At 60.8% G+C, this 89,014-nt stretch carries 79 protein-coding genes, 3 tRNA genes and 1 pseudogene; 54 read left to right on the top strand and 29 right to left on the bottom strand.

Annotated features, from left to right (window positions below):
- Both Q6E04_RS03720 and Q6E04_RS03715 read left to right on the top strand, forming a co-directional pair.
- Positions 1 to 92: transfer RNA gene (locus Q6E04_RS03720), tRNA-Ser, on the top strand.
- Between the two features lie 169 nt (positions 93 to 261).
- Positions 262 to 354: transfer RNA gene (locus Q6E04_RS03715), tRNA-Ser, on the top strand.
- 290 nt (positions 355 to 644) lie between these two features.
- On the opposite strand, the gene Q6E04_RS03710 is transcribed toward Q6E04_RS03715, so the two are convergent.
- The 3 genes from Q6E04_RS03710 to Q6E04_RS03700 all read right to left on the bottom strand — a co-directional run bounded on the left by Q6E04_RS03710 (position 645) and on the right by Q6E04_RS03700 (position 2,781).
- Entirely contained in the window at positions 645 to 1,643 is a 999-nt protein-coding gene (locus Q6E04_RS03710; RefSeq protein WP_303249460.1) for a hypothetical protein, read from the bottom strand.
- The gene (locus Q6E04_RS03705) at positions 1,640 to 2,155 is read right to left on the bottom strand and encodes an RNA polymerase sigma factor (RefSeq protein ID WP_303249459.1); all 516 of its coding nucleotides are present in this window, start codon (positions 2,153 to 2,155) and stop codon (positions 1,640 to 1,642) included. Before Q6E04_RS03705 ends, Q6E04_RS03710 begins: the two co-directional genes overlap by 4 nt.
- A gap of 152 nt (positions 2,156 to 2,307) precedes the next feature.
- Positions 2,308 to 2,781 (bottom strand): hypothetical protein, encoded by a 474-nt coding sequence (locus Q6E04_RS03700; RefSeq protein WP_303249458.1) that lies wholly within the window; start codon positions 2,779 to 2,781, stop codon positions 2,308 to 2,310.
- A gap of 338 nt (positions 2,782 to 3,119) precedes the next feature.
- Between Q6E04_RS03700 and rpsF the strand changes: the two genes are divergently transcribed.
- The 4 genes from rpsF to rplI all read left to right on the top strand — a co-directional run bounded on the left by rpsF (position 3,120) and on the right by rplI (position 4,772).
- Positions 3,120 to 3,413, top strand: coding sequence for a 30S ribosomal protein S6 (rpsF, locus tag Q6E04_RS03695; RefSeq protein ID WP_303249457.1), 294 nt, complete (start codon positions 3,120 to 3,122; stop codon positions 3,411 to 3,413).
- 63 nt (positions 3,414 to 3,476) lie between these two features.
- Positions 3,477 to 3,920: a single-stranded DNA-binding protein gene (locus Q6E04_RS03690; RefSeq protein ID WP_303249456.1), complete on the top strand. Its 444-nt coding sequence runs from the start codon at positions 3,477 to 3,479 to the stop codon at positions 3,918 to 3,920.
- A 51-nt stretch (positions 3,921 to 3,971) separates the two neighbouring features.
- Positions 3,972 to 4,232 (top strand): 30S ribosomal protein S18, encoded by a 261-nt coding sequence (rpsR, locus tag Q6E04_RS03685; RefSeq protein ID WP_123198683.1) that lies wholly within the window; start codon positions 3,972 to 3,974, stop codon positions 4,230 to 4,232.
- 9 nt (positions 4,233 to 4,241) lie between these two features.
- Positions 4,242 to 4,772 carry a 50S ribosomal protein L9 gene (rplI, locus tag Q6E04_RS03680; protein ID WP_303249455.1) on the top strand — a complete coding sequence of 177 codons (531 nt, stop codon included), beginning with the start codon at positions 4,242 to 4,244 and terminating at the stop codon, positions 4,770 to 4,772.
- Between the two features lie 104 nt (positions 4,773 to 4,876).
- On the opposite strand, the gene Q6E04_RS03675 is transcribed toward rplI, so the two are convergent.
- On the bottom strand, positions 4,877 to 5,752 hold the full coding sequence (locus Q6E04_RS03675; RefSeq protein WP_303249454.1) for a coproporphyrinogen III oxidase: 876 nt from the start codon (positions 5,750 to 5,752) through the stop codon (positions 4,877 to 4,879).
- A gap of 98 nt (positions 5,753 to 5,850) precedes the next feature.
- Positions 5,851 to 7,788, bottom strand: a complete 1,938-nt coding sequence (locus Q6E04_RS03670; protein ID WP_303249453.1) for an FAD-binding protein — start codon at positions 7,786 to 7,788, stop codon at positions 5,851 to 5,853.
- Positions 7,789 to 8,062: 274 nt separating this feature from the next.
- Here Q6E04_RS03670 and Q6E04_RS03665 point away from each other — a divergent pair, with 274 nt between their 5' ends.
- The 8 genes from Q6E04_RS03665 (at position 8,063) to Q6E04_RS03630 (ending at position 18,896) form a co-directional block, all read left to right on the top strand.
- Positions 8,063 to 9,493 carry a LuxR C-terminal-related transcriptional regulator gene (locus Q6E04_RS03665; protein ID WP_303249452.1) on the top strand — a complete coding sequence of 477 codons (1,431 nt, stop codon included), beginning with the start codon at positions 8,063 to 8,065 and terminating at the stop codon, positions 9,491 to 9,493.
- Positions 9,494 to 9,604: 111 nt separating this feature from the next.
- Positions 9,605 to 10,990 carry a replicative DNA helicase gene (gene dnaB, locus Q6E04_RS03660; RefSeq protein WP_303249451.1) on the top strand — a complete coding sequence of 462 codons (1,386 nt, stop codon included), beginning with the start codon at positions 9,605 to 9,607 and terminating at the stop codon, positions 10,988 to 10,990.
- A gap of 113 nt (positions 10,991 to 11,103) precedes the next feature.
- Positions 11,104 to 12,348, top strand: a complete 1,245-nt coding sequence (locus Q6E04_RS03655; protein WP_303249450.1) for a DNA repair exonuclease — start codon at positions 11,104 to 11,106, stop codon at positions 12,346 to 12,348.
- Positions 12,345 to 14,465, top strand: coding sequence for an ATP-binding protein (locus Q6E04_RS03650; protein ID WP_303249449.1), 2,121 nt, complete (start codon positions 12,345 to 12,347; stop codon positions 14,463 to 14,465). Before Q6E04_RS03655 ends, Q6E04_RS03650 begins: the two co-directional genes overlap by 4 nt.
- A gap of 57 nt (positions 14,466 to 14,522) precedes the next feature.
- Positions 14,523 to 15,833, top strand: a complete 1,311-nt coding sequence (locus Q6E04_RS03645) for an adenylosuccinate synthase (RefSeq protein WP_303249448.1) — start codon at positions 14,523 to 14,525, stop codon at positions 15,831 to 15,833.
- Between the two features lie 177 nt (positions 15,834 to 16,010).
- Complete coding sequence (gene purD / locus Q6E04_RS03640; RefSeq protein ID WP_303249447.1) at positions 16,011 to 17,282, top strand: phosphoribosylamine--glycine ligase; 1,272 nt, start codon at positions 16,011 to 16,013, stop codon at positions 17,280 to 17,282.
- 6 nt (positions 17,283 to 17,288) lie between these two features.
- Entirely contained in the window at positions 17,289 to 18,620 is a 1,332-nt protein-coding gene (locus Q6E04_RS03635) for a coproporphyrinogen III oxidase family protein (protein WP_303249446.1), read from the top strand.
- A 200-nt stretch (positions 18,621 to 18,820) separates the two neighbouring features.
- Positions 18,821 to 18,896, top strand: a tRNA-Phe gene (locus Q6E04_RS03630).
- 153 nt (positions 18,897 to 19,049) lie between these two features.
- Here the strand turns inward: Q6E04_RS03630 and Q6E04_RS03625 are convergent.
- The 4 genes from Q6E04_RS03625 to Q6E04_RS03610 all read right to left on the bottom strand — a co-directional run bounded on the left by Q6E04_RS03625 (position 19,050) and on the right by Q6E04_RS03610 (position 22,733).
- Entirely contained in the window at positions 19,050 to 19,271 is a 222-nt protein-coding gene (locus Q6E04_RS03625; protein ID WP_303249445.1) for a DUF3006 domain-containing protein, read from the bottom strand.
- Positions 19,272 to 19,284: 13 nt separating this feature from the next.
- On the bottom strand, positions 19,285 to 19,443 hold the full coding sequence (locus Q6E04_RS03620; RefSeq protein WP_303249444.1) for a hypothetical protein: 159 nt from the start codon (positions 19,441 to 19,443) through the stop codon (positions 19,285 to 19,287).
- 183 nt (positions 19,444 to 19,626) lie between these two features.
- Complete coding sequence (locus Q6E04_RS03615; RefSeq protein ID WP_303249443.1) at positions 19,627 to 20,907, bottom strand: S-layer homology domain-containing protein; 1,281 nt, start codon at positions 20,905 to 20,907, stop codon at positions 19,627 to 19,629.
- A gap of 221 nt (positions 20,908 to 21,128) precedes the next feature.
- Positions 21,129 to 22,733 (bottom strand): FAD-dependent oxidoreductase, encoded by a 1,605-nt coding sequence (locus Q6E04_RS03610; protein ID WP_303249442.1) that lies wholly within the window; start codon positions 22,731 to 22,733, stop codon positions 21,129 to 21,131.
- Between the two features lie 304 nt (positions 22,734 to 23,037).
- Between Q6E04_RS03610 and Q6E04_RS03605 the strand changes: the two genes are divergently transcribed.
- Positions 23,038 to 24,630, top strand: coding sequence for a response regulator transcription factor (locus Q6E04_RS03605; protein ID WP_303249441.1), 1,593 nt, complete (start codon positions 23,038 to 23,040; stop codon positions 24,628 to 24,630).
- Here the strand turns inward: Q6E04_RS03605 and Q6E04_RS03600 are convergent.
- The 4 genes from Q6E04_RS03600 to Q6E04_RS03585 form a co-directional block, all read right to left on the bottom strand.
- Complete coding sequence (locus Q6E04_RS03600; protein ID WP_303249440.1) at positions 24,540 to 25,946, bottom strand: toxic anion resistance protein; 1,407 nt, start codon at positions 25,944 to 25,946, stop codon at positions 24,540 to 24,542. The genes Q6E04_RS03605 and Q6E04_RS03600 overlap by 91 nt on opposite strands.
- A gap of 41 nt (positions 25,947 to 25,987) precedes the next feature.
- On the bottom strand, positions 25,988 to 27,178 hold the full coding sequence (locus Q6E04_RS03595) for a 5-bromo-4-chloroindolyl phosphate hydrolysis family protein (protein WP_303249439.1): 1,191 nt from the start codon (positions 27,176 to 27,178) through the stop codon (positions 25,988 to 25,990).
- A gap of 126 nt (positions 27,179 to 27,304) precedes the next feature.
- The gene (locus Q6E04_RS03590) at positions 27,305 to 28,381 is read right to left on the bottom strand and encodes a DNA/RNA non-specific endonuclease (protein WP_303249438.1); all 1,077 of its coding nucleotides are present in this window, start codon (positions 28,379 to 28,381) and stop codon (positions 27,305 to 27,307) included.
- 224 nt (positions 28,382 to 28,605) lie between these two features.
- The gene (locus Q6E04_RS03585; RefSeq protein ID WP_303249437.1) at positions 28,606 to 29,259 is read right to left on the bottom strand and encodes an HAD family hydrolase; all 654 of its coding nucleotides are present in this window, start codon (positions 29,257 to 29,259) and stop codon (positions 28,606 to 28,608) included.
- Between the two features lie 259 nt (positions 29,260 to 29,518).
- On the opposite strand from Q6E04_RS03585, the gene nagB reads away from it, so the two are divergent.
- Both nagB and nagA read left to right on the top strand, forming a co-directional pair.
- Positions 29,519 to 30,316, top strand: coding sequence for a glucosamine-6-phosphate deaminase (gene nagB, locus Q6E04_RS03580; RefSeq protein ID WP_303249436.1), 798 nt, complete (start codon positions 29,519 to 29,521; stop codon positions 30,314 to 30,316).
- 137 nt (positions 30,317 to 30,453) lie between these two features.
- Entirely contained in the window at positions 30,454 to 31,578 is a 1,125-nt protein-coding gene (gene nagA / locus Q6E04_RS03575; RefSeq protein ID WP_303249435.1) for an N-acetylglucosamine-6-phosphate deacetylase, read from the top strand.
- 110 nt (positions 31,579 to 31,688) lie between these two features.
- Here the strand turns inward: nagA and Q6E04_RS03570 are convergent, their stop codons facing one another.
- Positions 31,689 to 32,255 carry a TetR/AcrR family transcriptional regulator gene (locus Q6E04_RS03570; RefSeq protein WP_303249434.1) on the bottom strand — a complete coding sequence of 189 codons (567 nt, stop codon included), beginning with the start codon at positions 32,253 to 32,255 and terminating at the stop codon, positions 31,689 to 31,691.
- Between the two features lie 165 nt (positions 32,256 to 32,420).
- On the opposite strand from Q6E04_RS03570, the gene Q6E04_RS03565 reads away from it, so the two are divergent.
- From Q6E04_RS03565 to asnB, 6 genes are all read left to right on the top strand, one after another.
- Positions 32,421 to 32,906, top strand: coding sequence for an HsmA family protein (locus Q6E04_RS03565; protein WP_303249433.1), 486 nt, complete (start codon positions 32,421 to 32,423; stop codon positions 32,904 to 32,906).
- A gap of 368 nt (positions 32,907 to 33,274) precedes the next feature.
- On the top strand, positions 33,275 to 34,756 hold the full coding sequence (locus Q6E04_RS03560) for a cytochrome ubiquinol oxidase subunit I (RefSeq protein WP_303249432.1): 1,482 nt from the start codon (positions 33,275 to 33,277) through the stop codon (positions 34,754 to 34,756).
- Between the two features lie 3 nt (positions 34,757 to 34,759).
- Positions 34,760 to 35,815, top strand: coding sequence for a cytochrome d ubiquinol oxidase subunit II (gene cydB, locus Q6E04_RS03555; protein ID WP_303249431.1), 1,056 nt, complete (start codon positions 34,760 to 34,762; stop codon positions 35,813 to 35,815).
- A 549-nt stretch (positions 35,816 to 36,364) separates the two neighbouring features.
- Positions 36,365 to 36,808 (top strand): GatB/YqeY domain-containing protein, encoded by a 444-nt coding sequence (locus Q6E04_RS03550; protein ID WP_303249461.1) that lies wholly within the window; start codon positions 36,365 to 36,367, stop codon positions 36,806 to 36,808.
- Between the two features lie 135 nt (positions 36,809 to 36,943).
- Positions 36,944 to 38,194, top strand: a complete 1,251-nt coding sequence (locus Q6E04_RS03545) for an ATP-grasp domain-containing protein (RefSeq protein WP_303249430.1) — start codon at positions 36,944 to 36,946, stop codon at positions 38,192 to 38,194.
- A 138-nt stretch (positions 38,195 to 38,332) separates the two neighbouring features.
- Complete coding sequence (asnB, locus tag Q6E04_RS03540) at positions 38,333 to 40,195, top strand: asparagine synthase (glutamine-hydrolyzing) (protein ID WP_303249429.1); 1,863 nt, start codon at positions 38,333 to 38,335, stop codon at positions 40,193 to 40,195.
- Between the two features lie 158 nt (positions 40,196 to 40,353).
- Here the strand turns inward: asnB and Q6E04_RS03535 are convergent, their stop codons facing one another.
- Positions 40,354 to 40,635: a hypothetical protein gene (locus tag Q6E04_RS03535; protein WP_303249428.1), complete on the bottom strand. Its 282-nt coding sequence runs from the start codon at positions 40,633 to 40,635 to the stop codon at positions 40,354 to 40,356.
- A gap of 58 nt (positions 40,636 to 40,693) precedes the next feature.
- Positions 40,694 to 42,202 (bottom strand): Mur ligase family protein, encoded by a 1,509-nt coding sequence (locus tag Q6E04_RS03530; RefSeq protein ID WP_303249427.1) that lies wholly within the window; start codon positions 42,200 to 42,202, stop codon positions 40,694 to 40,696.
- Positions 42,203 to 42,537: 335 nt separating this feature from the next.
- On the opposite strand from Q6E04_RS03530, the gene Q6E04_RS03525 reads away from it, so the two are divergent.
- From Q6E04_RS03525 to purB, 10 genes are all read left to right on the top strand, one after another.
- Positions 42,538 to 43,029, top strand: coding sequence for a PH domain-containing protein (locus Q6E04_RS03525; protein ID WP_303249426.1), 492 nt, complete (start codon positions 42,538 to 42,540; stop codon positions 43,027 to 43,029).
- A 3-nt stretch (positions 43,030 to 43,032) separates the two neighbouring features.
- Complete coding sequence (locus tag Q6E04_RS03520; RefSeq protein ID WP_303249425.1) at positions 43,033 to 45,153, top strand: PH domain-containing protein; 2,121 nt, start codon at positions 43,033 to 43,035, stop codon at positions 45,151 to 45,153.
- Positions 45,154 to 45,315: 162 nt separating this feature from the next.
- On the top strand, positions 45,316 to 46,155 hold the full coding sequence (locus Q6E04_RS03515) for a hemolysin III family protein (RefSeq protein WP_303249424.1): 840 nt from the start codon (positions 45,316 to 45,318) through the stop codon (positions 46,153 to 46,155).
- 58 nt (positions 46,156 to 46,213) lie between these two features.
- Complete coding sequence (locus tag Q6E04_RS03510; RefSeq protein ID WP_303249423.1) at positions 46,214 to 47,542, top strand: hemolysin family protein; 1,329 nt, start codon at positions 46,214 to 46,216, stop codon at positions 47,540 to 47,542.
- A 39-nt stretch (positions 47,543 to 47,581) separates the two neighbouring features.
- Positions 47,582 to 48,451, top strand: a complete 870-nt coding sequence (locus tag Q6E04_RS03505; RefSeq protein WP_303249422.1) for a PspC domain-containing protein — start codon at positions 47,582 to 47,584, stop codon at positions 48,449 to 48,451.
- Between the two features lie 13 nt (positions 48,452 to 48,464).
- Positions 48,465 to 48,893, top strand: a complete 429-nt coding sequence (locus tag Q6E04_RS03500; RefSeq protein ID WP_303249421.1) for a PspC domain-containing protein — start codon at positions 48,465 to 48,467, stop codon at positions 48,891 to 48,893.
- 313 nt (positions 48,894 to 49,206) lie between these two features.
- A complete protein-coding gene (locus tag Q6E04_RS03495; protein ID WP_303249420.1) occupies positions 49,207 to 49,884 on the top strand; it encodes a hypothetical protein in 678 nt (225 codons plus the stop codon).
- Positions 49,885 to 49,938: 54 nt separating this feature from the next.
- A complete protein-coding gene (locus Q6E04_RS03490) occupies positions 49,939 to 50,598 on the top strand; it encodes a TrkA family potassium uptake protein (protein ID WP_303249419.1) in 660 nt (219 codons plus the stop codon).
- 21 nt (positions 50,599 to 50,619) lie between these two features.
- The gene (locus Q6E04_RS03485) at positions 50,620 to 51,300 is read left to right on the top strand and encodes a TrkA family potassium uptake protein (protein WP_303249418.1); all 681 of its coding nucleotides are present in this window, start codon (positions 50,620 to 50,622) and stop codon (positions 51,298 to 51,300) included.
- Positions 51,301 to 51,588: 288 nt separating this feature from the next.
- Positions 51,589 to 52,932, top strand: a complete 1,344-nt coding sequence (purB, locus tag Q6E04_RS03480; RefSeq protein WP_303249417.1) for an adenylosuccinate lyase — start codon at positions 51,589 to 51,591, stop codon at positions 52,930 to 52,932.
- Between the two features lie 284 nt (positions 52,933 to 53,216).
- On the opposite strand, the gene Q6E04_RS03475 is transcribed toward purB, so the two are convergent.
- On the bottom strand, positions 53,217 to 54,266 hold the full coding sequence (locus Q6E04_RS03475; RefSeq protein WP_303249416.1) for a Fic family protein: 1,050 nt from the start codon (positions 54,264 to 54,266) through the stop codon (positions 53,217 to 53,219).
- A 502-nt stretch (positions 54,267 to 54,768) separates the two neighbouring features.
- Between Q6E04_RS03475 and Q6E04_RS03470 the strand changes: the two genes are divergently transcribed.
- From Q6E04_RS03470 to Q6E04_RS03435, 8 genes are all read left to right on the top strand, one after another.
- Positions 54,769 to 55,188: a hypothetical protein gene (locus Q6E04_RS03470; RefSeq protein WP_303249415.1), complete on the top strand. Its 420-nt coding sequence runs from the start codon at positions 54,769 to 54,771 to the stop codon at positions 55,186 to 55,188.
- A 551-nt stretch (positions 55,189 to 55,739) separates the two neighbouring features.
- Positions 55,740 to 57,131: a M18 family aminopeptidase gene (locus Q6E04_RS03465; protein WP_303249414.1), complete on the top strand. Its 1,392-nt coding sequence runs from the start codon at positions 55,740 to 55,742 to the stop codon at positions 57,129 to 57,131.
- 366 nt (positions 57,132 to 57,497) lie between these two features.
- On the top strand, positions 57,498 to 58,112 hold the full coding sequence (locus Q6E04_RS03460) for a LysR family transcriptional regulator (RefSeq protein ID WP_303249413.1): 615 nt from the start codon (positions 57,498 to 57,500) through the stop codon (positions 58,110 to 58,112).
- A gap of 140 nt (positions 58,113 to 58,252) precedes the next feature.
- Positions 58,253 to 58,999: a hypothetical protein gene (locus Q6E04_RS03455; RefSeq protein ID WP_303249412.1), complete on the top strand. Its 747-nt coding sequence runs from the start codon at positions 58,253 to 58,255 to the stop codon at positions 58,997 to 58,999.
- A 146-nt stretch (positions 59,000 to 59,145) separates the two neighbouring features.
- Positions 59,146 to 59,568 carry an MmcQ/YjbR family DNA-binding protein gene (locus Q6E04_RS03450; protein WP_303249411.1) on the top strand — a complete coding sequence of 141 codons (423 nt, stop codon included), beginning with the start codon at positions 59,146 to 59,148 and terminating at the stop codon, positions 59,566 to 59,568.
- A gap of 14 nt (positions 59,569 to 59,582) precedes the next feature.
- Positions 59,583 to 60,350 (top strand): GyrI-like domain-containing protein, encoded by a 768-nt coding sequence (locus Q6E04_RS03445; protein WP_303249410.1) that lies wholly within the window; start codon positions 59,583 to 59,585, stop codon positions 60,348 to 60,350.
- Between the two features lie 570 nt (positions 60,351 to 60,920).
- Positions 60,921 to 61,235 (top strand): DUF6442 family protein, encoded by a 315-nt coding sequence (locus Q6E04_RS03440; protein ID WP_303249409.1) that lies wholly within the window; start codon positions 60,921 to 60,923, stop codon positions 61,233 to 61,235.
- 7 nt (positions 61,236 to 61,242) lie between these two features.
- Positions 61,243 to 61,449: a helix-turn-helix transcriptional regulator gene (locus tag Q6E04_RS03435; RefSeq protein WP_123198334.1), complete on the top strand. Its 207-nt coding sequence runs from the start codon at positions 61,243 to 61,245 to the stop codon at positions 61,447 to 61,449.
- A 281-nt stretch (positions 61,450 to 61,730) separates the two neighbouring features.
- Here the strand turns inward: Q6E04_RS03435 and Q6E04_RS03430 are convergent, their stop codons facing one another.
- The 3 genes from Q6E04_RS03430 to Q6E04_RS03420 all read right to left on the bottom strand — a co-directional run bounded on the left by Q6E04_RS03430 (position 61,731) and on the right by Q6E04_RS03420 (position 65,430).
- Positions 61,731 to 62,849, bottom strand: coding sequence for a 5-methyltetrahydropteroyltriglutamate--homocysteine S-methyltransferase (locus Q6E04_RS03430; RefSeq protein ID WP_303249408.1), 1,119 nt, complete (start codon positions 62,847 to 62,849; stop codon positions 61,731 to 61,733).
- 224 nt (positions 62,850 to 63,073) lie between these two features.
- On the bottom strand, positions 63,074 to 64,006 hold the full coding sequence (locus tag Q6E04_RS03425; protein ID WP_303249407.1) for a LysR family transcriptional regulator: 933 nt from the start codon (positions 64,004 to 64,006) through the stop codon (positions 63,074 to 63,076).
- A 68-nt stretch (positions 64,007 to 64,074) separates the two neighbouring features.
- A complete protein-coding gene (locus tag Q6E04_RS03420; RefSeq protein WP_303249406.1) occupies positions 64,075 to 65,430 on the bottom strand; it encodes a hypothetical protein in 1,356 nt (451 codons plus the stop codon).
- Positions 65,431 to 65,766: 336 nt separating this feature from the next.
- Between Q6E04_RS03420 and Q6E04_RS03415 the strand changes: the two genes are divergently transcribed.
- The 8 genes from Q6E04_RS03415 to Q6E04_RS03380 all read left to right on the top strand — a co-directional run bounded on the left by Q6E04_RS03415 (position 65,767) and on the right by Q6E04_RS03380 (position 74,503).
- Complete coding sequence (locus tag Q6E04_RS03415) at positions 65,767 to 66,474, top strand: response regulator transcription factor (RefSeq protein WP_123198330.1); 708 nt, start codon at positions 65,767 to 65,769, stop codon at positions 66,472 to 66,474.
- 47 nt (positions 66,475 to 66,521) lie between these two features.
- Positions 66,522 to 68,129, top strand: a complete 1,608-nt coding sequence (locus tag Q6E04_RS03410) for a HAMP domain-containing sensor histidine kinase (RefSeq protein ID WP_303249405.1) — start codon at positions 66,522 to 66,524, stop codon at positions 68,127 to 68,129.
- A 181-nt stretch (positions 68,130 to 68,310) separates the two neighbouring features.
- Positions 68,311 to 69,066, top strand: coding sequence for a hypothetical protein (locus Q6E04_RS03405; RefSeq protein ID WP_303249404.1), 756 nt, complete (start codon positions 68,311 to 68,313; stop codon positions 69,064 to 69,066).
- 157 nt (positions 69,067 to 69,223) lie between these two features.
- The gene (locus tag Q6E04_RS03400; RefSeq protein ID WP_303249403.1) at positions 69,224 to 69,814 is read left to right on the top strand and encodes a QueT transporter family protein; all 591 of its coding nucleotides are present in this window, start codon (positions 69,224 to 69,226) and stop codon (positions 69,812 to 69,814) included.
- 260 nt (positions 69,815 to 70,074) lie between these two features.
- Positions 70,075 to 71,367, top strand: coding sequence for a glycosyltransferase family 2 protein (locus Q6E04_RS03395; protein ID WP_303249402.1), 1,293 nt, complete (start codon positions 70,075 to 70,077; stop codon positions 71,365 to 71,367).
- A gap of 3 nt (positions 71,368 to 71,370) precedes the next feature.
- On the top strand, positions 71,371 to 72,225 hold the full coding sequence (locus Q6E04_RS03390; RefSeq protein WP_303249401.1) for a sulfite exporter TauE/SafE family protein: 855 nt from the start codon (positions 71,371 to 71,373) through the stop codon (positions 72,223 to 72,225).
- A gap of 12 nt (positions 72,226 to 72,237) precedes the next feature.
- The gene (locus Q6E04_RS03385; protein WP_303249400.1) at positions 72,238 to 73,536 is read left to right on the top strand and encodes a histidine kinase; all 1,299 of its coding nucleotides are present in this window, start codon (positions 72,238 to 72,240) and stop codon (positions 73,534 to 73,536) included.
- Positions 73,537 to 73,789: 253 nt separating this feature from the next.
- Positions 73,790 to 74,503, top strand: a complete 714-nt coding sequence (locus Q6E04_RS03380; RefSeq protein ID WP_123198381.1) for a LytTR family DNA-binding domain-containing protein — start codon at positions 73,790 to 73,792, stop codon at positions 74,501 to 74,503.
- 68 nt (positions 74,504 to 74,571) lie between these two features.
- Here the strand turns inward: Q6E04_RS03380 and Q6E04_RS03375 are convergent, their stop codons facing one another.
- The gene (locus Q6E04_RS03375; RefSeq protein ID WP_303249399.1) at positions 74,572 to 76,203 is read right to left on the bottom strand and encodes a hypothetical protein; all 1,632 of its coding nucleotides are present in this window, start codon (positions 76,201 to 76,203) and stop codon (positions 74,572 to 74,574) included.
- A gap of 332 nt (positions 76,204 to 76,535) precedes the next feature.
- Between Q6E04_RS03375 and Q6E04_RS03370 the strand changes: the two genes are divergently transcribed.
- The 4 genes and pseudogenes from Q6E04_RS03370 to Q6E04_RS03355 all read left to right on the top strand — a co-directional run.
- A complete protein-coding gene (locus Q6E04_RS03370) occupies positions 76,536 to 76,820 on the top strand; it encodes a YhdT family protein (RefSeq protein WP_303249398.1) in 285 nt (94 codons plus the stop codon).
- A complete protein-coding gene (gene panF, locus Q6E04_RS03365; RefSeq protein ID WP_303249397.1) occupies positions 76,813 to 78,309 on the top strand; it encodes a sodium/pantothenate symporter in 1,497 nt (498 codons plus the stop codon). The genes Q6E04_RS03370 and panF overlap by 8 nt, the downstream gene beginning before the upstream one ends.
- Positions 78,310 to 78,525: 216 nt before the next feature.
- Positions 78,526 to 78,858 carry a hypothetical protein gene (locus tag Q6E04_RS03360; protein ID WP_303249396.1) on the top strand — a complete coding sequence of 111 codons (333 nt, stop codon included), beginning with the start codon at positions 78,526 to 78,528 and terminating at the stop codon, positions 78,856 to 78,858.
- Between the two features lie 58 nt (positions 78,859 to 78,916).
- A pseudogene (locus tag Q6E04_RS03355) lies at positions 78,917 to 79,285 on the top strand (PIN domain-containing protein); the annotation flags it as partial.
- 89 nt (positions 79,286 to 79,374) lie between these two features.
- Here Q6E04_RS03355 and Q6E04_RS03350 read toward each other — a convergent pair.
- From Q6E04_RS03350 to Q6E04_RS03320, 7 genes are all read right to left on the bottom strand, one after another.
- Positions 79,375 to 81,132, bottom strand: coding sequence for a glucose-6-phosphate isomerase (locus Q6E04_RS03350; RefSeq protein ID WP_303249394.1), 1,758 nt, complete (start codon positions 81,130 to 81,132; stop codon positions 79,375 to 79,377).
- Positions 81,133 to 81,452: 320 nt separating this feature from the next.
- Entirely contained in the window at positions 81,453 to 82,478 is a 1,026-nt protein-coding gene (gene hypE / locus Q6E04_RS03345) for a hydrogenase expression/formation protein HypE (RefSeq protein ID WP_303249393.1), read from the bottom strand.
- 409 nt (positions 82,479 to 82,887) lie between these two features.
- Positions 82,888 to 83,967, bottom strand: coding sequence for a hydrogenase formation protein HypD (gene hypD, locus Q6E04_RS03340; protein ID WP_303249392.1), 1,080 nt, complete (start codon positions 83,965 to 83,967; stop codon positions 82,888 to 82,890).
- Positions 83,968 to 83,971: 4 nt separating this feature from the next.
- Positions 83,972 to 84,208 (bottom strand): HypC/HybG/HupF family hydrogenase formation chaperone, encoded by a 237-nt coding sequence (locus Q6E04_RS03335; RefSeq protein WP_303249391.1) that lies wholly within the window; start codon positions 84,206 to 84,208, stop codon positions 83,972 to 83,974.
- Positions 84,209 to 84,297: 89 nt separating this feature from the next.
- Positions 84,298 to 86,748, bottom strand: a complete 2,451-nt coding sequence (gene hypF / locus Q6E04_RS03330; RefSeq protein ID WP_303249390.1) for a carbamoyltransferase HypF — start codon at positions 86,746 to 86,748, stop codon at positions 84,298 to 84,300.
- A gap of 48 nt (positions 86,749 to 86,796) precedes the next feature.
- Complete coding sequence (gene nikR, locus Q6E04_RS03325) at positions 86,797 to 87,294, bottom strand: nickel-responsive transcriptional regulator NikR (protein WP_303249389.1); 498 nt, start codon at positions 87,292 to 87,294, stop codon at positions 86,797 to 86,799.
- Between the two features lie 18 nt (positions 87,295 to 87,312).
- Entirely contained in the window at positions 87,313 to 87,567 is a 255-nt protein-coding gene (locus Q6E04_RS03320) for a dynein gamma chain protein (RefSeq protein WP_303249388.1), read from the bottom strand.
- A 117-nt stretch (positions 87,568 to 87,684) separates the two neighbouring features.
- Between Q6E04_RS03320 and Q6E04_RS03315 the strand changes: the two genes are divergently transcribed.
- Positions 87,685 to 88,194, top strand: coding sequence for a hypothetical protein (locus Q6E04_RS03315; protein ID WP_303249387.1), 510 nt, complete (start codon positions 87,685 to 87,687; stop codon positions 88,192 to 88,194).
- Positions 88,195 to 88,356: 162 nt separating this feature from the next.
- Here Q6E04_RS03315 and Q6E04_RS03310 read toward each other — a convergent pair whose 3' ends face one another.
- Positions 88,357 to 88,722: a helix-turn-helix domain-containing protein gene (locus Q6E04_RS03310; RefSeq protein WP_303249386.1), complete on the bottom strand. Its 366-nt coding sequence runs from the start codon at positions 88,720 to 88,722 to the stop codon at positions 88,357 to 88,359.
- Between the last annotated feature and the right edge of the window lie 292 nt (positions 88,723 to 89,014).

The following is an 89,014-nucleotide window of genomic DNA, read 5'->3' as shown; positions in this document are numbered from 1 at the left end:
GGAGAGATGTCCGAGCTGGCCGAAGGAGCACGATTGGAAATCGTGTATGCGCCAAAAGCGTATCTGGGGTTCGAATCCCCATCTCTCCGCCAGAATTCATTACGCCGTTCTTCTGAACGGCGTTTTTGTTTCAAACATGAGAAGCGGTTCCTGATCGTTTTCGGTTTCAGGACGCGTTGTGTTTCACGTGAAACACTTGTCCGATTCTTTCGAACCTGTTACTATGCACTACTGCGCATGGCAGATGCCGTGCCATCCTGCGGAGGGGTGGCAGAGTGGTTGAATGCGGCGGTCTCGAAAACCGTTTCACCCGTAACCCGGGTGACGAGGGTTCGAATCCCTCCTCCTCCGCCAGCATGAATGCAGCAGGTCCGGGAGAGTTCCCGGACCTGTTTTTGTTTCCGATTGAAGGGATTCGACCCGATGAGGTGGAATCCCTTCAAGAAAACCGTCCGGTGGACGGTTTTCGGGAATTCGCTCGAAGGCTTCAGTCCGAGAGGAAGGGCGTTCGCGCGGAGGACGCGGGCCTGTTCGCCCGTCGTCGCATGCAGCGTTAAGGCGCCGAGGCTTCTCGTCGAAGCCGGTTTTCGAAATAAGCCGATACAGGAAACGGCCTGGCAGAAATCCCGCCAGGCCGTTTTGTTTTAGGAGACTTCGGTGATGGTGTAGAGCTCGGGGTCGTCGGGATAGGTGTCGGACGCCTCCCCGCTCCATTCCTTTATTAAGGCCTCGTCGCGTTGTTTTTGGAAGGCGAGGTAGCGTTCTTCGAAATCTTCGACGGGCGCGATTCGATACGTCTTCGTTTCGGACGCGCCGTCATCGTAGGCGGCCGTCACGTGGATTGTGCTCTCGGAGATTTTCCGCGAGGCGTTGACTTCTACGAAGCGGTCGAACGTGCTGCCCGACTCGAGGATGTCGTATTCGCTGGCATCGGTGTGCTCAAGGCTGCGGGCAAGGTCGTATGCGGCCTGGAACTCATCATCCATAGGCAGCGCTAAAACGATAAGGGGCACATGGTGCTTGTCGATCCCCAATTCCTCTTGGTTCTCTTTCGTCACGAAAAGCGACTCCGAGCACTCGTATTTCTTCACGTAGAAAGACCCGTCAGGGAAGAACTCTTCGGAAACGCTGCCTTCGGCTCCCGTGAGGCCGAAATACGCCTGGTCTCCTTCGATGCGGTAGGAATACGATGCCACGTTTTCGCCGATGCATTCCAGATCGAACCTGAACGCATAGCCGAGCGTACCTTCGACGACGTTGCCTTCCTCGTCTTCCCATGCGCCGAAGTACCCGCCTACATTGCGCGTGAGCACGTTGTTCGTCAGGACTTCGGTGTATCCGCTCGGGCGAGCCGGGTCATCGAGGGCGTAGGCTTTAAGACCGAACGAGTTGACGGGGCTTTGCGCCGTGCCGACGATCGCATTCAGCGCCCCGAAGCCGGCAAGTCCGGCGAAGGCTGCCGCCGCTGCGCCGATTGCGAACGCACGCCGTGTGACCACGCGAGGCGCAGGGCGCGCGATGGCGCCGGCCTCTTCGCGCGCTCGCGCCTGGGAGACGGCGTTTTCGAGACGTTTCCTCTGTTCGGGCGAAAGTCTCGTTTTCTCCATTGCGTTTCGGTAGTCGTTCATGGGGCCGGTGCTCATAGGTCGTCCTTTCCTTCGAGGGCGAGTCTCATCTTTTTGCGGCCCCTGAAGAGCCACGAGCGTACGGTCGAGGGGCGATGTCGCGCCATTTCCGCGATTTCTTCCGCCGAATAGCCCTCTACGTAGCGCAAATGCAGGGCCGATCTCATATCAGGCGGAAGGGTCCCGAGCGCTTTCCAGACCGGACTTGCGCGCGAGAGGACTCTCTCGTCGGCTGCGGGGGCTGCTCGTTCGTCGGGAACCTTTTCCGAAGGGACGGTTTTTCGTCGTTCCGCCAAGCGCTGCATCTCGCGGCATCGGTTGAGCGTTACGGAGATAAGCCATGCTTTGAGATGGTCTTCGTCTTCGAAAGCCGTCGTGTTTTTCAGGAGCTTCACGAAGACGTCCTGCGTGACGTCTTCGGCGTCAGGTACCGAGCGCATGTGGGAAAGGGCGATGCGATATACGGTGTCGCCCCAGGCGTCCATGGCCTGCGTCATGAAGATTTCGCTGCGTAGGCGTGGCGGCTTCATCGCGCTCCTTTCTTTCGGGCTTTCCCTTAACATGCGTGAGGTGCGCGAAACGTTGCGTTTGCTTGCATTTTTTTCGAGACTATCCGTACGGCCGAATTCGCTCCGAAAAAAAGCCCGCCGAAGGGCGGGCTTTGAAAGGGCGGGAATGGAATTTATTCCTCGTCGTCTTCGATGATGTCGGAGACGGGTTCTTTGCCGGCGAGGAAGTTCGGAGCCTCTGCGATGTAGCAGACCTCCTCCTCGAACTCGATGCCGTTTTCGCCCTCGGTGTAGAGCAGGCCCACGGCAACGCCTGCGGTCTCGCCTGCCATGCCGCCCTCGGCGATGATGGCGTCCTTGTCGCCGTCGTCGGTCTCGACGTAGCCGTCGTAGCAGAACGCATACGCGCGAGCGCCTTCGGCGCCCTCGACGGCGTTCTGGGCAGACTCGAAGCATTCGTCGGTCGTGCCGGTGTGAGTTTCTTCGAAGACCGATTCGCCCACGAGCAGAGCGGTAAAGGGAACGACGTCCTCGCCGTCGTCCATGCGCTGCTGCGCCTCTTCGATCGTCTGCAGCAGCAGGACCTCGAGGGTCTCGTCGAGTTGGGGAACTCCGATAGCGTCGCTTTCGACATTCCTATCCGCCATGGCATCTCCTTTTTTCATGCGACGCCCGTGCGTCGCGGCTTTCGTTCGTCTCGCAGTATAAGAGACGTCCTTCGCGTTTTTTCTCCCGAAGGCGCTCGTGCATAGGGAAACCCGAAATCGGCCGTGCGTCGGATATTTCTCGCCCGGCTCGCGACTAAGAATCTGCGAAAAGCGCGCCGGGTTGCAGGGCTATGCTCATGGACAAGTTGTGATGTGCGTGCCGACGTGGGATTTTGTATTTGCATCGGGCTCGTCTTGCTGGTACTATAGCCAGGTTTCCTGTCCCGGGCAGATGCCTTCATGCGTCCCGGGGCCGTAAGTCCAGAGGAGGTGACATAATGAAGGCTTATGAATTGTTGTTCTTTGTCGCGCCTACGATCGACGACGAAACCCGTTTGGCAGTCATGAAGCGTATCGAGACCACCATCGCCGAGGGCGAGGGCAAGGTCGACAACGTCGAGGACTGGGGCAAGCGCAAGCTTGCTTTCGAGGTCGAGGGCCTGACCGAGGGTGAGTACACCCTGATCGATTTCCATGCAAATCCCGCTAACATCGCGGAGCTCGATCGAGTGCTGCGCATCACCGACGCGGTGGTCCGCCACAAGATCGTCCATCGCGAGGATCGCGACTAATTGCGATCGAGCTATCGGATTGAGGGCGAACGCCCTCGTTGCTGTAAGGAATGAGGAAGAGCAATGAGCATCAACAAAGTGGTCATATCGGGCAACCTCACGCGCGATCCCGAGCTGCGTCAGACCGCGAACGGTTTTCCGGTTCTCGGCTTCGGCGTGGCGGTCAACGACCGTCGCAAGAACCAGCAGACGGGCGAATGGGAGGACTACCCGAACTTCATCGACTGCACGATGTTCGGAGCTCGCGCCGAAAGCGTCTCTCGTTTCCTGAGCAAGGGTTCGAAGGTTGCCATCGAAGGAAAGCTTCGCTGGTCCCAGTGGGAGCGCGATGGTCAGAAGCGTAGCAAGATCGAAGTCATCGTCGACGAGATCGAGCTCATGACTTCGCGCGATGGCGGCGGCAACGCCGGCATGCCGCGCATGTCCGCTCCGGCATACGCCCCCGCGGCGATGCCTGCGGCTCCTGTGGTGGATACCTCTGTCTATGACGAGGACATCCCCTTCTAGGCCTGCGAACCACCGACATCAGTATCTTAAAAGGATTTGAAAGAGGAAATCATGGCTGAATACACCAAGCAGCCGCGCCGCAAGTACTGCCAGTTCTGCAAAGAGGACACGCAGTACGTCGATTACAAAGACACGGCTATGCTGCGCAAATACATGACCGATCGTGGCAAGATCAAGCCCCGTCGTGTGACGGGCGCTTGCGTCCAGCACCAGCGCGATATCGCCACCGCTATCAAGAATGCTCGTGAGATGGCTCTCATGCCCTACACGGTGCCTGCTGTCAGCGGCCGCGGCGATCGTCGCAACCGCTAGGAGGTTTCCATGAAGGTTATCCTGCTTACCGAGTTGAAGGGCAAGGGTGGCGAAGGCGACGTCGTTGAGGTCGCCCGCGGCTTCTTCAACAACTATCTTGGTCCCCAGAAGATGGCTGTCCTTGCTACCAAGGGCAACCTGAAGCAGCTGGAGCAGCGCAAGGACAACATCGCCAAGCGCGAAGAGCAGCGCATCGCCGATGCCAACGCTCTCAAGGCTGCCCTCGAGGGCAAGAAGGTCCTGGTCGAGGTCAAGGTCGGCGAAGAGGGCGTCCTCTTCGGCTCCGTGACCGCCGCCATGATCGCCGATGCCGTCAAGGCCGAGCTGGGCATCGAAATCGACCGCAAGCGTCTTGAGCTCAAGAAGGCCATCAAGACTGCTGGCGAGCATGTCGTGGCTCTGTCCATCTACCGCGACATCAAGGTCGACCTCAACCTCGTCGTCGGCGAGGCCATGGCCGAAGAGGCCGCTGAGGAGGTCGTCGAGGAAGTCGAGACCGCCGAAGAGGCCGTCGAGGCTACCGAGGAAGCTGCCGAATAAGCGCGCTTTTCCACGCATGCAAACGCCCCGTCGTTTTGACGGGGCGTTTTTGTTTATCGGGTAAAGGGGCATTCGAGTTGCAAAGTAAACTCGATGGAGGAATGCTATTTTAAGGGCTTTATTTCCGCAGTGATGAGGGAGTAGTCGTCGGAATGGCTGAGATACGTTCCGATATCGGACGTATTGATGCTCTGTATGCCATCTATGCGTGTTTCAGCCCCTAAGCCGAAAGAGAGGATGTCTCCGTTTTGCGCTCTGGCGGCGATACAGCGGTCCTCGTGCCCGGCGGCGGCGAAGAAAAGCGGTGCGTATTCCGTGAATCCCTCATTGAAAAGAATCTTTCGTCCTTCACTAAGCTGGGCTTCGGCTTCGTCGTCGCTCGCCGCCCCCTGCCCCGTCCAGCGCGTCAGTTCGATATGCCGGCAGTTGTTTCTCAAGGCGGCGAAAAGCGATCTCCTGAACACGATGCTGTTGCTCTCGAGGCCATATGCTAGAACGAGGCCAAGTGTGTCGTTGGCGTAGGAATGAAGGAAGCACTCGCATATAAGGGGAAAATCTCTCAGGTTGTCTCTGGTGTTCACGCGCGCGAAATCGAACGTGTCGAGCGACATCATCATGAAATCGAAGCGTGAAATCCGTGCCCTTCGGAAATACGGCATCGTAGCGCCCGATATATCGGCGATGGAGGCTGTCATGGTTATGGGCGCGTTGTCCGCCCCGTGATAGATGCGTCGGATAGTCCTCATGAGGTCGGAGATGCAGGAGGCGGGTGCAAGAGAGGCGCACCCTCCCTCGAGGCGGATGGCTTCGATGGAGCAATCTTCGAACTGGCCGGCATTGGCCGCAGCCTCTCTTTCTATCGCCTGGATATAGCGCTCCATGCGCGGAGTGTCCCAATCGTGTTCACTGTGACAGCAACCTCGAGGGCATCTTCGAGTGAAGGGGATTTCTATTTTCATAGGAATCGGGCGGCGGTTCATGGCTAGCTCCTCTTTTCATGCTCCTGGCACACGGTGCTGCTGCTTGCCTCAACGCGAAGGTCGGCGAGTGTTCCCCGCCGACCTTCTTTATGGTTGGGCTATGCAGATTCGATGTCTTCAACAACCGATTCCGCAGCGCAATAGCCGCTGGTCAGTGCCGAACCGCAACTGTTGCCTGCCGTCGGCGTCGCATACTGGATGCCGTAGCGCTGTCCGCAGTTGTTGCCCGCGGCATAAAGGCCTTTGATGACCGTTTTCTCGCCGGTGAGCACCTGATAGCGGCCGTCGGTGCAGACGGCGGCGTGCTGGCAGAGGCCGTTGGAGGGGTTGCCTCCCGTTTTGCCGAAGCTGGCGAAGAACGGGGCGTCTTTGATAGGGAAGAGATTCTGCGGGTCGCATCCCCAGTCGTCGTCGTGTCCTTTTTCGCACAACTCGTTGTAACGCTGCACCTCGGCGAGGAAGTTCTCTTTCGCTTCTCCCGTGTAGCCGATGATGTCGGCAAGCTCTTCGAGCGTATCGGCGGCGTAAACAGGCATGTATTCCTTGCCGAAGCGAGAGAATGCGCGCACGTTGAATCCGTCGGGTCCCGTCTTGTAGTCGGCCATGTTCTGGCGGACCTCCTCGACCATATAGTCGGAAGAGCGGTCCATGGTCTCATGGCCGTAGCCCTGGTAGGAAAGATAGGTTTCCCAGTTTGCATCGGTTACGTTGGCCATGAGGAAATCGGCGGGAAGCATGTCGAGATAGCCATTCGTGCCGTGCTTGACCATGGTCTCGTTGATGAAGCGTTTGCCGTCGTTGCCGAAGCAGGGCCACGCGCCGCCGAAGGCGAATCCGGGAACGCCGTTGATGCCGCAAGCCTGGCCGGCACGCGGGCCGCCCTCCATCGTGGCGCCCGCCCACAGGCACATACGAATACCGCTGCCGTCGCGGCCCATGCCGCCGAGGTTGGAAGGGTCGTTGCGGTCGAGCCCGTGCGACCAGCCGGTGTTTCGCATCTGGTCGGCAAGGTCGAGGCGCATGTCGGGGTTGCCGCCGAAATCGCCCGCCGCCATCAAGACGGCTTTGGCTGAAATCTTATGATAGGCGCCGTCCACATCCTTGAAGATGGCACCGTTCACCGACCCATCTTCCGCCTGGGTCAGCACTACACCCTGGTAGCCCCATTTGATGGTGCCACCCTGCTCTTCGAGTGCCGCGTGAAGGGTACGAATGACGAAGGGCCACATGTTGATGTTGGAATCGACATCGCGCCACTGGGTCATGGCAGGCCACGATTTTTGGCCGCAGCATTCGCCCGAGAAGTTCTCGTTGCCTTTGTAATTGGAGGTGTGGGCGTACTGGTCGATGTAATCCTGGGGGATGTACTCCATGAGGAAGTCGAGCATTTCGCCCGAACGGGTTGCGTAGTCGCGCACCAGCTTCTGGTGGGCATGGCCGCGGGAAAGGCGCATGTACTCGTTGAATACTTCCATGGTGTCGATCTCAGGCGTGCCCTTGTCGAGAAAAATCTTGGAGTTGTAGCAGGCCATATCGCAGGCATATTCGTCGTATTCGTCGTAGGTCTGCATTTCCGCGAGGCACACGTTCGCGCCGAGAACCTGCGCATGCAGCGCGGCCGCCGTGCCCGCGTTGCCGGCGCCGATGACCAGAACCTCGCACGATTCCTCGTCGGCGATATCGGAAATCTCGGGGGCGGTTCCAAGCCATGCGGGAGTGTTGAGCATGAAGTCGGCGGGAGAGATGCCAAGCTCCTCGACGCCGCCGCCGGCGGAAAGCACGCCGTCGCCCTTCGAGACGATGAATTCCTCGGGCGTGGTGGCTGCGGTCTTGTCGGGATTTTCGCCGCGGTTATAGGTGGACAGCTCAGCCATGACGTCGTAGGTGCCCGCCTGGCTGGTTTCGCTTGCGACGGTTTCCGTACCTTTCGAAGTGCTTGGCGCACAACCTCCAAGGGCGCCGAGTGCGGCGACGCCCATCGTGCCCGCGGCCGCTCCTTTAAAGAAATCGCGGCGGCTCAAACCTGTGGTCGACATAGTTTCTCCTTCCTTGTTAACGGGTCCGCCTTGGCATGCAGTCGACGGATCATGGAGGGAGGGGGGCGTCGTGTCCTGCGCCAAGGCGAACCGCATTCTCTTGCAGTCCTGTTGCCTGGACCGAGGAAAAAAGTAAGCTCGCAGGGGGCTTTTGGGTATCACTGAAATTGGTGATTCCAGGTCAGAATGGGTATTCTTTTGTTTCGGAGAAGAAATGTCATGGTCATCGGAATATGATGACGGATGCTTTTTCATTATCTTGGAGGGAAGATGCATGGGGAAAATCCGTGTCGATATCGTAGGAGCGGGACTCCTTTTCGCCGCTTTGATGCTCCTTGTGAAAGGGGTGCCAGGAGCAAAAGAGGCCGTGTCTTTGGCCATGGCCCAGGGAATCCTTTGGGGCGCCGTGTTCGTCGGTGCCTGCATGGTCGTTTTGCAGCTCTGGCGGAAGAGCTACCCTTCGTTGGCTGAAGACAGAGAATGCGCCTGCGTCGGCTTCGGCGCCGTTTTCGTGGCCGCCGCGGCGATCGTCGCATGGACGGGTCTTGTTCCCCCGTTCGCTCCGGGAGTGCTTGCGGGCGCTTCGTTCTCTTTGATGGGAGCGATATGGGTTAAGGAATGTGCGCGCTACGCCATGGACGACGTTCTGTTGTCTTCTTCCGTCGGCCTTGTGGTTGCGGGCATTGCGCAGTTCGCGGCGACGTCCTTGCTTTCCCCGCAATGGTATTTCCTGGCCGTTCTTGTTTTGGTCGGTACTGCCGCGGTGTCTTTTTGCGCTGCTCGTACGCATGCGTCTCTTTCGTCGGAGGAGATCCAGGACGATGAATCCGATGCCGCGCCGCCCCTGAAACAGCGGTTTTCTTTTGCAGCGAAAATCCTCTGGCTTCCCGTTTCGGGCGCGATTCTTTCGGTGTTCATCTTCGGATTGACGTGGGACCCTGTCGTATCGGGTGAGATAGTTCACTCGTCTCTTCCGCTGTATGAAGCATGCCTGTTCATCGGCCCCTGCATTGCTGCTGCGGTGACGGTTGCCATCGTGGTCTATCGGTCGTCTTCGGCGGTTTTTCTGATGCAAGGGGTTGTTCTGCCCTGTGCGGTTGCGGTGATTCTCGTCCTTCCTGCACTGGGTGTGGAATCCGCGGCGGTTCAGGCTTTGTTCCAAATCGTCCAAGCTGCAGGGTTTTCCGCAATCGTGTTGGTCACGTGGGCGAGCTTGGTGGCCGCCGTGCGCTCGGCGCGCATAATTGCGCCTGCGGTATGGTGTTTTTCCTTATTCGCTTTGGCGACGATATTCGGAATGGAGATTATTCATGTGATAGGGCTTGCGGGAAAAGACCTTTGCCTCCTGCTTTTGACCGTGTACATGGCGCTTATCGCCGTTTGGTACGCCCTTGAGACCGAGAGGGAAAAGAACGCGCGAGTCATGGACAATCTGAGACCGGGCGCCTATATCAGCCGCCGCTGTGACGAGCTGGAAGAATCGTTAGGAATATCCCAGCGGGAAAAGGAGGTGCTGTACTATCTTGCGCGTGGATACAACCATGGATACATTGCGCGCAAGCTCTTCATTTCCGAAAATACCGTGCGCACCCACGTGCGTCATATCTATGCGAAATTGAATGTGAATTCTCGCGAGGGGCTGCTTGGTTTCATCGACGGCGTCGACGAACGGGAAGAGGATTTTCTTGCGTCTGCTGAACGATAGCGCTTTCGCGCGGCTTACATGGTTTCGGAAGCTCTGATTAAGAGGCGCTCGACCCGTATACTATGATGTTCTCTTAGCGCATTTCCCAATCGATCGACGGAGCATTTACCCATGGCTGAAAACATTACCGCCAACCCCCCGGTTCTTCAATCGACGACGGGTCGCACCCTTCCCCACAATATCGAGGCCGAAAAATCGGTGCTTGCGGCATGCATGCTCAATCCCGAGGCCGTCGACGACATTGCCACCAAGCTCAGGCCGGAAAACTTCTTCCGCCCTGCCCATCAGCGTATTTTCGAGGGCATGCTCGAGTTGAATACGAGGCATATTCCCATTGACCAGATTTCTTTGGCCGAGCGCCTGGCCGCCGAAGGCCAGCTCGAGGCGGTGGGCGGAAAGCCTTACCTGGTGGAGCTTGCGAACAACACCTTGGCTCTGACGAATTGGAAGAGCCATACGGAAATCGTCAAGCGCACGAGCGTCTTGCGCGATTTGGTGTATGCCTCCACGAACATCAACGCTCTTGCCTACGATGCCCCCGACGATACGAACGAGGTCATCGAAGAGGCCGAGAAGATGCTCTTCAGCGTCACGCAAAAGCGCGTATCGTCTTCGTTCCAAAACATCACCGACCTTCTGACGCAGGCCTTCGACGAGATTGACGACCTGGTGAACAATCAGAACCATATGGCAGGCGTGCCGACCGGCTTTACCGATGTGGATAAGTTGTTCTGGGGCCTGCGTGGCGGCGACCTGCTTATTCTTGCCGCTCGCCCCGGCGTCGGCAAAACCTCTTTCGCGTTGAATCTGGCTACCAATGCGGCCAAGTCGGGCGCCGCTGTGGCTCTGTTCAGCCTCGAGATGGGCGCCAACCAGCTCGTTCAGCGTATTCTGTGCGCCGAGGCTCGCGTGAACCTGGGCCAGCTGCGTCAGGGCAAGCTGAGCGAAGGCGACTGGAGCGCCATCATGAACGCCGCAGCCACGCTTTCGGGCCTCGAGCTGTACATCGATGACACCCCCGGGTTGTCGCTGCTCGAGATGCGCGCCAAGGCCCGCCGCCAGCTGCGCGATAAGGAAAAGGGATTGATCATCGTCGACTATCTGCAGCTGATGCAGCCGCCTTCGAATCGCCGAGACGGCAATCGTGCGGTCGAGGTCGCCGAGATTTCTCGAGGTCTGAAGGTGCTTGCGAAAGAGCTCAACATGCCTCTGTTGGCGCTTTCGCAGCTTTCCCGCGCCGTCGAGATGCGCGGCACGAAGCGCCCAATGTTGTCCGACCTGCGCGAATCGGGTTCGATCGAGCAGGACGCCGACATCGTTATGTTCATCGACCGAAGCATGGACGAGATGGAGGGCGAGCAGGAGGGCCGTCCCGAATGGGGCACGGCCGAGCTGATCGTGGCGAAGCATCGTAACGGTGCCACGAGAGATATCACGCTGTCGTTCAACCCTGAATACACCAAGTTCGGCAATTACATCGACGCATCGCAGATCTAGGGTCCTTCGCTTTGGACGAAAGAGCCCGCATCCGACTTGAGGTTTTCGCCATCAATCGAAGCGCGCGACCTCGGCGGGCTCTTCTGCGTTAGACTCGAAGCATGCAAGAGCGTGTGACATTCATTCATTCGGGCGATATCCATTTGGGTGCGCCCTTCAGGGGCCTGCGGGCTCTTTCTCCTGTTTGGGCCGACCGCCTTGCCACGGCGATTCCCGACGCCTACGACGAAGTGATCCAAGCATGCATCGACGAGCAGGTCGATTTTCTGTTGCTTGCGGGCGACGTGTTCGACACCGATAAGCCGAGCTATGCCCATTACCGCCGATTTCTTGCGGGGTTGAAACGCCTTGAGTCGAGGAAAATCCCCGCTTACATTATCGCTGGCAACCATGACCCGTTCTCGACCTGGCACGACGTCGTCGGCGACCTTCCTTCCAACGCATGCCTGCTGCCTTCCGATGCTCCGTCTTTTTCGGTGTTCGAAAAAGACGGTCGCCCTTGCGCGCTTATCGCCGCACGCGGGTTCTCGAACATGGAGAAGGGTGCCGATATCGCCGATGGCATGACCCGCGCCGCCGCCGAGCGCGCCTGCGGCGTCGAGGCGCCGTTTTGCATCGGCATGCTGCATTCGGGCCTGTGGATGGACCCCTATAAGGCTCCGACTTCCGAAAAAGAGCTGCTTGCGGCCGATATGGATTATTGGGCCCTTGGGCATATCCACAAGAGCTACCTGACGCCAGCCCATGACCCCCGCATTGCGTTTTGCGGCTGCATCCAGGGACGCGATATCAAAGAGACCGGCCCGCGCGGCTGTTTGAAAGTGACGCTCGCCAAGGGCGAGCCGAATAAGGTCGAATTCATCGCGACATCCCAGGTGGAATGGGGGCGCGTGCGTGTCGACGTGTCGGAGTGCGCGGGCTCGGATGCGGTCGTTGCCGCCTGCGTGCGCGCGGCGTTCGCCGAAAATGCCGGCGGCTCGTGCGAGGAGATGGTCGTGCGCATTGTGTTGGAGGGAGCCACGCCCCTGCACAAGATGCTTTCCGACCCTGTCGCGCTCGAGACATTGCGCACGGAACTCAACGAGAGCTATCCGTCGTTTTACTGCGACGCGTTGGTCTGCGAAACCACGCCGCTGCGAGACAAGGAGAAGATAGCTGCATCGAGCACTTTCGAAGGAACGCTGCTGCGTTGTTTCGCTGCTGACGATGACGATGCAGCGCTTCTCTCCTACCTGCAGGGCGAGTTCGCCTCCCGCGGTCTGACGGTGCCGCGACGCGTGGCTTCTCGTTTGGGCGAAATCGCCGCCCGCGCCGAGGATACGGCGCTCTCGCTGCTTGAGGAAGGACGTTCGCGATGAATGCGCAGAAGACGTATCTCCAGCGCCTGCACATCGCGGCGTTCGGACGGTTTTTCGATACGACGGTCGGGCCGTTCTCGCCGGGCCTTAATGTGGTATACGGGCCGAACGAGGCCGGAAAAACCACGTTGAATGCATTCATCGGCGGCGTTCTGTTCGGCTGGGATGAAGCTCGCGGCCGTAAGAACGTCTACAAGCCCAGCATCGCCCGCCGCTCGGGAACGCTGTTCTTCGCCGATGCCGACGACGGCTCCATTTACGAAATATCGCGCGTGAGAAACGTTGACGGACCTGCGTTCGATCCTGCCGAAGCGACCGAACTAGTGTCGACGCTCGACAAGGATACCTTCGATACGATGTTCGCGCTGACCAGCGATGAGCTGCGTAGCCTTGAAGGCGCCGCCGACATGGCGGCGAAGCTTCTGACCGCAGGGTCGGGAACGGCCGTTTCGCCTGCGACGGCGCTGGTCGACGTGGAGAAAAGGATAGCGGCGTACACGAGCCGTGCCGCCTCGGCGACGGAATCTTTCGTGCATCTGGACATCGAAGAGGACGAATGCAAGCAGGGTCTTGCGGCGGCGCGCGAACGCTCCGACGCCTTGAAGGCGGAATATCGTGAATATACGGCTCTTATGGCCGATAAGGAACGTCGCGCCGACGAGGTGGCGGTTCTTAACGAATCGATCGAGAAGGTGGCGTCGTCGAAGGCCGAAGCTGTCCGCCTCGATCGCGCGGCAGACGAAGAGCGCCGTCGCGTGCGGGAATGCGACGACAGGCTCGCAACGCTCGAAGGGGGCGAAGAGGCTGCGCTATTCGCCGATGAGCAGGCGGAAGCCGCCGCTGCGGCCGTGGTGGAGCGCCTGGTCGATGAATCGGCTCGTCTGGCGCATCGCATCGATGCCGCCCGCGACGCATTCGCTGCGGCGCGCGCCGAAGCCCAGGAGGCTTCGGATGAGCCGGGTGTTTCCGCGTCGCGGGCCGTGCCGGCGATTTTCGGAGCCTCGGCCGTTGCGGCGGTCGCGGCGCTGCTCTATTTCGCCTGGTCGGGCGAGATGACGGGAGTCATCGCATCGGGCGTCGTGGCCGTGATGGCGGCTGTCTGTGCGGTTTGGACGCTTCGTATGTCGCTCACGGCGCCTGATTCGGCCCGCGGCGATGCTGCGCATCAGGCCATGAATCGGGCTCGTGCGATTCTCGAAGCATGCGAGGAGGAAGAGCTCATGCTTCGTCTTCGCATAGAGGAGGAGCTGGCGTCGGCGGGGCTTCAGGCGGCGCAGGGCTCGCTTTCCCAGGCGCAGAAGATTGTCGCGGCGTCATGCGAATGCCGCCGCCGTTCGCAGGTTCGCCGATCCGCACGCGACGAGGTTGCGCGCACCCGAGCCAACTCCCTCGAATCGCTGCGGCGCGCGTGCGCATCGAGGGACGAGTTGTTCGCGCGTTGCGGTCTCGAGACGTCCCAGGGCGCGGACGCCTTCGATCAGAAGGAAGACTTGCTGAAGGAACGTCGCCGCGAGGCGGTCGAAGAGATGCGCCGATCCGATGCCCGTCTCGGCGAGCTTAAGAACATGCTGCGAGAAGGGTCGCTTTCCAACGAATTCGACATCCTGAAGACCCGTCAGGCGCAGATCGTGACGCGCAAGGGCGAATCGGCCGAGGCGTTGGCCGAGCTTTTGCTGGCCCGACGCGCGCTGCAGAAGGCATTGGATGAGTGGAAAAGCGAGAGCGTTCCCGAGGTGTATCGCCGCGCATCCGAACTGTTGTCGCTTATGACGAATGGTGCTTGGACGCAGGTCCGAACGGATGAGAACGGCGCGATCATCGCGGTGGATGCCGTGCACAAGCGTTTCGAACCGCGGTTTCTGTCGACCGGCACCTGCCAGCAGCTCTATCTTGCGCTGCGCATCGCCCTGCTCGAGCGCGCGAGCGATGTGGGTGCGGGGCTGCCGGTACTCGCCGACGACATCCTGGTCAATTTCGACGACGAGCGCCGCATCGGTGCCGTGAAGGCCCTCGCTCAGCTCGCGAAGACGCGGCAGGTGGTGTTTTTTACCTGTCATAAGGAGATTCTCGAGACCGTCAGGCGATACGCCGGCGAGTGCACGACGGTAGCGCTATAATCTAAAGGTTGTCTAACGCATTTTTCCTATTCAGGGATGTCAATCGAAAGGACGAACATGCCGAACGTGGTTTTGGTCGGCGCCCAGTGGGGCGACGAAGGCAAGGGCAAGGTAACCGACCTTATCGCCCGTGATTTCGACTACGTGGTGCGCTATCAGGGCGGCAACAATGCCGGCCATACCGTTATCCACGGCGACAAGAAACTCGCCCTTCACCTGATTCCCTCGGGCATCATGTATGAAGACGCAGTGCCTGTGATCGGCAACGGCGTCGTGGTGAATCCTCAGGTGCTTGTCGAAGAAATGAAGATGCTCGAAGGCGAGGGCTTGAGCTGCGAGCGTCTGAAGATTTCCTGCGACGCTCATGTCATCATGCCGTATCACATCGAGCTCGATAAGGCGTCCGAATTCCGTTTGGGCAAAAACGAAATCGGCACCACGAATCGTGGAATCGGCCCGTGCTATCAGGATAAAGCCGCCCGCAGCGGCATTCGCATCCAGGACCTGCTCGACGAGCACGTGTTCCGTATGAAGGTCGAAGCCGCCCTCGAGGTCAAGAACGCCATTCTCGAGAAGGTCTACGGCAAGCGCACGTTCACGGTCGACGAGATCTGCGACGCGTACCTGCCGTACGCCGAGGTCATCCGTCCTCATATGGCCGAAACCGCCCAGCTGCTCAACGATGCGCTGCGCGACGGCAAGCAGATTCTGTTCGAGGGCGCGCAGGGTACCCTGCTCGACATCGACCACGGCACCTATCCGTTCGTGACCAGCTCTTCCTGCTGCGCCGGCGGCGCGGCCACCGGTTCTGGCGTCGGTCCCACGGCCATCGATCGCGTGCTCGGCATTCAGAAAGCCTATGTCACGCGCGTCGGCGCCGGTCCCTTCCCCACCGAGCTGCTGTATCCCGAAAACGGCGGCGAGGGCCAGGACGCCATCGACGGCGATATCCTGTGCGCCGAGGGCCACGAATACGGCGTGACTACCGGGCGCAAGCGTCGTTGCGGCTGGTTCGACGCCGTGATCGCGCGTTACGCAGCCGAGGTCAACGGCCTTACCGACATCGCGCTGACCAAGCTCGATGTGCTTTCCGCGTTCGACGAGCTGAAAATCTGCGTCGCCTACGAGTGTGACGGTAAGCGTTACGACTACTTCCCCATGCAGCAGAGCGTTCTGTTCCATGCCAAGCCGATTTACAAGACCATGCCCGGCTGGAAGGGTCAGGACATCACCAGCGCGAAGAGCTTCGATGAGCTCCCGCAGGCCGCGAAGGATTACGTGGCCGAAATCGAGCGTCTGAGCGGCGTGAAGGCTTCGATTATCTCGGTCGGCCCCGACCGCAACCAGACCTTCATGCGTGGCTGGTAGCATCATTACGACAATGCAATCGCGACGAGCTTGATGGCTACGTTGCGGCAGAACAGGTATGAGGAACCCGGGGGCATAGCCTCCGGGTTCTCGACGATAAAAAGAAATTCCGCATCAGGCGCGGATCGAAGGTTCGCAAGGAAGGCCTTGCGATCGTATTGAAAGGATGAGCTCGACGTGAACGTACTAGTGTTGGGCGGCGGCGGCCGCGAACATGCTTTGACGTGGGCTATTGCAAAATCTCCTCGTGTCGGCGAGCTGTATGTCGCCCCGGGCAACGGCGGCACGGCGGCCATTGCGAAAAACGTTCCTCTCGACGCGGAGGATGCCGAAGCCGTCATCGGTTTTTCGCGCGACCACGCCATCGACCTGGTGGTTGTCGGCCCCGAGGCTCCGCTGGTGAAAGGCGTTGCCGAGAAGGTCCGAGAAGCGGGAATCGCCGTGTTCGGTCCCGACGCGCAGGGCGCGCAGCTCGAAGGCAGCAAGAGCTTCTCGAAGGAATTCATGATCGCCCATGACCTTCCCACGGCTCGCTACAAGAAATGCACCTCCGAGCAGGAGGCCATGGATTATCTGCACGAAGTGGGCGCTCCCATCGTGGTCAAGGCCGACGGCCTGGCTGCGGGCAAGGGCGTTATCGTGGCCGACTGCATGGAAGACGCCGAAGAGGCCGTGCGTGATTGCTTCGCGGGCGATTTCGGCGAAGCGGGCAGCATCGTGGTCATCGAAGAAATGCTCGAAGGCCCCGAGTGCAGCATGCTGGCGTTTCTCGCCGGCGGCAAGGCCCTGTGCATGCCGTGCGCGCAGGATCACAAGCGCGCCTACGACGGCGACCGCGGCCCCAACACGGGCGGCATGGGCGTGTATTCTCCCGTTCCGTGCGTCACTCCCGAGCTCGAAGAGCGCATGCAGCAGATCATGCAGCAGGCGGCCGCTGCGACGGCCGAAGACTTCGAGACGCCGTATCAGGGCGTGCTCTACGGAGGCTTCATGCTGACCGCCGAAGGACCCAAGCTTCTCGAGTTCAACGCCCGTTTCGGCGATCCCGAGACGCAGGTCATCATGCCGCGCATGGAAAGCGACGCCCTCGAGGTGTTCTCTGCCGTGGCCGATAGCCGTCTGGGCGATATCGACCTGCAGTGGAGCAGCAAATGCGCCGTATGCGTCGTGCTGGCCAGCGAGGGATACCCTGGTTCCTACGAGAAGGGCAAGGTCATCCTGGGCATCGAAGAGGCCGAAAGTCTCGAAGACGTCACCGTGTTCCATGCGGGCACCGCGTTCAACGCCGACGAAGAGCTTGTCACAAACGGCGGCCGCGTGCTGAACGTCGTGGCCCTGGCCGACACGTTCGAAGAGGCGCGCGAGCGCGCTTACGAGGCCTGCGACAAAATTAATTTCGAAGGCAAGCAGATGCGTTTCGACATCGCTTTGCGCGCTCTCGAGGGTTAGGACGGTATGCTCAGCGAACGAATGCTTACGCGCGCGGTGCGCATCTGCGCATCGCGCTTCATGAATATCGAACCCTGCGATGATGCCCGCATTCCCGGGCCCACGCCGGGTCAGCCCTACATGCTCTATATCCACATCCCATTTTGCGAGCGCCTGTGCCCGTATTGCTCGTTCAATAGGTTTCCGTTCTCGGAAGAGCGCGCGGTTCCTTATTTCGAGAACTTGCGCCGCGAAATGATGATGGTCAAAGAGCTCGGTTATGATTTCGATTCGCTCTACATCGGCGGCGGCACGCCCACGATCATGCTCGATGAGCTGTGCGCGACGATCGATTTGGCGAAAAGCGAATTCTCCATCAAGGAGGTTTCGTGCGAGACCAACCCGAACCACCTGATTCCGTCGTATCTGGAAAAGCTCCAGGGCCGCGTCGACCGCATGAGCGTCGGCGTACAGAGCTTTGACGACGGCTTGCTCAAACAGATGGACAGGTACGACAAATACGGCAGCGGCAAGACGATCCTCGAATCCATCAAGGTAGCCGCCCCGTATTTCAAGTCGCTTAACGTGGACATGATCTTCAACTTCCCCGCGCAGACGGAAGAAATTCTCAGGCGCGACCTCGAGATGGTTTTGGAGAGCGGCACCAGCCAGACCACGTTCTACCCGCTTATGGCGTCTCCGTCGGTCGAGAAATCGTTGGCGGCCACCGTGGGCAAGGTCGATTACAACCGCGAGCAGCGTTTCTACGAGATCATCTGCGAAACGCTCGCAGGCGGCGACAACCCCGCCTTCACGCACGGTTCGGCATGGACGTTCAACAAGGCCGATTCCGACGGGTCGGGCGACGGAACCGACCAGATGATCGATGAGTACATCGTCGATTACGAGGAATATCCCGCCATCGGCTCGGGCGGCATGACGTATTTGGGCGCCACGCAGTACGTGAACACTTTCAGCGTTCGCGAGTACAACGAGGCGATCGAGAGCGGCCGCATGTCTTTGATGGGTAAAGCGACGTTCTCGAAGCGCAACCGCATGCGCTATCGCTTCATGATGCAGCTGTTCGGCCTTCGCCTCGATAAAAAGCAGTGGAAGCGCGATTTCGGCTGCAGCGTGGCGGCGGGCTTGCCCGTCGAATACGGCTTCATGAAGTCGGTCGGTGCGTTCGCCATCGACGACGCTGAGCAGATTACCTTGACCCCCAAGGGCCGCTATCTCATGGTGGTCATGATGCGCCAGTTCTTTATCGGCGTGAATAATCTGCGCGATCAGGCTCGTTCGGCGCTTCCTGCCGATGAGCGCGATCTGCTTTTCGGTGCCGGCTGTGCTATGAAATAGCCTGAAAACTCTTATAGCGTGAAAGAAGGTCCTGATGAAGGGCCTTCTTTACTCTGTATAGCAAATTATGTTCATTAAGATCTTCACGGTGCTGGCGAATGCAGGGCCGACCACTCGAAATGACGGGCGGAAAAAATAAGAAAATCTTCTTGCAAAATGAGAACGTCATCGGTAATATATGTACTCGCGCTAGCGCAACTGGTCAGGTAGCTCAGTTGGTAGAGCAGGGGATTGAAAATCCCCGTGCCGGGGGTTCAAGTCCCTCTCTGACCACCATCGAATTTTGAAGCCGCTCTTCGAGCGGCTTTTTTTATTTTCTCCTCTTGCTTGAATATCTACAGCAACACGTATACGGGCTGCCTCTGATTTGGGCGAAAATATGCCGGGCGCGCAAACGCCCGGCATATCCATAGGAATCGTCGCCTTCGATTACGAACGTCCGAATAGGCTATCGAGCCTGTCGCGCAGCTGTGACTTGCGCTCCTCCGTTCGTTTCGCATCGATCGTCCAGCACCCTTTTCTGCATTCCAGACAATCGTGCTGTTCGGAGCCTGCCGGCAAGTCGTCGATCGGCATGGTGATGAATTCGTCGTCTTCGCGTTCGAGTACGGCGAGGCCGTCTTCGATACGGTCGATGATATAGCGGGTCATGGGCCGTCGCCTCCTACCACGTCGGCGGCTTGCAAACCTTGCAGGCTGCGTAGCCGCTGTTGTAGGCGTCGCTTGCTTTCATGGGCGTGAGGTTTTTCGACCTGTTCAAGCTGGGACACCAGTCATAGTGATACTTCGATCCTGACTTGGTGACGTATACCGTCGTGTCCATGTCGGGTCCTGGCTGAGGCTGCGGTTGAGGCTGAGGAGCCGGGTCGATGGGCGCGGTCGGAGCGGTCGTGAACCAGACCCCCGTCGTGTCGGAGTAAGCAGTGATGCTGCCCTGGTAATCGGTGCGGTAGACGTTGGAGCCGCTGAGAAGCTGCAGGACGCCTTGGGTGGGATGTCCGTAGTGTTAATCGAGTCCACACGAAATCACGGCGTGAGAGGGCGTTGTCTTGGTCACGAGAGCCGCCGACGTTCCCGTGTTCGATCCATGGTGGCTAACCTTCAGCACATCGACATGGCCGGGTGCGACCCTTGCCAGGTCGGCTGCGTCGGCGTCGCCCGTGTAATAGAACGTCTTGCCGCCGTAATCCATCCAGACAACCGCGCTGTTCTCGTTCGTCTTGCCCGAAACGATATGCGTAGGCGAAACGAATCGCGCACTCAGCTTTCCGTCGGTGAACAACGACGTATTCGCAGCGGCGGGAACCACGGCGCAGCCGTTGCGCTCGAGGGCTGCGATGGTGCGCTCGAACGTCTGCGTGGTGGAAATCACGTCGGGCATGAACGTGGTGCCGACCGCGAACGCGTCGAGCACGGCCGCTGCGCCGCCGATATGGTCGGCGTCGGGGTGCGTCAGCACCAGGTAGTCGATACGGCCATAGCCTTGGTTCTGGATGTACGAGACGATTTTCTGAGCCGATTTCGCGGTGCCCGTATCGATCAGCATCGACTTGCCGTGTCCCAGCTCGACGAAGCAGCTATCGCCCTGCCCTACGTCTATGAAATGGGATTTCAGGAGCGGGTTGCCCGTTTTGGCGCCGTTGAACATGTCGAGCGAAACGAGCATCATCTTGGTGCTTTCGGCGCGCGTCGCGTTGCCTTGCGGGTTGACGTTCCAAGACGCGCCCATGATGCCCTCTTCGACGGCCCACAGCACATTGTTGTGGGCCCAGGAGCTTACGGCCGAGGCGTCGGAGTATTTCGTCCAGCGGTCTTCGTCTCCTCCGATGGGGAATCCTGCGTTTTGCGCCTTACGTGCAAGGATGGAGGCGAATTCCTGACGGGAAATAGGGTCTCCAGGGCGAAGGCGGCCTGCGTCGCCCGTCATGACGCCTTCGCTATAGGCCCAGTTGACCGCAGGCGTATACCAGGCGTTATCGGGCACGTCGCCGCACGGCGTTTCGTTAGTGCTCGGCCACTTCGACAGATCTTCTCCGTCGACGCGGGCAAGCATGGCGACGGTCTGCGCGCGCGTGACCGCTTCGTCGGGTGCGAATCGCCCGTCGGGGTAGCCTGTCACGATTCCTTCGGCGACGGCTCGGTCGATAACCCCTTCGTTTTCGGCCCAATGTCCGCTTGTATCGCTGAACTGGCCGGCGAAAGCGCTCGGCGCGGCGATGCAGAGCGCGGCGCATGCGGCCGTGGCCGTTATCAGAAGAAATCGTCGGATCTTCGAGGATGCGTGCATGATCGCTCCTTTCCGCAAGATTGGTGCATTAAAAGGATAGCACCATATCGTCGTCATTGTTGAACAGGCATTTTGCGAAAGGATGCAAGACGTGCGACCTCGGCGGAAAAGGAACGGGACCGGGCGTTTTCGGGCGTCCGGCCCCGTTCGGGCAAGACGCCGACGCGTGAGCGGAGGGAGGGGTGTTCGCTCACGCGTCGTGTCGTGGGGGAATCGAAATATTAGGAGAGTCGGGCCAGCGCGTTGCGCGCGGAGATGCGGCCGAATGCGCCGCATTCCCCTACGTTTCCGCCGCCTTGGTACAGGTGGCCCCAAATGGAACCGAATTCGCCTGCGGAGTAAAGGCCAGGAATGGCGTTGCCGTCGGGGTCGCAAACCTCACCCTTCTCGTTACGAATCGGACCGCCGTCCGTGTTCAGCAAGGCAGGAACGCAGAGCATTGCATAATAGGGGGCCTGGGCGATCGGCGTCAGTGTGTCTGCGGGTCGGTAGAATGCCAGGTCTTCACCGCGTTCGACGAATTCGTTCCACTGATTCACCGTTTTCGTCAGCTCGTCGGCGGGAACTTCGATAAGCGTTGCGAGTTCTTCGATGGAGTCGGCACGTACGGCCCAGCCGTCGGCGACGGGGTCTTCCGATTTGTCTTTCGGGCATGCGCCCGCATCGAGCCCCGCTTGGTCGAAGACGAACCAGCCCTTCTCGGGCAGGGGAAGATGGGCCATTCCGCCGCCGAATTGAGTGATGCCGTGGCGATAGCCCACGTTGCGCGTGATGTCGGTGCCGGGAAGCGCGTATTTCTTGAAGTTGCTGCAGCCGTCGAAGTCCTGATAGAACCTGCGTCCGTTCACGCCCACGGTAATGCCGTGCTGTTTTGTGGTGAAGGAATACAGCGTGGAGAGGAAGCGCGTGTTTTCGAGGTTGCGAAGCGAGAGCCAATAGGTCGCGCCGCCATGCATATGCCAGAATCCCGCGCCTGCCTTCTGGCATATGCGATGTCCGTCGCCGGTGTTTGCCTGGCCTGCATAGGGGTAACCCTTGACGCCCGTGTAGTCTTGAAGCATCTTCTGGTCGTTTTCGAAGCCGCCCGTGCACATGATGACGCCGCCCTTGGCTCGGTAACGTTTTCCGTCGGCGACGACGCCGATGACGGATCCTTCGTCGTCACGGATGAGCGCCTCGATGGGAGTGGACGTTTTGTAGTCAATGATGTCGGAGTGCGCTTCAACCAGTCCCATCAGGAATTCGTGGATGTGATGAGGCTGGTCTCCTTCGGTTTTGAACAGGAGATAGCCTACTGTGTGGCTGTCGGGGTATTCGGCATACTCATTCGTTTCCTCAGGTTCGGGGCGATAGATGTTCAGCCATTCCTCTTTGGCGCCGAGGCCTAGAACCCATTCCAGGTTGTGCATGGTCTCTTCGACGTATGCCTTGATCGTTTCCTGCGGCGTGCAATCGCCGATAAGGTGGTTGAGGTAGTTGAGAGGCCCTTCGGTCTCTTCGAAATACATCTGCCAGCCTGCGCAGAACGGACTGTTGCCGTTGGGTTTGGATTCTTTCTCCAAGAGAAGGCATGATGCGCCGTCGCCTTCTTCGGCGATGGTGACGGCGGCGGTCAGGCCTGCGATTCCGGCTCCCGCGACGATGACGTCGTACTCGCCGTCCCAAGAGCCCTCTGCTGTGGCATTGCTGGAATTCTTTCCGCTTGGCGCGCATCCCGCGACGCCCAATGCCGCAACGCCCGCGAGCGTTATGCCCGCCCCCTTGAGGAAAGTGCGACGCGAGGTCTGAAGGTCGGCGCGGCCTGCGCCGGAATTGATTTCTGCCATGGTTCCTCCTGTACTGTCTCGTCCGGTGCGGCCCGTGCTTTCTTCGTCGTTTCCCCTTCGAGCCGCCTTGTTTCCGTGATACCGAGAGCAGCCCTATCGTTCTTCTCCCAAAACGTCTTAATTCGTCAAAAAGCATGCATCTCTTATCCCCAAAGTGGATGATTTTTCTTCGAAATACCTGATTGGATGGCATTTCTTGGCAAGAGCGAGCAAGGCTTTCCATTCCGTGCTTTATAATCCGTCGAGGGAAATACGGGGGGCGGTGAACGTGGTGAATCGCATTTGCGCGCTTTGCGCCAGGCATATGAAACATGAGGATGGCGCCCTTGCGCTGCTTGCGGCGACTGCCCTTATGTCCGTCATTCTTTGGGCCGACCTTCTCGGCCACGGGCTCGGTTTCGAATCGTCGGCCACGGTCGTGCAGGGTCTGGGAAATTCGCGGCTATTCTTCCTTGTCGGTTTCACGCTTGCGGCCTTTGCTTCGATAGCTCTTGCGAAGCATGCTGAAAAGATGGGCTCTTTGCCGATAAGGTTCTCTCTAGTTGTTTCCGTCGTTGGAACGCTGCTTTATTCCGGCTCTCATATGCAAGCGTTTTTTCCATCGGACGCCGTGGCCATTGCGGGGTTGTTCCTGTGTGGCGTCGGTTACTACGCTACGACACTTCTCTCCTATTGCGAATTGGCTAAAGCCAGGCGTCTTTCTGTCGCCATAGCGGCGGTCGCCGCCGCGCTTTTCTTGAAGACGGTTTTTGGGTCGTGGTTAAGTGTTTCGGCTCCGACTGCCGTGCAAATCGCGTTATCGTGCATGCTTCCAGCGGTGTCGTTCGCGTCCCTTTCGGCTATGGCGCATCTCGGGTCCGGCAATCTCGACGATTATCGATCGCGCAGTTCGTTGAGCAACGCGGGTGTTTCGGACTTGCTTTTCCTTCTTGTGGCCGTTTCTCTTGTCCTTGCGGCATTGAGGGGAACGAGCCACTTGGGATTGTGGGGCGAGGGGTATAGCGGGTCTCCCGTCTCGACGGTTGCGGGTTATGCTACTGTCGGCGTGGCTTTACTGGCATTTGCGCATTTCACGTTAGTGCGCAATAGCAACAACCATATGCTTGTGCGTTTTCAGCCTGCGTTTCTTGTGTTGGCTGCGGGATTTGTTATCTACGTGCTTCAGGATGAGTTTTTCACGGCTTCAGGTCCGGCCCCCCTTTTCGATTGGCTGTATCTCACCGTCGAGCTGTTCGGGCACCTTCTTTCGGGGACGCTTATTATGACTGCCATTCGTACGACGAAGCTTGCCGCATGGATGTTCCAGGGCGTTAGCGATGCCGCGTTCGGGCTGGTCGCCATTCCATGGGTGTTTTTGGCGCAAGATACGTCGGTCGACATGCGCTCTATCATGGTAGTCGCTATCTTTTTCGTCATGGTTGCGGCTATCAGGCCCATGAGCACGAGGCCGTTCGAAATAGAACATTCGCTCGACATGGGACCCGCATCCCCTCTTCATGGTGCCGAGGTAAAGGAGATGGACGGGGTTCGCCTTCCGTCGGATGAGTCGTGTGGCAGTTCTATAGCTTCAAGGGGATTTTACGCGAAGGCCGAAACAACGGAGGGAGACGACGTTCGGGCATCGGTGGAAGAGTTTCGTGTCGAGCGTCGATTGGCTGAATATCATCGGGAAATAGCGCGAAATCATTGTCTGTCGGCGCGTGAAACCGACGTGTTCATGATGCTTGCCCAGGGTAGAAGCAGGCCGTATATTTGCGAAGCCTTGTATTTGTCGGACGGAACCGTGAAAACGCACGTGTCGCATATTTACAGGAAGTTCGACGTGCATTCCCGCCAGGAATTGCTTGACGCCGTCCAGGATGAGGTCGCGCTTATGGACGAACGTCGGCTTGCATAGGTGTGAAGTCGCCCCGTTTCGGGCGTCGCTTGGTTTCGTGATCTGTCTCGATGTGTCGGCGACAGGCGTGTAAGGCAAAGGGACCGGACCCCCCGAAGGCGTCCGGTCCCTTTGAGAAGGTTTTCTTTCGCCATGTACGGAATGAGCGGAATCTCAAGCATCTTCTGCTTGAGTTCAGCTTCCATGCGTCGCATTTCCGCTTCGGCTTCGGCGCGCTTCTGGCGGCCTTCCTGCTGGATTTGCATGACCTCATCGAAGGTCTTGATCAGCGTATCGTTGGTGTTCTTGAGAGTCTCGATATCCACGATGCCGCGCTCGGATTCGCGCGCCACCTCGACGGTTGAGGTGTGCAGCATCTCGGCGTTTTTCTTCAGCAGGTCGTTGGTCATGTTGGTGACGGCGTTCTGGGCGCGTACCGCTTCGGCGGAGTTCGCAATGCCGAGCGCCAGCACCATCTGGCTCTTCCACAGAGGGATGGTGTTCACGATCGTGGTTTGGATCTTTTCGACCATGGTGACTTCGTTGTTCTGCACCAGACGGATCTGCGGCGCAGTCTGCATGGCGATCGTGCGCGTGAGGTCCAGGTCGGAAATCTTCTTCTCGAAGCGCGTGCACATGGCCTCGAGGTCCTGTGCCGCCTGGGCGTCTTCGGCGCGGCCGCTGGCATGGGCCTTCGCGATGAGCTCCTTCAGCTCGACCTCGCGCACTTGGGCGAGCTTTTTCTTGCCCGCCAGGATATACATGGTCAGCTCTTTGAAATACGTCAGGTTGAGCTCGTACATCTTGTCGAGCATCGCCGCGTCCTTCATCAGCTTCATCTGATGGCCCTGCAGCGCCTTCACGATCTTGTCGACGTTGCCTTCGGCCTTGTCATAGCGGGCGCGCAGCGCCTCGACCTTGTTGGCGCCCTTCTTGAAGAAGCCGAACAGCCCCTTTTCTTCGGTGGCGTCGAAACTGCGCAGCTCGGTGACCACGCCGCTGATCAAATCGCCCACTTCTCCGAGGTCTTGCGTGCGTACGTTGGCGAGCGCTGTTTCGCTGAAGTCGGCCATCTTTTTCTGGGCGCCCGCGCCGTATTGCAACACGAGGCCGGAATCGCGTACGTCGATTTGCTGCGCGAAATTGTCGACCATCTGCTTTTCTTCGGCGGTGAGCATGCTGTCGTCGAGCTTATTGGCTGCGGCGGGCTGCTCTTCGATCGCTACCACGGGCTGTGCGGCCGCGGCTGGAGCGGGCGCGTCGTCGAGGACGGGCGTCAGCGTGAGCGTGGGAGCGGGCGCGTCGTTTGCAAGCGGATTGTTCACGGTGTCGGTCATGGAGTCCTCCTTGGACGTTCGAGCGGCGGTTCGGGCCGTCGTTAGGAAAGCGGCTGCTGCGGCTTCTGCGGGCCGTTTGTCTGGCTTTTGAGCGGGCTGTCGACCAGGCCTTCCTGGGCGAGTACGGTGCGCAATACCGAGATGTCGGACGAAACGTTCCACGCCATGTCGCGGAAGATCGAGTCGAGCAGCTTTTCGAAGGCGACGCTCAGCGTGTCGAGGGTCGCTTCGATTTCATGCTTCGAGGCGGCGATGTTGGGGCCCTGGACGGGCTGCGCATCGAGGTCGCGATAAGCGTCGAGCAACTTGACCGTAGTGGGCAGGTAGTAATCCATCAGCTTGCCCAGGTCATCGATGACCTGGGGTTGTTCGGCCGCACGGTCGAAAATAGTGCGCACGACGTGTTCGATCTGGTCGATTTTCCTCGAGATTTCCTCGCCTTTGATGGCGTCGTTGTTCGCACGGATGCGTGCGATGTAGGCCTCGCCACGCGTCAGGAGCGCCTGGGCTTCGGGCGTCAGGGGCTTCTTTTCGGCTATTTCGGGGGCCACGCTTTGCGCGAGGTCCTGCTGGTGGCGGCGGTGCTGGGCTTCCATCTGGGCCTCGCGGTACTGTTTGTAGGCATCGCGCGTCATGATCAGCATGGTTTCGGAATCGTCGAGCGCCGCTTGCTTGAACATGCCTTTGCCAAGCATTTTCTTCACGTTTTTCAAAACGGCTTTCGGAGAGCTTGCCGTTCCTGCAGCCAGTTCATCGAGCATACAATGTTCGCGAACGCCGATGGTATCGCGGTAGTTCTCGAAGCGTTTGACCAGCTCGAGCTTTTTGATGCCTGCATAAAGCAGCGCCGCACCGCCTGCCGCGAGCAGCAGTGGAGGAACGGTGAGCAGAACGCTTCCGCTGACGGACATGATTCCCGCTCCCAGAAGGCATGGCACCATGAAGAAGGCGCCCCACCCTGCCATAGCGATGCCAGCCGCGCGCGCTCCGCCCGTTTTCGCGTAAATCGTCTGCATGGTGGCTTGCTGCTGCTTGCGCTGCACTTCTTTTGCGTATTCCTCTTGGGCGCGACGAATGCTGCTGGATGCTTGGGCCAGGCCTTTGCCGATGTTTTCGGCGGCCGTGCCGATAGAGCGTTCCACGGTTGCCTGAAGTTCGCGGTAGTCCTGCGAAGAGACGGCCTGTTGGACCGCGTCGCGAATCTGATTGCCGATGTTGTTGGATGCTGCCATGGGCTGCCTTCCCGATGCGCGCTTTCATGGCGAAAGCGGCCAGAGTCGGAACTTTGTGTTTCGGCGCTATTCTACCGCAGAGACGTTACGAAACCGCAACGCGACCGCGACGGCACGGTGTCCGCTTTAAGGGTTGCAGCGCCCGCATGGCTCATAGCCTTTTTCGATCAGCTCGTTGCGTGTTCCTTCGAAGTCTTCCCTGTTGTTGTCGGCGATGTCATCCGTTGACGGGCACGAGGGGTCGTGGAACTTGCGGCTGTTGGTGTTGAGTACGTAGGAGGCCTGCGTGTCTCCGTTCTGCGCTTTGGAGGATTCGGTCTTGGCGGGCTTGTTGCTCGAGCTGCCCTTACCGCCTTCGGACCCCTGGTTGATGGCTTTATTCGATATGACCTCGGGCGTGTCGTCGGATGCCCAGCTGTCGCCGGTGGCGTAGTCGATTTGGATGCCTGGCTCGATGTTGTAGACGAATACGTTGAAGCGCACAGCGCGTCCGCTGTCTTCGACCGAGAAGCCTTCCATCTGCACGCCGCGGGCAACCAGCTCGTCGCCTTCGTAGACGGGGGTGACGCGGTAGAGCACGTGGTTGCCGGTCTTGCGCACGTAATCGCCGACCAGTTCTTCGTAGGGCAGCATGCCTTCGACGTTCATGGTGCGCGTGCCCGTGATGAGGTTGCGCTCGTTTGCGTCTTCGCCAGCGAGCTGGTGGGCGATCAAGTGGCTGCGATTATAGAGAGCTTCCTGGTCGATGGTCTCGTAGCGCGCTTGCTTCCAGCCGCTGGGGTGGACATTGGAGATGTCGCCGCGCGGCTTGTCGGGCAGCGTTTCGGGGCCTACCAGGGCAAATGCGGTTTCGCATCGTCCCAGGTCATCAAGGGGGCTGTAGTCTTCGAAAGGATCGTCGGCGGCTTCGGGCGCCGACTCTTGTTCGGTGAATCCCGGCTGTCCCCCGTTCACTTCGACGGAAAGCTCGCCATCGTATGCGGGGAGCTCTTCGATCGTCGCGGCCGCCTGGCCTGATGGGGCTTCGACGGGCGCGTTCGAGGCGTTGTCGCATGCGGCCAGCGGCAGCGCGAGCGAGCATGCAAGTGCGAGTGCGGCGAATAGGCGCGCGAAGCGGAATTTCACGCCGGCGCGGCGGCCGCGCGCGGCGGCCTCGGCGTTTTCGCCGTGCGGTCGAAGGGGAGGACGGGACGAATGGTGCACGTGATTCTCCTGGTTTGATCGGCGACCGGCGGCAAGCGGCCGCTTGGGTTGTATGAGGGTGATTTTCGTCGACGGGCGAATGGCAGGTTGGCATGGCAGGGGCGTTATGGCAAGCGGCGGGCTTCGCCGTGAACGGCCGCCGCTTCGCGGCATCGCATCGCCGCTCGTCGACAGGGTGTCGTTTGAATCGTTCGCTATCTTCTCGTCGTTGTCGGTGAGCGGCGTTATGCGAAATCGAGCAGTCTCCGCGGCTCATCGATCAGCGCGTCAGCTGTTGCGGCGAGGCGTTCGGTGGGTTGGTATCCCCAGGTCACACCGATTCCGAACGCTCCTGCGTTATGAGCGACAAGCATATCGGTGTCGGCGGAATCGCCTACGTAGGTCACACGTTCGGGCTCGATGCCGAGAGTCTTCGCCACGAGCAGCAGGCCTTCGGGGTCAGGCTTGCGGGGCACGGGGCCTTCACCCAGCTCGAAATCCATGAATCCGGGCATGAAGTGGGCCATGACGTCTTTAACGCCGCCGTCGAACTTGTTTGACAGCACGGCGAGTTTCTTGCCGCGGGCTTTCAGCTCTTCGAGCGTTTCCATCATTCCGGGATACAGGGTCGTGTGTGCATGGCCGCAGGAGTCGTAGGCCTCTTTCCAGTAGGCAAGCTCCCTTTCGAGCTCGTCATCGGAGGTGTCGGCGGGTACCGCTTGCGAGATGAGCGAGCGGAGGCCGTTTCCCACCATGGCGAGGATCTCGTCGCGCGTGTGTTCTGGCTGGCCGAAGTGTCGCAGGGTTCGGTTGGTCACGCTGACCAGGTCGGGAAGCGTGTCCAGCAACGTTCCGTCAAGGTCGAAAACGAAGGCGTCGAAGGTTCTATCGGCGGTCATGGATTTCCTCCTGCCCAGGGGTTTTCACGTTGTTTTCCAGAAGCAAGTATAGGTCGCTTTGCGAATGTACTTCCAATTTCGCATAGAGGTTTCGCATGTGGATTGGCTTCATGCTCGGTTCGCCCTGCTGATTCCGTGCTATTTCTTCAACCTGAAACAATCGCCCGCCTTCGCTTTGTCATTATGATGAGGTATGCGAAAGCGGCGTTTCGCTCGCGTCTTGGAGGATGCGGGCATGCATGATACGAGAGGGGTTTCAATGGAAATCATCGTAGCCAAAGATTACCAGGACATGAGCGAGGCTGCGGCCGACATCATCGCCGAGCTCGTTGCCGAAAAGCCTGGTTGCGTCCTCGGCCTTGCCACGGGCTCCACGCCCGAGGGCCTGTACGCCGAACTGGTGAAGCGCTACGAAGAGGAGGGTCTCGACTTCTCCCGCGTGGCCACGTTCAACCTCGACGAGTATCGCGGTCTGCCCGCCGATCATGAGCAGAGCTATCACTACTTCATGCAGAAGCACCTGTTCAGCCATGTGAACGTGCGTCCCGAGAACACGCATGTTCCCAACGGCGCCAATCCCGACGCCGAGGCGGCATGCGAAGCCTATGAGGCTTCCATCACATTGGCCGGCGGCGTCGATCTGCAGCTTCTCGGCCTGGGCCACAACGGCCACATCGGCTTTAACGAGCCTGCCGACGAGTTCACCAAGGAAACCAACTGCGTCGATCTGACCGAAAGCACCATCAACGCGAACAGCCGCCTGTTCAATTCCGCCGACGAAGTGCCGCGCCAGGCCTACACCATGGGCATCGGCACCATCATGGCCGCTAAGCAGATTCTTCTTGTGGTCAGCGGCGAAGACAAGGCGCAGATCGTGCGCGACGTGTTCTTCGGCCCCGTCACCCCGCAGGTTCCCGCTTCCATTCTGCAGTTCCACCCCAACGCCATCGCGGTTGTGGACGAGGCTGCGTTCTCCGCGTGCGAGGAAATCGCCGAAGAGGCATGCGGCTGCGGCCATGGCCACGAGCACGGCGAAGAGGGTTGCAGCTGCCACTAAGCGGCGGCTTTCCATCGTCTGCAGCGTGCCGGTTCGGCCGACCGCCGTCCGACGAATGCTCGTCGGATAGATGAAATAAAGAGAGAAACGGCCTGCCGCGTTTGCGACGGGCCGTTTTTATGAAGAAAGGAAGGGTTATGGGTGCTCTTCAGATTAAAGGAGCGAAGGTGTTCGTCGGAGGCGCCTTCGAAGAGAAAAGCCTGTTCGTGCAGGACGGTCGCATCGTCGAGGGTCCCGTCGAGGGTCCGTGCGACGTGATCGACGCCTCCGGTTGCTATGCCGTGCCGGGTTTTGTCGACGTGCATTCCCACGGCGCCATGGGCTACGACTTCTGCGACGGCACGCACGAGGCGATCGACGCTATCTGCCGCTACCAGGCGTCGCGAGGCGTGACGGCGTATTGTCCCGCCACGATGACCTATCCCGAAGAGAAGCTGGCGGGCATCGCCCGTTGCGCGGCCGAGCATGAGGATGCTCCCGACGCCGCGGCTCTCGTCGGCATCAACATGGAAGGCCCTTACATCAGCCCCAACAAGGTGGGCGCGCAGAATCCTGCTTACGTGCAGACTCCCGATGCTGCCATGTTCGAGCGCCTGCAGGAGGCCGCGGGCGGACTGTTCAAAATCGTCGATATCGCTCCCGAGGAACCGGGTGCGATCGAGTTCATCCGTGACATGTCCGATTCCGTGCGCATTTCGATCGCCCATACCTGCGCGACATACGACCAGGCGCGCGAAGCGTTCGAAGCCGGTGCGGCCCATGTGACCCACCTGTTCAACGCCATGCCGCCTTTGGCCCATCGCGAGCCCGGCGTGATCGGCGCCGCGGCCGATGCGGGCGCGACCCCCGAAATCATCACCGACGGCGTGCACATCCACCCCTCGGCGGTTCGTGCGGCATTCCGCCTGTTCGGCGAGGACAATATGATTCTGGTCAGCGACTCCATGATGGCTACCGGCCTCGACGACGGCGAATATAGTCTGGGCGGCCAGGCCGTCACCGTGCGCGGCAATCGCGCCACGCTGCACGACGGCACGCTCGCAGGCAGCGCGACCGACCTCATGGAGTGCTTCCGCGTTGCGGTGTGCGACATGGATATTCCCCTGGTCGCGGCGGTCAAGGCGGCTTCGGTCAATCCTGCTCGCGCACTGGGCATCCTTGGCGAGCGCGGCACGCTCGAGCCGGGTGCCATCGCCGACATCGCCCTTCTCGGCGAAGACCTGACGCTTCGTCAGGTCGTTTTGAGGGGTGCGGCGCTCTAGGCTCCGCTGCGTTGCGGATGCCGTGACATTGCATATATAAGGAGAATACAACGAGCCGCGGCGTGCATGCCGCGGCTCGTTGCGTTGGAGACGTTCGGGCGCGATCGCGCTTAGTCGTACAGCGCCTCGTGGATGAGGGCGAATAGCGCCCTGTGCGACTCGTCGCCGTGCTCGAGAGACGTTACGATCGTGCTCCAGACCAGGGTTGCAAGCCTGTCGATTCCCTCTTCGCCGCCGATGACATCGAGCTTGATGTCCTTGTCGTTGCAAATGACGACGGTCAATCCTCTGCGAATATGGACGAATGCCGCTTCTTCACGCCGACGAATCTCCCGGACGCATTCGGTGTCGAGGGCCATGAGCTTCGTCAGCCAATCGCGGCGGAATACTTCGAGCGTCGTGCGAAGGTCTTCGATAAGGCGCTCGCAGAATGCAACGAAATTCTCGTCCGATGCGGCGATGAACATTTCCTTATGAAGCGATTCCCGCCAGAACATCTCGACTATTTCGGCCACAAGAGCCGATTTCGTGGGGAAGTAGTTGTAAATAGATCCCACGCTCACACCGCACGCCGCAGCGACTCCACGAATGCTGAGAGAAGATGCTTCTTCGGTTCTGAACAGGTCGTATGCTGTTTCCAGAATATGCTGTCTCGATATGACGGCCTTGTTGCCCATGTCGACTTGCCTCCAGGCTCTCCGATTTTCTTGATGAAATGATGAAGCAAGACGCATGCCATTGCAATCAGCTGGGAATCTTATTATTCTGAACAACGTTCATTTATGAACATAGTTCAGAAATACGAAAGAAACGCAGCTGATAACATAAGGAAAGGGATAGTTATGAGTTTCGAATTGATCGCCGCCTCCGCCGCCATTACGCTGGCTCTCGTCTTCTACACCGTAGGCGTGTTCTCTGAGCGTCGCGCAAACACCCTCAAACTGAGCCATGTCGTCATGTTTTGGTGCGGCTTGGTATTCGACACTACGGGCACGACGATCATGACCAATATCGCGCAGACGTCCGGCGCGACCGGGTTCGGCATCCATGCGATTTCCGGCCTCTTGGCCATCATCCTTATGCTCGTGCATGCGGTTTGGGCTACGGCGACCTATGTTCGTCGCAACGAACGTGCCGAAAAGACCTTCCATAAGTTCAGCACCCTCGTGTGGCTGCTTTGGCTGGTCCCCTACATCATCGGCATGCTGGTCGGCATTCCGATGATCCATCTGCAGACCGTGTGTGCTGTGGGCACCGCTACGATCGTCGTCGCCGCATTCGCCTTCTTCCTGCTGCGCCGCGGCACCGCCAAGCATGCAAGCAAGTAGTTTCCTTCAAGTGCGTTAGATGCCTCTTTCAAGGCGCGGAGCTTCGGCTCTGCGCCTTTTTTGTATCTGCGGATCTCGCGCAGCTCGTCTATTTGACCTGCGTTTGTTCTCGTCTCGTAAAAATATATAAATTGATACCAAACTAATAACATATAAAAACGAGAACGTGGTATGATGGCACCGTGTTTTTCTGGGCCAACGGTGTTTGTATGTGGCCGTGGGCGATCCCATTCGCGGTTCGAATGCGGCGTAGGTCAAGGAAAGCACCGAAAAAAGAAAGCCTTCGGGCCGTCGGAACGCCGCGGCCGCGAAGGAGGTAAAAGGGGATGCGCCTGCGGGCGCGAGAAAAAAAGAAAAGGGGGTGTGCTATGGAGCTCTTTACCGATGTCGCGCTGCTTTCGCGTATTCAGTTTGCACTGGTGGTCATCTTCCACTTCTGCTTCGTTCCGCTGTCCATCGGTCTCGGCTTGATCATGGCCATCAACGAAACGCGGTACTACAAAACCCGCGACCCGAAAGACGAAGCCGCTACGCGCTTCTGGGTGAAGATCTTCACCACGACGTTCGCCATCGGCGTTGCCACCGGCATCACCATGGAGTTCTCCTTCGGCACCAACTGGGCTGATTACAGCCGTTTCGTAGGCGACATCTTCGGCGCTCCTCTGGCCGCCGAGGCTTTGCTTGCATTCTTCCTCGAGTCGGTCTTCCTGGGCATCGTGCTTTTCGGCCGCGCCAAGGTGAGCCCGAAGTTCTACATGATTTCTTCTTGGCTGGTTTGGTTCGGCAGCTGCCTTTCCGCACTGTGGATTCTTATCGCCAACTCCTGGATGCAGACTCCCGCCGGCGCCGAGCTCGCCGCCGACGGCAGCAAGGCCGTGATCACCGACTTCTTCGCCGCCGCCTTCAACCCCACCACGCTCCCGCGTTACAGCCACACCGTTTTGGCGTTGCTGGTCCTGGGCGCGTTCGTGGCCATTGCCCTGTCTGCTTGGTACATGCATAAGAACAAGCATCAGCACTTCGCCGAGAAGACCATGAAGACCGGCGTCGTGGTTGCCATCGTCGCCACCGGCTGCCTGTTCATCTCCGCGCATTCTTCCGCCGTCGTGGTTGCTGAAGAGCAGCCTTCCAAGATCGCCATGATGGAAGGCCACTACGAGACCGGCACGTTGCCTCTGTACGCCGTGGGCATCGTCGACGAAGAGAGCCAGGAAACCATCGCTCCCTTCGCTCTGCCCGGTTTCACCAGCTGGCTCGCTTCCGGCGACTTCGACAAGGAGTATCCGGGCCTCAAGGATCTGGCCGCCGAGAATCCCGAGCTCAAGCTCGATGAGATGCCCGTGAACCTCGTGTTCCAGAGCTATCACCTGATGGTCGCGCTGTTCGGTATGATCGCGCTCGCCATTATCCTGGCCGCTCTTGTCGCCTTCAAGAAGAACGGCAAGCTCGGCTCTAAGAAGTGGGTCCAGTGGATTTTGATTCTGTCCCCGCTGTTCCCGTTCCTGGCCATCCAGTCCGGCTGGGTAACCGCCGAGGTGGGTCGTCAGCCTTACGTCGTGTACCCGTCCGTGAGCGGCCCCGACGGCGTCTCGCTGCTGACCAACGACGCGATTTCTCAGTCCGTTTCGGCCCCCGAGCTTATCATCACTATCCTGCTGTTCCTGGTGGTGTACCTGTTCCTGGCCGTAGCATGGGTTCGTCTGATCGGCCGCTTCATCAAGGAAGGCCCGGTGCTCGTCGAGGCCCACGCCGCCAAGAAGGCCGAAAAGGCCGCCGCGAAGGCTTCCGACAAGGCCGTCGCCGAGGCTGCTGCCGACGACGCTGCCGATAGCAAGAAGAAGGAGGCATAAGTCATGACGACTCTCGGAATTATCTGGTTCTGCCTCATCTTCGTCCTGATCGCCGGCTACTTCATCCTGGACGGCTTCGACCTGGGCGCGGGCGTTCTGAGCCCCTTCGTCGCGAAAAACGACGAAGAGAAGGCCATCGTTCGCCAAAGCATCGGCCCTGTGTGGGACGGTAACGAGGTTTGGCTGCTTACCGCGGGCGGCGCGCTGTTCGCCGCATTCGCGCCGGCGTACGCCACCACGTTCTCCGGCTTCTACCTGGCTATCATCTTGGTTCTCATGGGCCTGATCGTTCGTGCCGCATCCGTCGAATTCGCCGGCCATGACAAGGAATGGTCCAAAATCTGGAATGCGCTGTTCTTCGTCGGTTCGCTTCTGCCCGCGCTTCTGCTGGGCGTTGCGGCGGGCAACGTGTTCGCCGGCATTCCGATGGATGCTAACGGCGACTACGTGGGCGTTCCTCTGCTGGGCCTGGTCACTCCGTTCACGCTGCTTACCGGTCTTCTGGGCCTGAGCCTGTTCATCTGCCAGGGTTCCAGCTGGCTGTCTCTCAAGGCTCCCTTGGACTCCGAGGTACGTGCTCGCGCCAAGAAGATCCGCAGCATCGCCCTGGTGGCCGCAGGCGTTTTGTTCCTGGTGACTGCGGGCTACGCGCTGTTCATCCTCAAGCCCGAGATGGCTCCCGAGACGTCGATCCTGCGCATGCTCTTCTTCGCGCTGGTGATTATCGCCTTGGTGGTCGCCATTCTTAAGAGCAGGGATGATTCCGCGGACCTGCCGACCTTCATCGCGTCCTCGGCTGCATGCGCCATGTTGGTTGCTTTGTGGGCGGCTCTCATGTTCCCCAACCTGGTTGTTGCCGGCGCCGGCGATCCGCTGAGCATTTTCGCTACCGCCGCGTCGGGTGAGAGCATCACCATCGCTACCGCCGCGTCGACCGACCTTGCTTTGGCTTGGATGCTGGGCATCACCTGCGTCGGCTTGCCGCTGGTGCTCGCGTATCACTTCATGATCTATCGCACCTTCCGCGGTCGCGTGGACACGAAGGACCTGCATTACTAAGGCGTTCGGACGTCTTTTGCAAGCGTGCGACAGCGTTTGAACCGAACGTCCTGGCATACGGTTTCAAAGCCGGATCCGATTTGATCGGATCCGGCTTTTTGTTTTTCGATGGTATGAGCGTCAGTCATCAACTTGATGTTCGTCGCCCTTTCTTGGAAAAAGAAGGCGTCTCAGGCCATTTTTTCGAGGGTGTGCCACGAGCGCGGATGCGTGTGCGGCTTTTCGAGGCGATTTCGGCCTTAATATGCCGCGTTTTATACAATCTTGTGGATTATCGTGACTGCTACGGCGGCCTCCCCGTCTGTTTTCGTGCCAAACCTCGCATTTTTTGGCCTGAGGCACCTCTTTTTTCCAAAGTGAGCCCCGCGCCCCCAGCGCGCCCTTCGAACTTCCGCTTCGGCGCGGCATGCGTTGCTTTTTCTGTCGTTTCGGGCGGTCGGATGCGTTTCCGGTTCGTTTCGCATTGCGCTTTTTCGCGCGCGTTATACTTTGGCGTACGACAAAATCCGCGCGCCGCCGGGCGCGCGATACGAGATACGGGGAGGCATCATGGAATACGCCGCACTGCAGGAAGAAATCAAGAACGCCATGCGCGCCCGCGACAAAAACCGCCTGGCCATTCTGCGCCAGGTTTTGGGCGAGGTGAAAAACATCGAAGTCAATGAGCGCCGTGAAATCGTCGAGGCCGACGTCGATGCCATGCTGAAGCGCCTGGTCAAGCAGACGAGTGAAACGCTCGAGGGTTCCATCAAGGCGGGCACCAACGAAGAGCGCACCGCCATGCTGAAGGAACAGGTGGAAATTCTCGAGGCCTACCTGCCCAAGCAGATCGAAGGCGCCGAGCTGGTGGCCCTGGTCGAGAAGACGATTGCCGAAGTGGGCGCCGAAACCAAGCGCGACATGGGCAAGGTCATGGGCGCGCTTAACGCTGCCACCGGCGGAAACTTCGACAAGGCCGCCGCTGCGAAAGAGATCGGCAGCCGCCTGGCCTAAGGGTCTTGCGATCCGTTTCCGCCGCGGGCGCGTTCGCGTTTTACACGCCTGCTCGCATTTCGGCCTATAATCGCAGGCGTTCGGGGCGAGCGGGCGATTCCGTTCGCCTTCACCGATACTGAACGAGGAGAAACCTTGTCTGAGGAAATCGATTTCATTCCCGTATTGATCGGCGGGGATATGAACTGCTATTCGGTGGCGCGCGCCATTCACGAGCAGTACGGCAAGAAAAGCTACGCGTTCGGCCGCTTCGCCGCGGGCGACACCATGCACAGCCGCATCGTGGAATGCAGCTATAACGAAAACCTCGATAAGCCCGAGGTGCTTCTTGCCACCATCAAGGAATTCGCGGCCAAGCATCCCGACACCATCCATCTGGTGTGGGGCTGCGCCGATGTATATGCGGCCCTGCTTTCCGAAATCCAGGACGACCTGCCCGAGAACTGCGTGACGCTCTACATCGATGCCGAGCTGCGCGACCGCCTCGAGTCGAAATCGAGCTTTTACCGCATGTGCGAGGAACACGGCATCCCGTATCCGAAAACCTTCGCCGTGACGCCCGAGCGCTTCAACCAGGGCCTCGCAGAGGCCGACCTTTCCGAAGAGGCGGTCGGGTTCGTCTATCCCATCATCGTGAAGCCCGCCATGAGCGTGACGTATTGGGAGCACCCCTTCGACGGCATGAAGAAGGTGTACACCGCCGAAAACCCGGCCGACGCGTTGCGCATCCTGGGCCTGATCTTCGGCGCGGGCTATCCCGACGAGGTGCTGCTGCAGGACATGGTGGTCGGAGAAGACTGCAACATGAACGTCCTGACCGCTTACTGCGACCGCGACTGCAAGGTGAAGCTGATTTGCTTCGGTCGTGAGGGCCTCGAAGAGCACACGCCCACGGCGCTCGGCAACCCCTGCGCCATCATCACGCAGCCCAACTCCGAGCTGCAGGAGCTCATCAAGAACTTCCTCGAGAAGATCGGGTTCACGGGCTTCGCGAACTTCGATATCAAGCGCGATGACCGCGACGGCTCCTACAAGGTGTTCGAGGTCAATCTGCGTCAGGGCCGTACCAACTACCATGTCACGGCCGCGGGCCACAATATCGCGCGCTACGTAGTGGAGGACCGCGTGTTCAAACGCGATTTGGGCGAATGCGTGCAGAACACCAACGAGGTGTTCTGGCACTCCGCGCCGCGCAAGGTGGTGTACCAGTACGTCAAAGACCCCGAGTTCGTGGAGCGTGCCAAACAGCTGGTCGCCCAGGGCAAAGAGTCCATGAGCTTCGATTACGCTCCTGACCTGCGCTTCAATCCGATGCGTTGGGCCTGGATGAAAATTCACGTGCACCGCTATATCGACAAGTTCGCCAACCCGGACAACTACAAATAGCGCGTTCGGCCCCGTTTTCAGCGGGGCCTTTTTATTGAAATGGCGAAATTCCCCTGAAGAGGGGATCCGGGCGGTAAAATCATCGTTTCGGAATAACGGGCCTCGCGAAGGGGCCTTGTCAACTACGAAAGGTGCCTTATGTGCGGATTCGTCGGATTCACCGGTGATATCGAAAACAGGCAGCAGGTTCTGCAGGCCATGATGGATCGCATCGTGCATCGCGGTCCCGACATGGGCGATGCGTTTCTGGCCGACAACGTGGCCATGGGCTTCCGTCGCCTGTCCATCCTCGACCTGACCGAGGCGGGCTCGCAGCCTATGAGCAACGCCGACGGCAGCGTGGTAATCACGTTCAACGGCGAGATTTACAATTTCATGGAGCTTCGTCGCGAACTCGAAGACAAGGGCTACGAGTTCCATTGCGACGCCGACACCGAGTCGCTCCTGCACGGCTACGAAGAGTGGGGCGAGGGCGTCGTCGATCGCCTGCGCGGCATGTATGCGTTCGTCATCTGGGATAAGAAGAAGAATCGCCTATTCGGTGCGCGCGATATCTTCGGCATCAAGCCGTTCTATTACTGCACCACCGCCCAGGGCGACCTGCTTTACGGCAGCGAAATCAAGAGCTTCCTCGAGCATCCCGGCTTCGTGAAGGCCGTGAACAAGCAGGCTCTGCGCCCGTATCTGACCATGCAGTTCCCCGCGACGGACGAGACGTTCTTCGAGGGTGTCTTCAAGCTGCCGGCGGCGCATTGCTTCACGTACGACCTGGCCACGCGCACGATGGACGTGCGTCGTTACTGGGATGCCGATTTCTCCGACGACGATTCCAAAACCTTCGACCAGTATGTCGAAGAATGCGACCAGGCGGTTCACGAGAGTGTTGCTGCCCATCGCATCGCCGACGTGAAGGTGGGCTCGTTCCTTTCGGGCGGCGTCGATTCCAGCTACATCGCCGCATGCCTGATGCCCGACAATACGTTCTCGGTGGGCTTCGATTACAAGGACTTCAACGAGACCAACTATGCGGCCGAGCTTTCCGACAAGCTGGGCATCAAGAATTTCCGCAAGATGGTGACGGCCGACGAGTTCTTCGAGATGCTGCCTCAAATCCAGTACCACATGGACGAACCTCAGTCGAATTTGTCCAGCGTGCCGCTGTGGTTCTTGGCCCAGCTGGCATCCGAGCAGGTCACGGTCGTGCTTTCGGGCGAAGGCGCCGACGAGCTGTTTGCGGGTTATGCTTACTACGAAGATGTACCTTCGCTGGCCAGGTTCAAGCGCATCGTGCCGCGCTGCATCCGCCGCGGCCTGGGCAAGTTCGTTGCGGACAAGTCGTATTTCAAGGGCCGCAACTTCCTGCTGAAGGCCGCCGAAATGCCCGAGAAGTGGTTCACGGGCCAGGCGTTCATCTACCGTCCCGACGAAATCGACGACGTCGTGAAGCCCGATTACGCTAAGGGCCCCGACGCGTTCGAGCTGTGCGCTCCGGTGTATGACCGCGTGCAGAACTTCTGCGACCTGTCCAAGCGCCAGTACCTTGACATGAACATGTGGCTGCCGGGCGATATCCTGCTCAAGGCCGACAAGATGTGCATGGCTCATTCGCTCGAGCTTCGCGTGCCCTTCCTGGACAAGAGAGTCATGGAGTTCGCTCAGCACATTCCCGCGCGCTACCGGGTGAATGAAAACGGCAACAAGCAGGTGCTGCGCCATGCGGCCAACCGCGTGCTGCCCGACGAATGGGCCACGCGCCCCAAAAAGGGTTTCCCGGTGCCGATCAAGTTCTGGCTGCGTGAGCAGAAATACTACGACTACGTGAAAGAGTACTTCACCGCGCCGTGGGCCGAGGAGTTCTTCGACACGAAGAAGCTCATGGCCATGCTGGACGACCACTTCGAGGGCCGTGCGCTCAACCACCGCAAGATCTACACCACGCTGACCTTCCTGATTTGGTACAAGCGCTACTTCGTGGACGAGAAGGGCCCCGTGGCCGCATAAGGCGTTTCGTCGCCGCGCTCGTCGCGACATTTCGGCAAAGCCCGGAAAAACGAAAGGACCGAACTGCGCGTTTACGCGGTTCGGTCCTTTTTGTTGCGTTATGCCTGTCCAGACAGTGCGCTGGAGTGGGGCGCGTCGGAAGGCAGGTGCCGCGGATCCTACTTGAACCCGCGGACGATGCGCTTCTTGGGCTTATGCTCGGCCGGCTCGCGGAAGTCGAGCTGCATCTGGTGGTCCGAGCGCGCCTCGTCGGCCTTTTTCGCCTCGATGGAATCGATCTGCCAGGCCACGGCTTCGTTGCCGTAGGACTGTAGCATGCACATGCGCGCGTCGTGCATGTTCTGCTTGGAGCCTGCGCGATGGGTGCTTTCGAATTCGAACACGCCCGAGACCTGCGTGGATCCGTTGGGCGATTTGTAGTGGGCGATATAGGTGGGCATCGGTCTCCTTCCGGTGGTGCGTGGGCGCATCGTCGCCGCGGTTGCGGCTCGCGGACGCTTAGGCGTTCAGGATTTCGCGGGCGAGCGTTAGGTCGCTTTTGATTTCGGGGTAGTCGTCGCCGCGGTGCTGGGTGGTTTCGTCGCCTTTCGCCAGCAGCAGCACGACGGCCGCTTCGTCGCCGGCGGCCTCGAACGCGCGGGCCACGGCCGCTTCGCGGTCATAGATTTCCTCGTGAGCCACACCTGCGGGGGTGTTGGCCGCGAGCTCGGTGCAGATGTCCTCGACGCGCTCGTGAGCAGGGTCTTCTTCGGTGTAGATGATCAAGTCGGCGTAGCGGCCGGCAACGCGGGGCAGGCATTCGCGGCGCTCGACCGCCTTGCCGCCCGGCGCGCCGAAGACGGCGATCACTTTGCGTCCCGGATATTCCTTGGCTACGGACGAGAACAGGGTTTCGAACGAAAGCTCGTTGTGGGCGTAGTCGACGATGCAGACGATGCGTCCGTCGGCGGAGGCCACGAGCTCCATGCGGCCGGGCACGCGCACGTGTTCAAGGCCTGCGGCGATCGCGTCGAAGCTTACGCCTGCAAGGCGCGCCATGGCGATGGCCGCCAGGGCGTTGGACACGTTGAAGGCGCCCGCCATGCCGAGCGTCATGGCATGGGATTCGCCTTCGGCTTCGACCGAGAAGGAGATGCCTCGCTCGGAGGCGACGATATTGCGCGCCAGATAGTCGGCCTGCACGTCGCCGTTTCGACCGAGTGCGAACGTGACCAGGTGTTTCGCGGATTTTGCGGCTTCAAGCACGCGGTCGGCATGATCGGAGTCGAGGTTTACCACGGCGGTCTCGCACTGCTCGAAGATGCGCAGCTTCGAAGAGAAGTAGTCTTCGAAATCGGCATGCTCGACAGGAGAGATGTGATCGCGGCCGATATTGAGGAAGCACGCGGTGTTCAAATGCAGTCCCAGCACGCGGTCGTATTTCAGGCCGTGGCTCGACACCTCCATCACCATGATTTCGCGCCCGGCATCTTCGGTGTTGCGCAGGTGGCGCCACAGTTCGGGGGCTTCGGGCGTGGTGTTGTGGCTTTCGTAGCGCTCGACGCCGTCGTCGGTTTCGATCGAGCCCAGGATGGACGTTTCGACGGCTGCGGCGGTGAAGATGGAGCGCAGCATGTAGGCCGTGGTGGATTTGCCCTTCGTTCCCGTGATGCCGATGATGTTCAAGCGTTCGTCGGGCCTGCCGTAGGCCTCGGCGGCCACGAGCGCCATAGCGCGGCGCACGTCGTATGCGACGATGCGAGGCGTGTCGCCGCCTGCTTGCGCGACGGCGTCGGCGAGCGTTTCGTCGCACAGGTACGCCGCGGCGCCAGCATCGATCGCCGATGCGAGGAACGCGGGCTTGAACGAGGCGCCCTTGCAGACGAACAGGCACCCCGGCTCGGCTTCGCGAGAATCGACCGTCATACCGCCGACCTGCGCGTCGTCGCCTTCGAGGCGTGCCGCGCATCCCGCTGCATTCAGCAGTTCGACAAGGTGTTTCAGCGAAAGAGAGGGCAGGGTGCTCATGGGCGTTCCTTTGTTGGAGATGACATGCGCCCGACGCGTTTGCTCCGGACGCTCTACGGGGACGGGCCAAGCCGACCCGCGGTGTTCGAGGATTCATTGTACCCGAGGGAGAAAAATGGGCGGCGTGCATGCGCGAGCATGCATCGAATGAGCGCGTTTCGCCGAACATTCTGCAAATCTCGACCGTTTTCTTTTTGTTTACAGGATCTGATATATCGTCTGTATACTGATTGCATAGTTTTATACTGCCGAAAAATATGCGCAGGTTTCGAGCTTCGTTTCGACTGCGCGGTCGGTGGGCCGATTCGTTCTTGAAACGCGACAGGAGTGCGGATATGAGGCCTTTGCCCCAGAGTCAGCTGAACCCCAAGGTGAAAAGCGTCTGGCGTATCGGCGATGCGCTGTGGATCACCGCGACCTACCTGGCGTGCGCGTTCACGTTCTTCATCGTGGCCATGAGCGACCCTTCGGCGGGTTGGGCCTGGATGGTCGTCGCGGCCATGACGGCGGCATGGGTGCTCGCGCTGGTCGCAGCGGTGGTCGTCATACCGCCCTTGCGTTACATGCGATGGCGTTACGAAGTGGGCGAAAACGAGCTCGATATCGCCAAAGGCATCATCTGGCGCACGCGCTCGGTGATTCCATTCGTGCGCGTTCAGAACACCGACACCAAGCAGGGACCTGTGTTGCGCGCATTCGGCTTGGCCAGCGTTACCGTATCCACGGCGGCGGGCGAGCATGCGATTCCGGGCCTTGCATTCGAAGAGGCCGATGTTTTGCGCGACCGCATCGCCACGCAGGCCCGTCTTGCCCAAGAGGACGTGTAAGCCATGGTCGATTCTCGCTCTATGCAGGCCGACCGGTCGCCTTCCGTGGACGATGCCGCCCGCGTTTCCGAAGAGCCGCAGACGGTATCGTCCTTTCCTGCGCCTCCGAATGCCGAATGGCAGGCATATCGCGACTCGCTGGTCTTTTGTGCGCGCGGCGGCGCTGTGGCTCTTCCCCCGAACGATCCGCGCAACGCCGTTCCCGTATCGTTGCGCCCGGGCAAGCATTCCGTGCATCATTCGTACATATGGCTCGGCGGCCTTTCCGCTTTGGGCGCCATTGCCGTCGCGGTGATCATTTCCTCGCTCGGCTCGATCATTTCTCTGATCGAAGGAGGCCTTTCTTCCATCGTCGCTCTGCTTATCGCGGCGGGTGTCGGCGTCGTGATGGCTCTCGTTATCGGCGGCATCGTGTTTTCGGTGCAGTGGCTTTCATGGAAGAACCTCAGCTACGAACTCACCCCGACGGAATTCTCGCTTTTTTCGGGAATCATCAACAAGAAACGGCGTCACGTTCCCTATCAGCGCATTCAGTCAGTCAATCAGCAGGCAGGCGTGATGCAGCGTGTTTTGGGGATCTGCAATGTGAAGATCGATACGGCCGGCGGCGCCGCAAACGATGCGGTTTTGCTTCGCTATGTGCGTACGTCTGAAGCGGAAGCGTTGCGCTCCGAGCTGTTTCGTCGCAAAAAGGTCCTGTTGGCGGGCGGTGTACTCGATGAGTTCGGCACTGCGTTCGTCGGCGGCGCGGTTATTCCTTCGGCATGGATCATCGCGTGTGCCGGCGGGGACGAGCGTTCGGCCGGAATCGCCTTCGGAGCCGATCCTGCGATGCTTGACCGGCCCATCGACCGTTCGGCTTCGACGGAAGCGGTCCGTTCCGCGACGGAGGGCAATCTTCTTGACGGGGCCGATGAGCTTTTGTCTGATATGCGCGGCGTGTTCGGCGGGCAAGAAGTGGCTACGGGCTCCGTTTCCTTCGAGGCCGGCTTGAGCAACAAAGAGCTGCTCTTCGCGGGTCTGTCGGGCGCGGCGGGGCATTTCGGCGTGATTATTGCGGGCATCATCGGCTTGGCGGGCGCCGTGGCGCAGTTCTTCGAATCCAATATAGAAGAATGGGTGGAAAGCTCCGTCGACGGCATAATGGCCGGCGCATCGTCGTCGATGCAGGGCATCGATATGCTGGGAGGCCTGTTCGGGTCGTTCGCATGGCAAGTGGCGCTGTGGGCTATCGTGTCGGTTTTGGCTCTCTGGGCGTTTTCGGTCGTCGGGACCATCGTCCAGTATGGAGGCTTCAAGGCGCGCCGCCGCGAAAGCCGCATCGAGGTGGAGCATGGCCTGTTGCAGCGCACGTTTCACGGAATCGATGTCGACCGCGTGCAAACCGTCATCGTGAAGCAGTCGTTCGTCCGCCGTTTGATCGGATACTGCGAGCTTTCGGTGGGAAAAATCGATTCGGCGTCGCAGGATAGCCAAGAGGGCCAGATGTCGGTACGCGGCATGGTGATCCATCCCTTCGTGAAGGCCGATCGCGTGCCCGAAATCATCGCCGGCGTGTTGCCTGAGTTTGCGGATATCCCGCAGGAAACCGTGAAGCCCGCTCCCGTGGCGCTGCGTCGCGCTATCGTTCGTAAGGCCGTTATTCGCAGCTCCGTGTTCTGGCTGATGGTCGGATCCGTCCTGGGGCGACTCGGCTTCGAGGCCGGCTTGCGGTCGGGGGCTTTTTCGGTCGATGCCGGCGTATTCGCGATGGTGGAGGTCGGTTTCGCGGCGGTCGTTTCGCTCTATATCATCGCCGCCGTGCTGAACGTGGTAGATGCGGTGTTGTGGTATCGCTCGTCGTCGCTCGGGTACGACCGCTCGTTCATGAGCGTCACCAACGGGGGCTTGTCGCGAAAGACCGTGGTGCTTCCGCGCAAGAAGATTCAATACGGGTTCACGAAGACCAATCCGTTCCAGCGAGCGGCGCATGTGGCTATCGTGAACGCCCGAACGGCCGCAGGCGTCGGCGGCACCACCGAGCAGTTGTGGGACGTGGCCGAGGCCGAGGCCGATCGCTGGATGGAATGGGTGCGTCCGCGCGGGTCGTCCCGTGTGCACGAAGATGTCGAGGGTGCTGCATAAGGTGCGCTCTATCGAAATGTATCGAATGCCTGTTGTCTCGTTTTCGTGTTCCAAAGCCTTCTTTCGGGCAGAAAAACCCCACATCGGGGCCTTGCGTGATGGATTGGTAACGCACGCCGAGCCGATGCTTCGGTCAGGACGCCCCATGCTAGAATGTCGTTCATGGATACTATGACGAAGAAAACCAATGCTTCAGACGGGGCGTCTTGCACGGCCGTCGCCGCTTCAGGCGAGGCCGCGGCCGGCGCCTCTTCCGCATCCCATGCGTGGGAGATTTCCAATTTCAAGAAATCGCGTGCGGAAGAAAAAGCCGAAAAGCGAACCGCTAAGCGCTCAGGCGCATCGGTCGGCGCGCCGCGCTCGAAGAAGAACGTGCGCGAGTACACGGTTGGCGAGGAAATCGCCAACTCCATCTCGCATGGCATCGGCGCCGCGCTTGCCGTGGCGGCCATTCCCATCTGCGTCGTGACGGCCGTTTCCCACGGCGGCGGCGTGGCCCTGGCGGCGGCGTTGATCTACACCATCTCGATGCTGCTCGAATACGTCGCTTCCACGCTCTATCATGCGCTGGTTCCCATTCCCGCCAAGAAAGTGTTCAAAGTCATCGACCACTCGGCGATTTACCTGTTCATCGCGGGCAGCTACACGCCCTTCTGCTTGATCACGCTGGCCGATTCCAGCGGCATGCTGCTGTGTTTGGCCGTGTGGGCGCTGGCCATCGTGGGCGTGGCGCTCGAGGCGTTCTGGGTATTCCGCCCGCGCTGGATTTCCGCTGTTATCTATCTCTTGCTCGGCTGGTGCGTGGTCGGATTTTTGCCGCCGCTTATCGCCAGCCTGCCGTTCCCTGGCCTCATGTTGCTGCTGGCGGGCGGTATTTGCTACAGCATCGGCTGCATCTTCTACGTGTTGAAGAAGATTCCTTACATGCATACCGTGTTCCACGTGTGGGTGCTTGCGGGCAGCGTGCTGCAGTTCCTCTCCATCGTGTTGTACGTGCTCTAAGCGCGTGTGTTCATCCGCCTGGCAGGCGGCGAGCTTGAAAAGGTTGTGACATATCCTCATGGACGTCGGCGTAAGCATTCTGGTCACGTTCGTTCTCATCCTGGTGAACGGGTATTTTTCCGCATCGGAGATGGCCTTGGTCAATGCACGCAGGGTCGTTCTTCAGAAGGAGGCGGAGGAAGGTTCCAAGAAGGCGGCTACCGCCCTTGAGCTCGCCTCCGATTCCGACCGCTTCCTGGCGACTATCCAGGTCGCGATCACGCTGGTAGGATTTTTCGCCTCGGCCGCCGCGGCGACGAATCTTTCCGACCCGCTGGCTCAATGGATGTCATCGTTCGGCATCGATTGGCTGGCCTTCGCCGCGCCTGCTCTTGCTCCCGTCCTGATCACGCTGATCGTGTCGTATTTCAGCATCGTCATCGGCGAGCTCGTGCCTAAGCGCATCGCGCTTGCGTCGGCCGAATCGGTTTCCAAAGCCGTCGCCGGCCCCTTGAGGGTATTCCAGAAGGTCGCGAGCCCCGTCGTGCGTTTCACGGCTGCTTCCGCGAACTTGATCGCCCGCCTTATGGGCGTGAAGAGCGCCGACGAGCGCCAGGAGGTTTCCGAGGAAGAAATCCGCTACATCGTGGCCGACAACGAAGAGCTGGACGACGATGAGAAGCGCATGATCCACGAGGTGCTCGACCTGGGCGATGCCACGGCTGAAGACGCCATGACCCCCCGTGTCGATATGATCGCCGCCGAAGACACCGAAACGGTGCGCCAGGTGCTCGACCGCATGCGCGGCACGGGCTATTCGCGCCTTCCCGTCTATCATGACGATCTCGATAAAGTCGTGGGCGTCGTTCGCTACAAGGATTTGATCAATCCGCTGCTCGATGACAAAGAGGCCGACACGGTCGATCAGTACATGGCGGAAGCGGGCTTCGTGCCCGAAAGCAAGGCGTTGTTGCCCCTGCTCAACGAGATGCAAACGAATCGTCAACAGATGGCGATCGTTGTCGACGAGTACGGTGGAACGGCCGGTTTAATTACTATCGAAGACATTGTCGAAGAAATCGTCGGCGAAATCGTCGACGAAACCGACTTCGGCGAAAACGAACACGTCACGCGCCTGTCCGACAACGAATGGCTTGCCGCAGGGTCGATTCCGTGCGACGAGGCCGTCGAGCTCGGGTGGCCCGTGAAAGAGGACGAGAGCTATGAAACCGTCGTGGGCTGGTTGATGGACAGGTTCGACCGCGTGCCTCAGCTGGGCGACGAGTTCGCCGTCGATGGATACGTGTTCAAGGTTCAGCAGATGCGCCGCCGCCGCGTTTCCCAGCTGCGCGTGACGCGTACGTCTGCCGCCGCAGAGCAGGAGCTCCAGATGTCGGGAGCGGAGTAGTTCGGCAACATTGACCGCAGAAGAGAGAGGAGGCCGGGTATGCTCGAGGCGAATCGCCTCCATCGTTCCGATGACGAAGTCATAGCCGGCGTCTGCGCCGGAGCCGCCGAATGCTTCGACCTCGACCCGATCGCGGTGCGCATCCTGGCCGTGCTTCTGACGATTTGCACCGGCGGCCTTGCCGTTGCGGTTTATGCGGTCATGTGGCTTGTTCTGCCGAAAAGGATGGAGACTCCCGCTCCGATTGCTTGTGCGGCATATGTCCCGGCCGCTGAGCCCGTTCCAGCCGGGTTTCCTCGCAAGCGCCGCGGCGCGGCTCCGGTTCCGCCCGCAGGATTCGTGGTCGATGACGGCTGTTGCAAGCCCGCGCCTACCGTGGCTCCCGTCGATTCCGCCGAAGAGCCGCGCGAGTGCTGCGGCATGTCAGGCTGGTCGCGTTTGTGCGTGTGGCTCGGCTCGGCTCTCCTTGCCGTCGATGCGGCATTGCTGGTCGACTACATGGTCGAAGGTATCGTCTGGTGGCAGCTATGGCCCGTTTTGTGCGTGGTGGCGGGTCTCGTGTTGATGGTCGTGCCTTCGAAGAAAGGCTCGTTCGCTCGTCGTTTCTCGTGCGGTTTGGTGATCGTCGCGGCGAGCGTGGTCATGTTGTTCATGTCGATCGGCATCTTGGCTCCATCATCGGTGTTTTACGCCATGGCCAAGCTGTGGCCCATCGCTCTTGTCATGGCGGGGCTCGTGGTCATGAACGTGTCGCTCCGCGACCAGATGTTCGATTTCGGCCTCGCGCTATGCGTGATCGTGGTCTGCGTGGCCATGTGTACGGCGTTTGCCATCCCCGGGACGTTGGAGCAGGTCACGGTGAACTTGCCGTTCGGGCCGAGGACCTACGATATCAACCCGTGGCTGTAGGAAGGGGTGCGTGATGGCCGATTACAGAAATGCGCCGCGTCGTCCCCGTGCTGCGGTGGTGCTCGGCGCGATTCTCATTGCGTTCGGCTTGTTCAGCTTGGCTGGGAATATCGTCCCGCATGGTATCTGGATGAAGGTAGGCGCCGTCATCGGCATGATTTGGCGCATTTTGTGGCCTTGCGCGCTTGTCGCTGCGGGCGGGTATCTGTTGTGGGCTTCGAAGCGCGGCAAGCTTGCGGGATTCGCGTCGTCACGTGTGAGGGCCCCCTTCCGTCGCAGCATCGCCGACAAGCGTTTTCTGGGCGTATGCGGCGGCATCGCATACTATTTCGGCGTCGATTCGACGGTAGTGCGCGTAATCGCGGTGATCTTGCTGGTTATGTGGCCTCCTACGGTGCTGTTCGCCTATATTTTGGTGGCGCTGCTGGTTCCGCGCGCCTAGCGGGCGGCGCCTTCGCGTCGGCGAATGGTTCCGCATGCGATGTTCTGAGCTTGCGTTTCTGTCCTTTTTGCCTTTTTGAAAATCCATAATACCTGATGAGAGGCATGTAATTCTGTGCTTTGCCTCCAAGGCGCCTGCACTGTTGGCCAAGGCCTGCGCTATCGAGTACAATAATCAAGTTTCGTGACCGTATGTGCAGGAGGGCGTGTCGTCTTCGACCGCCGCGCACCGACGATGCCGTCGGAGCCCTGCGCCGTGTAGGGGAGTATGTTTGGCTCGACAGACATCACATAGCTCGCTTCGCCTGGCGCCTTTGGCATTGGGCGCGTGCATCCTCGCCGTGGTAGCGGCGGTTTCCGCGTTCATGCTGCAGCCGGCTGTCGCGTCGCATGATGTCGATGTCGATACGATCGGTATCGGCGATGCCCGCAATACCGCCGAAGACGCTCCCGCTTCTTCGGCCGATCGCATGCGCGCCGCAAGCGCGGATACGGCGTCGGTTTCTTCTTCCGCCACGCGCTCCATTACCGTGAGCGATCCCGATCCGGTCATCGTTATTTCGGCGTACGACGCCACCAATGCATCCACCGTCGCGGCAGCCATGGAGCTCGGCACCACCGACCCGCTCCCCACGGCTCCGCATATCATGCCCGACGAAAGCGATGGCTGGACGCTGGGCAGCGCTTCGGCCTATAGCCACGCCGATAACGACGACGGCAAGGGCAACTTCGGCACCGACGTCACCGCATCGGGCGTGCCGCTTTCCAGCGAAGGCCTGACGGTCGCCGTGCCCGAGTCCCAGGCGCATCTTCTTGGCCATGCCGTGGCCCTTCGTTACGGCGAGACCATCATCGTGGCCACGGTTACCGATACCGGCGGCTTCGAATCGTACGGCCGCGCGCTCGACCTTGCTCCCGGCTGCTGGAAGGCGTTCGGGGTGACCGACGTGCACGACTGGGGCGTTCGCTCGGTATACTACAAATTCCTATAAAGGAAACGGCGAGGATGCGCTTGGGGGCGCATCTTCTTTTTCAGGGGGCGTGCAATGGCGAATGTCATCATCGTGGGATGCGGCCGTGTCGGTTCTCAGCTGGCAACGTTGCTCTCGCAAAACGACGGCAACGTGTGCGTGGTCGACCGCAATGCCGAGGCGTTTTCCAACTTGAACAGAAACTTCAACGGCACGACGCTGCAGGGCCTCGGTTTCGATGAGGATGTCCTGATCCGTGCGGGCGTCGAAGACGCCGATGTCGTGGCGGCGGTCACCCAATCGGATAACTCCAACCTGATGGTGGTCGAGGTGGCGCGCCGCATCTTCCACGTGCCTCACGTTATCGCACGCCTGTACAACCCCGCGCGCGAGAGGGCGTACATGCAGCTTGGTCTGGACTACGTGTGCGGCACCTCGCTCGTGGCAGAAGAGGTGTTTTCCAAGATCATGTCGGGCCACGGCAGTCATTTGGACACTTTCGGCGATTTCGAGATCCTGCGCTTCTCGCTCGACCTGTCCAGTACCATGCGCAAGCAGGTGAAAGTGTCCGAGCTCGAGCGCAACCATGGCATCCGTATCGTAGTGTTCGAGCGCCGCGACGGCAGCACCAGCTCTATTCCCACGCGCGATAGCGTGCTGTATCATGGCGACAGCGTTTTGGCCTGCGTGCGCCACGACCTGCTCGCCGCCTTTTCCAAGTACATGCAGATGTAGTCTGCGGAACCGGGAGGACCGATGTATATCGTCATCATGGGCGGCGGCAAGGTGGGCAACTATTTGGCCGACGTTCTTCTGAGGCAGCATCATGAGGTGGCCGTGCTGGAGGCGAATCGCGCCCAGGCCGACCGTCTGTCTATGGAACTGCAGGGGCAGTACTTGATCATCAACGGCGACGGGTGCGACTCCGACTTCCAGGAAGACGCAGGCATCCGCAACGCCGACGTGTTCGTAGCCGTCACCGGTCGCGACGACGATAACCTGGTTGCGTGCGAGATCGCGACGCGTGTGTTCAACGTGCCGCGTTGCATCGCGCGCGTGAACAACCCCAAGAACCGCCGCATCTTCCGCGAGGTGGGAATCGAAAGCGTTTCGTCTACCATGTTGATCGCGAACATGATCGAGGAGGAGGCATTGCTGGGCAGCGTCGGCGTCGTGTCGGCTCTGTCGCGCGGCGACATCTCGCTTATCGAATTCGGCATTCCTGCACGTATGAAGCATTTCGACCCCGAGCAAGGCGTGCCCGCTTACATGATCGCCCTGCCCGAAGGCGCGTTGCTCGCGGCCATCGACCGTCGCGAATACAACGACGCGGAAATCGCGACGCCCGATTCGGTGTTGTATCCGGGCGATAAGGCGGTGGTCGTCGCCGAACACGATGTGGTCGACGACGTGCGCGCTTTGTTCGCGAATCTGTAAGTTTACTGCGTCAAGTAGCGATATTCTTACACTGTATAGATAAACGTTATGCCTGTTCAGGATGGTATGGCAGACGTATAGCATGAAGCACGCCGCGCGAAATTCGCGCCGACGCGCTTCTTTGTTTTTCGCGAACCCGCCCCGAACTGGGATTTTGGCGCGTTCTGCGGCGGTATAGTGAACCCTGACACGGCGCTGCGGCCTTATTGCGCAGCGCGACGGCATATCGTTTCGGTCGCCGTGCCTTTCGGCATATGCGGCGGCCTTGTTCGGCTGAAAGGAACCGGCATGATTTCTCGCTATACGCGTCCGGCCATGGGAAAGATCTGGGAATTCGAAAACAAGTTCGCCATCTGGCAGGAAATCGAAGTCCTCGCCTGCGAGGCCCAGGCCGAGTTGGGCCAGTGCGGCATCACCAAAGAAGACGCCGCCTGGATTCGCGAGCATGCGGGCTTCACCGTGGAGCGCATCAACGAAATCGAGGCGGTCACCCATCATGACGTCATCGCGTTTCTAACGTGCATGGGCGAGCACATCGACGCCGAGGTTCCCGAAGGCGAAGAGAAGCCCAGCCGCTGGGTGCACTACGGCATGACGTCGTCCGACCTGGGCGACACGGCGCTTTCGTGCCAGGTGGTTCAGTCTCTCGACATCATCCTGGAAGACGTGAAGGCCCTCGGCGAAACCTGCAAGCGTCGCGCGTTCGAGCTGCAGGACGCCCTGTGCGCCGGCCGCACGCATGGCATCCACGCCGAGCCCATGACGTTCGGCATGAAGTTCGGCAGCTGGGCGTGGGCGCTCAAGCGCACGCAAACCCGCCTGGAGGAGGCCCGCGCCGTGGCCGCTACGGGCGTCATCTCGGGCGCGGTGGGCACGTACTCGAGCATCGACCCGTTCGTCGAGCAGTATGTGTGCGAGAAGATGGGCCTGACGGCCGACCCGCTTTCCACGCAGGTTCTGTTCCGCGACCGCCATGCGCAGGTGCTTTCCGCCCTGGCCGTGGCCGCCAGCGTTCTTGAGACCATCGCCTTGCAAGTGCGTCTCATGCAGGAGACCGACGTCATCGAGGCCGAGGAGCCGTTCCGCGCGGGCCAGAAGGGCAGCTCCGCCATGCCGCACAAGCGCAACCCGATCACGGCCGAGCGCGTCTGCGGCCTGGCGCGTGTGGTGAAGGCCAACGCTCAGGTGGGCTATGACAACGTGGCCCTGTGGTTCGAGCGCGACATCTCGCACTCCGGCGCCGAGCGCGTGGTGCTGGCCGACAGCTTCGCGGCGCTCGACTACATGTTCGGCAAGATGCAGTGGATGCTCGACGGCTTGCAGGTGTATCCCGAAAAGATGGAGTACAACCTCAACCGCACGCGTGGCCTGATCTATTCGTCGAAGGTGCTGCTGGCGCTGGTGGACACGGGTATCACGCGCGAGGAGGCATATGCCATCGTGCAGCGTAACGCCATGGCTGTGTGGGAAGACATCCAGAATGCCGTGGACGGCCCGACGTATCGCGAGCGCTTGGAGGCCGATTCCGAGGCGAAGCTTGCGCCCGAGGTGCTCGACGAGATTTTCGACCCGTGGGCGTTCTTGGGGCATAAAGACGTGGTGTTCAAGAAGCTCGAGGCGCTGGAGTTTTAAAGCACTTGCGTGACCGATGGCGAGCCGCCCCTCGTTTCTCAGACAGCGGGAAGCGAGGGGCGGTTTTGTATTGCGGGCGAGTTCGTTTACTACATCATTTTGATACGAAATGATGTAGTAAAAAGTCTCGATGATGGGGAAAGCGTGCCGAAAGGTCGGGTGCGGCGGGCGAGTTCCGTTTCGGCGGCTGCGCGCTGTCGACATGCGAGGTTCTACCATGGTCGGATTCGTCCGGCGCATGGGCGCTTCGGCGGCGGCCGCATGCAATCGACGGTCGCGCCGCGCTATCCCTTCCAGACGTATCCCGTAGTGCGGCCCGAACCAACCTTGGCAATTCTTCCTGCCGCAGCCAATTCTCTCAACGCTCGTTCAACGGTGATTTTGCTTATATCGGGGCAGGCGGCAAGAATGTCCGCTTTCGTTGTCTTGCCGATGCTCTCGCGCAGATAGGATTCCACACGCTCGGCTTTCGAAAGCTTCGCGGAGACAACGACGGAAATGCGATTATCCAAATCTCGATAGCAAGCGAGGATGACGCCGAGCATGTAGCGAACGAAGGGTCCGGGGTCGTTCGCGCCTTCGTTCCAGCCGTGCGAACTGGCGGCAAGGGCGTCGTAATACGACCCTTTCGTTCGTTCTATCTCTTTTTCGATCGAAATGTACTTACCCACGTCATAGTTGGCTTTGTAGAGAAGTAGAAGCGTTAAAAGCCTGCTCATGCGCCCGTTTCCGTCGTTGAAAGGGTGAACGCAGGTGAAATCGAAAACGAAGATGAGGGATACGATAAGAGGGTCGCAGCCATCGGTGGCGAGCCCCTTTCGCAACGCTGCGCACAACCGATCCATCGCGTCGGCCGTGGCCACTGCCGGCGTCGTTTTGAATCGAACGTAATCGGTGCCGTCGGGTCGAATGCCACGTATTTCGTTATCGCCCACTTTGAAATGGCCGCCCATGGGAGAGGGGGTGTGGCGATACATGTTGCGGTGGAGCTGCAGGATGACATTCGGAGTCACGTCGATGTAGTCGTGGCTTTCGTGGATTGCTTCAAGAACGTCGCGGTAGCCTGCGATTTCCTCTTCGTCTCTTGATTTCGGGTCGGTTTTATCGGCCATGATGTCGCGAAGGCGCTTTTCGGTCGTGCGGATTCCTTCGATGCGGTTCGACGCTTCGGTCGATTGGACCCTCGCCACTTCGACCAGCGAGTCGAGGATATCTTGCTTGGCCGTGAGATACGACGCCTGGCGTCCCCGATATTCGTGGACCGCTGCAAGAAGGTTCATGGTTTCGCTGGTGAGAAGCCCTTCGGGCACGTGCGTGTAGTCGAACTGCCTCAACGGTCCTCCTTTAGTCTCTTTCGCTTGTGTTTTATTTTACTGCATCATTTTGATGCGAAATAATGCAGTAAAACGGCTCGATGATGGAGAAGGCCTGTCGAGAGGTCGGGTGCGGCGGATATGTGTATCGGTCGGGCGTTCGCGGCGGTCTGACGTATCGCCTGGACGTTCGTGACGGTTGCGCGCGTTCAGCGGGCGGACTCCTTTTCGGCGGCCGCATGCTATCGACATGCGAGGTTTTGTCATGGTTGGATTCGCCCGGCGCATGGACGTTTCGCGCGGCGGCCGCATACGGTCGACGGGTGCATCGTGCTATTCCTTCTGGATGTATTCCGTAGCGCGACTGTCGGCGCGGGCTCTCGCAATCGACGCGCACCCGCCTGTCTGCCAAAAGAATTTGACGGAATTCCCAAGCGTTTTGCCGTCGTTTCGTCCGCTCATTTCGGAAAATAGAGGCGTTGCCGGTGCGGTATTGCGGTGACGACATGGAAGGAAAGTTGCAATGTCTGAAGTCGAAACGCTCGAACGGCAGGATGAGGCCGTCGTCCAGCAAGCGCAGGCCGTCTCTGATATGGCGCACGATGTCCACCTGGTGAGCGCGTGGCACTTCCTTATTCTGATAGCGCTGGTCGTTATCGCGATTCGCATGCCGAAGTGTTCGAAGGGCCAGGCTGCGCGGCATGACGTGCCCGAAGACGCTCGCGCGGTCAAAGCGCAGATTGCCTCGATGCGCGGTAGAAAAGGCCTGTTCACGGGTAATCCTTTCGTGCCGGCTTCAGATTGTGCGGCGACGGTGGAGGCCGTTGTCGAGGATTTCGACGACGAATGGGTGCGCCTGCTGATCGATTCGAAAAAAGGCCGCGAAGTGCGAATCGTGCGTATGCCCGAAATCACGAGCGTCGAAGAGCTCGTGCAGCGCTGAGGCGTCTCGCGTCGGGCCGCGGATTAGCGCCTGGCTGGCATGTCGCACGTATTCTGCTGACGGGTCGAACGTGCCTGGCTGGCAACGAATACGTTTGACTGGTGCATCGGGTTGCTTGGGCAGTGTGTCAGATTTGTATGGCATCGCGCGATACATCGGGCTGCTCCCGCCTATCGCGCTGGCCGCATCTCGTTGAATTCCGCAAATCGAGCCTTTCCTGCCCACGACCGGCAAGAAAACGCCTGTTTGTGGGGCTGGGGGACGAGGGATGGCTTTCTTATCGTAGACGTGCATCATCTAAACAGGGGTTTGCATTATCTCCTTTCCCGAGGCCGACGGATGCGTCGAGAAAAATAGGCGACGACCCACAAATCGAGTTTTTTCTCATGTGGCAAGAAAGCGCTCATTTGAGGTTCGGTCCGCCGCCGCGGGAGCATGCTTGTTTGGGGGCGAGGCCAAAACTCTCGCGGGTCTTTCGTATACCATGGGCACCGACAAAGATTGTTGAATGCATGAAAGGCGAGGTGCCGCAGATGACCGAAGGAGCAGGAATGGCGAACAAGACGGAACAGGTGGCCGAAAAGCGATATGGGGCGGGTTGCGATTCCGTCTGCTACGCCGAGGCGGCCCAGGGCCTGATCGGGTTCATCGAAGAAAGTCCGAGCATGTTCCATGCCGCGGCGTCGGCGCGGCGCAGGCTCGACGAGGCGGGCTTCGTCTATCTTCGCGAAGGCGATGCCTGGCAGGTGGAGCCCGGTCGCGGCTATTACACGGTGCGCAACAACTCGAGCGTCATCGCGTTTCGTGCGGGCGCGGCGGCACGCCCGTCGGCTGACGATTTCCACTTCAAGCTGGCGGCCTCGCATTCCGATTCGCCGACGTTCAAGGTGAAGGCGGTGCCCGAGCTGGAAGGCGCGGGCGGATCGTTGCGTCTGAACGTGGAAGCGTACGGCGGCATGATTGACCACACCTGGTTCGACCGCCCGCTCACCGTGGCGGGCCGCGTGCTGGTGCGCGACGGCGCCCGCATCGAGAGCAGGCTGATCGCTCCCGACCGCGACCTGCTGCTCATTCCCAGCGTGGCCGTGCATCTCGATCGCGGCGTGAATGCGGGATTCGCTCCTAACAGGCAGGTCGACCTGTGTCCGCTGTTCTCGGCGGGCGACCTCGAGCGCGGAGCCTTCGACGCTCTCGTGGCCGAAGAAGCGGGCGTGGCGGCCGGCCAGGTGCTGGCGCGCGACCTGTTCTTGGTCAGCCGCCAGAAGCCTTGCATCTGGGGAGCGGCGGGCGAATTCCTCTCGGCGCCGAAACTCGATGACCTGGCGTGCGCGTACGTGTCGCTCGAGGCGTTTTTGCGCGCCGAAGGCGACGAGGGCGCGGTTTCGGCGTGGTGCTGCTTCGACAATGAGGAAGTGGGCTCGAACACCAAGCAGGGCGCCATGTCGACATTCTTGCCCGACGTGCTGACGCGCGTCTGCGGCGCGTTGGGCGGCTCCGACGAGGACTACCGTCGCGCGCTAGCGAAGTCGATGCTGGTGAGCTGCGATAACGCCCATGCGGTGCATCCGAACCACCCCGAGAAATACGACGAGGCCAACAGGGTCGTGCTCAACGGCGGCATCGTGGTGAAAGAGGCGGCCAATCAGCATTACTGCACCGATGCGTTCAGCCGCGCGGCGTTCGCGGCCGTGTGCGCCGATGCGGGCGTCGCGCTGCAGTCGTTCGCTAACCGCAGCGACACCGCGGGCGGCTCCACGCTGGGCAACCTGTCGAACATCCAGGCGAGCATGCATGCCATCGATGTGGGCTTGCCGCAGCTGGCGATGCATTCGTCGTTCGAGACCATGGGTATGCGCGACGTGCTGAACGGCATCCGCGCGATCCAGGCGTTTTTCGCGGCCGATATGCGCATCGACGGAGCGGATGCGCTGACGATCGGATAGGGGTAACGCTGCCGGGGCCGCCGTCTTAAGCTTCGCGCGCCGCGGGTTTTCGTCACGTTTTCCCCAGGCGTCGTCGCGGCCTTGAAAAGTTTTCCCCATTTCCACCGAACAACTGAAGAGCGGCTGATGCATGAATCGGGCCTTCGCACTGTGCGAGGGCCCGTTTTTTATGCATTTATCCGGCCGTTTTACATTTCCAGGACATTTATGACGATTTCCCTCCGGACAAAAGTATCTTTTTTAGTGTTAACTAAAACAAAACACTCAAGCGAGGTTATCCCCTGATTATTGATAAAAAGGGGAAAAAGTTATTAACAATTAGTTAATACACTGTGGAAAACTGCGGAGAAAAGAAGGGAGGGCGGAGTGTACGATCGAAGACTCGATTCCGTCGTTGCGGCGGCGGATTGCGGCAGCTTCTCGAAAGCCGCGAAGCAGCTCGGCGTATCGACTCCCGCCCTTGCTAAACGCATCGAAACGTTCGAAGACGAATACGGCATCGAATTGTTCAGCCGAACGCGTCGCGGCGTGTTTCTCACGCCCGCCGGTGCATCGGTCGTCGAAGACGCGCGTGCGATCATGCGCATGTCCGAAGACGTGCTGCGCCGCGCTCGCGAGCAGGAGACGTTCGGCGGCACGACGGTGCGTTTGGGGATTTCGGCGGCGTGCCCCGCGCATGTGATGCTCGCCGCATGGCCCCGCATTCACGAGGCCGATTCTTCGCTGCATCTGGAATTGGTGCCGATCGGCGATATCTACGATGACGACCTGGGGGTGGTCTCCAATCTGGGCGGCAGCGTCGACATCGTCGAGGTGTCTGACGTGTCGGCGGCCGCATGCGAGAAACTGTGGGGCGGCGTCTGCCGTGTCGAGGCCTTCGTCGTTGAGGGCCTCTCGTCGGTGGCGCTTCTCCCGCAGCGCCCGTCTTCGGCCGCAGCTCGCTTCGCAGCGCTTCTTGAGAATGTTTCGCCGCAGGAATAGACGCCGTACGATGCGGGGGGCGATAGATGGCGAAGTCGAGCGTTTCGCGTAAAACACGTTTTGCGGCAGGGATAGTGGCGGTATGCGCCGCTGCATGCATTCTTTATTCCCGCGCGTCCTCGCGCGTCGGCGCGGCAGGATTGGTTACGTACGCTGCGAGCGCTGCGTCGATGATTCTGGCGGCTTTGCTTCTCGGCGGCATCTGCGCTGTTTTGGCGGGGTCGGTTTTGCGCGATGTGTGGGTCAAGGACCGTAATCAACGATTGGAATTTTCTCACAAAGAGGCCATTAGGGCCGAACGCTCCGTGTTGTTGTGCGCGGCTTTGGAAGTGGCGGGCGTTGTCGGAGTGTGGGCGCTTGGAATTGCGATTTCCAGCTTGCTTCCCTATGGCGCTGTTCGTATGGCGCTTGTTGCGGGGGTTGTTGTAGCGACGATCGCTTGGGTCGTGTTCGTGTGGCGTGCGTTTCGTGCGCGATTCGGGGCTCGCTGCGATGTCGTGTTGTTGCGGGGGCGCGTGATAAGCGACGTGATCGTCGTGTTCGTCGCGATGCTTGCCTGCGCCGCGCTTACGTTCGGGGCCGTACGTTTTTCATGTTTGGCGATCGATGTGGCGGCAGGACCGCGGGACATCGAGGCGTCTATTGTCGAAGTGGATGCGGCGAGGCGCAGCGGCGATGCCCGAAAAGGAGGCTTTTCGGGCGAAGTGACGGAGGTCGATTTCGTGGCGGTCCAAGGTGGCGTTGAGGGGTCGGCATTGCATCGCATAGAGCTGGCGTCGATCGATGGCGACGAAATAGAGTTTTTCGCGACATCCACCGTGGGAGATGGGATTCGCATCGTGTTTTATCCACGCACTGAAACGCTCGTGTCGGCAACGTCTCTTTAGTGGCTGCGCCTACGGCCCCGCGCCTGCGTCGGCTGTTGCTTGGCCGTTTCTTTTCTGGCGTAGGGACTCTCTTCATTTCGAAACAGGCCATGCGTTGTCCAGTTTTCTTTTGTAGGATGGGCGCGTCATGTTGTCAGGAGGATTCGATGAAGACTTCGGAAGTCGATGCGTATTTATGCGCCAAGCCCAGCGCCGAAAAGGATTTCAAAGCCGAATGGGAGTGGTGGCGTTACCTGGTAGGCGGCAAGATGTTCGCTGCTGAATTCACGGTTGGTCCTGAGCATAAGGAGCCGTATAGAGGGCGTCATCTTTTGACGCTGAAATGCGATCCTGCATGGGCTGAAGCCCTGCGTTCGGAGCTCCCTCATGCCGTTTATCCAGGGTTTTACATGGATAAACGCAATTGGATATCGATCGACCTCGATGCTGACGTGTCCGACAGTTTGCTCATGGAGCTGTGCGACCACTCGTATGGGTTGGTGTTTTCCAGGCTTACCAAGAAGTTGCAGCGCGAAATCGCCTCGAAATCCGATGATGTTTTTTCTGCTGTCGAAGTTAACCAGAGATGACGCGGGAGGTTGCGATGCCATTCGATTTCAAGAAGGAAGACAAAGGTCTTTACGCACCTAAGACCGAGCCGGCTTTCGTCGATGTTCCGTCCATGACGTTTTTCGCCGTCGCCGGAGCGGGCGATCCGAATGAGCCCGACGGTGCCTACGCGAAGGCGGTCGAGCTGCTTTACGGACTTTCGTATACGGTGAAAATGTCGAAGATGGGCCCATGGCAGCCTGAGGGGTATTTCGATTATGTCGTGCCGCCGCTTGAAGGCTTATGGTGGGCGGGTGCGGGTGCATTCGACGGCGCCTCGATCGTCGATAAGCGAGCGCTTTCATGGGTGTCGCTTATTCGTCAGCCCGACTTCGTGACGTCTGAGACGTTTGCGTGGGCGTGTGCCGAGCTGGCGAAGAAGAAGCCCGCGTTGGCCGACGCATGCAAGGCGGCTTGCGGCGTCCGCGCGGAAGGGGTTCCGCGCCTGATTCGTTTTGCCGAGGGTCCATGCGTCCAAATCATGCATCGAGGTTCGTACGATAGTGAGCCCGCTACCGTTGCGAAGCTGACGGCCTACGTGCAAGAAGAAGGATTGCTGTGCGATATGGCCGCCGGAGGGGAATCGCCCTGGGGGCATTCGGCGCAGGGTTCGTTCGATGCTGCCGCCGCGCTGGCTGCGTTCGACGTGGACGGCGGCGCGCCGTCAATGCGCCTGCATCATGAAATCTATCTGGGCGATCCACGTCGCACGAAGCCCGAAAATCTCAAGACGGTCCTTCGTCATCCCGTCCGCGGCATGTAGCTCGTCTGCTCCTTTCTGTATCAGGATTGCGATTCACGTAGCGATTGGGCCATGTAGATATCGTGCTCCAGACTGTTCATCCCGATGGCAATCGCCTCGATCGCCTCTCGATGCGAAGGGGCCATCCGCATCAGAGGCTTCAGATTCGTGGCTGGTGGCCTATTGTCTTTACGACCCGTTATGCGCCTGGCCTGCCGTTCACCCTTTTCGAGTAAGCAGTCGATGAAGCTGACGATGCATGGGTCCTTTTTCGTAATTCTCATGCGGTAGCGATCTGGCGTGAGGATAGTTTTCTGGAGGGGCCGGATAGATTTTCGAGTGGGGAGAGCTCACATTCGTATATGAAATCGTCCGTCGTATGGTTGGTTACAACAACCGTGGTGCATGAGAGCCAGATGTCGAGCCGACCTGGCAAACTTGCCTTAAAAAGACGAATTGCCCGACCGGCTCGACAGACTGTTGTAGTGCCTTGTGTTGCGGCCGCTTTTGTTTGAAGCGACCGCTTGCCAAGTTTTATTGTCATTCTTATACTTGTAATGACAATAAAACTTGGCATGATTGGAGGCTGTCATGGACAGGGAAGAAATTCTCGCTAAAAGCCGCCTGGAAAATCGGCGTTGGGATGAGCGTGAACGCAGGATGGCCGACGAGGCAGGAACCTGGGGTATGATCGCTATGGCGGCGGCAGTCGTTTCCGTTTTCCTTATTCGAATGTTTTTTAAGGGAGGGAATCCGTACGATTTGCTCGCTATCCTTTTTGTGTATCTTGCTGCTGCGAGTGCCTATAAATGGCGCAAGGGCAAGTCGGGATGGACGCTTCTGGTGACTGTTCTATATAGCGTTATTGCGTTTGGATGGCTGTGCGCCTACGCGATTGTGGGTTGATGCGACTATGAAGGAATCGTTGATTCTGAAGAATTCCTTGAGAGAGGCGCGCAATCAGCGTGGCCTTTCGCAGGCGCAGCTTGCTGAGTTGACGGGAGTGTCTCGAAATACGATTAGCTCTATCGAAACGGGGCAATTCAGCCCCACGGCGAAACTCGCGCTCATTCTTTGCATTGCGCTCGACAAAAAATTCGAAGAGCTATTCTATTTTTAAGGGTATCCGAAGCGGTCTCTTTTCTTTTGACGACGAACCTCCCTTTCTGGGCCAGGGTATTCGATTGGCATAGACGTGGATGCGGACGATCGGACCATTCGTACGCCATGTCAGAAAGAGGTTGACAGATGGCGAAGCCAGGTGTTTCACGTGAAACATTTCGCGCAAGTTGACAAGAGCGGGAAAGAAAGTCGGGTTTACGTGTTCGCATGCGCTGACCCGATATGCAACAGGGGCCGTATCCTACGAATCCGATGCGGCCCCTGTTTGCAAGCCCAGGTCTAGCAGCCCCAGACTTCTTCGGCGATGCTTTTGACCAGTGCCACCTTGGCCCATTGCTCGTCTTCGGTGAGCTTGTTGCCGATCTCGCAGCTTGCGAAACCGCACTGCGGCGACAGGCAAAGGTTTTCAAGCGGCACGATTTGGGCGGCCTCGTGGATGCGGGCGATTACGGCGTCGCGGTCTTCCAGCTCGGGGCGCTTCGTGGTAATCAGGCCCAAGACGACCTTCTTGCCTTCGGGAACGTATTTCAGCGGCTCGAAGCTGCCGGAGCGTTCGTCGTCGAACTCAAGGTAGAACGCGTCCGTATGCTCGCGCGAGAACAGGAACGGCGCGATGATGTCATACGGGCCGCTGCTGGCGTAGGTGGAGTGGTAGTTGCCGCGGCATACGTGCGTGTTGATCACCATGCCCTCGGGCTTGCTTTCCAGCACCAGGTTGTTCAGGCGCAGGTACTTTTCGGCTTCGGTGGTTTCGGAGAAATCGTCGCCGCGACGGTCTTTCCAGTAGCGGTCGTCGACCAGGATGCCCCAGGTGCAGTCGTCGAACTGCAGATTGCGGCAGCCCGCCTCGTAGATTTCTTCGATGAAGGTGCGATACGCCGCGGCGATATCTGCGAAAAGCTCATCCTCGTCGGGGTAGATGGCGCGCACGCGCTCGACGGCGGCTTCGTTGCGGTACAGCTCGAGCAGAAGCTGGGCGGGCGCGGGGACGGTTTGCTTGGCGGTATGGTTCTCGTCTTCGAACTGCTGCACGAACTTGAAATGCTCGATGAACGGATGGCCGCTGCCGGTGATCCTGCCCGTCAGGATGGCCGAACCCTTCGTGGTCTCTTCGCCGACGAACTGGTAGCCGCGATCGAGCTCGACATGCTCGATGCCGCCGAATCCCCACATGAAGTCGAGGTGCCAGTATCCGCGTCGGAACTCGCCGTCGGTGATGAAGCGCAACCCCGCGGCCTTCTCCTTCTCGATCAATTCCGTGATGCATTTGTCTTCGATCGCAGTCAGCGCGGCATCGTCGATGACGCCGGCGGCGTGCTGGGCACGGGCTCTTTTGAGGCGTTCGGGGCGCAGGAAGCTGCCGACGACGTCGTAGCGGTTGGGTGCAAGCTGGGTCATGGCGGGTCCTCTCGTTTGATGTGCGTGGAATGTTCGACGCCGAGGAGTATGACGCTTGCGTTTGCGATTGAGAAATACAAGAAGATGCGGCTTCTCCATAGGTATTTCCTATGAGGGAGGGATGTAAAGGGGCAGGTGCTATGACTGCACCGCAGATGACGCAAGGGTTCTAAGGGGAGTGAAAAGCCTAAGCCCGAATTGTCCGCATCGCTGTCGAAGGTCCCTTATTCGTCGTCGCCGCCAAGGCCGGCCGCAGCGCCTGGAACATGGCTTCGAAGTGCTTCGAGATATGCTTTGCCGTAGCGCGAAAGCGTGGTTCCCTTGCGGGTGACCACGCCGATTTCCATATGCTCGTCCGCTTCGAGCGGCAGCGCGATGATGTTTTCGCCATTGAGTTCATGGCTGATCACGCCCGAGCACACCGTGTAGCCATTCAGGCCGATGAGCAGGTTGAACAGCGTCGCGCGGTCGCGCACGCGGATGTTTTTGCGGCGGTCGAGCGTCGATGCGGGTTCTTCCGAGAAGTAGAACGAATTGAAGTCGCCTTGCTCGTAGGACAGGTACGGGTAGTCGTCCAGGTCGTCGAAAGTGACCGAGGCGCGGCCCGCCAGCGGGTGCGACGAGCAGATGAACACGTGCGGCGCGGCGATGAACAGCGGCTTGAATTCCAATTCTTCGGCGCGCAGCATCTTGCCGATCACCTCGCGGTTGCGGTCGCTCAGATAGATCACGCCCAGCTCGCTTTTCATGCGGGCCACGTCTTCGATGATTTCGTGCGTCTGCTCCTCGCGGATCGTGAAATCGTAATGCGACGCGTCGAAGACGCGGATGACGTCGACGAACGCGTTCACCGCGAACGAGTAATGCTGGCATGACACGGCGAAGCGCGGCGAGGGTTTCGCGTTGTTCTTGTAGCGCTCTTCGAGCAGGTCCGCCTGTTCGAGCACCTGGCGGACGTAGCCGAGAAAGGTCTGGCCTTCGTCGGTGACGGTCACGCCTTTGCTGGTGCGATCGAACACGGTGACGCCCATTTCGCGCTCGAGGTCGCGAATCGATGCGGTGATGCTCGGCTGCGACACGAACAGCCGCCGTGCGGCTTCGGTGATGCCGCCGCATTCCGCTACGGCGACCAGGTACTTGAGCTGTTGAAGCTTCACGGCGTGTCCTTTTCGATATGGGTTCGCGAAGGCGCACGGCGGCGCCGGCTTCTGAGGCGGCGTGCGGCCTACGCTTTCCAGACGCGCAGGAGCGTATGCGCCTCGGTTTCGCCCGCGGCGGGCATGGCCACGTAGGTGACCAGGGTATTCACCGTGCCGCTGCTGGCAAGGTAGTCGCCGTAGTCGTCGCATCCGTTAGGGCAGGACAGCGAGAAATACGTGCCCGATGCGAGGTCGACGCCGCTGACCGTGCGCGTCGATTTGACGATGAAGTACGACCCCGTCCATGCGGGCGCTGCGGTGGGATTGCGGTCGAAGCAGAACCATTGCGCGCCGCTGGCGCCGCCTTTGTCGACGGGCGCATAGGTGCCGATGCTCGAAAGGCCCTTTTGCTGGGAATAGCCCGCGTCGAACGAGAACGTGAAGCGTCCGTTGACATAACCCGCTTCGAGCGGCTTCATGCCGGCGGGAAGCGTCATGGAATCTTCGGCCTGGCCGCTTGCGGCGTCGATCAGCGTGAGCCGGTAGTACACGCCCGTCGCGTCGACGCGCGGCGTGATGACCACGCCGTCGCCCGTGGAATAGATCGGCGTGCCCATGCGGCCGTTGGAGCGCCAGTCTTCGCGCACGTCCGACGAGCCGAAAGCCGCCGATTTGAGCAGCGACGCCTCACTTGCTGCAGAGCCCGCGCTGTCGGGCATTACTTGCCAAAACGCCCGACCGCCTGCGGCGGCGATGAAGGGCACGTCGTAATCGGCCGTACCCGATTCGGCCAGCACGGGGGAACCGATCGACGTGCCGGAATGCGTTGCCTGGTAGATTCGCCATTCGCCGGTGAGGCAGTTCGCCTCCACCCAGACCATGCCGCGTTCGTCGCAGCGCGCATCGTAGATATCGAAGCCGCGCTCTTCGCTTGCGGGCTGAGGCAGCACCGTGTTCACGGTGCCGTCCGCCAATGTGATGATGCCCGCCTGCGTGAGCGGCGTTGACCCCTCGGTGGGCAGCAGGCATGCTGCGTAGGAGTCGCAATTCGCCCAGACCAGCGTGCCGTAGGGGAGCTTGTATTCGCCTGCGGCGGCAAGCGGCGCGTCGCCTTCGACGGCGGAATACGCGTCGCTGCTCAGCAGCGTCACGGCGTCGGCGGGAACCTCGAGGGTTTCGACGGCGTTGGCCGCTTCTTTCGATTTCGTGATCGCCTGGGCCCCGGCGCCTACGGCGAGCAGCGCGCCCAGGCCCGCCGCTCCGATGAGCAGCTGGCGGCGCGTAAGGGTTCGTTCGCCTTCGGGCAGGGGAATGCGCACCTGGCTGTCGAGCGGGCTTGCGACGCGTCGGGCCTTGGGCTTATAGGCCGCGGCCGCGCGTGCGGTGGCGGCGTGGCTGGCGCGAAACGCTGCGCTCGAGGCGCCCTTCGCCAGCGTCGGCATTTCGGCGCTGCGGGGAGTTCTCCCGTGCGCGCGCGTAGTATGGGCGCTTCGGTTGCTCTTCGTCGCCCGACTTGCGGAAACACCGACAGAGGCCCGCGTGCTGCGTCGGGCCTGGGGCGACCTGCTCGGCTGTGCATGCTGGGGACGCGAGGGCCGTGATGAGGTCGTTCGGCGTGGTGTAGGTTTTCTTTGAGCCATAGAAGCTTATTGTGTCATTTTCACCAGAGGTGACATGGGCCGCGCTTTGAATCGTTACAATAAACGCAAACCGGGCCCGCGCGAAACGTGGCGTTCGCGCGAGGGTATCAACCCCCCGAGAATTGGAGGAGTCCAATCATGAGCAACGAAACTCGCCGTATTCTGCTGGTCGAAGACGAGAAGGCCATCCGCGACGCCGTGGCGGCCTATCTCGAGCGTGAAAATTACTGGGTCACCGCCGTCGGCGACGGCCAGGAGGCCCTCGAAGAATTCGGGAAGCATCATTTCGACCTGGTGGTTCTCGACCTTATGCTCCCCCGCGTGCCGGGCGAGCGCGTCTGCCGCGCCATTCGCGACAACTCCGATGTGCCTATCATCATGCTGACCGCCAAGGGCGAAGTCGAGGATCGCATCATCGGCCTCGAGCTGGGCGCCGACGACTATCTGGTCAAGCCCTTCAGCCCTCGTGAGCTGGTCGCCCGCGTGCGCGCTCTTCTGCGTCGCGTGCATGCCGATTCCGAGCCCCAGCGCGAGGTGCTCGAGTTCGGCGAGCTGACCATCGACGTGTCCGGCCACAAGGTGCTCGTCAACGACGAGGAAGTGGACCTGACCGCCAGCGAATTCAAGCTGCTCACCACTTTGTCCCGCTACCCCGGCCGCGTGTACTCGCGCATGGAGCTGGTCGAAAAGGTGCTCGGCTACGATTTCGAAGGCTACGAGCGCACGATCGACTCGCACGTCAAGAACCTGCGCGCCAAGATCGGCGACAACCCGCGCAATCCCAAGTGGCTGCACACCGTGCACGGCGTGGGCTACCGCTTCGAGGATCCCACGAAAGTAAGCTAGCGGCCGCCGTGAACCTTCCGTAGCGGCTTAGAAAGGTGGCGTGTGCCATGGCATCACCGGGCGACACTTCGACCAAGGACCGCAAGGGGGTTTTCTCGCGGATCCACGATCGCCTTTTCGAATATTCCTATACCACACGCGTCACCGTGACGTTCGCGCTCGTGGCCATGATGACCGTCATCGTGGCCATGGGCGTTCTTTCGTATGTGTGGGAACAGCATTTCCAGGCTTATACGCGCGAAAACGTGCAGGAGCTGGCCGACGCCACGGCCGAAAGCGTGGCGTCTCGTTACGAATCGAATCATGCCGCAGCGCTCGACGAGGCGCGCAAATCGAACGATTTCTCATATCCGGCGATCGGCATGGACGATGTGCAGCCCGCGCAATCGGCCCATATGCTGCAGCCGGGCATGGGCATCCAGGTCACGTCGGCGCAGGGCGGACAGGTGGTCTACGATTCGTCGCTGCCTAACGGACGCAGGAATTCCGACGGCAACGACCGCGATATCACGGCCGACGCATCGTTCGCCCCCGACGGCAACGACAAGCTTGCAACGTCGTCGATCGTGCTGTCGGACGGAAAGACGGTAGGCTCGGTCCATATGTGGGTGTACGGTTCCGAGGTGCTGCTTTCCAAGGCCGACCAGACGTTCCGCAATCAAAGCTATCAAGCTATGGCGTTCGCGGCCGTCCTGTCGGCCATCCTGGCCTCGTGCATCGGTTTCTTGTTTGCGCGCGGCCTGGTCAACCCCATCAACCGCATGACGCGCACCGCCGCCGCCATCAAAGAGGGCGACCTGTCGGCGCGTACGAACCTCGAAGGCAACGATGAGATAGCCGAGCTGGGCAAGACGTTCGACGCCATGGCCGAAAGCGTCGAGAAGAATCAGCAGCTCGAGCGCCGCCTGACTATGGACGTGGCTCATGAGCTGCGCACGCCGCTGATGGCCATCCAGTCGACCGTCGAAGCGATCGTCGACGGCGTGTTCGAACCCGACGCCGAGCGTCTGGGCACGGTGAACGCCGAGGTCCAGCGTCTGAGCCGTCTAGTCGATGCCCTGTTGCGCCTGTCGCGCCTGGAAAGCCGATCGACGCCCATGAACGAAGAGGTCATCAATGTGGGCGAGCTCATCCGCCCGCTAGTCATGTCGCATGAGGCGTTCGTGCGCGATGCCGGCCTTTCGCTCGAATTCGACGCCGAAGACGAAGTCATGGTGTATGGCGACCGCGACATGATCCGTCAAGCTACGGCCAATTTGATTTCGAACGCGGTGCGTTACACGCCTTCGCCCGGCAAGGTGTCGGTCATCGTGCGCAAGGGCGACATCATGGCGTCGATCGCCGTGCGCGATACGGGCATAGGCCTGTCGCCCGAAGAGTGCAAGATGGTGTTCAACAGGTTCTGGCGCGCCGAGGAAAGCCGCGAGCGTCAGAGCGGCGGCCTGGGCGTGGGCTTGGCCGTCGTGAAGGAAATCGTCGACCGCCACGGCGGCTGGGTGCAGGTGGAAGGCAAGAAGGGCGAAGGCGCCTGCTTCACCATCCACATCCCCTTGTATGATTATGAGCGCATCAAGGCCATGAAGGAAAAGAAGGAGCCCAAGGACAAAAACGCCAGCAAGACGGGCAGCATGCGCAAGCTGAAAACGAAGAAATAGCGCGCGTCCTATGCGGCGCGCATCGAGGCGGGGTTCGCGGATGCGGCCCCGCTTTTCGTCTTTTGCGACGTAACGGCGTTGAAACGGCAGCGCTTTGCCGCTTGCGGCAGGGCCTGGGCTTTGGCATTATTTCACTTTACGGAAATTCTGCGCATCCGCGTATCGAAAGGAACGAAGCCAAGTGTCTCAGCGTAATCCGATGAACGAGCGCTATCAAAGCGAACAGCCCAAGGGCCAGACCAAGAAATCCGCCTCCGCCGCCAAGCCGAAGGCCAAGGCCGCCGCAAGCGTGTATGTGCGCCCTGCCGGCCACACTCCTCAGGAGAAGAAGGCCATTAAGAAGGCCGAGCGCGCCAAGCGCGCCGAGCTCGACCGCATGTTCTACAATCCGCCTACCGACGAGTACAAGAAGCTCCGCCGCATCTGGTGGGTGCTGCTGATCAGCGCTATCGTGCTTACGGTGCTGGGCATGATCATGCCCAACTTCATGCCCGACAACGTCTGGGCCACGTGGATGTGCATCATCCCCGCCTACGGCTGCATTATCGGCGCCCTGTGGCTCGACTTCTCCAAGATTCGCAAGGTTCGCCGCGCGTATCAGATGGAAATGATGAAGAAGCATCCCAAAGAAGTGAAGCAGCACATGGCCACCAACGCCGCCAACCAGGTCGCCCAGGAGAAAGAGGATGCCCGCAAGGCGAAGAAAGAGGCCAAGCAGGTGAAGCGCTTCGGCCACGCCTTCGGCAAGAAGAAAGAAGATGCAGCTCCTGCGCCTTCCGAGGCCGAGCTCAAGGCCCAGGCCGAAAAGGAAGCCGCCGAAGCCAAGGCGAAGGAAGAGGCTTCCAAGCCGATCGCCCAGCTGAAGGCCGAGCGCGAGGCCGCCAAGAAGGCCGCCAAGGCCGAGGAGGCCAAGGAAGCGGAGAAGTCTGCCGAATAGGTCCCGAATTCAATCGAACCGTCGAAACCCCGCCGCCCGGCGGGGTTTCTGCTATACTGCGCTGTCGCGAGGTGCATCGTTGGGCCCTGTGCCTCGTTCGTTTATTCGTTGCCCATAGCCCGTGCGAATTCTTTCGCATGCGGAAAAGGAGAATCTCATGGAGAAAACCGCCGTGAAAGGCGCGTCTTCGGCGCGCGCATCCTATGTTGCCCAGGCAGGCATGATCGGCGCGGTGTACGCCGCCTGCACGCTTGCCGCCCTCGTGCTTTTGCAGGGGCTTGCCTGGGGCCCCGTCCAGTTCAGGATTTCAGAGGCTCTCGTGGTGCTGGCTGTGTTGACGCCCGCCGCCGTGCCGGGCCTGACGATCGGCTGCATCGTGGCCAACCTCGCCAATATGGTCATTTCGGGAACGGGCGCTCTCGGTCTGCTGGACGTGGTGTTCGGCTCGGCTGCGACGCTCGTCGGCGCGTTGTGGTGCCGCAAGTTCGCCTCTCGCCCCGGCATCGCCCTTTTGGGCCCCGTGTTGGCCAACGCGCTCATCGTGCCCGCATATCTTCCCCTGCTGCTGCAGGGCCTGGGCTTCTACACCATTCCCTTCACTACGATCAGCCTCGACGGCGCTTACCTGGCTATGTATCTGTTCGGCCTGGTGGCTACGGGAATCGGCGAAGCCGTGGTGGTGTATGCGCTCGGCATGCCGCTGCTTTCGGCGCTGCGCAAGGCGAATATCTTCAAACATTCGGCTTAGCCGTTCTGCCGGTCGCCGGCCCGCTTAGCATAGTTCGCATTCGGTCGGATGCATATACGCCTTCTGCGCGTCCCAACGGCGCAGGGGGCGTTTTTCATGCTCGCGTGCGCGCGGCCGCTTGCGGCAGGCTTTGTCGCAAAAGAGTAGAATAGGGCTCGAATGTGCGATGTCGGCAGGGGAGGGACGATGCGATACGCGTCGTGCTCGGCATTGCCGCAGCAACGGCCCGCAGGTATGCGGTGCACGACAGAAAGGCATCCATGAACCCTGTTGTTCTTATACCTACGTATATATCGGCGCGCCGCCGCACCGATGCAGGCCCGGTCACGGCCACCTACGACCATACCACCACGCTTTCGACGCAGGGCGAACTGCCGCGCTGTCTCGATTCGCTGCGCAAGGTGCGCGGCCTGGGCCAGATCGTCATCTTGGTGGCTGCCGAATCGGCCATCGAAAACCAGGCGGTCAACAAGATCCGCGACGTGGCCGATCATTTCTCCGATCTGGATATCACCGTGGTCGGATCGCCCGAGCTTGCCATCGTTCGTCAGCGCATGGGGCAGCTGGGCGTGTCCGTGGGCGACGAAATAGGCCTGACGGGTTACGGCGCCGTGCGCAACCTGGGTCTGCTCGTGGCCGATATGCTCGATTTCGACGCGGCCGTGTTCTTGGACGACGACGCCGTGGTCGAAGACGAGGCGTTTCTCGAGAAGGCCATGTACGGCCTAGGCAAGCTGACGCGCCGCGGCATTCCCATCCTTGCCAAGACGGGCTATTACCTCAACAAGGAGGGCAGCTATCGTTCCAGCAGGTCGCAGAAGTGGTACGACCGATTCTGGGAACAGGGCCGCGCGTTCAATGAATGGATCGAAAAGGCCATGCACGGCCCGCGCCTTTCCCGTTCCAACCATGTGTGCGGCGGCTGTTTGGCGTTGCACCGCGAAGCGTTCAGGCGTGTGTCGTTCGATCCTTGGATCGCCCGTGGCGAAGACCTGGACTATATGCTCGATCTGCGCATGTACGGCAGCGACATCTGGTTCGACAACCAGTGGCATATGCGCCATCTGCCGCCCGATACCCCGCGCGAAGGCCTGCGTTTCCGCCAGGACATCTTCCGATGGCTCTATGAGCATCGCAAGGTGGAATACGCCCGTACGCAGATCGATCTGCTACAAATCAAGCCGCAGTCGCTGCTGCCGTATCCCGGTCCGTTCTTGCAGCCGGGCGTTGCCAAGCGCGCGAAGCGCACGGCATGGCTTCGATCGATCGGCCGTCCCGACGGCAAGGGGTACCGCAAGGCCGCGAAATCGGCGACCACCGACGCGGCTCGCTATGCGGAAGAGAACTGCGCGAATTATTTCCAATTCCAGTTCAAGTGGCCCACCATCATGGCGCGCCTCGAAAACGACGTCATCATGCAGTCGGCGCTGGCGGGTTCGTCCAACCAGGAGAAAGAGCGCATCCACGAGATGCGCGCCGCAACGCGCGCCGCGGGCGGCGTGAGCCCCGGCGAGACCACTGAAATCAGGCTCAACCTCGGGGCGGGGGAATAACGCATGGAGATGTTCATCGTCGCGGCCCTCGCGGGCGTGCTGGTCGGCGTGCTGTCGGGTCTGCTGGGAATCGGGGGCGGCGTGGTCATGGTACCGCTGTTCAGGCTGGTGTTCGGGCTCGACCCTATCGCCGCTACGGCCACGTCGCTGTTCACGATCATCCCAACGTCGCTTTCGGGCATGACCAAGCACGCGCGCAACAAGACGTGCGTGATCCGCGTCGGCGTGATATGCGGCTTGGCGGGAGCGGTGCTCTCGCCGATCGGCGTGCTTGCCGCCGCCGCGTCGCCCGCATGGATGGTGATGGGCGCTGCGGCGCTCGTCATCGCCTATTCGGCGTACACCATGTTCAAGAAAGCGCTCGCCGCGCCCAAGGCCAAGGCCGAAGGCGACGCGGGCGCTTCCGCTTCTTCGAAGCCGGTCTCAAGCGCAGGGTCCAAGGCGCCCGATGTCGACGCATCCGATGTGCGCTTCGCCCTGAAGCCGGCCTTCGTGGCGAAGGTGGCGGCGATCGGCATCGTGGCAGGCTTCTTGAGCGGCTACGTGGGCGTGGGCGGCGGCTTCATCATGGTTCCGCTGTTCATGGCGCTGCTCGGCGTGCCCATGCGCCTCGCGTCCGGCACTTCGCTGCTGGCTGTGTGCATTCTGGCGATTCCCGGCGCGGTGGAGCAGGGAATCCTGGGCAACATCGACTATCTTGTGGGCATTGCGACGGCGGCAGGCTCCATTCCCGGCGCCATTTTGGGAGCGGGATTGGTCAAACGCGCGCCCGAGCGCGCCCTTCGCTTCGCATTCGCAGCGTTTCTGCTGGTCGTCGCCGTCGTGCTGACGGTAAACGAACTTAGGATCATCGGATAAGGAGAAGTTTTCGTGACCATCAACAACATAAAGGCGAATTACGCGAAGCTGATCGACCTGGTTTTGTTCACCGTAGCCACGCTTGCCGCCGCGGTGCTCGTCATGGGCGTCTGCCGCCCGTCGATGTTCGGCAACCTGAACGTGATCGCGGGCGTTTCGTTCACCGTGTCGCTCGCGCTGCTGATCTATCTGCATCTCAACCCCGATTCGGTGCGTGCGCGTCAGTCGGATACCATCCTGAAAATCGCTCGCGAAACGCTGGCATGCTTCCAAGAAGGTCTTAACGTGGAAACGGCGCAGAAGGTGTGCCGCTTGCTGCTTCCCGCCACGGGCGCACAGGCGGTTGCCATCACCGACAGGGAATACATCCTGGGATATGTGGGCCTGGAAGAGGCGCCCAGCACGCCCGGCACCCCTATTCGCACGAAGGCCACGCATGCCACGATCGAAGACGGCCGCATCCGTGCGCTGCATACACCCGAAGAAATCGGTTTTCCCACGAAAGCCAAGAACCTGCGCGCCGGCATCATCGTGCCGCTGCGCCGCGGCGACGCCATCATCGGCACGTTGAAGTTCTACTACCGCCACGCCAACGATATCACCGAGACGCAGCTGGCGCTGGCCGAAGGCCTTGGCGAGCTCATGTCCACCCAGATTGCCGCGGTGGAGCTGGAGCAGCAGACCAAGCTGGCCACCACCATGGAGCTCAAGGCGCTGCAGTCCCAGATCAATCCGCACTTCCTGTTCAATACGATCAATACCATCGCATCTCTCGTGCGTACCGACCCCGACCGTGCTCGCATGCTGTTGCGCGAGTTCGCGATCTTCTATCGCCGTACGCTCGAAAGCTCCGACGACCTGGTGGAGCTGATGAAGGAAATCGACCAGACCATGCGCTACTTCACGTTCGAGGTGGCGCGTTTCGGCGAAGATCGCCTGGTCATGGACGTCGATGTGGAGCCGGGCCTGGAAGACCTCATGGTGCCCGCGTTCATGGTTCAGCCCCTTGTGGAAAACGCCGTGCGCCACGCCATGCCGCAGGAGGGACAGCTGCGCATCGCCGTGGAGGCGTACAGCGAAGGCGACGACGTGTATATCTCCGTGTCCGATAACGGCATCGGCATGGACGCCGAGCAGCAGCGCAAGCTTCTCAGCCCGTCCGCATCGAAGGGCTTGGGCATCGCCATGAAGAATATCAGCGAGCGCTTGACCGGCTACTACGGTACCGAATCGCGCATGCAGGTCGATTCCACTCCCGGCAACGGCACGTGCGTGAAGATGTATCTCAAGGACGCCTTGCTCGACGAATAGGCCCGGATGGGCGGTGGACGGCGCCAGGCATGCGCATGTCCGGCTTCCGGCGGACGGTATGCGCACTGAAACAAACGGCGTGTTATTGTCGGCGAACGGTTTATTCCGAGGCGATTCTCTGTCGATATAAGGAGAATGATGCCCATCCTGTCCCATTCCATCCGAACTTCTTCACGGGGCTGCATATTTCGGCTAATATGCAAGAACGGTTTGAGGCGGGTCGATGCATTCGCCAAGGGTGATGGAGGACGTTTTGCTTAACGCAATTATCGTAGACGACGAAGCGCCTGCGCGTTCCGAGCTTCGCTATCTGCTCGGCGAAGTCGGCGGTGTCGAGGTTTTGGCCGAAGCGGCAAGCGTGCGCGAGGCCATCGAGAAAATGCAGAGCTATCCTGTGGACGTGCTGTTCCTGGATGTGAGCATGCCCGAGGTAACGGGCATTCAGTTCGCCGAGGCCCTGCAGCGCCTGAAGAATCCGCCGGCGGTCATTTTCGTTACCGCTTATAGCGAGCATGCCCTCGAAGGCTTCAAAGTGAACGCGGTCGACTACTTGGTCAAGCCTGTCGAAATCGACCGTCTGCATCAGGCCGTGAACCGTGCCACCGAGCATGTCACCCTGCACGTGAAGGCTACTCAGTCCGAGCGTATTCCCGTCGAAAAGGGCGGCAAGAAGATCCTCATCGCGATCGACAGCATCCGCTACGTCATGGCTCGCGACGATTACGCCTACCTCCAGACCGATTCCGACCGCTACTTCTCCACGGTTTCGCTGGCTCAGCTCGAGAAGCGCCTGGACGGCCACGGATTCTTCCGCGTGCATCGCGGCTACCTGGTCAACCTTGCCATGGTCGAGGAAGTCGAACCCGTGGCGGGCGGCACTCTGCTGCTCACCCTGAACGGCGTGGAAGACAAGATTCCGGTTTCTCGCCGCCGCGTGTCCTCCCTGAAAAAGGCGTTGGGCCTCTAGGTCTTTCCGCCTCATATGATGAATAGCGAAGCCGCGCCCGAAAGGCGCGGCTTTTTACGTGCCGCGAATCACATGTCAGGGCCCGCCTGCTCGCACCTGATATGGCGCCGCGCCCGGGCTATTCCTTCGCGGATGTCCTGGCGCGTGCGCAGTCGCCGGGCTGCATCGACTCCCGCGGCTTGCTCGATCGCATCGCTCACGGGGCTGCGATAGCCGAACAGGAACCAGTTTTCCGCCAAGTGGCCGCCTTCCATGCGAATGAGCGCGTCGGCCACCTGGGCCGCGTTGAAGCGCCAGTGCAGGTCGCTTCGCATCAGACGCATGGCGAAAAACGCCGCGTAGCAGATCGCGAAATGGGCGCGCATATGCTCGTCCCGCGGCGTGGGATACGGCGAAGGCGAGAAGTCGGATTCGAGAACCTGGAACGGCTCGGCAAGACGCCACAGCTCGCGGTACAGGTGGAATACCTCGGGCGCCTTCAGGCCCAATTCGCTGGTCACGATGCACGCGTAGCCGTCCAGGGCGCCGTTTTCGGCATCGCCGCGCCCGCCTTGGCGCCGCAAGGCGTAATCGCGGCCCCAGAAAACGATATCGCGCACGCGGACGCGCTTGGCGGCCTGGGGGCCTCCTTCGGGCGCGTCGACGGCTTTTACCGTGGCGGTGCGCACGCGCGATTTGATGCGGTAGTTGCCCGAGCGGCTGGTGGTGTAGCCCTGGTCGTCCACGATCCAATGCCGCATGTCTTCGACGGCGGTTTCGAGGGGGCGGTGCATGATGAAGCCGTCGCCTTGCGCGCCGAGCATTTTCATGATCGCCTCCGCACGGGACAGGCGTCCCGCCACCATGACCACGCGCCGGGCGCCCATGTTCTTCTTGATATCGTCGGCCAGGCGGCGCACGGCGTGTTCGTCGGGATCGGCCTCGATGAGCCGATAGCCCGCAGGCATGCCGTCTTCGTCGAGCACCATGGCCAGGCAGACGGCCATGCGGCCCCCGACATCGTCCGCGCCCGCCGAATCGACGTCGTCGGTGTCGTCGAAGGCGAAGGCTCCCAAGACCACATGAGCGCACGTGAGGGGCGCGTGATGGGGCCTGATGCGCTCGTAGGCGGCTCGCATCGAGTGCGCGATGCGCTCGTCGGCGTGGGCGATCGCGGGTAGCACGCGGTAGGCCTCGTCGATCGCGAAATCGCACGGGCGCGGAAACGATTCTCGCCGCTCCCAGGTTTCGTGCTTGGGTGAGGCGTGCAACACGCGCTCGACGGTGAAGATCTCGAACGCGCGCCGCGCCGTGAACGCGTCGGTGCGCGAGGGTTTGGCCCGTTCGCCGCCTGCGTCTTCGACCGCCTTCGCGCGCCGGGCATCGCGTTCGGTGGGGCCTATGGCGCGTTTCGCTTCCAGCGCGTCAAGGTAGGCCAGCGCGATCGCCACGCCCCAGCGGGCCGATTCCGTGCGGTTGGCGTCGATGGTGCAGTCGGGCGGAAACGCGAATTCGATCGCCGCGCGCTGCGAGCGCCGCTCTTCGTTCATGGCGGCCACGCGCTCCTCGAAATGGGCGATGGGGTCGGCGTATTGCCCGGCGTAGGCGTCGGCGTATCCGATGGTTTCGATCGTGCGCGTTTTGGTGGTGCCGTCTTCGCGGTAATTCTGAACGATGGAAAGATAGATACGGCCGTTGCGTTTCGTTTTCTTGAGGTGCATGGCGGGCCTTTCTTCGGCGGAATGCGGGCCGTTTCGGGACGGCCTGCCTTTCGTGCTTTTTGTGCGGCGAGGAGGTTTCGCGAGATTCGTACCCCGCAATACCCCGCATAAATATAAAAGCTTTGTACAGAAGATGCAATCATTTCCCCAGGTAAATGGCGCATACATGGGCAGAGTGGCGAATATGTCCTTCCGAAATCATACGACGTCGTACGAGGAAGGCCGCGCCGATACAATTTCTGTGCCGCATCATCGGCGGCAGCGACGAAGAGGATTTCACGACTCGGCGTCGCAGACGAAGCGATCGTTTGTAGGAAATGAAGGGAGCGGTCATGGCGTCGTCGAAAGACGGATTGACCTATCGCCAGAAGATGCTTCAGGCGAACAAAGAAGCGAAGGCCACGGTGGTCTCGCTCGTGCTCTGCATCGTGGTTTGGGCCGTCGCGGGCTTCGGCCTTGCCGGCCTCGATGTGAAGGTGTTCGGCACGCCCGTGTGGATCATCGGCGGCACGGTAGGAACGTGGCTGTTCGCCGTCGCGGCGGCGGTGTTCCTGGCGAAGCGCGTCTTTGCCGATTTCGATCTGGACGACGAGGAAGAAGGTGCCGACCGTGACTAATGCCATCGGACTCGCGGGCTTGGTGCCCGTGCTTGTATTCTTGCTGGCGGCCTTGGGCCTCGCGCTCGTGGTGCGCAGGAAGTCGCGCGCCGCTTCGACGGGCGGATTCGTCAAGGAATATTTCATCGGCGACCGTGCGCTGGGCGGCTTCGTGCTTGCCATGACCACGATCGCCACGTACGGCTCGGTGAGCTCGTTCGTGGGCGGCCCCGGCCAGGCGTGGAATGTCGGCTTCGGCTGGGTCTACATGGCTACGGTGCAGGTCGTCACGCTGTTCCTGCTGTACGGCATCATGGGCAAGAAGATGGCGCTCGTGTCGCGCAAGCTCGGCGCCGTCACGGTCATCGACGTGATCCGCGAGCGTTACCAGTCCAACGCGCTGGCTGTGGCCGCGGCGTTCATCTTGGTGCTGTTCTTCGCCGCCACCATGGTGGCCCAGTTCGTCGGCGGCGCGAAGCTGTTCGAGGCCGTGACGGGCTATTCCTACGTCACCGGCCTGTTCCTGTTCGGCGCGGCCGTGATCATCTTCACGGCGGTCGGCGGCTTCCGCGGCGTGGCCGTGACCGACGCGCTGTGCGGCATCGCCATGCTAGTGGGCATCGCCGTGCTTGCTGGCGGCATCTTCAGCGCAGGCGGCGGCTACGAGAACGTGATGAACACCATCCAGGCCAATCGTCCCGAGCTGCTCGAGCCCTTCGCCGGCGGCGCCATGCCCTTGAGTCTGTACTTCACGCAGTGGCTGCTGGTGGGCGTGCTGACGTTCTGCCTGCCCCAGTCGGTCGTCCGTTGCATGGGCTACAAGGATACCAAGTCGCTGCATAGGGCCATGATCTGGGGCACCGTCATCATCGGCGCCATGATGATCGGCGTCACCGCCCTGGGTACGCTGTCGGCGGGCGTTCTGACCGAAGACCTTGCCGCATACGGCGGAAGCGTCGACAACATCATCCCGATCGCCATCGCGCAGACGTTGCCCCCGTGGCTTGCGGGCATCGCGATCATCGGCCCCATTGCCGCGTCCATCTCGACGGTTTCGTCGCTGCTGATTGCTTCCTCTTCTGCGATCATCAAAGACCTGTGGTTGCATCGTGTCGAGGAGAAGGGCGTCGAAGTGCAGGACAAAAACGTCTCGCGCTTCAGCCAGATCGCCACGTTCGGCATCGGCGTCATCGTGTTCGTGCTGGCCGTCACCCCGCCCGACGTGATCTGGAAGATCAACATGTTCGCGTTCGGCGGCCTGGAAACGGCGTTCTGCTGGGTGTTCGTGGGCGCGCTGTTCTGGAAGCGTGCGAACAAGACGGGCGCGATCGCGTCCATGGTGGGCGGCACGCTGACCTATTGCTTCACCATGGCGATCGGCTTCAAGCTGTTCGGCCTGCATCAGATCGTGATCGGCATCACGGTGGCGCTCGTGCTCATGGTGGTCGGCTCGTACCTGGGCAAGCCCAGCGACAAGAAGATGCTCCAGGTGTTCTTCCCGGAGAAATAGCGCGAACTGCGTTCGCGTGCGACAGTTCCGAGCGGGCGAAGGATTCCCCTTCGCCCGCTTTTGCATTCGAGCCGAACTGCCTGGTAGCGAAGGTTGAGCCATCTGGCTTGGCTTGCGGGCTTTTCGGCGTGGCGTGCGTGTATCGTTGCACTTTCGAGCTTGGTTTGAAATACTGTTGTAATACGGTATTACAAGAAACCGACGAAAGGGGAAGCCATGGATGCGGTGGTTACGGCACGGGTTCCTGTCGAGGTGAAAGAGCAGGGGGCGCGGGTGTTGCGCTCGATCGGGGCCACGCCCACCCAGCTCGTGAACGCGGCGTATTCGTACGTGCTCGAAACGGGCACGCTCCCGTGCGCGCACGCGCGCGGCGAGGCCCGATCCGTCGACGGTCGGTCGGTGAAAACGCCCACGCCTGCGCAACGCGATGCGCTGCAGGCGGCCCTTGCTTCCATGACGCGCGAAGTTCCCGAGTCGTTCTGGCTGGACTGCTCTTACAAGGAACTCCTGGAAGAAGGGAGGCGCGCCGATTATGAGGCTCTTGCTTGATACGAACGCGCTGATCGACCTTTTCGGTCGCCGCTAGCCCTTTTTCGCCGATTGCGAGCGCCTTATGCTGATGCGCCTGTTCGGAGATGCCGAGCTATGGACGTCCGCGAAATCCTACACCGACGTCTTCTATATCTTGAAAAAGCCGCTCGGATCAAAAGCGGTGCAGCGCATGTTTCTGGAAAGCATGGAATACCTGAACGTATGCTCGATCGACGGCGCCGATATAGCCAGGGCGGCCTCGCTGGAATGGCCCGATTTTGAGGACTGCCTGGTGTCCGTCGCGGCGGAAAAGATCAAAGCCGATTACATTCTGACGCGTGACGTGCGCGGGTTTTCGGCGTCGAAGATCCCTGCGTGCTCGGCTACGGAATTCTTCGAAGAATACGGCCGCTCCAAGGGCGTGTTCTACGATTTGGGGGAATAGGCCTGCACGGGGCTTCGCTGCGAATAAAAAGAGGCGGCCGGATGCGTGTCCGGCCGCCTCTTGGGCGTATATGTCTGTGCGTCGAGGGATTACTCTTCGGGCGTTTCCTCGACGGCTTCCCGGGCATCAGCGGCGCGTTCGGCGTCGATGCGGTAGAGCACGCGCATCACGGCGTCGCCGAGGGCGCGGATGGTCACGCCCGAGTTGTCGGGCAGATGCAGATGCATGCAACGGCGCCCGCGCTCGATGAGGATGGACAGGTCGGCCGCGGCCTGCGCCTTCGCAAGCGTTCCCAGGCTTTCGGCCTCGACGTGCGAAAGCGGGATGTCTTTAAGCTCGTCGGCCGAAATGATCAGGAACACGCCCTTGTTGGGGCCGCCCTTGTGCAGCTGGCCGGTGGAGTGCAGATAGCGCGGGCCGATTTCCAGGCACGATGCCACGCCCAGCTTGTCCGCCACGCCATGGCGGATGGTCTCAAGCGCTTCGCGGCGCCCTTCGCCGTCGAACGGCAGAAATGCGTTGAGCGCGAAGTAATCGCCCGGCTGCACGGAGGAGAACAGGTTATACAGCGCGTCTTCGATCATATCGGCCTTGACGCACGGGGCCATGGTGACCTCGGCTTCGCCCATATGCACATGGCCGATGAAGGGCTCTTCGAAATCGGGCTCGGGCTGGCCTTCTTCCAGAATCTTGAGCGCGGCGGCTTTGGTGGACGCCACGTCGGGCTGGTCGAACGGGCAGACCTTCATCAGGTAGCCGCACATGGCTACGGCGTATTCCCACATGACGAAGTGCTCGGCCAGCTCGGCCGCGCTTTCGATGCGGAACGAGAGCCGCGGAATGGCGTCGTCCAGGTAGGCCAGGCTGAGGTCGAAGTTCTTGCGCTCGTCCCACAGGTCGGTCTTGGTGGAGTACGTGATCACGCAGCGGTCTTTGGGGTCTTCGGCCAGAAGCAGCGTATCGATTTCGATGTTGGGCAGGATGCCGAGGCCGTTTTTGCCCAGGCTTTCGGCCACCAGCTGCTCGATCCACAGGCCCAGAACGCGGCCGCGCTTCGGCGTGAAGAAGCAGAACTTGTCGCGGCCCGCCAGGTAGTTGTCGAACAAAAACGATGCCAGCGCGATGGCCGGGTTGTCCACGGCGTCTTCGCTGCAGGCCTGCTCGGCCTCTTTGGCGTGGCCCAGGAAATCGGCCAGGTCGATGCCGGCAAGCGCGGCGGGAACCAGGCCGAACACGGACAGCGCGCTGAATCGGCCGCCCACGGTGGGTTCGCCGGGGAAGCAGGCGCGCCAATGCTCGTCGAGCGCGCGGGCCTCAAGGCCGCTGCCAGGGTCGGTGATCGCCACCAGGTGCGATGGAATCTGCTTGGCGGGCATGGTTTCGGCGAAGTGGTCCACCACGGCGTCCAGGACGCTGCGCATCTCGATGGTGCCGCCCGACTTGCTGGAAACCAGCACGAGCGTCTTTTCCAGGTCGATGCCGGTCAGGATGGTGCGCACGCGCACGGGAGACACGGAGTCGAGCACCTTGAAATCGACGGCGTTGCGGTCGATCTTGTTGTATTTGGTGATGGTCATCGGGGCCTGGGTAGAACCGCCCTGACCGATGAGCAGCACGGTCTCGATGCCTTCGGCGATCGCCTTGGCGGCGAAGGCCTGGATCTGCTCGCAGGGATACGGCGGGTTGGTAGCCAGGTCGGCCCAGCCCATGAAATCGGCAGCGCAATCGCACGCGTCCTCTTCGAACGCGTAGAGCGTGTGGTCCTTCGCGTGGATGCGGCTGGCAACCTTATCGCGCACCAGGGTTTTCGCAGCGGGATAGAGTTTCTCGGTTTCGCTGGCAAGCATGGGCGTCTCTTTCTCGAAAACGATATGCAAGAAAATGGCGCACGAAAAGAACGTGCGCCATCGTGGTATTTTCGCTTTGTCTGCATAGTGTACCAAATGGGGCGTATCGCCCGCCACTTTATGCGCCCTCATGTGGAGAGACAGTGATGCGGGCCGCGTTTCGAGCGGTTGCTTCGCCGCAAGCCCCCGCGCTGCCCGTTTTGGGCGGAAACGCAGCGTTTTGCCTGATGGATCGCGCGCATCGGCTATCTGCCCATAAAAACGGCCGGCCCCTTCGAAAAGGAGGCCGGCCGTTCGCCTCGCGCTTTTGCAACGGTTGCTTAACAGATGCGCGGAAGTTGCTCGCCCACCAGCATATCCAGGATGCGCTTGCTGCCGAATCCGGTCTGCAAAAACACCTTGGGGCCGCGCTCGGGCGACGCCTCGGTCACTTCGCCGATGATGGCGGCGTCGGCGCCGTACTTGTTCGCGCGCATGGCGGCAAGGGCGGCGTCGGCCTGGTCGGCCGGAACCACGCAGACCATTTTGCCCTCGTTGGCCACCTGCAGCACGTCGTAGCCCAGCATGTCGCATGCGCCGCGCACCACGTCTTTCACGGGCACGTCGTCTTCGCGCACCACGATGTCGACGCCCGACTGGGCGGCGAACTCGTTGAGCGTGGAGGCCAGGCCGCCGCGCGTGGGGTCGCGGAAGCAACGCGTTTCGGGCGCGGCTTCGAGCACCTCGGCGATCAGATGGTTCAGCGGCGCGGCGTCGCTTTCGACCGGCGCGGCGAACGAAAGGCCCTCGCGCTGGGTCATGATGGCAATGCCGTGGTCTCCCATGGTGCCGCTGACGAGCACCTTGTCGCCGGGCTTGCAGTGCGTACCCGACAGGCTGCGCTCGGCAGGGATCAGGCCGACGCCAGCGGTGTTGATGTAAATGCCGTCGCCGTGGCCGCGGTTGACCACCTTGGTGTCGCCCGTCACCACGTGCACGCCCGCCTCTTCGGCGGTTTCGGCGATCGTGGCGCAGATGCGGCGCAGGTCGTCCATGGGGAAGCCCTCTTCCAGCACCATGCCCACCGACAGGTACTTCACGCGCGCGCCGCTGGTGGCCACGTCGTTCACCGTGCCGCACACGGCCAGGCGGCCGATGTTGCCGCCAGGGAAGAAGTGCGGGGTCACCACGAAGGTGTCGGTGGAAAACGCCAGACGCTCGCCCGGCGCGGGTGCGGGCAGAACGGCGGCGTCGTCGCCCTGGGCAAGCTCTTTGCTGCCGTAGGATGCGGCGAACACTTCGTCGATGATCCTTTTCATCATGGTGCCGCCGGATCCATGTCCAAGCAAAACGGTTTCGTCATTCATGGAAAGTGCTCCTTGGTCTGCGTTTCATGCGGCCCGGGCGCGCAGGGCGCCGACGCGCGCATCGTGTGTTGCAGACAAGCTTAGTCCTGCTTGGCGTTGCGGCGGCGGTAGACGGCCGGCAAGAGGTCGTTATTCATAATTCTTGTATAGGCGTCGGGGTTCGCGTCGAACTGCTCGCGCATGTCCTGGCCGGTTATCGCTTCGTCCCAGGGGGATGTTCCAGCGCGTTTTCGAGTCTCCGGGAAAGGGTCTGGTTCACGTGGCGCGTTTAGCTCTGGGCTGTGGGTTTTCCGCCGGGCAGGTCGGCCCATATCGCAAGAGGGGCGGAACTGTTTGAGCACAGACCCTTCCGCCCCTCCCATTGCGGCCGCCTGTCCGCTTTTCAAGCGGCCGTGTCAGACCGGAAAGATTAGTAGTACCGGTAGTACGCCGCGCAAGATCCCTCCGAGCTCACCATGCATGGACCCACCGGGTTCTCGGGGCTGCATACGGTGCGGAATAGCGGGCATTCGTTGGGCGCCATGATGCCGCGCAGCACGTCGCCGCAGCGGCAGCCGCGTGGTTCGTGGGTCTCTTCGATTTCCGGCTCGAAACGGCGCAGCGCGTCGAACTGCGCGTACTGTTCGCGAATGCGGTAGCCGCTGCCCTCGATCGGGCCCAGTCCGCGCCAGGTGGCGGTGCAGGTTTCGAACACGTCGTCGATCGCGGCCAGGGCTACGGGGTTGCCTTCGGCCATGACGCCGCGGGCGTAGGCGTTCTCGATTTCGGCGCGGCTTTCATGCAGCTGGCGCATCAGCATGGCGATGCCCTGCAGCACGTCGAGCGGCTCGAAGCCGGTGATCACGCCGGGAATGCCGTACTTTTCGGCCAGGAATCGGTACGGTTCGATGCCGATGATGGTGCTCACGTGGCCGGGCAGGATCAAGGCGTCCACCTTCAGCTCGGGATCGCCCATCAGCACGTCCAGGGCGCCCGGCATGTTCTTGTGGGCGGCGTACACGCTGAAGTTCTTCAGGCCCAGCGCAGCCGCGCGCTTGATGGCCATGGCCACCAGCGGGGTGGTGGTCTCGAAGCCCACGCCCACGAACACCACGGGGCGGTCGGGGTTGGCCTGCGCGATGCTCAGCGCATCGAGCGGCGAATACACGATGCGCACGTCGCGGCCCGCCGCCTGCTCCTTGAGCAGCGAAGACGAGCTGCCGGGTACGCGCGTCATATCGCCGAACGTGGTCAGGATCACGTTTTCCACGCGAGCCAGGGCGATCACGGTGTCGATGTCGCGGTTGGCGGTGACGCACACGGGGCAGCCCGGGCCGCTGGCCAGCTTGCAGCCTTCGGGCATGAGGTCGCGGATGCCGTTGCGGGCGATGGCCACGGTGTGGGTGCCGCACACCTCCATGAGCGTGGCGTGTTCGGGCGCGAGCGCCTGGATGCTCTTGATCAGGCCGCGCGCCAGCACAGGGTCTTTGAAGCTGTTCTGATCGACCATGGCCCTACACCGCTTCGGCGTCGGCCAGTTCGGGAAAATCCCTGATCAGATCGAGCGTTTCCTGGGCGAACTGCTCGTCGACCACCTCGATGGCGAAGCCTGCGTGCACGAGCACGTAATCGCCCACGCCGGCCTGCGGGGTCAGGTCCACCGAAACCTTGCGCGTGACGCCCAGAATATCGACGGTGGCAAGGTTGTCCTCGCCGATTTCGGCGATCCTAGCGGGAATTGCCAAGCACATATTCGTCCTTTCTCGCATGCGGCGCGCCGCGCCCGCCATGCGCGTATATCGAAGAGGGCGCCGCGTCACGGGAACCGGCGTCCGTCCGGTTAATCTTGCGTCGCGAAGCGGGCCTGCGCCACCACGGCCTGGCCGAAGGAGACCGCGCCGTCGTTGGGCGGAAGCTCCTGGGAAAGCGCCACGGTGAACCCGGCCGTTTGCAGCAGGGCCACGGTGCGCTCGGTCAGGTAGCGGTTCATGAACACGCCGCCGCCCAGAGCTACGGTGGAAATGCCGTAGGCGGCGTTGGCCATCAGGCACGCCTGGGCGATCGCTGTGGCGAAGGCGTTGTGCACCTTCGCGGCCATGAACGAGGTTTCCATGCCGGCTTCCATATCGTCCAGCATGCCCTCGAACATGCTCTCGGCGTCCAGCAGCACGACGCTCGTGTCGTGGGCGGTGCTGGTTTCCAGGGCGGTGTTCTTCACGATGCCGATTTCATAGCTCGCATCGGTGTTCACGCCGGCGATGGCCGCTTCCAGCATGATGGCCGCCTCGCCTTCGTAGGTGGGCTGCGTGCAGATGCCCAGCAGCGCGCTGACGGCGTCGAGCAGACGGCCCGCGCTCGAGGTCATGGGGCAGTTCAGGCCTCGCTCCACCATGCGTTCGCAGGTGTCGGCCGCATCTCCCAGGCTTGCCAGGGCACGCTTGGCAGCGGGGTGCTCCAGCAGGTCGTACTGCCACAGCACGCCGTAGGCCATGCGCAGCGGGTTCTTGATGGCCGCCGCACCGCCCGGCATGGGCACGTAGGAGAAGTTGGCGAAGCGCTCGAAATCGGTGCGGTTGCACAGCATGACTTCGCCGCCCCAGATGGCGCCGTCCACGCCGTAGCCCGTGCCGTCGAAGGCCACGCCGATCACGGCTTCGTCCAGGTTGTTTTCGCCCATGACGGCGGCGATGTGCGCGTGGTGGTGCTGCACCTTGCACAGGGGCAGGCCCTCGTCGTGGCGCTCGGCCGCCCACTTGCTGGACAGGTATTCGGGATGCATGTCGCACGCCACGGCGGCGGGCTCGGCCTCGAAAAGGCCCTCGAAGCGCGCCAGGGTGTCGAGCCACGCGTCGTAGGTCTCGGCGTTTTCCATATCGCCGATGTGCTGGCTGACGAAGGCGTCTGCGCCGCGCAGCAGGCAGAAGGTATTCTTCTGCTCGGGGCCTGCGGCCACGATGGTGCGCGGCGAGCCGTCGGGCAGGGTGGTGCCGTCGGTTTTGCCGGTCGCCACGGGCAGGGGCGCGAATCCGCGCGCGCGGCGGACGGTCTGCACCGCTTCGCCCGCGCTGCCTGCGGTGATGACGCGCACGACGGAATCGTCGAAGCGGGTGCGGATGGGGCGGTCGTTGCCCACGAACGCGTCGGCGATGCCGTGCAGCGCCACGAAGGCCTCGTCGTCTTGGGTCTGGATGGGTTCGTCATGCAGGTTGCCCGAAGTCATGACCAGCGGGCCGTCGAACGCGTCCAGCATGAGGTGCTGCAGCGGCGTGTAGGGCAGCATGGCGCCCACTTCGCCCAGTCCGTCGGCCAGGCCTTCCGCGAAATGCGCGCCCGGCTTCTTGCGCAGCAGCACGATCGGGCGCTGCGGGCCGGTGAGCTGGCGCTCTTCCGCGTCGTTGACCAGGCAGTCTTTGCGCAGGGCGTCCAGCGTGGGATACATGGCCGCGAGCGGCTTGGTGCCGCGGCGCTTGCGGCGGCGCAGCTCGGCCAGCGCGTCGGCGTTGCGCGCGTCGCATGCCAGGTGGAAGCCGCCCAGGCTCTTCACGGCTACGATACCGCCGTTTTTCAGCAGGGCGACGGACGCGTCGATGATCGCGTCGGACGATGCCGGGTCGGCGCCCACGCGGGGCGTGCCGTCGGCGTCGGCGGGCGCTTTCGCCTGCTCGGCTTCGCGATGGCGCGCCAGGTCGGCTTCGGCGTCGAGCGCGCGGTCGACCGTGCGCCACGTCAGGTGCGGGCCGCATTCGAAGCAGGCGTCGGGCTGCGCGTGGAAGCGGCGGTCTTCGGGGTCGGCGTATTCGGCGGCGCACTGCTCGCACATGGCGAACTTCTCCATGGACGTGTATTTGCGGTCGTAGGGAAGCTTGTCGATGATCGTGAAGCGCGGGCCGCAGTTGGTGCAGTTGATGAAGGGATAGCGATACCGGCGGTTTTCCGGATCGAACAGTTCGGCCGCGCATTCGGGGCAGGTTGCCAGGTCGGGCGACACCAGCGTGGTGGCCTGGGCGTCGCCTTCGTCGGAATAGCGGATCGAGAACTCCTTGAAATCGGCCAGGGGCACTTCCTTCATCAGGATCTCGCTGACGCGCGCGGCTGCGGGCGCATGGTCGGAAATCTCGAGCACGAAATCGTCGAGGTCTTTAGATTCGCCTTCGGCGTGGATGAACACGCCTGCCGTGGCGTTGAGTACCCAGCCGCAGATCAGGTGCCTGCGTGCGGCTTTATAGACGAAGGGGCGGAACCCCACCCCTTGCACGATGCCGTGCACTTCTATGTCGAGAGCTTCTTTCATGATTCTCCTGTCTTTTCGCTTGAGCCGCGCGGCCGCGGCCGTTCGCCCCTAGCGGGAGGGGTAGACGGCCGAGCTGGCGGGCGTATGGGGATGGTCGTGGGCCCAGGCCCGGGCCATGTCGCCGCCCGCGCCCCCGTGATAGGGGCCGTTGCCCGTGGTGGTCATGGTCAGATGACCGTGCGTCACGCCCTTGGTGCCCAGGATGATGTTGGAAATGGATTGCACCAGCGCGCTTTCGCCGCGCAGGATGATCACTTCCATGCAGGTGTGCGCGTCCAGGTGCACGTGCAGGCAGGTGACGATCTGTTCGTAGTATTCGTGCTGGATGGTGTCCAGCTTGTCGCGCACGTCGCCCGAATGGTGGTCGAACACGATGGTGAGCGTGCCCATGACCTCTTCGCCGGGCAGCGTGCAGTCTTCTTCCGCAAGGGCCTCGCGAACCAGGTCGCGCACGACTTCGCTGCGGTTTTTAGCCAGTCCGCGCTTGGCCACCAGGGCGTCGAAGCGCATGAGCAGGTCCTCGGGCATGGCTACCGAGAACCGCATGAGGTCTCGGCCCATGGATTACACCAGTTCCACGGTGACGCCGCTGGCGTCGCGGGCGTCGTCCTCGAGGGCTTCTTTGGCGTCGTCGAGCGTGGCGCGCACGGCGTCGAGCAGGGCCATGGCCTCATGCAGCTTGGCGCCCACGGTGGCATAGCCGGCGTCTTCGGCCTGATGTCCCAGGTTGTGGGCCCAGCGACGCTCGAGTTTCACATGGTCGTCGATCTGGTCGATCATCTGCTCGAACTGGGCGGTGTTGATACCGTTCGTGCACATAGCGCGCCTCCTTGCGTCGGTTGGGCGGAGCCGCTTCGTAAACGCGGCGCTCCGCTGTTCTCATGTCTTATTATTGTGCCAAGTGAAGCATGAGGTCGGCGGGAACAAGGAAACGGTGTGAAAACTCCGGGCAATAATAACAACATGTATGTCGAAGCGAAGCGCCGCGCGTTGGCGCCGTTCGAGGCCGCCGTGGAAGGTCCTGCGGATGCGGCCGTGTGCGTGGCGTACGGCGACGAGCTGCCCGCCGCGGCGCGCGCGGCCCTTGCGGCGGCGTGCGCGGGCATCGGGCTGGACGAGCCCGTGTTTCTGGATGCGCAGGCGGTTGCGGGCGAAGGCGCGCGCGAAGGGGCTGACGAAGCCGCCGTGCGTCAGGCGTGCAAGAGCCTGTTCGCCGCCGTCGAGGCGCTCGATCCTTTGATGCTGGTGGCGGCCGACGCCCGCGCAGCGGCGCTTCTGCAGGCCGCGTATCGCGAGCCCGTCGCGCCGGGAGCCCACGGGTTCGTGTTCGGGCGCGCCTATGCGGCGTTTTCGTCGTTCGCGCGCGATTTGGCCGATCCGCGCATGAAGCAGCGCGATTGGGCGCTTTTGAAGGCCATGCGCAAAAGCGCGCCGTGGCTGAGCTAGTTTCGATTCGGCCGACTGGTTTTCGCGTGCGGCGTAAGCCTAAGGCGCCGCGGCGTTTCGGGCGGCGAACATGAAAGAAGCCGCAGGTCCGTCCTGCGGCTTCAAGGTGCGCTACGGCTGTGTTGCGCGAGTTGATGAATGGGCGGAGGCGTGCGGCCTGCCTTATTCGGCGGCGCCGGCTTCCTGCTTGGCGGCCTCTTCGGCTGCCAGTTCCGCCTGGTGCTCTTCGCCCCAGACGCGCATGGCGTCGATGATCGGACGAAGGCTTTCGCCGCGATCGGTCAGCGTGTATTCGACGCGAGGCGGAACCTCGGCGTATACCTGACGCACGACCAGGCCGTCGTCTTCCATGGCGCGCAGGTTGGAGGTGAGCACCTTTTGCGAAATACTGCCGATGGATTTCTTCAGCTCTCCGAAGCGTTTCGTGCCCGTTAGAAGATCGCGCAGAATGAGGATCTTCCACTTGTCCGATATCAAGGAAAGCGTCGCCTCGACGGGGCAAGCAGTGCGGGAAAGCTTCGTTGCCATGAGATGGGGTCCTTTCGCTCATGCGGTATTTGAAGTGTGTTTAAGCGAAATGTCGCCATTTTCGGTACCGTTCAGTATCCCATAGAAACCTTGATCCCGCAATCGCCCCTAGCAACTTTTTCTATACTTCCGGAGTGCAAGCGCCCACGATCGGCGGACGGAATGGTTTTCTCATAATCCCTATTGTATATATATGATTTCACGTTTGCCATTCGGATGCCGTTCGGCATCAATTCTTGAATTTTTCTTGCAAACCGGCGGCACAATGGTATCTTGCGTGCAGACGATAGGA

The organism is uncultured Slackia sp., assembly GCF_959608125.1.
Classification (GTDB): Bacteria; Actinomycetota; Coriobacteriia; order Coriobacteriales; family Eggerthellaceae; genus Slackia.
Note: the sequence above shows the minus strand (reverse complement) of the source record. Positions and strands in the feature narration are given on the sequence as shown.

Coding starts and splice junctions, on each gene's coding strand:
- Q6E04_RS03620 (WP_303249444.1), bottom strand. CDS start 19,443: ATGGACACGACGGTATACGTCACCAAGTCAGGATCGAAGTATCACTAT.
- Q6E04_RS03510 (WP_303249423.1), top strand. CDS start 46,214: ATGGACGTCGGCGTAAGCATTCTGGTCACGTTCGTTCTCATCCTGGTG.
- Q6E04_RS03430 (WP_303249408.1), bottom strand. CDS start 62,849: ATGACCCAGCTTGCACCCAACCGCTACGACGTCGTCGGCAGCTTCCTG.
- hypE (WP_303249393.1), bottom strand. CDS start 82,478: ATGAATGACGAAACCGTTTTGCTTGGACATGGATCCGGCGGCACCATG.
- Q6E04_RS03350 (WP_303249394.1), bottom strand. CDS start 81,132: ATGCTTGCCAGCGAAACCGAGAAACTCTATCCCGCTGCGAAAACCCTG.
- cydB (WP_303249431.1), top strand. CDS start 34,760: ATGACGACTCTCGGAATTATCTGGTTCTGCCTCATCTTCGTCCTGATC.
- Q6E04_RS03515 (WP_303249424.1), top strand. CDS start 45,316: ATGGATACTATGACGAAGAAAACCAATGCTTCAGACGGGGCGTCTTGC.
- purB (WP_303249417.1), top strand. CDS start 51,589: ATGATTTCTCGCTATACGCGTCCGGCCATGGGAAAGATCTGGGAATTC.
- Q6E04_RS03310 (WP_303249386.1), bottom strand. CDS start 88,722: ATGGCAACGAAGCTTTCCCGCACTGCTTGCCCCGTCGAGGCGACGCTT.
- Q6E04_RS03610 (WP_303249442.1), bottom strand. CDS start 22,733: ATGGCAGAAATCAATTCCGGCGCAGGCCGCGCCGACCTTCAGACCTCG.
- Q6E04_RS03485 (WP_303249418.1), top strand. CDS start 50,620: ATGTATATCGTCATCATGGGCGGCGGCAAGGTGGGCAACTATTTGGCC.
- Q6E04_RS03500 (WP_303249421.1), top strand. CDS start 48,465: ATGGCCGATTACAGAAATGCGCCGCGTCGTCCCCGTGCTGCGGTGGTG.
- nikR (WP_303249389.1), bottom strand. CDS start 87,294: ATGCGGTTCTCGGTAGCCATGCCCGAGGACCTGCTCATGCGCTTCGAC.
- Q6E04_RS03550 (WP_303249461.1), top strand. CDS start 36,365: ATGGAATACGCCGCACTGCAGGAAGAAATCAAGAACGCCATGCGCGCC.
- Q6E04_RS03370 (WP_303249398.1), top strand. CDS start 76,536: ATGGCGTCGTCGAAAGACGGATTGACCTATCGCCAGAAGATGCTTCAG.
- hypD (WP_303249392.1), bottom strand. CDS start 83,967: ATGGTCGATCAGAACAGCTTCAAAGACCCTGTGCTGGCGCGCGGCCTG.
- Q6E04_RS03600 (WP_303249440.1), bottom strand. CDS start 25,946: ATGACCGACACCGTGAACAATCCGCTTGCAAACGACGCGCCCGCTCCC.
- Q6E04_RS03700 (WP_303249458.1), bottom strand. CDS start 2,781: ATGGCGGATAGGAATGTCGAAAGCGACGCTATCGGAGTTCCCCAACTC.
- Q6E04_RS03490 (WP_303249419.1), top strand. CDS start 49,939: ATGGCGAATGTCATCATCGTGGGATGCGGCCGTGTCGGTTCTCAGCTG.
- nagB (WP_303249436.1), top strand. CDS start 29,519: ATGGAAATCATCGTAGCCAAAGATTACCAGGACATGAGCGAGGCTGCG.
- nagA (WP_303249435.1), top strand. CDS start 30,454: ATGGGTGCTCTTCAGATTAAAGGAGCGAAGGTGTTCGTCGGAGGCGCC.
- Q6E04_RS03360 (WP_303249396.1), top strand. CDS start 78,526: ATGGATGCGGTGGTTACGGCACGGGTTCCTGTCGAGGTGAAAGAGCAG.
- Q6E04_RS03565 (WP_303249433.1), top strand. CDS start 32,421: ATGAGTTTCGAATTGATCGCCGCCTCCGCCGCCATTACGCTGGCTCTC.
- Q6E04_RS03585 (WP_303249437.1), bottom strand. CDS start 29,259: ATGACCGCCGATAGAACCTTCGACGCCTTCGTTTTCGACCTTGACGGA.
- Q6E04_RS03595 (WP_303249439.1), bottom strand. CDS start 27,178: ATGGCAGCATCCAACAACATCGGCAATCAGATTCGCGACGCGGTCCAA.
- rplI (WP_303249455.1), top strand. CDS start 4,242: ATGAAGGTTATCCTGCTTACCGAGTTGAAGGGCAAGGGTGGCGAAGGC.
- Q6E04_RS03420 (WP_303249406.1), bottom strand. CDS start 65,430: ATGCCGACGCTGGCGAAGGGCGCCTCGAGCGCAGCGTTTCGCGCCAGC.
- Q6E04_RS03675 (WP_303249454.1), bottom strand. CDS start 5,752: ATGAACCGCCGCCCGATTCCTATGAAAATAGAAATCCCCTTCACTCGA.
- Q6E04_RS03570 (WP_303249434.1), bottom strand. CDS start 32,255: ATGGGCAACAAGGCCGTCATATCGAGACAGCATATTCTGGAAACAGCA.
- Q6E04_RS03375 (WP_303249399.1), bottom strand. CDS start 76,203: ATGCACCTCAAGAAAACGAAACGCAACGGCCGTATCTATCTTTCCATC.
- Q6E04_RS03535 (WP_303249428.1), bottom strand. CDS start 40,635: ATGCCCACCTATATCGCCCACTACAAATCGCCCAACGGATCCACGCAG.
- Q6E04_RS03450 (WP_303249411.1), top strand. CDS start 59,146: ATGAAGACTTCGGAAGTCGATGCGTATTTATGCGCCAAGCCCAGCGCC.
- Q6E04_RS03710 (WP_303249460.1), bottom strand. CDS start 1,643: ATGAGCACCGGCCCCATGAACGACTACCGAAACGCAATGGAGAAAACG.
- Q6E04_RS03705 (WP_303249459.1), bottom strand. CDS start 2,155: ATGAAGCCGCCACGCCTACGCAGCGAAATCTTCATGACGCAGGCCATG.
- Q6E04_RS03320 (WP_303249388.1), bottom strand. CDS start 87,567: ATGTGCACGAACGGTATCAACACCGCCCAGTTCGAGCAGATGATCGAC.
- Q6E04_RS03690 (WP_303249456.1), top strand. CDS start 3,477: ATGAGCATCAACAAAGTGGTCATATCGGGCAACCTCACGCGCGATCCC.
- Q6E04_RS03440 (WP_303249409.1), top strand. CDS start 60,921: ATGGACAGGGAAGAAATTCTCGCTAAAAGCCGCCTGGAAAATCGGCGT.
- Q6E04_RS03400 (WP_303249403.1), top strand. CDS start 69,224: ATGGAGAAAACCGCCGTGAAAGGCGCGTCTTCGGCGCGCGCATCCTAT.
- dnaB (WP_303249451.1), top strand. CDS start 9,605: ATGGCTGAAAACATTACCGCCAACCCCCCGGTTCTTCAATCGACGACG.
- rpsF (WP_303249457.1), top strand. CDS start 3,120: ATGAAGGCTTATGAATTGTTGTTCTTTGTCGCGCCTACGATCGACGAC.
- Q6E04_RS03410 (WP_303249405.1), top strand. CDS start 66,522: ATGGCATCACCGGGCGACACTTCGACCAAGGACCGCAAGGGGGTTTTC.
- Q6E04_RS03525 (WP_303249426.1), top strand. CDS start 42,538: ATGAGGCCTTTGCCCCAGAGTCAGCTGAACCCCAAGGTGAAAAGCGTC.
- hypF (WP_303249390.1), bottom strand. CDS start 86,748: ATGAAAGAAGCTCTCGACATAGAAGTGCACGGCATCGTGCAAGGGGTG.
- Q6E04_RS03605 (WP_303249441.1), top strand. CDS start 23,038: ATGAAACATGAGGATGGCGCCCTTGCGCTGCTTGCGGCGACTGCCCTT.
- Q6E04_RS03435 (WP_123198334.1), top strand. CDS start 61,243: ATGAAGGAATCGTTGATTCTGAAGAATTCCTTGAGAGAGGCGCGCAAT.
- Q6E04_RS03470 (WP_303249415.1), top strand. CDS start 54,769: ATGTCTGAAGTCGAAACGCTCGAACGGCAGGATGAGGCCGTCGTCCAG.
- Q6E04_RS03635 (WP_303249446.1), top strand. CDS start 17,289: ATGCTCAGCGAACGAATGCTTACGCGCGCGGTGCGCATCTGCGCATCG.
- Q6E04_RS03505 (WP_303249422.1), top strand. CDS start 47,582: ATGCTCGAGGCGAATCGCCTCCATCGTTCCGATGACGAAGTCATAGCC.
- Q6E04_RS03445 (WP_303249410.1), top strand. CDS start 59,583: ATGCCATTCGATTTCAAGAAGGAAGACAAAGGTCTTTACGCACCTAAG.
- Q6E04_RS03625 (WP_303249445.1), bottom strand. CDS start 19,271: ATGACCCGCTATATCATCGACCGTATCGAAGACGGCCTCGCCGTACTC.
- asnB (WP_303249429.1), top strand. CDS start 38,333: ATGTGCGGATTCGTCGGATTCACCGGTGATATCGAAAACAGGCAGCAG.
- Q6E04_RS03670 (WP_303249453.1), bottom strand. CDS start 7,788: ATGTCGACCACAGGTTTGAGCCGCCGCGATTTCTTTAAAGGAGCGGCC.
- Q6E04_RS03390 (WP_303249401.1), top strand. CDS start 71,371: ATGGAGATGTTCATCGTCGCGGCCCTCGCGGGCGTGCTGGTCGGCGTG.
- Q6E04_RS03395 (WP_303249402.1), top strand. CDS start 70,075: ATGAACCCTGTTGTTCTTATACCTACGTATATATCGGCGCGCCGCCGC.
- Q6E04_RS03530 (WP_303249427.1), bottom strand. CDS start 42,202: ATGAGCACCCTGCCCTCTCTTTCGCTGAAACACCTTGTCGAACTGCTG.
- Q6E04_RS03520 (WP_303249425.1), top strand. CDS start 43,033: ATGGTCGATTCTCGCTCTATGCAGGCCGACCGGTCGCCTTCCGTGGAC.
- Q6E04_RS03465 (WP_303249414.1), top strand. CDS start 55,740: ATGGCGAACAAGACGGAACAGGTGGCCGAAAAGCGATATGGGGCGGGT.
- rpsR (WP_123198683.1), top strand. CDS start 3,972: ATGGCTGAATACACCAAGCAGCCGCGCCGCAAGTACTGCCAGTTCTGC.
- Q6E04_RS03665 (WP_303249452.1), top strand. CDS start 8,063: ATGGGGAAAATCCGTGTCGATATCGTAGGAGCGGGACTCCTTTTCGCC.
- Q6E04_RS03560 (WP_303249432.1), top strand. CDS start 33,275: ATGGAGCTCTTTACCGATGTCGCGCTGCTTTCGCGTATTCAGTTTGCA.
- Q6E04_RS03645 (WP_303249448.1), top strand. CDS start 14,523: ATGCCGAACGTGGTTTTGGTCGGCGCCCAGTGGGGCGACGAAGGCAAG.
- Q6E04_RS03615 (WP_303249443.1), bottom strand. CDS start 20,907: ATGCACGCATCCTCGAAGATCCGACGATTTCTTCTGATAACGGCCACG.
- Q6E04_RS03335 (WP_303249391.1), bottom strand. CDS start 84,208: ATGTGCTTGGCAATTCCCGCTAGGATCGCCGAAATCGGCGAGGACAAC.
- Q6E04_RS03415 (WP_123198330.1), top strand. CDS start 65,767: ATGAGCAACGAAACTCGCCGTATTCTGCTGGTCGAAGACGAGAAGGCC.
- Q6E04_RS03650 (WP_303249449.1), top strand. CDS start 12,345: ATGAATGCGCAGAAGACGTATCTCCAGCGCCTGCACATCGCGGCGTTC.